This window comes from Flavobacterium kochi (assembly GCF_048286715.1).
Taxonomy (GTDB): domain Bacteria; phylum Bacteroidota; class Bacteroidia; order Flavobacteriales; family Flavobacteriaceae; genus Flavobacterium.
On sequence record NZ_JBLVPW010000001.1, the window covers coordinates 403,700 to 519,042 of the forward strand.

Here is a 115,343-nt window from a genome sequence, read left to right on the forward strand (position 1 = left end):
GGATCTACAATTTGCAGTTGTTTTAATTGCTCGATTCGGTAAAACTTAGCATTTCGAATCGACAAATCCAAAATTTGCTTTTTGTCTCCCAATTGTGGGACAGTAATTTTTATTTTTTCACCCAAATCAACAGGAAACGGAACGATAACTTCTTTGGACAACAACTGAAAACGCTCTCTCAATTCGATAATCGCCAATTCTAATAATTCTTCATCGGTTTCGTCGAGTTTCTTTTTGATTTCCATCGTATGTGAGCGAATAATCGAGCCGTGAGAAATTTGTAAAAAATTGACATAAGCCGCACTTTCATCCGAAACGATCGAAAACACATCGATGTTGGTGATTTTTGGATTTACAATCGTTGAACGCGATTGGTAATTTTCAAGAACTTCTATTTTTTCTTTTATTTTTTGCGCTTCTTCAAAATGCATATTAGCAGCGAGATTGGTCATGACCCGTTTGAAATCTTTCATGCTTTCCTTGAAATTTCCTTTTAAGATTTCGCGAATAGCATCAACCTGCTTCTGATAATTTTCTAAAGTTTCAAAACCTTCACAAGGCCCCATGCAATTTCCAATATGATATTCGAGACAAACCTTAAACTTCCCGCCTTCAACATTACGTTCACTTAAATCGTAATTGCAAGTGCGCAGTGGATACAACTCTTTAATCAGTTCTAAAATAGTACTCACCGTTTTAAAACTTGTATAGGGTCCAAAATATTCCGAGCCATCTTTGACCATTCTTCTGGTAGCAAATATGCGCGAAAAAGGTTCTTTTTTAATACACAACCACGGATAACTTTTGTCATCCCGCAGTAATACATTGTAACGTGGCTGTAAGGTTTTTATAAGGTTATTTTCCAATAAAAGCGCATCGGTTTCCGTAGGAACAACAATGTGTTTTATAGTCACAATTTTCTTAACCAGCACGTTGGTTTTGGCCGTGTCATGAATTTTATTAAAATAGGAAGAAACCCTCTTTTTTAAATTTTTGGCTTTACCTACATACAAGATTTTACCTTCCTTGTCGTAATATTGATATACGCCGGGATTATCAGGCAAAGTCTGTATTTGTAACGCTAAACTTGTTGGATTCATATAACAAAGTTAATCTCAAAAATCCCGAAATACAAATCAATACCATTGAAATCTTTCTGATAAAAATTTTATCAGAATTTTACTTTCTAATTCGTTATTATCCTTATTTTTATCTTTTCAATATCTTATGATAAAAATCAATACAACACCCATAGTCCTTTTTGGCGAAAGCATTATTCCCGGCGAAAGTAAAACCATCAATGTTGAAATTGCCAGATTACATACCACAACTAAACTGAATATCCCTATAATTGTCCGGCGTTCTAAAATTGATGGTCCCGTGGTTCTTTTTTCTGCAGGAATACATGGTGACGAAATCAACGGTGTAGAAATCGTAAGACAGCTTATTCATAAAAAAATAAACAAACCAAAAAGAGGCACAATAATCTGCATTCCAATAATAAATGTATATGGATTTGTCAATAAATCAAGAGAATTTCCTGATGGCAGGGATTTAAATCGAGTTTTCCCGGGAAGCAAAACAGGTTCTTTAGCCAGCAGGTTCGCTTTCCATATTTTAACAGAGATTATGCCAATTGTACACTATGCAGTAGATTTTCATGCCGGTGGCGCCAGCCGTTTCAACGCACCACAAATTCGTCTTACCCAAAACAATAAAGAGTTAAAAATACTGGCCGATGTTTTTAATGCGCCTTTTACCTTATATTCCAGAAATATTTCGGGTTCCTTTAGGAGTTCAAGTGAAAAATTGAATGTAAAAATGTTACTTTTTGAAGGTGGAAAATCACTTGATATCAATAACGCTATTGCCGATGAAGGTGTAAATGGAGTGAAGCGCTTGTTATCTCACCTTGATATGCTGGACCCGAAACATTTTGTCACTAAACAAAAAACACCTACCATTTATATTGAAAAATCTGGCTGGATAAGAGCCAAATGTTCTGGATTATTACACGATTACGATACCATTGGGAAATTTGTAAAAAAAGGAACTATTCTTGCCACCATAACAGATCCCTTTGGGAAATTTGAACGAAAAGTGAAAGCGCCAAATGACGGTTACGTAATCAATGCCAACCATTCGCCTATTGTTTATGAAGGCGATGCTATTTATCACATGTCTAATACCAATGAAGATGATGAAGAATAAAAGAGAATTAAGACTAAAGCACAAAGCCATGCGGAATTCACTTTCGGAAAACGAATTAGAAGAAATGAGCTTGGCTATTGCCAATAAAGTATTGACACTTCCCATTTGGGAAAAAACCTATTTCCACATCTTTCTTCCCATCACGGAACACAAGGAAGTCAACACCGAATTCATTCTGCACTTGTTATCCGGAAAAGACAAGGAAATAATTATTTCGAAAGCTGATTTTGAAACCAGAAACATGACTCATTTTTTATTGACTGACAATACTAAAATTAAGAAAAATGAATACAATATTCCCGAACCTGTTGATGGAATTGAAGTTCCAACACATAAAATTGATGTCGTTTTTATTCCGCTTTTAGCATTCGACAAAAAAGGAAATCGGGTAGGTTACGGTAAAGGATTTTATGATAAATTCTTATCAGAATGCAAACCGAATACAATCAAAGTTGGTCTTTCTTTCTTTGACCCTGAAGAACTGATTACAGATGTTTTTGAAGGTGACGTGAAACTGGATTATTGTGTAACCCCGAATTTAATCCACTCTTTTTAATTTTGAATTTGTACTTTAGCAGATAAAGCCTAATTAAACTATGAAAAAAAATCAATATTCACGATTTACAACAATTCTTTTAATTGCTGTATTTGCAATTTCAATGTCTAACTGTGCCGTTAGAGTGGGAACAAGCTCGAACAGAGCTTCATATAAGACTAAAAGACTCCCACCGGGACAAGCCAAGAAAATAAATGGAGACCGAAGCGCCAAGCGTTATGCTCCGGGACAAAACAAATAAATCCAATGAAAGAAAAAGACCTATTCAATTTGAAATAGGTCTTTTTTATTTTGTGAATTAGCGATTTAAAAATTTAGGCTGTTTTATGATGAAATGCCTTTTTATTGAAAAAAATCAGAATCCCGACTCCTGTTGAAATAGCCATATCGGCAACATTGAAAATAGCGTTGAAAAATGTAAATTCCTTTCCGCCCCAAATTGGCACCCAACTTGGTAAAACTCCCTGCCAAAAAGGAAAATAAAACATATCTACAACTTGACCATGAAACCAAGTTCCATAAGGTTTGTCTGTAAATAAAGTAGCCAATTGCTGGTGACTGTCATCAAAAATCACTCCGTAGAAGACCGAATCTATGATGTTCCCAAAAGCACCCGCAAGAATTAGTGCAATGGCTACAATTAAGTAATTAGAACTGTGTTTTCTCTCAACAGAATCCCACAACCAATACCCAATTCCGCCAACAGCAACCAATCTAAAAAGTGTCAGGAATAATTTTCCATATATTCCTGGGATTTTAGTTCCCCATGCCATCCCTTCATTTTCGATAAAAAGAATTTTGAACCATTTGAATACTTCAACTTCTTCGCCTAAAATAAAATTAGTTTTGATGTATATTTTTGAAACTTGATCAACAAGTAATATAATAAAAATAAGGAGATACGCTTTTCGTAATGACATTTTATAAATTTTAATGGCGCAAAAGTAACAATTTAATCAAAAAAAACGCTCCCAATGGAGCGTTAAATATTGTTTAACAACAGGTTTATCGTTGCAAGTTTTTTGCTTCGATACTCATTGTTGCATGAGGAACGATTTTCAATCTTTCCTTTCCAATTAATTTGCCTGTTACTTTGCAAATTCCGTATGTTTTATTTTCTACACGGAAAAGTGCATTTTTCAAATCACGAATAAACTTTTCCTGACGGATCGCCAGTTGTGAGTTTGCTTCTTTTGACATCGTTTCGCTTCCCTCTTCAAAGGCTTTAAATGTAGGCGAAGTGTCGTCAGTCCCATTATTCAAATCATTCATATAAGCACTTTTTATCAAATCTAAATCTGCCTGTGCTTTTTGAATTTTGTTAAGGATTATCTCTTTGAACTCTGCTAAATCAGCATCAGAGTATCTTGCTATTTCGTCTACCATCTTTTTTGTATTATTTTGAAATTAATATCATTGTTTTTATTTCGTCAAATTCAATTTCCGTACCGTTTTCTATTTCATCTGCAAAAACCAAATCGTTGGTTAATGTTTCTGATTTTATATACGCTTCATTTTTAAGAATTGCCTCTTCTAACAGTCCATTTCTTTTCAGTTGAACTTTAATTTTATCAGTAACTTCAAATCCCGAATCTTTACGGATATTCTGAATTCTGTTTACTAATTCTCTGGCAATCCCCTCTTGTTTTAATTCTTCAGAAATTGTAATGTCAAGCGCAACCGTTATTCCATTTGAATTGGCTACCAGCCAACCTTCAATATCTTGTGATGTTATTTCTACGTCTTCTAATGTTAAAGTTACGTTATTTCCTGCAATAACAATATCCAGACTTCCCTCCTTATCCAATCGGCTGATCTGTTCTTTAGAAAACCCTTGTATTTCCTTAGAAATCAACCCCATATCCTTTCCAAAACGCGGTCCGAGAGCTTTAAAATTAGGTTTAATTTGTTTCACCAAAACACCCGAAGCATCATCCAGAAGTACGATTTCTTTTACGTTTACCTCCGCTTTTATAAGGTCCGAAATGGCCTCAATTTCTGCCCTCTGATTCTCGTCAAGTACTGGTATCATTACCTTTTGTAACGGTTGACGTACCTTTATCATTTCCTTTTTTCGCAGTGACAGAACCAATGACGAAATGGTCTGCGCCTTCTGCATTTTGCTCTCTAACATTTTATTAACAAAGTTTTCAACGTGTTTTGGAAACTCCGCCAAATGTACACTGTCGTACTTTTCTGACTGTGTTGCTAAAGTTAAATCTCTGTAAAGTTTATCCATAAAGAATGGAGCTATTGGAGCACCCAGTTTACTTATGGTTAACAAACAGTTATATAAGGTTTGATAAGCCGCAATTTTGTCTTGTGCATATTCCCCTTTCCAGAAGCGTCTTCTGCACAAACGAACATACCAGTTACTCAAGTTTTCCTGTACAAATTCAGAAATTGCACGAGCTGCTTTCGTCGGTTCATAATCGGCATAAAAACCATCCACTTCTTTTATTAAAGTGTTCAATTCCGAAATAATCCATTGATCAATTTCTGGTCTTTCATTTAATGGAATCTCTGCTTCCTCAAATTTGAATCCATCAATATTAGCATATAAACTAAAGAACGAATAGGTATTATACAATGTTCCAAAGAATTTTCTGCGAACCTCAGCAATTCCCTCTAAGTCAAATTTTAAATTGTCCCAAGGATTCGCATTCGAAATCATATACCAGCGGGTGGCATCAGGACCATATTCTTTTAATGTTTCAAAAGGATCAGCAGCATTCCCTAAACGTTTGGACATTTTTTGTCCGTTTTTATCTAAAACCAATCCGTTAGAGACTACATTTTTATAAGCTACTTTATCAAAAACTAATGTTCCAATAGCGTGCAACGTATAAAACCAACCGCGTGTTTGATCCACTCCCTCAGCAATAAAATCAGCTGGAAAATCTTTATTTTCATCAATTTTATCTTTATTCTCAAAAGGATAATGCCATTGAGCATACGGCATTGCACCACTATCAAACCAAACATCAATCAAATCTGCTTCTCGTTTCATTGCTTTTCCTGATGGAGAAACCAATGTAATGGCATCGACTATGTTTTTATGTAAATCAACCAAATTATAGTTTTCATCAGTCATATTTCCAATTTCGAAACCTTTGAATGGGTTCTCATTTTGGAAACCAGCTGTTATGGATTTTTCGATTTCGTTATATAATTCTTCAACTGAACCGATCAGGATTTCTTCTTGTTTATCTTCAGTTCTCCAAATCGGCAACGGAATTCCCCAATAGCGAGAACGGGATAAATTCCAATCGTTTGCGTTTTTTAACCAATTCCCAAACCTGCCTTCTCCTGTCGCTTTTGGCTTCCAGTTAATTGTTTCATTCAGTTCGAACATTCTGTCTCGAACGTCGGTTACCTTAATAAACCAAGAATCTAATGGATAATACAACAAAGGCTCATCGGTTCTCCAGCTGTGTGGATAGCTGTGGACATATTTTTCCACTTTGAAGGCTTTATTTTCTTCCTTCAGACGAATAGCTATTTCGACATCTACCGAACGTTCTGGTGCTTCACCTTCGTTATAATATTCGTTTTTTACATATTTTCCCGCATATTCACCTACATGCGAAGTGAATCTTCCTTGTAAATCTACTAAAGGAACAGGATATCCGTATTCATCCAACACCAACATTGGTGGCACTTCCGGAATCGCTTCTTTAGCCACTTTTGCATCGTCCGCCCCAAAAGTTGGTGCAGTATGCACAATTCCTGTCCCATCTTCGGTAGTAACGAAATCACCTGAAATTACTCTAAACGCATTTTCCGGATTTTGGTACGGCAAAACAAACGGCAGTAATTGTTCGTACCGTATATCAACCAAATCAGCTCCTTTACATTCTGCAAGAACCTGATAAGGAATTTTCTTATCACCTTCTTTGAAATTTTCAAAATCATCTGCTTCTGTACTTTCGAAAAATCCTTTTCCAAATTGCTTTCCAACTAAATTTTTAGCCAAGATTACACTTGCGGGACGAAAAGTATATTGATTAAATGTTTTCACCAAAACATACTCAATTCTTGGACCTACTGTCAAAGCTGTATTACTTGGTAACGTCCAGGGTGTTGTTGTCCAGGCCAAGAAATAGATTTCGTCTAAATCCAAAGCTTCTAATTTGTAATGTTGCAAGTTTTTTGAAGTGATATAATCATAAAACTTAGAAAACAACAATTCTTTGTGTGCGTCAATAACTTTGAATTGTGCCACAACAGTCGTATCCGTGACATCACGGTAACTTCCAGGTTGGTTTACTTCATGTGAACTCAATCCGGTTCCTGCTTTTGGAGAATACGGTTGAATTGTATAGCCTTTGTACATCAAATCTTTATTGTAGATTTGTTTCAAAAGCCACCAAACCGACTCCATATATTTGGATTTATAAGTAACATACGGATCTTCCATATCTACCCAATACCCCATTTTTTCGGTCAAATCGTTCCATACGTCGGTATAACGCATCACGGTTTTTTTACACGCTTCATTGTATTCTTCTATAGAAATTGTCTTTCCAATATCTTCTTTGGTAATCCCTAACTCTTTTTCAGTACCTAATTCCACGGGCAAACCATGGGTGTCCCAGCCCGCTTTACGTTTTACCTGAAACCCCTTTTGAGTTTTATATCTGCAAAAAATATCTTTAATCGCACGTGCCATTACGTGGTGAATTCCAGGCAATCCATTTGCTGAAGGCGGACCTTCAAAAAATACGAATGGCTGGTTTCCTTCACGGGTGGTTACGCTTTTTTCAAATATGTTTTCTTTCTTCCAAAAATCAAGAACTTCTGACGCTACGGTTGGTAAGTCAAGTCCTTTGTATTCAGTAAATTTTGTGCTCATTTTATCCTTTTCTAAATCGAGGTGCGAAAGTAAGGAATTTTGAATAAAAGAAAGAAAAGAAGAGGAAAAATAGACAAAATTGGATGGATAATTCAATAAAACCGAATCAAAAAATCCTTTTAACGCTTTCTAAGAGAAAACTTCTTTTAAAACGTCCAAAGATTTTGGTTTTTTAAAGCCGTCCAAATGAAAACTGTAGTAATCGATTAGAATTCTTAAAACTATTTGCCTTTCAATGACATGGAATATTTTTTGATTGTTATCGAATTTTAAATCAATAAGTTTTTTGAATAAGCTGCTTTCATGTTCCGTGAGTGAACTGATGGCATGAAATGGTGTAAAAACACCTTCAGTCATTTCGAAAAAAGGCATAGCTATATCAGAAACATCAGGATAAAAACCTAAATATTTCGTAGTTTCCAATAATAAAATCAGGTGAAAATTAGCAATTTCATCGTGATTATCCAGCCAATGCAAAGCGGTTTCTAAAAAGGTAAACAGGTGCTCATTTTTTTCTTCTTCATGAATTGAATGATGCAGAATTTCCGAAACAAACATCACAATCGTACTTTTATAAATATCCGAATGAATGGAATGAAAAGGCGCCGCGATTTTAATTTCCTTGAAATTTTCTAAAGTGCCTTTGTTTTTGTGAACCGCTTCTATTTCTAGAATGGTCAATGGCTGGAAATAAGCAATTTTCTGATTGGCTTTTCTGGAAGAAAAAGCATCCCGAACAAAATAGGATTTCAGACCGTGGGACAGCGTGAAGCATTTTACAATCAAGCTTTTTTCTTGAAATTTTAAAGATGAAATGACGATCGCTTTGGTTTTTACTAACATTTCCGTTATTTGGTTTTAGGCGTTGGTTGCGAATCTTCTAAAATCCGATACCCACAACCTATCTGATTATCATTACTTTTTTCACTTTCGTTTCCACCCCGTCTTGCGCTGAAATAAAAATCATATATACTCCCGAAGCTACTTTGTACTTTCCAAAAGCGGTGGTATCCCATTCTATAGTTCCGCCTTCAGAAGTAATTTCATAAACTAAATTTCCCTCAATATCGGTGATTTTAATATTGGCCTTATCGAGTAATCCGGCAATCTTAACGGTTCCCCGATACTCAGGCCGTACTGGATTTGGATATACATAAGCATTGCTTAAATCATCATTTGCTGTAGTCGAGACTCCTTTAAAAGAAACCAACCCCTTAGCGGTAGCAATAAAAACTTCGCCCGTTGTGCTATTGATATCAATGTCATTTATAACATTACTGGGCAAAGGAGAATTGCTAGTCGTAAAATGATACTTGGTTTCCTGACCGTTTGGCGACACAAAAAAAACACCCGAATCCGCTGTACCGATCCATTTATTATTTGCTCCATCAACAACGACATCAGTTATAAACTGTTCGTATAATAACTCTTGCGCCAAATTATCTTCTAAAATAATTATGGGACTGGTTGTCAATTGATCATCAGATTGAAAATTACCCACATTGGACAAGACCCGCAATCCTTTTGTGGTTCCTATCCAAAGTTGGTTCCTGGTATCAACTGCAACCACTCTTACATCAGCAATAGGTAAATTTCCGGAATCAGGACCTGTGGTTATTTTTTTGAATTTATTATTGCTTTCATTAAAACCAATAACGCCATCTCCACTCGTAGAAAGCCACTTGGTTCCGTTTTTATCAATTGCAATTGTTCCGAAATTATTATCAGCAGCCGAATCCAGAATATTGTCCATGGCATAACTTTGCCATTGACCAGTAGATTTAAAAACTTTTAATCCATTTTTTATTCTGCTATTGGTAACCCAAAGATTCCCCGATCTATCAAATGCTGCTCCGTTTATTCTAATATCAATATAGCTAGGACCGACAAAGGTTAATGATTCTAAACCGCTATTGGTTTGGTTGTACAAAATTTTCGGTTCATCATTTTCAATTTTAAGCAATCCTGAAAAAAAAGAACTAGCATACACTTCGTTTTCGTTATTGGGATTAACCGTGATTCTGGTCATGGATTTAGCACCCAAAACGTTCTCATATGGAATATTCAACCATCCCGTTGCACTGAATTTACTTACGCCATAACTATCCAAATCATACGGATTATAATCTACTGTATAATCGCCATAAACCGTCCAAAGCGAATTTGATGTCGCTTGAAGCGCAAATATATTATTCCGAGAAGGTCCAATTGGAGTCGTATTTTCAAAAGTCGTGGCTAAAGAAAGAGAAGTGGTAATCATTCCATTTTCCTTTGTTCCAATAAAAATGGCATCACCAATTATTGTTGCGCAATTAAAACTAGGGGTACTTTCCGTAATTTGATTTGTATTTATTTGGCGTACCAATGCCATCTGACTGTTGTAAATATAAATGCTATTTACAGTTGTTACTATCAAATAATTACTCGTTGCTCTTAAATCCAAAGCTGGCGATGAAAGCGCTAAATATCCTGTAAATGAATTCGTACTTGCATTGTATTTATGAATATATCCAGCAGCATTAACAGCAAACAAATCGGAACCTAATGTTGCTATACCCGACCAGTTTCCAGCAGCAATTGTCTCCCATTGGCTAAAATCCACTAGATTCTTATTGCTGATATCGGCTCTTTTTATGCCATTATTTGTAGCAGCGTAAATAAATCCATTAAATAGTGCTGTTTGGTTAACAATTATTTCGGCTCCATTTGTACCAATAAAATAGGTGTCTCCAAATTGCATGGTAGCCAAATTGAACTGAACAATTCCAAAATCACAGGAAACATAAGCAATGCCTTCAAATTCCATAAGGTGATTGATCTTTTTTATGCTTGATGGAAGTTGCTTATTGATAATATCTACCACTTTAAGAAGGGTTCCATCGGCTTCATTGATGACTATTATCAATCCGTTTTCATAACCTACAAGTGTTTTATTAAATGTTGCGTTATGGTATACTGCCGAAATAATTTCTCCGGAAAGCCCATCAATAGTATTGGTGGTTTTAATTTGGCTTGTTATTGCATTTTTGGAAAACAAGGCGTTTTCTGAGGCGGCAAAAACTGCAGTTGTAGATTCTGAAACGTCTTTAATTTGATTATAAGAGAAATATCCTTGCCACAACAGATTACTCTGGGCAAAACCCATTTGAATGAAAAGTAAAAGCAAAAAACATAAAACGTTCTTTTTCATTATTTGCATGAATATCGGTTTACAAATATAGAACAAACGAAAGTATTAGATTTTTGTTACACAAAAAAAATGCCTTCCATCCGTAATCCGGCAGAAGGCATTTTAAATTAGTATTAAACCTGGCTTACACTACTCCTTGAGCTAGCATAGCATCAGCTACTTTTACAAATCCGGCAATGTTTGCTCCTTTAACATAGTTCACATAACCTTCTGCGTCCGTACCATATTTCTTGCACTGATTGTGTATTCCAACCATGATTTCTTTCAATCTGGAGTCCACTTCCTCACTCGTCCAGTTGAGACGAATTGAGTTTTGTGTCATCTCTAATCCTGAAGCTGCAACACCTCCTGCATTTGCCGCTTTACCTGGAGCAAAAAGCACCTTAGCTTTCAAGAAAAGTTTGATAGCTTCTAGTGTACAAGGCATATTTGCGGCCTCGGTAACGCAAATGACACCATTTGCAATTAAATTTTTTGCATCTTCCTCATTCAACTCATTTTGAGTCGCACAAGGTATGGCAATATCAACTTTCACTTCCCACACGCTTTTCCCTTTGTGGAATTTAGCCTTTGGATATTTTTCTAAATAAGCTTCAGCCCTATTATCTCCTCTTGCTCGCAATTCAAGCATAAAATCAATTTTATCTCCAGAGATCCCTTCCTCATCATAAATATAACCATCAGGACCAGAGATAGTAACTATTTTACCTCCGAGGTCGTTTACCTTTAAAGCTACTCCCCAAGCAACATTACCAAATCCTGAAATAGAAACTGTTTTACCGTTAATATTTTGACCAATCGTTTTAAGCATTTGTTCAGCAAAATAAACTACTCCATAACCCGTTGCTTCCGGTCTAATTAAAGAACCGCCATAAGCTAGTCCTTTACCAGTTAAAACTCCGGTAAACTCATTTCTTATTCTCTTGTATTGACCGAATAAATAACCAATTTCTCTGGCTCCAACACCAATATCTCCTGCAGGAACGTCTAATTGCGGTCCGATATGTCTGCACAATTCCGTCATGAAAGACTGACAGAAACGCATTACTTCCGGATCAGATTTTCCTTGGGGATCAAAATCAGATCCTCCTTTACCGCCACCCATTGGCAAAGTGGTCAGACTATTTTTGAATACCTGTTCAAATGCTAAAAATTTAAGTACTGATAAATTTACGGTGTGATGGAAACGTATTCCTCCTTTATAAGGTCCGATTGCCGAATTCATTTGGATTCTAAACCCTCTGTTTACCTGGATTTCTCCTTTATCATCTACCCAGGGAACGCGAAATATAATAGAACGCTCGGGCTCAGCTATCCTGAGAAGCAAATTTTTTCCATCATATTTTTTTTGCTCCGCAATAAATGGGATGACAGTTTCGGCAAATTCTCTAACAGCTTGAATAAACTCAGGCTCATTTGGATTTTTTGACTCAACTTGAGCCATAAATTGATTTATTTTATTTTCCATCTTGAAATAAATTATTCAAACAAAATTAATATTAAATAATTTTCTTAAGTACAATAATTGCTTTTAAGAAAACGTTTTCGTTAGTGTGTACAAAGATACATTTTATAAAAATATTGAAGTCTGTTTTTTTATTTTATCGATAGAATTATCTTTTTATTAAGCAATTACAAAGAAATCCACTTTTGAAACATCGATTGCAGCGAAATCGTTGTAATTTTCGTAAGCAAATAAGAATTTGTTTACTTATTTTTTAATTTTAATGATTGATGTTTTAATGATTGATGTTTTAATGATTGATGTTTTTATATATTTGTCTGGATTTGAAAATTTAAGACCTAATGATCAAACGAACAATTTTTACTTTACTCATATTATTTGGGTTGTCAAATAATATAAATGCGCAATTTGGTTTTTCGCATGAAGTAGGAATTATAGCCGGTCCCGTAGCTTTTCAATCCGATTATGGGGAACGCTACGATTTGAACACGAATTCAGGAAATACTGGTATCGGCATTGGAATTATTCATTATCTAAATTTCTCTTACAAAGCTGAATGTAACTGTTTTACTCCTGAAACTTACTTTAACGATCATTTTAAATTAAGATCGGAACTTTCTTATAATAAAACCGAATTGAAACATTTTGGAGAATGGGTAGAGCCAAATAAAACATCTCTCGGAGCAGATCAATTGCGCGCCATGAGAGGGAACACTGCAGTCACTAATATCGGAATGCAGCTGGAATATTTTCCATTGAGTATTCGGGATTTCACCGCAAGCATTGGTAGTTTAGGACCATTCATTAGTCTTGGAGGGCAATTCAGTTATTATAATGCCAAAGCCTATTCAACAATGGGACCACTGGGAACTCCGTTAACTACATTTCCCAAATATTTAACTCCCACAGATGGACGTCCTTATGGTTTTTCTACTGAAGGCGGATCGGTCTGGTCAGTGGTATCAAGTGTCGGGACCCGTTATAAACTGACTCCTTTACGAGATTTAATGATCGATTTACGATTCCAATATTTTTTCTCCAATTGGGTAGATGGATTAAATCCCAATCCCGAACTTTACAAAGAAAACAAAGCAAATGACTGGTTGGTCTGGCTAAATGTGGGTTATATTTATTACTTGCAATAGCAGATTCAAAAGAGTTATAAAAAATACAAACCCCAATCTGAAATTCAGAATTGGGGTTTTACTTCTCGCCCCAACCCTCCCAGAGGAAAGGAAGAAAAGCGGACTGTTCTGTTTTTATAAATTTACGCTAATGCTTGTCTCAAATCTTCTATTAAATCTTCGGCATCTTCAATACCCACGCTTAACCGAACCAAATCATCTGTAATTCCAATTGCTGCACGTTTGTCTTCCGGAATTGATGCATGAGTCATTAAAGCTGGGTGATTTGCCAATGATTCGACTCCGCCTAAAGATTCTGCTAATGTAAAAACTTTTAATTTTTCAAGAAAGTCGATGGCATCTTCTTTTTTACCCGAAACAAAAGTAAACGAAACCATACCTCCAAAACCACTCATTTGTTTTTTGGCAATTTCATGATAAGGATGACTTGCTAATCCTGGATAATAAACCCTTTTAACTTTTGGATGGCTGTTTAAAAATTCTACCACTTTTCCACCATTTTCACAATGTCTTTCCACACGTAAATGCAATGTTTTAATTCCTCTCAAAACCAAGAAACTGTCCATTGGTCCAAGTGTAGCTCCAGTCGCAAATTGTTGAAAATGCAGTTGTTCTCCCAGTGCTTTGTCTTTTACAATTAATGCGCCGGCAATAACATCAGAATGTCCGCCAAGATATTTAGTTGCAGAGTGCATGACAATGTCAGCACCCAGATCTAATGGTTTTTGTAAATAGGGTGTTGCAAAAGTATTATCGACTGCAAAAAGGATTTTATTTGCCGAGGTAATTTTAGCAACTTCCTGAATATCCGCTAATTTCATCAAGGGATTGGTCGGCGTTTCTACCCAAACTAATTTAGTGTTTTCATTGATTAATGACTTGAATTTCTCCATGTCATTCATGTCCACGAAATGGAATTTTATACCTGAATCCTTATAAATACGGGTAAACATTCTATAGGTCCCACCATATAAATCGTCCATCGCAATGATTTCGTCACCCGCTTTGAAAGAACGCAAAATACAATCCGTGGCAGCTAATCCTGACGAAAAAGCCAATCCTCGTGTTCCGTTTTCAATACTTGCCAGTGCATTTTCTAGTGCTGATCTGGTTGGATTTGCCGCTCTGCTGTATTCATAATCCGGATTTATCGGGTGTCCAGGACTTGTTTGTACAAATGTTGACGTTTGATAAACTGGCGGCATAACTGCTCCTGTACTTGGATCATGGTGCTGACCACCGTGAATAACTTTAGTATTAAATTTCATATCGTTTAATTTTCAAATGCTGAATTGTTTTACAAATTTACCCTTTAATTTATTCTAACCAAGCCGCAAGTTGATACCTTTGCTTATAATTAACAATTTTGAAATGAAACACTTTATAATTTTTACTCTATTACTTTTTTCCGTTGCGCGCTGTTCTAACGAATTGGTTTTTGAAGAGCAATCTTTTCAGAAAAAAACGACTTTGCCCTGCAAAGAAAATTGCCCTCAGATAACTGTAAAAATTCCCATTGCAAAGGATGTTCCCGTTGTTGCGGACAGCATAAACAAAAAAGTGTTTGCAGTGTTAAAGGAGATTATTTATTTTGGTGAAAAACCATACACATCAACTAATTATAATGGATTGCTGATTTCGTTTATTGATTCCTATGAAAAACTTCAGAAAGAATTCCCGAAAGATACTTTTGGCTGGGAAGGCAAAATTGAAGGAAGTATAAAATACCAATCGGATAGCATACTGAACATTGAAATCAAGCACTACACCTTTACCGGTGGTGCTCATGGGTATGAAGGATTGCGTTCGTTACTATTTGACCCTACTACCGGAAAATATATTCCGACCAATCAGTTGTTTAAAAACAAGAATGCCTTTATGGCTTTCGCCGAAAAAAAATTCAGAGCTAAATATAAAATCCCGGAAAACAAATCTATAAACGCAACCGGATTGATGTTTGAGGACGAAAAATTTTATTTGCCACAAAATATTTTTTATACCGATAAAGGATTGCTTCTTTATTATAATTCGTATGAAGCGGCATCGTATGCTGATGGACCAAAAGAATTGTTGCTGTCTTTTAAAGAAGCCAATCCTTATCTATTGGCAAAATAAAACGAGACTTCCCTTAAGAATTGAAAAATATTGAAAGTTGCGATATGTTTCGGACCGACAGCGATGAAAATTCTTTTTACAGTATCGTTTTTCAAAGAGACTGTAAAAATTGCATTAAATGAAGAGCAATAAGTCCTAAATAAACTTTTTAATGCTCATCATAATCCCAATGTGAACCGCTTCGTGAAAATTATTAAAAGTTAAGGCATCCTCAACACTTTTTAAAACAAAACCAGTAGAGGTTGGATATTCATTGTAATTTTTGAAGATTTTATTGTCATAATCAGCTTTGGTTTGACTGATGGTTCCAAACAATAACGATTTGATTTCGTCCACTTCAGCTTGTGTAGTGCTAGGTTCCGATTTAGTTCCCTTTTTATACTTTTCGACTAATTCATCAGAAATCATCATGGGCAAACCTGAAAGTTTGTACACCATCATTTGCTGTGTCACGATAATATGGCCAATGTTCCAAATCAAATTATTGCTGAATCCCTCAGGAATCGTATTGAGTTGTTCCAAAGTGTAGCCGGCTAGAAATTTTGAAACCATATTTCTGCTTGTAGTGTTGACATCGAATGTTTGATCCATTTTTTTTAATTTTTTGATAAAAATAATCATTTTCCGTATCAAATGATTTTTCTTTGCACAAAGAAATTGCTGTTTATATGGACAAAATATATTATCTCGCTTCTTGCGATACCTGTAGAAAAATTATAAAATCATTGCCGAAAGAGCACAATCTTGTTTTTCATGACATCAAACAAGATCCAATTACAGTAGCTGAATTGGAACAAATGCGGGAACTTTCCGGAAGTTACGAAGCACTTTTCAGCAAAAAAGCACAGTTGTACAAATCAATGGATTTGAAAAATAAATCGTTAACTGAAGATGATTTTAAAAAATACATTCTAGAACATTATACGTTCCTGAGCCGCCCTGTTTTTATTATAGACGGAAAAATTTTTATTGGTAATACGCAGCAAAACATGTTGCAAGTAATGAAAGCTTTGGCATAGGCCAAAAAACCATCAGTAATTCACCGCTTTGGGGGTTCGGTGGCTTTTCCTTATCTTTGGACACTTTAGAAAAATATATGATACAATCAATGACGGGTTTTGGTAAAGCGACTTTGCAATTACCAACCAAAAAAATCACGGTGGAAGTAAAATCCTTAAACAGTAAAGGTTTGGATTTGAATGTGAGAATGCCTTCTCTTTACCGCGAAATGGAATTGGGTTTACGCAATCAAATTGCACTAAAACTGGAAAGAGGAAAAGTAGATTTTTCTGTTTTTATCGAAAGCACCGCTGAACAAACTTCTACGAAAGTTAATGTACCTATTGTAAAAGCATACATCAACCAATTAAGAGAAGTGTATGCCGATGCTGATGCGACTGAACTAATGAAAATGGCCATTCGAATGCCGGATACCATGAAAATAGAACGTGATGAAATTGATGAAAACGACTGGGTTCAAATCCAAACCGTTGTTGAAGAAGCGTTACAAAATATCCTGAACTTTAGAAGAGACGAAGGAATGTCTTTGGAAAAAGAATTTCAATTGCGAATCGGGAATATTCGTCAATACATGACCGAAGCTTTGGCACTTGATCCCGAACGTGTTCAGGCAATAAAAGACCGTTTGCAGACTGCAATTAATGAATTAAAAGTCAATGTAGACGAAAATCGTTTTGAGCAGGAACTGATTTATTATCTAGAGAAATTAGACATCACCGAAGAGAAGGTACGTTTAACCAATCACCTTGATTATTTCTTGGAAACCATAAACGGCACCGAAGCAAATGGTAGAAAATTAGGCTTCATTACCCAAGAAATGGGACGTGAAATCAACACGATGGGCTCTAAATCGAATCATGCACAAATGCAAAAATTAGTCGTTCAGATGAAAGACGAATTGGAAAAAATTAAAGAACAGGTATTGAACGTATTGTAAATTGTCGATTGCTTCACCTGTTTGCACTTTCAGGCTTGGGATAATGATTTATGATTTCAGAATAAACATAAAATGAGTACAGGAGGAAAATTAATCGTTTTTTCGGCGCCATCAGGATCCGGTAAAACTACCATAGTTAGACACTTATTAAGCAAAGAGGATTTGAATCTTGAATTTTCAATTTCGGCAGCTTCCCGCGCACCAAGAGGTGAAGAAGTAAACGGGAAAGATTATTATTTCATGTCTACCGAAGCGTTTAAAAAGCACATCAAAAACGAAGACTTTCTGGAGTGGGAAGAAGTCTATCGCGATAATTTCTACGGAACCTTAAAAAGTGAAGTCGAACGCATTTGGGCAAAAGGAAAAAATGTGATTTTTGATATTGACGTATCTGGCGGATTGCGTATCAAACATAAATTTCCGAAAGAAACTTTAGCTGTTTTTGTAAAACCACCAAGCGTGGATGAACTAAAAAGAAGACTCAAAGAACGTTCTACCGAAAGCGAAGACAAAATCAACATGCGTATTGCCAAAGCTTCTGTAGAATTGGCAACAGCACCACAGTTTGATGTTATTATAAAAAACTACGATTTAGATATTGCTCTTGAAGAAGCGTATCAATTAGTAAAGAATTTTGTGAAATAAAATATTGGCTTTCGGTTTTAGGTATTGGGTTCAGTCCTATAAGCAATATCTAAAATCCAAAACCTAAAATCTAGTAAATGAAAATAGGTCTGTATTTCGGAACGTTTAACCCCATACATGTTGGACATCTTATTATTGCCAATCACATGGCGGAACATGCCGATTTAGACCAAGTTTGGATGGTGGTTACGCCGCACAATCCTCTTAAGAAAAAAAGCACTTTACTCGATGATTATCATCGTTTGCAAATGGTATATCTAGCCACAGAAGATTTCCCTAAAATCAAACCTTCGGATTTTGAATTCAAGTTATCACAGCCTAATTATACAGTAAACACTTTAGTTCATTTGCAGGAAAAATATCCCAATTACGAGTTTTCATTGATAATGGGCGAAGATAATCTCAAGTCGTTGCACAAATGGAAAAACTACGAAGCTATTCTTGAGAATCACGAGATTTATGTATATCCAAGGATTTCATCGGAAGTGGAAAATCTAACTTTCAAAAACCACGCAAAAATTCACATGATTGATGCGCCAGTTGTAGAAATATCCTCAACATTTATTCGAGACAATATCAAAAAAGGCAAAAATGTAAAGCCTTTATTACCAAAGAAAGTTTGGGAATATATTGATCATAATAATTTTTATAAGAAGTAACTATTCCAAAACCTTTTTTAATTCTGTTTCAACATTCTCAGAAATCGTACTCAAATTATCATTTTTACCTGATAATAAAAATACTTCTGTGCTTGGCATTTGCTTGCTGTTCCATAATAATTGCACTCTTTTTTCTTCAATAAAAACCTTTGTATTTATATTCCAAACTACTCCAATTCCTTTGTTTTTTGAAAGTATTTCGAGCATTTCATATTCGGACGGAATAATATAATTAGGAACCATCGAAGGTCTTTTTTTATTAAAAACATGCAGCCAAAATAATTTGATGTGTGGAATTTGGGCATTGTCACTAAACCATTTTTGATCGTTCAACCAATGTTCGATTGCTGCCAAATCGCTACTTTTGATATTCGATTTTAATTCCGAAGCATCAATATTGTTTGAACCTACGATGACTGGTTTGATTTCACCCACCTTTTTCTGAATCGTATCAAACGTATCATATTTTTTAGTGACAATAGCAAAATCCAACTTTTTAGAGTCCACCAGTTCAAAAAGTGCATCATTTCCATGAAAGCTAAAATCGATATAATCAAATTTTGAAATTAAACAGCTGCCCAAGCTGCTCATCAGGTGTTTCGAAATTCCAATTGAAATCAATCGGTTTGCACTAAAGGCTTTCGCACGAAAACCATTTTCCACATTTTCCAATCGGTCTAAAGCCTCAATGATTAAATTATTGAGTAACTTAGCGTATTCCGTTGGCTCCACGCCTTTTGACTTTCGATTAAAAAGCTTATATCCGACATGCGCTTCCAACATTGAAATTTGCTGACTTACAGCTGGTTGACTGATAAACAATTCTTTTGCAGCCAAAGAAAAATTTCCGTTTTTGTAAACCGATTTAAAAGTCCGGTACCATTCCAGATTCACCATGATATAAATATATTTATGACAAACATAATTTAAATTATTTTTACTAATAGCATATTCATCCTAAATTTGTACCAACAAAATCAGTCATGAAGAGAATTGCATTATTTGCCCTTATAGCATTAACAGCAGCTTGCATCCCTGCAACGGCACAAAAAACAAGTAAAAAAGGTATGAAAAAAGTATTATTTGTTGTTACCAGTCACGATAAATTAGGTAACACAGGAGAAAAAACAGGATTTTGGACCGAAGAATTTGCGGCGCCTTATTACACGCTAGCGGATAAAGGAGTACAAATTGATATTGCAACACCACTGGGAGGGCAACCGCCTATTGACCCAAAAAGTGAAGATCCATCGGCCGCAACAGAAGACACCAAAAGATTTGACAACGACACCATGCTGCTTGCTAAACTGAAAAACACAAAAAAACTATCAGATGTAAATCAAGCAGATTATGATGCAGTTTTCTATCCAGGAGGTCACGGACCACTTTGGGATTTAGCCGAAGATAAAACTTCAATCGCTCTAATCGAATCCTTCTACACACACAATAAACCAGTTGGTTTCGTTTGTCATGCTCCCGGAGCTTTGAAAAATGTAAAAGTAAATGGTAATTTTTTAGTGAAAGGTAAAAAAGTAACAGGATTCTCCAATACTGAAGAAGAAGCTATCGGTTTAACCAAAATTGTACCCTTTTTATTGGAAGATATTTTACAAAATAACGGCGCTACGTATAGTAAAGTTGCTGACTGGCATCCCTATGCTGTTACAGATGGATTATTAATTACAGGACAAAATCCCGCTTCTTCTAAACTTGTGGCTGAGAAAATACTAGATCAATTAAACGCAAAAAAATAAAAATGATAAATTTCGAACTATACAATCCCACAAACTTGATTTTTGGGAAAGGACAAATTGAAAAATTATCCACATTAGTCCCACAAGGAGCAAAAATCCTTTTGGCATACGGCGGTGGAAGTATTTTAAAAAATGGAATTCATGAGCAGGTAATCAATAATCTAAAAGGTTTTGAAATCGTAGAATTTGGAGGAATTGAACCAAATCCACATTTTGAAACGTTGATGAAAGCGGTTGCGGTTATTAAAGAACAAAAAATAGATTTTATACTTGCCGTTGGCGGTGGTTCAGTAATCGACGGCGTAAAATTCATCTCTGCAGCTGTACATTTTGATGGAAATCCCATCGATATTCTTCAAAAGAGATTGCTGATTAAAGAGCCATCTAAAGTTATTCCTTTTGGAACTATTCTAACGTTGCCGGCAACCGGCAGCGAGATGAACTCCGGAGCCGTAGTGACTATTGAGGCAACTCAGGAAAAATTAGCTTTTGGAGGTTCGGCATTATTCCCAAAGTTCTCCATTTGTGATCCAACTGTAATTGAATCTTTACCAAAAAGACAATTGCAAAACGGTGTTGTTGATGCTTACACTCATGTTTTGGAACAATATTTAACATATCCGCATGAAGGGTATCTTCAAGACAGAATTGCAGAAGGAATTTTACAAACCTTAATTGAGGTAGGACCAAAAGTTGTTGAAAATCCTAAAGATTATGCTTTGGCGTCTAATTTTATGTGGAGTTGTACGATGGCTTTAAACGGATTAATTCAAAAAGGAGTTCCTTCGGATTGGGCAACACATATGATTGGACATGAATTGACAGCTTTGTACGGAATTGATCACGCCCGGACTTTGGCGGTTGTTGGTCCAAATTTGTACCGAGTAATGTTTGCCACCAAAAAAGATAAATTAACACAATACGGAAAACGTATTTTTAATTTGACCGGAACTGATGATGAAATTGCGAACGAAGCCATCAACAAAACAGTTGCATTTTTTCACACAATGGGAATGCAAACCAAATTATCTGATTACACAAAGGATTTCAAAAAAACCGCCGACTTTATTGTAACACGTTTTGAAGAGCGTGGCTGGAAAGCATTGGGTGAAAAACAAAATATTACTTTAGAAAAAGTACAGTCGATTGTAGAAATGAGCTATTAATTCAAAAACACTACTGCTGATTTACTTTAGCATAATTAAAAAGGCGTCCTCATCTTTACAATAGGTACGCCTTTTAAAATACTAAAACAAAACCAACTAATTCAATACGCATTATATTTGTTAAATAATTAATTTATAATCATATAGAACGCAAATCAGATATATATATTGTGTTAAAAAATAAAATAAGTAAAATTATTTCTTATCTCTCATAATCATACCTTTTAAAAAGTCTTAGAATACCAATTTCTTGTTCCAATTTTATTTGTATAATCACTACTTTTTTAAGTACTTTTGATTAAATTTAATAAAAAAATGACCGAAAATATAAAATTTGCAGTGATTGGCGGGGGAAGTTGGGCGACGGCAATTGCAAAGATGCTATGTGTTAATCTTTCGGAGATTTCATGGTATATGCGTAATGAAGCTGCTATAGAACATATTAAAACCTACAGACACAATCCAAATTATTTAAGCTCTGTTGAATTTGATGTCAAAAAACTGAAACTCACCAGTGATATAAATGAGGCTGTGGCTTACGCTGATTATATAATCTTTGCTATCCCATCCGCTTTTTTAGATGCTGAATTAGAGAAATTGACGGTTTCATTGAAAGATAAAATTATTTTTTCGGCAATAAAAGGTATCGTTCCCGAAACGAGTTTGATTGTTGGCGAACATTTCCATGTTAAATATGACATTCCTTATTATAATATCGGTGTAATTACCGGTCCTTGTCATGCAGAAGAAGTTGCTATGGAACGATTGTCGTATCTGACTATTGCCTGTGGCGATGATGAGAAAGCTAAAATTGTTGCTAAAAATCTATCCGGAAATTACATTAAAACGAAGATTACAGATGATATAATAGGAACTGAATATGCCGCCATGCTAAAAAATATCTATGCAATTGCAGCCGGAATGGCTCACGGATTGGGTTATGGTGACAATTTCCAGTCGGTGTTAATGAGTAATGGAATTCGAGAGATGAAAAAATTCATCAAAAAAGTTCATAAAATGAAACGTAACATTAATGATTCGGCTTATTTAGGCGATTTATTGGTTACCGGTTATTCCGTATTCTCCAGAAATAGAATGTTCGGAAACATGATTGGTAAAGGCTACACCGTAAAATCAGCAATGATGGAAATGAGCATGGTTGCCGAAGGTTATTATGCTGCAAAAAGTGCTTTTAAACTCAATCAGGCTTATGGAGCGGCAACTCCAATTATAGATGCCGTTTATGAAATTTTATATGAAGGAAAGGATGCTAAAACGGTTTTTAAGGCCTTGACGGATAAGCTGGATTAGATATATAGCACTCTTAAAAATAAAAACACTATTTTTTGCACCTTAATAACAAAAGGCACTAATCTGCATAAGATAGTGCCTTTTGTTTTTTGTTTTTATAATTATGCTATTAATTTCAAGTTTGAAACCAAAAGTAATTTACCTCACAATAACTCCGTCGACGAATAAAATAGGCACTTCTTCCACAAAATCCTCATTGATGGAATGTGCTTTAAAAATGAATTTTTTGTCGTGTAATTTGTCACCAATAAAAAAGGTCACCATGAACTCATTATTGAGTGCCAAAACACTTTTTTCTATCATTTCAATTTTCACAACTGAAACTGGTGGCACTTCCACAAAAGCATGACGCAAAAGAGAAGTTTTTTTCATTTCACCATCAATGGTTCCAAAAGCTTTGGAAACGACCATGACACTTTCTATCAGGTAATCACTATCGTTGATTAAATAGGCATACCACACCTTTTCCATAAAATCGTCACTCCATTCCTGAACTGCAGCAAGGAATACGTTTTCTACTTCGGGGATGATAATGTCTTTTTTCATTTTTTTAAAGATAATAGATGTTAGACTCCAATTTCTTGCAAACTAAAATTCCGTAGCTCAGATGGAAACTTTTCTTGCTTTTATGGACAGCAAAAATTAATGTGTAGCTAAAAATAGCTAGTTCTCCGACTACGCTCGGATGAATTTTTATTATATGCTTGATTTAAATTGCTCCAGGAAACGAACGTCATTTTCGTAGAACATGCGGATATCGCCGATTTGATACAACAACATAGCGATTCTTTCAATTCCCATTCCGAATGCAAAACCGTTGTATTCGTCAGGATTAATGCCACAGTTTTTCAAAACGTTAGGATCTACCATTCCACAACCCATGATTTCTAACCAACCAGTTCCTTTGGTAATTCTATAATCGGTTTCTGTTTTCAGTCCCCAATAAATATCAACCTCGGCACTTGGCTCGGTGAATGGGAAATAAGAAGGACGCAAACGGATTTTTGATTTCCCGAACATCTCTTTAGTGAAATACAAAAGTGTTTGTTTTAAGTCAGCAAAAGAAACATCTTTATCAATATACAATCCTTCCACCTGATGAAAAATACAGTGTGAACGTGACGATACAGCTTCATTACGGAAAACTCTCCCAGGAGAAATGGTACGAATTGGGGGTTTGTTATCCTCCATGTAACGCACCTGCACAGATGATGTGTGTGTGCGTAATAAAATATCAGGATTGGTTTGTATGAAAAACGTGTCTTGCATATCACGCGCCGGATGGTATTCTGGCAAGTTTAATGCGGTAAAATTATGCCAGTCATCTTCGATTTCCGGACCTTCAGAAACGTTGAAGCCAATGTTCGCAAAGATGTCAATAATTTGGTTTTTTACCAATGAAATAGGATGACGAGAGCCAATAGTAATTGGTTCAGCCGAACGCGTCAAATCCCCATAAAAACCTTTGATTTCTTCTTTACTTTCTAAAGCTTCTTGTATGGTTTTTACTTTATCTTCGGCAGAAGTTTTAAGCAGATTAATTACCTGACCAAATTCCTTCTTCTGTTCGTTAGGAACATTTTTGAATTCAGCGAAAAGGTCTTTCAAAAGCCCTTTACTTCCAAGAAATTTAATTCGGAATGCTTCTAAATCTGCTGTGTTTTGCGTTGAGAAAGCTTGGGCTTCACCAATATATTCTTTTATCTTATCTATCATTTTCATTCAATAATTGAGAGTGCAAATTTAGGGAATTTGTTCCAAGTATACTCTTTAAAGTTTAAAGTTTCCTTCCTAAATTGTGAGATTGCATTGTTCCTGTATTCAACCTCTTTTTAAATCTGGTAAAAAACATAAGTCCTTTTAAGCCTGTGTTTTTACACTATATTAAAAACTACTTACTGAATACTAATCAATAAGCGCTCTTTCAATAAAATAATTAACAATTGCTTCTTTCATTAAAACCGATTGTTCCCCTGCTTTTAATGGTGGTAATTCTTCTTTTACTTTGTAATGTGGCCATCCTTCCTCATCAAAAAACTCGAATTCATAGAATCCATAAGGCTCTAATAACCTGCAAATCGCGATGTGCATCAGATTTAATTTTTCGTCTTTCTTGTATTCACTATGTACTTTTCCTAATTCCTGTACTCCAATAAGATAAATAATAGCATCGAGATCTAAATCTTCCCCTTGCGAAAATTGATTAGAAAGAATATTTACAAGCTGTTCCCAGCGTTCTTTAAGTTGTGTGTCTCTTGACATTTCTATTTTGATTATAGATTACCGATTTTTGATAATAGGTTTCAAAAATGACAATCAAATTATTTTTTTTGCAAAGATAAGAACTTGTTAATTGGCAATTGATACCAAACAATTCTTTTATATTTGCTCTTTTATTTTTACTAATTGATTATCATGGGATTTTTAGATATTATTTTGGGTGTGTTTTTTGTTTATGCCTTGTATAAGGGCATTAGTAATGGACTTTTTGTAGAATTAGCTTCTTTGGTCTCATTATTGGCCGGAATTTATTTTGCTATAAAATTCTCCTCATTCATGAAGGGAATATTGGCAGGATTTGTTCATTGGAGCCCCCAAACCATTCAGGTTATTGCTTTTGTTTTTACTTTTATTCTTGTTGTGATTGGAATAACGCTTTTGGGAAAATTCCTTACTGGAATGGCGGATTTAGCCTTTTTAGGGTGGTTGAATAAATTAGGTGGCGGTTTCTTCCGGGTGCTAAAAACAATTTTGATAATCAGTATTGTCTTTACAATTTTTGAAAAAATAAATTTCAATAATATTTTAGCCAAAAAAGAAACGTTGGACAAATCCCTCTTTTATAATCCAATCCAAAAAACTGCAGGGTATATTTTTCCTTATATAGCAAAATGGTACGACGGCTTAAAGCAAAAATAATAGGCAGTTTTCAGCGTAAAAGAATGCTTATTAAAGAAAAAGAATCTAGCTCAAAACCTGAACTATTTCACTTCCTTTATTGCACTGCTATCAATCCAGCCTTCGGTTCCATCGGTTAATTGCACTTTTTTCCATTTTCCAATGATTTCTTCCACATACACTTTGGTTCCTTCGTGTAGCACAAAGATTGCCTGACCTCCATTTCTAGGTTCGCTTTTCACATCTGCAATTTCTGCAAAAACGATAGCCGGTTTTTCAGTATCGAAATGGCTTTTTTCAAAAATAGCAGATGAAATACTTATTAGGATCAAAAAAATAAGGACGAACATCCCAAAAAAGAAAATCCTTTTTAACACTGTTGCTTCTGAAAAATAATATCCCAGAAAAAACAACAAGAATGATGTTGCAAGTCCTGCCGAAATCCATGCCCAGGTATTATAGTGATAAATTCCCGTGAAATCACGGACTAGCTTTCCAAATCCTACTTTTGGGACCATTTTAATTTCATCAATCGTTCTTTTTTGCGCAAATTTCAAGTTATTTATACATTCGCTGTCATTGGGATTAAGCACCAATGCTTTTTCATAATTGTAAATGGAAGGCGCTACTTTATTCAATTTGTAATACGCATTTCCTAAATTAAAATATAATTCTGACGAATATTTGTTGTCTTTCAAAACGCTTTCGTAAGCTGTAACAGCTTCCTCATATTTTCCTTTTTCGTAATAGGCGTTCCCTTTTTCAAAGCCATTTTGGGCAAAGAAAATTTGGGTTGAAAATAAGAGTATGTATAGTAATTTTTTCATTTCAAAAGTTATAAGTTGTCGATTGACTTTTTGTTAATCGTAAATCTAAATTTATATCTGTTTTTCTAACTCGGAGATTATAAAGACTGCCTTATCAAAATCCTGTTGTATCGCAACACTTGATGATGGTGCATATCGTGCTACTTCACAGTTCTCCGTAAGCGCAATAAAATCATTTACCGCTTCTGGAGTTGCATTTCGGGACAACAAAAGTTCCTGAATATTATCCTTGCTCATTTCTGAAGTCTCAATATGTAATTTAGCTTTCAGGAAATTATGCATCGCTTTTTCAAGTGCAATATAAAACAGTTCTTTGTTGTTGATTTGCTTTTTGGCTTCTGACAAATATTTCTTTGCCAATTTATTATTCATGCGGATTCTATTTCCCGCAATATCCCCGTCAATAGCTTCTTTTTTCTTTTTGAATAATACAATCAAAGGCAATAATAAAAATGGGAAAAATAACAATCCGTAAAACAAATTAGACCCAAAGAAATCTTTCTTATTCATCGCCAAAAGATTGCTTTTTAACTTGATGAATTTAAATTGTTCCACGTTTTCTATCTTATTTTTATTCTCCCCTGAATTGGATGCTGTAGTAGCATCCGAAGCTGTAGGACCATCCAGAACATTAATCATTATCTCCTTAGAACTTATAGTCTTATACTTTCCTGAACCCAAATCAAAATAAGAAAATTTCATTGGTTTAATGGGATAATTTCCTTTGTACTGGGGAATAATGGTATAACTATCAGCAATTTTTCCTGACATTCCGGAAAGTGGCGTATTTACCTGCTCATTATGAACCGGATCATACATTTCCAAAGCGTTTGGTACGACCGGTTTTGGCAAGCTGAACAATTTCATGTTCCCTTTTCCAGTTACACTTACAGTTAAATCAAGACTTTCTCCATTTTTTAAATCGGTCTTTGTTGGTGTTACTTTAAAATCAAAATTACCAACAGCTCCCGAAAAATCTTCCGGTTTTCCCGCCTCAGGAAGCGCTTTAACAGCTATCGTTTTTGTTCCCGCAGAAACCCTTTTACTACCTTCGGTAACAATTACACGTCCAAACATATCGCGACGGTTTGTAGGCAATTGCACATCAATATCTAATGACAAAGGTTCTATTGCTAACTTTCCTGACTTTTGCGGATATAAAACGGTTTTTCTCAATACCACATAACGGTATTTTTGTCCTTTAAACATCCCTTCTTCAGCAACAAGCTGCTTGATGTCGATATTCTGACTCCAGAAATCATTGTATTTCGGTTTGTTGAGTTCCCGCCAATTAGTGATTCCAATATTATAACTAAAATACAGTTTATAAACCACTGTAATCGGTTCGTTTATATAAGGGCTTGTTTTTGAAATATCAGCAACAAGATAAATATTATCATCTGCTGAAACACTGGTGTCGTTTGGATCTCTCGGTTGTTCCGTTGCTGCGGTAACATTAATTCTTATGGGCGACGTTTTATAAATTTGCCCGTTGAATTCTATTGCAGCTTGCTTGATAACTAGCGATCCTTTTTGATTTGGCAAAAGAAAATAAGAATATATTTTTTCAAAAGAACTCTTGCCATTCACCCAAGACTGACTCACTTGCTGACTTGGTCCTGCTATAATTCTAAATCCATCAAAAGAGGGCTGGTTAAAGTTATCCCCGTCTACATTCATTATAAAATCAATTCGAAGTCTTTCGTTTAAGCCTAGCGTGGTTTTACTTACTCTAGCCTCAAATTGTACTTGAGCGCTGAGTGAGTTACACACTATTAAAACAATTACTGCTATAAATCTTTTCATTTTCAAATTATCTAATTGAATTACCAATCTTTCTCCGTTTTCATTGGTTTTCCTTTTACTTTTTGGGCATTCACCTTATCCTGAACTTTCTTTTCTTCCTTATTTACTGCATCTAAAAGATTTTCTAAACGTTGTTTAGAGATTCCTCCTGGTGCTGGTTTTGGCTCTCCTTTATCATCTGGCTTAGGACTTTTATTATCTTTATCTTTATCTCCCTTGTCGTCTTTCTTGTCTTTATCTTTGTCGTTCTTTTTATCTTTATCGCTGTCTTTTTTCTTATCGTCCTTTTTCTTGTCTTTATCCTTATCGCTCTTCTTGTCGTCTTTCTTCTTGTCGTCCTTTGGTGGATTTTCTTTTAACATTTTCTTTGCCAACGCATAATTATAACGGGTTTCTTCATCTGCAGGGCCATTTCGGAGTGCATTTTTATACGCTTCTACTGCCTGAGTATAATCCTTTTCTTTCATGAAAACATTTCCTAAATTATGAAAGGCCTGATGTTTATCCGGTCTTAATTTAGCGTTTTTTAATGCTTTCGCGTAAGCAAATTTTGCCTCTGCAACCTGATTTTGCTTATAAATAGCATTTCCTAAATTGTATGGAGCAATAGTTTTATTCGGAAATTTTGAATCTGAAATTCTATAATTGGCTTCGGCATCTGCAAATTTATTTTCAGCATATTCCTCATTTGCTTTAGGCAATATTCTGTCTTTCTGTTGTGCATTTACAACAAAAGAAATGAGTAATAAAAGATGTAAAATTAAGTTCTTCATTTTATTTTTTAAATGTAAGCATCAAAGTATATTTTTTGTTTGAGCTCCAATAAAGGAGCTACTTCCAGGCACTTTGCTCTTTATATTTTATTTATTCTCGTTAAATAAATTCAATTTGTTAACCCAACTTGTTTTTCTTTCCAAAAGAAAAATATCCAGAAATAAGAAAACAAAAGCAAAGCCTAAAAACCATTGAAATTGTGATTGAAAATCAGCCATTTCTGTAGCTTCAAATTCTGTTTTTTGAATTTTATCCAACGCATTCTTGATATACTCCAACACTTCTTTGGTATTATTACCGTTTACATAACCGCCTTTCGTGGCTTTTGCTATAGCTTCTAATCCTGCCCGATTCAATTTAGTTATCACGACTTCATTGTTATTGTCTCTCTGAAAACTTTCTACAATTCCGTTTCTCTTCAATGGAATCGTTCCTCCTTTTTCAGTTCCAACTCCAATCGTAATAATTTTCATTCCTAATTTATTGGCTTCTTCAGCAGCACTTTCGGCACCTTCAGAATGATCTTCACCATCAGAAATCAGAATCAACAATTTGCTCGTTTTACTCTTATCATCAAAATAAGTTGACGATAATTTTATAGCTTCATCCAGCGATGTTCCTTGAGAAGAAACCATTCCTGTATTCATGCTTTGCAAAAACATCTTTGCCACTCCATAATCCGTTGTGATCGGCAATACTGGAAAAGCGCTTCCGGCATAAGCTACGATTCCTATTCTGTCACTTCCTAATTGATTGATAATTTGCGAAACAATTTGCTTGCTTTTGTCCAAACGATTGGGTGCTACATCCTCGGCCAACATACTTTTGGATACATCCATTGCAAAAACAATGTCAATTCCTTCTCGTTTTACAGTTTCCATTTTGGTACCGATCTTTGGATTTACCAATCCAAGAATCAGTCCAAGTAATGCTAGTAATAACAATACCAACTTCAAAACTGGCTTAAAAACAGAGCTTTCCGGGCTTAGTTTCTTTACCAAATCTAAATCTCCAAATTCGCGTTGCTTTTTTCTTTTCCAGTATAGGTTAACTAGAAAAACCAACACCACAATAGGTAGTATAAAAAGAAGGTATAAATATTTTTTTTCGTCTAATTCCATTTTTTATTTTTTAGTCACAGTTTTCAATTTGTGACTCTCATTATATAAAGCTTTTAAAAACCGTATTTCGTAATCCTATTTCCAGTAATAGCAGAAAACCCGCAAACCAAATAAATGGTCTGAATTTTTCATCATAATCATAGAATTTTAGTTCTTCGATTTCAGTTGTTTCCAGTTTGTTGATTGATGCGTAAATCTCAGCAAGTTTACTATTGCTTGTTGCTCTAAAATATTTTCCATCCGTTTTTCTGGCAATACTTTTCATCAATTGTTCGTCAATTTCCACTTTCATCATTTGGAATAAAAACTGCCCATTTGGTGCTACCGCATAGGGAAACATCGCCATTCCGTTTGTCCCTATTCCTATGGTATATACTTTTATTCCGTATTGTTTTGCTATATCTGATGCTGTTTCCGGTTCGATGAATCCCGCATTATTCACTCCATCTGTCAAAAGAATAATTACTTTGCTCTTCGCTTTACTGTCTTTCAAACGGTTTACAGCGGTAGCCAATCCCATTCCTATTCCTGTTCCATCTTTGAGCACATTATCATATTTTATGCTGTTGATAGCATCAAGAATAACGGCTTTATCGCTTGTTACAGGCGTTTTTGTATATGCTTCCGAGGCATAAACCACCAATCCAATTCTATCGTTAGGTCGTTCTTCAACAAAATCTGCCGCCACTCTTTTTAGGGCTTCCATTCTATTTGGTTTCAAATCTTTGGCAAGCATACTTCCGGAAACATCTACTGCCATGACAATATCAATTCCTTTGGTCGTTTTTGTTTTATTGCTTACATCAACTGTTCTTGGTCTTGCCATTGCCACTATCAAAGAACATAAAGCCAAAATGCGAAACACATTCAATGCTGGTTTCAGCTTTGCTAAATAAGAAGTCGTGCCTTTAAATCCTTGTATTGAACTTATTTTTAATGTTGCTGATTGTTGGTTCTTTTTCCAAAACAACCAGGCTATTGCAACTGGAATCAGAAGAAATAACCAAAAAAATTCTGGGTTTAAAAAAGTTACTTTAGCCATTATTTACTTGCTTGTTTTAATTCGACAGAACTCAAAACGCGTTTTGATATATCATTTGCGTACGTATCTCCTTCTTCGTGAAAAAGTAAAATTTGTTGTAATCCGCCTTCTTGACTAAACAATAATGCTTCATAATATAATTTTACACTACTTTGTTTATCCCCGTCTATTTTCGAAAATGTTCCGTAGGCTTTGAGCCCTTTAATCCCCTCTTTTGTCTCAAAATCTTCTTGTTTTACAATCATGTTTTGAGCCCCTTGGGCTTCTAATGATTGCAATGCACCGTCCATCGATTTTGCCAAATCTATTTCCGTCTCTTTTTTATATTTTAAAGTAGAAACCAACAAATAAAAATGATCTGAAACACTTCCATAAACAAAAGATTGCATTTCTTTAATCAGTGCCATTCCGTCTTTAGGCAGCGTTTTAGTCAAATCGACTCTTTTTAACACTTTTGGAGTTTCTATTATAACACCCGGATTCCCGTAATCACTTTTCACCCATTCGCCCTCCAATAATTCTTTAGTGGGATTGCCAATAACATTGTCTTTTACATAATCGAATCCTTTTAAAACAATAAAAAAAGTGGTGGTTGCAACCAGTAAAAAGACAACCGAAACAACTGCAGTAACGATCCGCTTATTTCTCCTTTTTAGCAATTGAATTTGTATTTGTTTCTGTCTTTGTGCCTCATTCAATAAAACATCTTCTTCTACAGGAACCTCTATAGGAATAGAATTATCTAATGTCAGAATTGCTTTTTGAATCTTATTTCGGTCTTCGGTAATTTCAAAATCCAATGGTTTAGACTTTGCAAATTTTACCAAATCTGCTTGTTTCAAAACGCGTTCGAGATTCTCAATTGTTTCTTGAGAAAGCGTCATTTTCTTTTTAACAGAGGCTGCTCTAAGTCCTTGAATCAATTCCGATGTAGTGCTTTCCATTGCTGGAATTTCTATTGCTTCTTCAATATAATTTCTGGCGATATCCGTTAATTCGCTATAATAAGCTTTAACTTCTCCTTTTTGCCAAAGTTCTTTTTTCTCTAAAGTATCCAGCAAACTGGTCGCTTTTTCTATTGGAGTTTTATGAATTTCTTCTTGTAATTTTTTCTCTTGGCGTTTTTTAATGTACCAATAAATCAAAACTCCAATTCCAACAATCAATGCGATTATCAAAAGATATTTCCACCAATCTCCTATTGAAGTATCCGCTGTAGCGATACCCTTGATATCGAACATTTTTTGTTTTAAAGTATCCACTTTAACATTCGCAACTTCAACCAAAAGAGAATCCGTCATAAACGGTTTACTATTGATAAAAATCTTTATACTGGGAATGACATATCTACCGGAATCAAATTGGGTTAAACCGTATTTTTTGATTAATTCATAACGGCCATCCGTTTTGATGGTATCAATAGGATAGGACTGAATTACCTCTAAAGCCCCAAAGTTTTTTAATTTTGGAAAAATCACTTTAGCCGATGTATCAACGGTAGTTTTTATTGATAATTTAAATTCCGCACCAATTTTATTTTTAATCGTGTCAATACTCGTGACTACTTGTTTTTGTTGTGCAAAAACAAACGTTGTAACCAGTAAAAAAAGTAGGTAAAGTCTAATTTTCATTTTTATGTTAAATATTTTTTCCTCACTCAGTCCTCTCCGAAGAAAAGGAAGCCGAGTTGTGAAAATTTTAATCCTCTATCATCCACTTCCCCTTAGGGCGACCGGAAAGGGATTTATCTCGATTTAAAATAGCCTAATAACTTGGTGACATAACTTTCGTCAACTCTGGTGTTTACAACACCTGAACCTGACTTGCTGAATGTTTCTTTAAAATAGTTCACTTTGTCGTGATACTGTTTTTCATAATTCATTCGCACTGATTTTGAACCAGTATTTATCAGCTCGATTTCTCCAGTTTCAGCATCAAGCATGGAAACCATACCTAAATTCGGCATTTTTTCTTCTCGAATGTCATATACGCGAATGCCCGTTATATCGTGTTTCTTGGAAGCTATTTTTAATGTTTGTTCGTAATCTTCCGACATGAAATCAGAAATCACAAACACGATTGCTTTCTTTTTCTGGGTTCCAGATAAAAATTTCAATGCTTGAGCAATATCTGTTTTACGGCTTTTGGGCTGAAATTCTATCAATTCCCGAATGATGCGTAACACATGAGATCTTCCTTTTTTAGGAGGTATATACAATTCGATTTCATCTGAAAATAAAATCAAACCTATCTTGTCATTGTTTTGAGTCGCCGAAAAAGCCATTGTTGCGGCAATTTCCGTAACAATATCCTTTTTAAATTGATTTTTTGAACCAAAACTCTCAGAACCTGAAATATCAACCATTAACATCATGGTCAATTCCCGTTCTTCCTCAAAAACTTTTACGTGTGCTTCGTTATAACGCGCTGTTACGTTCCAATCAATAGCACGAATATCATCTCCGTACTGGTATTGACGCACTTCGCTAAACGTCATTCCACGTCCTTTGAAAGAGGTATGATATTCTCCCGAAAAAATATGATCACTCAATCTTCGGGTTTTGATTTCTATTTTTCGTACTTTTTTTAAAAGCTCTTTTGTATCCATTTTTTCAGATTTCAGATTATAGATTTCAGATTTCAGATAAAAGTCCTCTAAGACTGTTATCTGAAATCTGCAAACTCCAATCTGATTTTAAGGTACTTCTACTTCGTTTACGATTTTGTTAATAATATCCACTGAAGTAATATTTTCAGCTTCGGCTTCGTAAGTAACTCCAATTCTGTGACGCAACACGTCATGAACTACAGCACGAACATCTTCTGGAATTACATATCCTCGACGTTTGATAAAAGCATAACATTTTGCGGCATTCGCCAAATTGATACTTCCACGTGGAGAAGCTCCAAAACTGATTAATGGTTTCAAATCAGCCAATTTATATTTCTCGGGGAAACGTGTGGCAAAAATAATATCCAGTATGTATTTTTCTATTTTTTCATCCATGTAAACCTCACGAACTGCTTCTTGAGCCCGTAAAATTTGTTCTACCGAAACTACAGGATTTACTTTTTCATAACTCCCTTTTAGGTTTTGACGAATCACTAGTCGTTCGTCTTCCATTTTTGGATAATCAATAACCGTTTTTAACATAAAACGATCGACCTGAGCTTCAGGTAATTGATACGTTCCTTCTTGCTCAATTGGGTTTTGCGTAGCTAAAACTAAAAATGGTCTGTCAAGTTTGAAAGTTGTATCACCAATAGTCACTTGCTTTTCCTGCATTGCTTCTAACAATGCCGATTGTACTTTGGCTGGCGCTCGATTGATCTCATCAGCAAGGACGAAATTAGCAAAAATAGGACCTTTTTTTATCGAGAATTCATTTTGTTTGATGTTGTAAATCATTGTCCCAACAACATCGGCAGGCAATAAATCAGGAGTAAATTGTATTCTGCTGAAAGATCCTTGAACAGCTTGTGAAAGGGTATTTATCGCTAATGTCTTTGCTAATCCGGGAACTCCTTCCAACAAAATATGTCCCTGACCCAAAAGTCCAATTAACAAACGCTCCACCATGTGCTTTTGACCCACAATAACCTTGTTCATTTCCATTGTGAGAAGGTCTATAAAAGCACTCTCTCTTTCAATTTTTTCATTGATTGCTCTAATGTCTAAAGTCGCTGTATTTTCTTCCATTTTATTATTTTTAAAACCTTGAATTTAATGCCTTCGTTTTGATGGTGCAAATTGAATTTTTTTTTAGACGTAAGATGTTAAAAAATGGTTAAAACTTCGACCAAACCCTTAATTTTAAGGACGAATTATGATACAATTTTCATATTTTTAAGAACTTTGAAAAATATGCTTTGAATTCGAAGAATTACGAATTTCAATAAAAAATAAAAACCATGAGTAAAACAAAATTATCACCTATCGTTGCTGGTGTCATGAATTGGGGAATTTGGGATAAAAATCTCAACACCAAAGAAATGGAAAACATGATTAATATCTGTTTAGAAAACAAAATTACCACCTTCGATCATGCCGACATATATGGCGCCTATACCACTGAATCTGAATTTGGAGAAGCATTTGCCTCAAGCAAAATTGCAAGAGAAAAAATACAGCTGATCTCTAAATGTGGTATTCAAATGGTGACAGAAAATCGTAAAAATACCGTAAAACATTACAATTATTCAAAAGATTATATTATTTGGTCTGTTGAAAATTCATTAAAAAATTTACACAGCGAGTATTTGGATGTACTTTTACTGCACAGACCAAGTCCTTTAATGCAAGCAGATGAAATTGCCGAAGCGGTTTTGAAACTAAAATCGGACGGAAAAATAATAGATTTTGGTCTATCAAATTTTACTTCTTCGCAGACAGAACTGATTCGTCAGAAAACGGAAATCAGCTTTAATCAAGTGCAATTCTCTGCTACAAATTTTGAGCCCATGGTTGACGGAAGTTTCGATTATATGCAAACAAACAACATTCGTCCTATGTCATGGAATCCGTTGGGAAGTGTTTTTAGAGAAGATATTCCACAAACCCATCGATTAAAAAAATTATTGGCAACTTTAGTTTCAAAATACCATTTTGGCGCTGATACAATCCTACTTTCCTGGATCTTAAAACACCCTTCCAAAGTCATTCCTATTGCCGGAACAGTTAATGTATCAAGAATTCAACTGTTGATGAAAGCGGCTGAATTAGAATTGGAGTACGAAGACTGGTTTGCCATTTGGACAGCGAGTATGGGAAATGAAGTGCCATAATCAGGTTTTCGGATCGCAAAGAATAGAAATAAGATGATTGAAAAAACATAAAAAACACATGAGCAAAATAGCCTTAGTGACTGGTGCAACCAGTGGAATTGGTAAAGCAACCGCACAAATATTAGCCAAAAACAATTATAAAATCATTCTTTGTGGACGCCGGGAGGACCGATTGAAAGCACTCGAAAAAGAACTTTCTGAATTTACTGAAATTCGTACTTTATCATTCGATGTTCGCGATAAAAAAGCCGTTTTTGAAAGTATCAATTCCTTGCCGGAAACCTTTTCTAAAATTGATGTATTGATTAATAATGCTGGAAATGCGCACGGTCTGGATTCCATCCAAGATGGAGACTTAGATGATTGGGATGCCATGATTGATATCAATGTAAAAGGCCTTTTGTACGTTTCGAAAGCAATAATCCCGCGAATGATTGAGCAAAAATCAGGTCATATTATCAACATTGGCTCCATAGCCGGAAAAGAAGTGTATCTAAACGGAAATGTATATTGCGCTTCAAAACATGCTGTCGATGCCCTGAACCAAGCCATGCGCATGGACCTGAATCCTTATGGAATTCGGGTTGGTGCCATTCATCCCGGGGCCGTAGAAACGGAATTCAGTGAAGTGCGTTTCAAAGGTGATGCAGACAAAGCCGCTAATGTTTACAAAGGTTTTAAAGCCTTACAACCTGAGGATATCGCTGATATCATCCATTTTGTAGTATCCCGACCTTATCATGTGAATATTGCCGATTTGATTGTATATCCGACTGCACAAGCTTCTCCGACTATTTTAAATAGATCTTTAGACAATTAGACTGGTCAATTTTTGGAAAATCTTCTAAAATCGAATAGTCCGACAATAGAAAATAAATAATAATTAATAGTATGATCAATAAACGGATTTTAATTAAAAACCTTCTCGCTCACAATGATGAAAGCAGTTTTTATGACAAAAAGCGTCAGTTGAATTTGCATACTCGGGAAGGAAAAGCCAAGTTTTTGAAACACATTTGTGCCTTATCCAATTCAAATCCTGCGAACAATTCCTATATTGTTGTTGGCGTTGAAGATCAAGACAATACTATTGTTGGCGATGATTTCTTTGACGATAGCCGGATCCAGAATTTAGTAAATGCTTATCTGGAAAATCCGCCAAAAATACAGTATGAAAATGTGCCATTCCCAAATTTACCAAAAGATAAAGTGATCGGATTGGTTACCATCAAACCAAAAAGCAAAACGTCCTATTTCAAAAAAGGAATTAACACCATTCCTGCCAACAGCGTTTTTATAAGGCGAGGCAGTAATACGATGCCGGTTGAAGGCGAAATCGAAATCGAAAAGAATTATCAGAATACGGAAACGGTTATTGGTATCGAAAATAATTCTAGAAATAGTATTGCATATACGCTAGATGGTGTCATTGATTTCATGAATTTCCGGCACAAAGACATGTCGCCAAAATATAAAGTATTCAAGGAATTATTTGTAATTTGCTGGGCCGGAATTGCCAAAAAGTCACGTGATAAAACCTATTTATCACGTGTGGATATTGAGCTAATAAACGAACAAATTAAGTTATTTTATTCCGCTCAGGATGTTGTGGAAATCACTTTTGACGAGGACACTTTTACGATTATTGAGTATGTCCCTTTGGGTTTGAATGACAAAACGAGTTACTATCCTTTAGAAAAACAAACCATTCATTTTCATGATAATGGGTATTACAAAATTGAAAGGGAAATGCTTTTTCAGCCGCCGGAATTCAATAGGAAACTATTATTTCACATTTACAATGCCAATATTGCTTTGTTGAACAAACTCCAAAAAGGACTTTCGTTGTCCGAAAGAGAACGCAAAGATTTAGAGAATTTGCCTTCCACTTTCATGATTTGCTACCTGAACGGTTTTGAAGAAGCCAAGCAAAAACTAATTGACGCCAAATTGCTTTTAAAACCTTTTGCGCAGGTGTATTTATCATTTAAAGAAGCGTTACGGATTTTGAGAAAAATGAAATATGATGTTCAGTGACATTTAGTTGCTATAATTATTAAAATATTTTACTCCAGTAAAAAACGTCTGACATAGGCATTAATTTCTCTTTTTTGTTTTTCATTCCCGCTGTCACTCATGACATTATGGATTGTATTAGGAAGTTTAATGATTGTTATACCGAATTTTTTTTGCTCTGCAACAGTTGGCAAAACACCTTCGTCAGCAGGTTGGTCACTGGATCGTAATGAATAAATTTTAGGTTGAGAAGTTCTGGGCAACTCCATTCTGCGATTGTCTAACGAAATTATTTTATCTACTAAATCAGGGTATTTATGAGCAAATAAAACAGTCATATCACCTCCATTAGAATGCCCGATTAGGATTAAATGTTTATAATCTAAATCTGGATTTATCTTTTTCAATTCATTCAGAACAAATAAAATATTCTCTGCTCCTCTTTCCCAATTTGGCCGTCGTACAACTTGAGGAGTTCCTGTTTTCGGAATTAAATCATCCGTTGGTAATTCATGCTGAATACTGACTACAAAATAACCTTTCGAAGCTAAATTTTTCGTCAAATAAGAATAGCCCTTATTAGCTCCAGGCTTATTTTCTGCATAACCATGACTGACAATTACCACTTTTTGATTTATAATTTTTTGGTTTGTCTTTGGCAAATAAAATGCAACTGGAATTGATCGTTTTCTTGAAGTATCAACCCAATTTGAACTGTCTAATTTAACTTCAAAATTTTGATTAGTATTTTTTTCGTTAGCGGTATTTTTATTTGAAGCACAACTAATTATAAGAAAGCAAAATAGTATCTGTAGGTATATTTTCATATTATTTTGAAATTCTATCTTTTACAGAGGAAGACAAATTTGAAAGCTATCCGAGATTGGCTTGAAATTCTTAGGTGGATTAAATAGGATGTACAAAAAAATAGAAATAAACTATTACTATTTTCGAGGCATTGCTTTATGCCCACAAAGCCGCTAACCAAACTAGGAATTCATTTATCACTTGACATATAAAACTGGTCAATAGAAGCAACAAAGCGAGAACTGCATTCATCGTATACGTTTTAAAGTTTTTGTAAAAATAACTTAAAATATTTTATCAAACTATCACCAAAAACAGTGATTTTTTTGCGAACTGAAATTCTAATTTCAACCCTGAAATTTACATTAATAATTTGTATTTCAAACAAATACGATCAGTATTACACTCATAAAACCAATCAGCGAAATTCCCAATGAGTTCAAAAAATATTTTTAGTTATCGGTCTACTTTTTTTCTGTCTCGACTGTTTGTATTTAAACCGGAAATTATAAAACAAAACCGTTTTTTCTGCTATTTTTGTATACAAATTAATTGAGACTACAAGAAATGAGAACACTCGTGATAGGCGATATACATGGTGGTTTGCATGCACTGCACCAAATTATGGAAAGAGCCAATGTAACTACAAAAGATACCTTAATATTTCTGGGAGATTATGTTGATGGGTGGAGTCAATCACCACAGGTAATTGATTATTTAATTGAATTACAAAAAAAACAGAACTGTATTTGTATTCGCGGGAATCATGACGATTTATTGTTAGAATGGCTTAATAAAAAAAGTAACGACAATCTCATGTGGTACAAGCATGGGGGCGAAGCAACGGTTATTGCTTATGAAACAGTTGATAAGGAAACCAAGAAAAAACATATTGAATTCCTTCAATCACTGGAAAATTTTTACCTTGATGAACAAAACCGCTTATTTGTTCATGCTGGCTTTACCAATATGAATGGTGTCGACTTTGAATATTTTCCTGGACTTTTTTATTGGGACAGAACCTTGTGGGAAACCGCTTTGGCGATGGACAAAACGATAAAAGCAGGTGATTTATTTTATCCCAAACGATTTACATTATACAATGAAATTTACATTGGCCACACGCCCGTTTCGCGAATCGGGAAAACCATTCCGGTTCAAATGGCCTGTATTTGGAATTTAGATACCGGCGCTGCTTTCAAAGGTCCATTAACTATTATGGATGTTGACTCAAAAGAATACTGGCAAAGCGAACCTTTGATGACTTTATATCCAAATGAAAAAGGTAGGAATTAGTTTAAAAAAAACTATTTTTGCAAAAAATTATAAATTCTCAAGAATATGAAAAAGATTATTACATTGGCATTGTTACTGTCATTTAGTTTGATAAACGCGCAGGCTTTTAAAGGAAAGGGTGATGCGAAATTTAATGTAGGAGCTAATATTCAAGATGGCGGAACCGGAATTCAGGTATCTACTGATTTTGGAATCGGTGAAAACCTATCCTACGGATTCGTTGGATCTTATTTACTGGGCGTAAATGAGGTTTTAGGTGAAAAACCGGAATTCAAAGATCGTTTTGATGCTAAATTTAGAATTAATGCCAATCTAGGAAACGTTCTAAAAATAGATGAGAAATTAGATGTTTATCCTGGATTGAGTTTAGGGCTTAAAAACTTTGGCGGACATGTTGGTATGCGCTATTTCTTTTCAGAAGGTTTTGGTATTTATTCTGAAGCTGGTTTTCCAATAGCAAAATACGATAGCAATTCTGAAGTTTTTAATCATTTGAACAACCAATTTACTTTTAACATTGGCGCTTCGTTTAATATGTAGAACGGTTTTAACCGCAACAATAAAAAAGATTTTTTGTTGAGTTCGCTTAGCAATTCTTAAAGAAAAAAAAGACAATCTGAAATTTAGCTTTCAAATTGTCTTTTTTAGTTTAACCTTGGCTCGTTATGTTACAAATCAAATCTTATACCTTGTGCCAAAGGCAATTTTGCACCATAGTTAATTGTGTTAGTTTGTCTTCTCATATAGGCTTTCCAAGCGTCAGATCCTGACTCACGTCCGCCACCAGTTTCTTTTTCACCACCAAAAGCACCACCAATTTCTGCTCCCGAAGTACCAATATTTACATTTGCAATTCCGCAGTCAGAACCAGATTGAGAAAGAAACAATTCCATTTCTCTTATACTATTTGTAAAAATGGAAGAAGAAAGCCCTTGTGGAACTCCATTTTGCAAGGCAATCGCTTCTTCAATTGCGCTGTATTTCATTACATATAAAATAGGAGCAAAAGTTTCCGTTTGAACGATATCAAAATGATTTTCAGCTTCAATAATACATGGTTTTACATAGCAGCCACTTTCATATCCCTCACCTTCTAGCAACCCTCCATCTACAATGATTTTTCCACCTTCTAATTTTGCTTTTTCAATTGCATCCAAATAATCCTGAACAGCCCCTTTGTCAATAAGTGGTCCAACATGATTATTTTCGTCCAATGGATTTCCAATTTGCAATTGACTGTATGCGCTTTTCAACACGCTAATGGTTTTGTTGTACACACTTTCGTGAATGATTAAACGTCTTGTAGAAGTACAACGTTGTCCGGCTGTGCCCACAGCTCCAAAAACTGCTCCAACCAATACCATACTGATATCAGCATGTTCCGAAACAATAATTGCATTATTCCCTCCTAATTCCAAAATCGTATTTCCAAAACGTTCTGCAACCGTTTTTGATACGTGACGCCCAATTCTTGTTGATCCTGTAAATGATACTAACGAAATTCTTTTGTCATTGTTGATTAAATCCCCTGATTCATTTCCTGTTACCAAACAACTGACTCCTTCGGGAACATTATTTCTTTTTAAAACGCTTTTTATAATATTCTGACAAGCAACTCCACATAAAGGTGTTTTTGAGCTCGGTTTCCATATCGCAACATCCCCACAAACCCAAGCTATCATTGCGTTCCAGCTCCAAACAGCTACCGGGAAGTTAAATGCTGAAATAATTCCAACGGTTCCTATCGGATGGTATTGCTCATACATTCTGTGCATTGGCCGTTCAGAATGCATTGTCAATCCATACAACTGGCGGGATAAACCCACGGCAAAATCACAGATATCAATCATTTCCTGAACTTCACCATATCCTTCCTGAAGGCTTTTTCCCATTTCATAAGAGACCAGTTTTCCTAAAGGTTCTTTAAATTTTCTTAATTCATCTCCCATCTGACGAACGATATCGCCTCTTTTAGGAGCCGGAACCATACGCCATTCCAGAAAAGCTGCCGAAGCTTTTTCCATAGCCTTTTCATAATCTTCTTTAGAAGAAGTTTTTACTTTTCCTATTAGAGTACCGTCTGCAGGAGAGTAGCTTTCGATGATTTTTCCGTTTGCAAAATTGTCTGCTCCGGTTGATGTTCCTTCATTTATGGCTACAATTCCTAATTGTTCTAGAGCTTCTTTTATTCTAAATTGAGTTGCTGTTGTTGTCATTGTAACTTTTTTATTAAAAATTGTTATATTTTTTTACAAATATATTGTTTTAACATGAAATACTAAACATTGCTGCTTTAATTTATTGTGCCCCTACAGTGGCAAATTGTTCCTAAAATTATTTTTTGGATATAAATCTAGGGTCAGTTTCCATAATAGTTCCACATTTTTCACAGGTTCTCAATGCTTCAGAATTATAGAAATGTTCGAAATGCGGCAGAAAATCTTTTTCGATATTATTCAATTCAAAATATACTTCGTACAATTTATGGTTGCAATTATCGCAAAACCACAATAACCCATCCGTATATCCTTTTCCGGCTCTTTTTCTTTCGATCACCAAACCTATTGAACCCTCGGAACGAACCGGAGAATGAGGAACTTTTGTAGGATGAAGATACATATCGCCAGCATTAAGTTCCATTTCCTTACGCTCGCCATCTTCCTGAATAATCACTTTGATAGACCCTTCGAGTTGGTAAAATAATTCTTCAGTTTCGTTATAATGATAATCTTTTCGGGCGTTTGGACCCGCCACAATCATCACGATATAATCACCTGATTCTCGGTATAAATTTCTATTGCCAACTGGCGGCTTAAGTAGATGACGGTTTTCGTCTATCCATTTATTGAGATTGAAAGGTTTTGCAATTGCCATTATTTTTAATTTTAAATGTAAAGTTATGAAATAATAGGCTTAGATGCACTTCTGAAGATATCCACTAGATTACCTTTTTCTCTAATTAAATAAATACAAACCGCAAAGGGGTCTGTAAATTTCATTCTTGCGCCATCTTGCCCAAGCGGACAACCATTATACCTATCATGGATTTGTACAAGAAACGATTTGTTATAAATTCCCTTTTCCACAAAATTTAGCTGAAAATATCCCAAGCATTCCGATAGGCAATAATATCCATCCTTTTTTATATATTCTTACGGATTAAAAATTCCAAGTGGAAAAACAAAAATAAGGAAAGCAACAGGCAGCATCTCCATCAATAAATTTTCCCTGTTTTGTTATAAAAATAGTGATCCGAACGAAACTTAGAGTTCTCCTGTAATTGTCTATCTTTGTTTTAACCTTCAAAATCACATTATTTGATTTATTTTAGAAAAAAGCAATAAAGATGCATGCTACTCGATTTACTTTCACAAACAGAAATTTTGCTTTATATAAATTCCTATTTCTTATTTTTGTTTTCCAATCTTTCAATTCTCAAGCCAATACAGTAATGATTACACCACCAATTTTACAAAAAGGAGACACCATAGCCATATTGGCGACAGCCAGAAAAAATATAGACGACAACCTTAAACCTGCAATAGATTTGTTGCATAGTTGGGGGCTGGAAGTAGTTATTGGAAAAAGCATTGGTTTAGATGACAATCAATTGGCCGGTACGGATGAACAGCGCGCCGCTGATTTCCAAGAACAATTGGACAATCCAAACATCAAAGCAATCTGGTGCGTTCGTGGCGGTTATGGTACAGTACGAATGATCGATTTATTAGATTTTTCCAAATTTAAACAGTGTCCAAAATGGATTATTGGTTTTAGCGATGTCACTGTTTTGCACAATCACTTGAATACAATGGGTTTCAAATCCATCCATGGTATTATGCCAATCAGCATCCCAAAAGCAACTCCTGAAGCCATTGAAACGCTGCGACTTGCAATGTTTGGGGAACCATTAAAATATACGATTGAACCAAATGCAATGAACCGATTTGGTGATGCTACCGGTGAATTGGTTGGTGGAAATTTATCCATTTTGTATAGCTTATTTGGATCAAAATCGGCTATAGATTGCACCGATAAAATATTATTTATAGAAGACTTAGACGAATACTTATATCATATTGATCGTATGATGATCAATTTAAAACGCAATGGCTGTCTGGAAAGTATCATGGGAATTATTGTTGGTGCTATGTCAAAAATGAAAGACAATGATATTCCGTGGGGAAAAAATGCCCTTGAAATCATTGATGATGTCACTAAAAAATACAACATTCCTGTTATTTATAATTTTCCGGCGGGACATATTCATGATAACAGAGCATTGATTTTAGGCAGTAAAGTAATGCTGCATTTGGACAAAAATTCCAGTACTGTCGTATTTGAGTAAAAAAATTGATTGCGATTAACAATTTTTGATTGCGAACTGAAAGCTACGACTGAACACTGAATACTTACTTTTACCAATTTGGACTTCCTTCCGAAATTGACATTCTTGCCCAAAAAGAAAGCACAGCAGCTGTTTTTGAAGTAAAAACCTCTCTCTGCTTAGAATTTGCTGTGCCAAAAAAAATTTATAAATACCACAAAAATACAGCTTTCGGTAAAGTCCGTACCTACTTTCGTAAGTAAAATAAATTTAGACATTGAAGTCCGATTTGACATTACTACTACCCATAAAAAAGGCAAATCTTTTGTAATTGAACACCTTATAAATATTTTTTATCATTTTTAACAAAAAAATTTAATGTTATATTTGTAACAAATTGTTTTTTATCTATCTTTGCATAGATTTTTGACACTCTAACTAAGTAAAAACTACGTAAAAACACCTAATGCATTATGAAAACTGTTTCATCCATTGTAGAAAATTACATCAAAACAAAGCCTTTTTTATTAAATGCTTTATCTCTTGGAATCATTAATTTGACTTCCTTATCTCGAAATATAATGACTGAATTGGAATCAGAATTTGGCAAAGAAGTAAAACAAGGAGCTGTTGTTATGTCTCTAAAAAGACTTACTGAAGAATTAGATTTTAGATTAAATCATAAAATAAATAAAGTAATAAAAAACATTGGAGAAATAACAGTTCGCTCAGAATTAACCGATTATACTTTTGCCGCTTCTGATACTGTTTTAAATAAACAAGCTGAATTAATTACAGATTTGAATGCTTTTCCAGACATTTTCTATACCTCGTCAAGAGGCGTAAATGAAACTAATATTGTGGTAAGCAACACCATCAATCACCTAGTTGACAAACACTTTGCCAATGAGAAATTGATTCAAAAACTGGATAATCTGGCTTCAATAACCGTAAAATTGCCTAAAGAAAATATTGTTGTACCTGGTATTTACTATTTCATTTTCCAACGTTTGGCTTGGGAAGGAATTATCATAAATGAAGTAATTTCGACCTCAAATGAGTTTACTATTTTAGTGAGCGAAAATGAAGTGGATGTCGCTTTCAAAGTGATTAAGGATTTGAAGACTTAATATTCCTTATTATCTATTATCTATTTTAAAGCTCCCAGCCTTTTTAAGACTGGAAGCTTTTTTATAATATTAGGTATTGCGTTTTGTTGTTTTAAAAGGTTAGAAAGATTTGAAATTCTACACTAAAAAACAATAGTATAAATTACAGATTCATTCCTCCAGAAACTTCAATTCGTTGGGCATTCACCCATTTTGCATCGTCTGTACATAAGAAGGCAACTACGCTTCCAATATCTTCCGGCAAACCTACCCGTCCTAAAGCAGTTACCGAAGCAATATATTGATTTAATTGCTCGTTGTCCCGGACTGCACCACCGCCAAAGTCTGTTTCTATGGCGCCTGGCGCTACAATATTTACTCTGATTTTTCTTTCTCCCAGTTCTTTAGCCTGGTATTTAGTCAACGTTTCGATCGCTCCTTTCATACTTGCGTACGCAGCGTAACCTGCAAATGAAAAACGGGTAAGTCCAGTAGAAATATTTACAATTCCTCCACCATCGTTCATAACAGTTAAAGCTTTTTGAGTAAGGAAAAAGGGGCCTTTGAATTGAATGTTGACCAATTCGTCAAATTGTACTGTTGTTGTTGTTGAAAAACTTTCGTGAAGACCAACACCCGCATTATTTATTAAAAAATCGATCTTTTCCGCACCGAAAGTGTTTTTTAAAGCAGTTGCCACATTTTGAAAAAACAAATCAAAACTACCCACTTCGGCAACATTCAGTTGAACGGCTGCAGCTTTCTGTCCCAAATTTTCAATTTCTTTTACAACGGCTTCTGCTTCATCTTCTTTACTATTATAGGTTATAAGAACATCAAGGCCTTTTTTAGCAAGACTCAAAGCCATATCTTTTCCTAGTCCGCGGCTTCCTCCGGTTACTAATGCTATTTTATTGTTTTTGAATTCCATCTTTATTTTGTTTTAAATTAATAAGGCAAAATTAATTCAGAAGTAAAGCTCGCCAATTGTAAATATCAATCCAGTGTTTGCAAAATTCAAATCAATCTACACACGAAAAGATATAGGCGTCAATGTAGTTTGCTTTTTAAAAAAATTAGAAAAATGCGCCAACTCTTCAAAACCGAGTGAATACGCAATTTCCGAAATGTTCCAATCGGTTTCTTTTAATAAAATCTTGGCCTCATGGATTAACCGGTCACTGATTAACTCAGTGGTAGTTTTACCAGTATTTTCCTTTAGCACTTTGTTAAGATGATTGACATGAATAGCCAAACGAGCAGCGAAATCCTTGGCCGATTTTAATTCTAGCCGTTGACGAGGCGATTCGATAGGAAATTGCCTTTCCAGCAGTTCAACAAATAAAGAAGAAACTCTGGCCGCTGAATTGTGTTTGGAATACAAAGCGGTTATCGGTTGTAGTTTTTGTCCCAAGTGTATTAACTCCGAAACATAATTTCGAATCAAATCATATTTATACACATAATCAGAATTGATTTCCTTATGTATCTTTTTGAATATCAATTCAATCTCTATTGCCTCTTCATCTGTAAGCTGAAAAATAGGATACCCATCCGATTGAAATATAGGAAGGTTATCTAATTCTATTCCACTTTTGTCCTTGAATAAAAACTCACTCGTGAAGACACAAAAATAACCCGACTGCTGCGCGTCTTGTGGAACATAATGATACGGGATTTTAGGTGTTGCAAATAGAAGGGCATTCTTTTCAATATCAATTACTTTGTCAGCGTACTCTGCCCTGTTTTTACCGCTTATCAAACTTATTTTGTAATATGCTCTTCTGTCATAAGGCATAAAAGACTTTTGCGTTAGCCTTTCATAAAGTTCGTTTATATTGAACACATTAAAATGTCCAATTTCTTTTTGAATACCATTTGGCAATAATGAACTAGGGTCAATTGTAGATCCCTCCGTTATATCTTTATAAAACTGGTCTATTGATTTTGGCTTCATTGGAATAAATTTGTAAAAATCAAATATACAAATAAAAGATAAAAGTTTTCAGGTCCTTAAGTCTGACCGCTTTTATTTTGTTTATTTCCCAAACAACTCCATCAGATCTAACGCCTTTCTTGTTGATTTTACATTGTCAAAAGTTAACAGCAATCGCAAGCCATTTGGCGTTTGTTTTTCTTTCATTTTACAGATCGAACTGTGTTTTTGGACAAACTGCAACACCTGATGAAAACGATTGGATTGATAATAATCCGATTGTTGATCCGATACAAAATAACCTATCATCTTACCTTGTTTCATCACCAACTTCTCGATTCCAATTCGAGTAGCGATCCATTTAATACGAATACTATTCATTAACGCATTAGCTCGTGGCGGCATGGGACCAAAACGGTCAATCAGTTTATTCTGAAAAATAATGAGTTCTTCTTCATTTTTCACACTGCCTAATTCATTATACAAACTTAATCGTTCCGAAACATTATTGATATATTCGTCAGAAAACAACAACTCAAAATCCGTATCGATTTGCAGGTCTTTTACATATTCTTTGGTTTCCAAATTGTTTTCCTCAGGATACAAATCTTTAAATTCATTTTCCTTCAATTCATCAATGGCTTCATTCATGATTTTTTGATAGGTATCAAAACCAATCTCGTTGATAAAACCACTTTGTTCGCCTCCCAATAAATCACCGGCACCACGAATCTCCAAATCTTTCATCGCAATATTAAATCCGCTTCCGAGTTCGCTAAATTGTTCCAAAGCTTGGATTCGTTTTCTTGCATCATCCGTCATGGCAGAATACGGAGGACAAATAAAATAGCAAAATGCTTTCTTATTGCTACGTCCTACCCGACCGCGCATTTGGTGCAAATCAGACAATCCAAAATTATTGGCATTATTGATAAAAATAGTATTAGCATTAGGAACATCCAGACCGCTTTCGATAATGGTGGTTGCCACCAAAACATCAAATTCGCCGTTCATAAAAGCCAACATCAATTCTTCCAGTTTTTTTCCTTCCATTTGACCGTGACCAATTCCAACTTTGGCATTTGGCACCAAACGCTGAATCATTCCGGCAACTTCTTTGATGTTCTCTATTCTGTTATTGATAAAGAAAACCTGTCCGTTACGCTGGATTTCATACGAAATTGCATCCCGAATCAACTCTTCACTAAAACCAACGACATTCGTTTCAATGGGGTAACGATTAGGCGGAGGCGTTGTAATCACCGATAAATCACGCGCTGCCATTAATGAAAACTGCAATGTTCGCGGTATTGGGGTTGCTGTCAGAGTCAGTGTATCGACATTGGCTGCAATGGTTTTGAGCTTGTCTTTGACGTTGACTCCAAATTTTTGTTCCTCGTCAACAATCAACAATCCCAAATCTTTGAAAACTACATTTTTATTGACCAATTGATGTGTTCCAATTACAATATCGAGTTTTCCTTCGGCTAATAATTTTAAGGTTTCCGCTTTTTGTTTGGCAGTCCTAAAACGGTTTAAATACCCAACAGAGACCGGCATATCTTTCAATCGTTCCGTAAAAGTTCTGTAATGTTGGTAAGCCAAAATTGTCGTAGGAACCAGAATCGCAACTTGTTTGCTATTATCCACTGCTTTGAAAGCTGCACGAATAGCAACTTCTGTTTTACCAAAACCTACATCACCACAAACCAAGCGATCCATTGGACGATCGCTTTCCATATCAGCTTTTACTTCTTGCGTCGATTTGGTCTGATCCGGTGTATCTTCGTAAATGAACGAACTTTCCAGTTCGTTTTGCAAATAACTGTCAGGCGCGAACTGAAATCCTTTTTCCAGTCTTCTTTTGGCATACAGCTGAATCAAATTGAATGCAATATGTTTGACGCGAGCCTTGGTTTTTTGTTTTAAAATCTTCCAGGCGTTCGAACCTAATTTATAAATTTTGGGTGGCGTTCCGTCTTTTCCGTTGTATTTTGAAATTTTGTGCAACGAATGAATGCTCACATATACTATATCATTATCGGCATAAACGAGTTTGATTGCTTCCTGCGTCTTTCCTTCGACTTGTATTTTTTGCAAACCTCCAAATCGTCCAATTCCGTGATCGATGTGCGTCACATAATCACCCACGGCTAATGTCGTAAGTTCTTTTAAAGTGATATTCTGTTTTTTTGAATAGCCGTTTTTGATGCTGAATTTATGATAGCGCTCAAAAATCTGATGGTCCGTGTAACAGGTAATTTGATTTTCCTCGTCAATAAAACCCTGGTACAAAGGCAAAACAATGGTATGATATTGTTTCCTAATATTTTCAGAATTCGCTTCATCCAAAGTCTCGAAAATATCATGAAATCTTTTGGCCTGGGCGTCATTGGAACAAAATAAATAATTTTTGTAGCCATTGAAATGATTTTCATTCAGGTTATTCAACAACAAATCAAATTGCTTGTTGAATGACGGTTGCGGCTGAATATGGTATTCGAATTTTTTAGTGGTTCTAAAAACAGCTTTCGAACTCAATTCCACAATTGAAAAATCCAACGCTCTTTTTATAAACTCCGTTTGATTCAAGAACAATTGTTCCGGCGTAGAACGCTTTACTTCTTGCGCTAATTTTGAAAAAGCTTCCTCAGCTTTGGTAAATTGTCTGTCTAATTGCGACAAAAGATCTTCAGTATTCTGGATGAAAATAACTGTTTTCTCCGAGATATAATCCAAGAAACTTTCTCTATTTTCCTGAAAAACTTTGTTTTCCACATTTGGAATTATCGTAATTTTTTTCTGTTGTAAAATAGACAATTGGGTTGCTACATCAAAACTGCGAATACTCTCCACCTCGTCTCCAAAAAATTCAATTCGATATGGATTATCATTCGAAAAAGAAAACACATCGACAATTCCACCACGAACTGAAAATTCTCCGGGCTCCGTAATAAAATCAACTCTTTTAAATTCGTATTCGAACAATACTTCATTGATAAAATCGATAGAAATTTTGTCACCAACCGATACTTTCAGTGTGTTTTTATCCAATTCTTTTCGAGTCACCACTTTCTCGAATAATGCTTCGGGATAGGTGACAATAATGGCCGGTTTTTTGCGAGAATTGATTCTGTTGAGGACTTCGGCACGAAGCAAAACATTCGCATTATCTGTTTCTTCAATTTGGTACGGACGACGATACGAACCAGGATAAAACAAAACATCCTGGTCGCCAACCATCTGTTCCAGGTCATTCAGATAATAAGCGGCTTCTTCTTTGTTGTTTAAAACAACCAAAAAAGGAAGTTCGGATTTCCTAAAAATCGCACGAATTACAAATGAAAGTGCTGATCCGAGTAATCCCGAAAGATGCATTTTTACCTGATTATTTTCCAACAAACGAGCAGCAATTTGCTGGGTCTTTGGCGAATTATCGTAAGTGTTATATAAGGCTTTTTTACTCAACGCGTGGCAGATTTGGGTCGATTGGGGTATTCGGTGAATTAGGAGTAGGCGTATTAGGAATTGCTCTGGCAGTATCCATCATTTTCAATAAGTCAGATTCTCCTTCTTCAACAGGGATTTTATTTTTTTCTACAATTTTGTCCATTTGTCTTTGTAAGGAAACCAATTCCAAATTAATTTCAGAAACCAATAACGTCACTTTATTATCGGGAATATTATCCAAATGAATGAATAAATCCAACAATCGTACTTTCGTGATTAACGTCGAAATTCTACTTTTTATCTGAGGCTTATTAAACTCTAAAGGGACATTCTCATTTAAGGCCATTGCTTTTTTAGAAAGCGCTTTCGATTTTTGTTGAAATGCACCAATGGTTTTTTTTGGCTTTTGAGCTAATTCAGCCAAAAACATACGTAATTCGTTCCAGGTAGCAATGCTTTTTTCAGAAGCCTCAGTTATAGGTGTATCATAAAAAGCCCAGCCTTTCTCTATATTTTTAAATATTATTTCTCTTTTTTTGATCTCTTTCCTGTTTTCAGCAATGCGTTTTTGATTGTCATTTTGGCAAGAGAACAAAATGAAAATCAGAAAAAGGAAGACCGTTATATTGTATTTCATGTGTAGCTATTTATTGTTTTTTAATGATCGCTTTTAATTTGCATAAATTCCATCGTATCCCATTATGCTCATTTCATTTGCATTTTCATTAAAGTACAAAGTTACAAAGTAAATTTATAATTACGAATTACGGCATAGGAATAAGAATCTAACATCCCTGAAGCGCCTTTTATATTAAAAAAAAAGAAAAATTAAGAGTTTTACACCTATTTTAAATACTCTTTTAGCAAATTTATAACATTTAACATCAGAATTGTGTTATTCACGAAAACGTTATCTTTGTGTTTCAAAACAAACAAAATGAGCACTAAAATATTGATTATCGGCGCTTGCGGACAAATTGGAACGGAACTTACCCATAAGTTGCGAAAAATATATGGAACAGAAAACGTAATTGCTTCTGATATTCGAAAACTGAATAATGATGTTGTCAATTCGGGTCCTTTCGAAGTTGTAAATGCGCTGGATTTTAATCAGATTGAGCATCTTGTAGAGATTCACCAAATCGATGAAATCTATTTAATGGCAGCATTATTATCGGCTACTGCCGAGAAAAATCCAGCTTTTGCCTGGGACTTAAATATGAATTCTTTGTTTCATGTTTTGAATTTGGCTAAAGCAAAAAAAATAAAAAAAATATTCTGGCCTTCCAGTATTGCAGTTTTTGGCCCAACAACGCCCAAAGAAAACACACCACAATACACCATCATGGAGCCTTCAACGGTTTACGGAATCAGTAAACAGGCGGGCGAAAGATGGTGTGAATACTACCACAATATTTTCGGTGTCGATGTGCGAAGCATCCGCTATCCTGGTTTAATTAGCTGGTCTACACCTCCTGGCGGCGGAACTACAGATTATGCCGTGGATATTTACCATAAAGCACTTTCAGATAAAACATATGAATGCTTCTTATCCTCAGAAACTAAAATGCCGATGATGTACATGGACGATGCGATTGCTGCAACGATACAAATTATGCAGGCGCCGATTGAACAAATTAAAATTCATTCTTCTTATAATCTAGCTGCAATGAGTTTTACACCAACGGAGATTGCTGCCGAAATTAAAAAACACATTCCTGAATTTACAGTCACTTACAAACCTGACTTTCGTCAAAAAATAGCTGATAGCTGGCCAGCAAGTATTGATGATTCCAAAGCAAGAAAAGATTGGAACTGGAAACATCAATTTGATTTGGAATCCATGACAGTGGATATGTTGCGAAACTTGAGTACCGAAAAATAAAATTTCCAAGATAAAAAAGAGTCTAGCTATTTTGAACCAGACTCTTTTTTATTTAAGAAATTACTTCATTTCATAAGTATTATTGGCCTGTTTCACATCGGCCATTAAACCGCTTGGATCGATGGTGATTTTCTTGATGGTCGTTTTCGGTCTAGAAATTTCGAATTCAAAAGTAGGATACGCCCAAGCCCAATCATTCAGAACTGTTCTTTTTACTGAGGGATCTGGATTTTCCTTTTCAAAACTCATCATGCGCAATGGAATATAGAAACTTTCTGTTGTCCCGTCTGTATAGTCCACCATCAAATCAATCGGCATTGGCATTCTGCCTGTTCTTTCTAATGTTACAACCGTTTTGTCAGCATTCGCCTTTACATCTTTGATTCCATAGTCAATTGTATTGGTAGTTTCAGTCCAGTCCACCAAATACCAATCTAAGTTTGCTCCTGAAATACGTTCAGCAGTTCTTTTGATATCATTTGGCGTAGGATGTTTGAACTTGAAATCATGATAATACCTCTTTATCGTTTTGTCCAAATTATCCTGTCCAATCACATAACTCAGTTGAGACAAGAAAATACTCCCTTTTACATAAGACGAAATGCTGTAAGGTCTGTTCTCATCATAACGGTCGCCATGAGTAGTTTGCGGTTGCTCTTTCCCCGAATCCACTAAGGAATAATACGCTTTATAATTTCCTTCGAATGGGTTTTTTTGTTTTTTTACCGCTATTTCATTAAGCGCTAAATCTTCGACATAGGTTGTAAAACCCTCATCCATCCATGGGTGTTTAGATTCATTTGAAGCCAGGATATGTTGAAACCAAGAATGTCCTAATTCATGCGTTGCAGTTCCTAAAATTCCTTGCAGTGTTCCATTTCCTAACATCAACGTGCACATCGCATATTCCATTCCGCCATCGCCACCTTGAATAAAAGAGTATTGTTTGTATGGATAATCTCCAATTTTCTTGTTATATAAATCCATCACATGAATCATTAATGGTTCTAATTGTTTCCAATTTTCCATTGTCTTTGGATTATTTTTATATAAGAAATGTAAATCAACATTATTAGGCCCTTTTACCACATCATGAATATAATTTTTATCGGCAGCCCAGGTAAAATCATGAACCATTGGCGCTATAAAATGCCAAGTCAATGTTTTTATTTTATTTGGATAAACCACTGTAACTCCCGCATCCTGGTATCCGTGTCCAATCTGGTTTTGATTTTGCAAATAACCGGAACCTCCTAAAATGTAATCCTTGTCAATAGTAATATTCACATCAAAATTTCCCCAAACACCGTGAAATTCTCTGGCTATATACGGATCGGCATGCCAGCCTTCAAAATCAAATTCGGCTATTTTTGGGTACCATTGCGCCATTGACAACGCTATTCCTTCCGCGTTATTTCTTCCGGAACGACGAATTTGAATAGGAACCTGACCATCAAAATCCAGCGTAAAAGTAGTTTTTGAATTGGGCAGGATTGGCTTTGCTAAAGCAACTTCGAGAATCGTTCCTACCGATTTTGCGGAGGCGGTAATTCCATCTTGTTTGAAATTAGTAATCTTCAAATACCCCATTTCGTTAGGTTTCAAAGTTTTGATTCGGCTTTCTTTGACCTCTTTGCCCTCTACTTTTATTTTATTTACCATTCTGGCATCCGGATCTTTGATGCTTTGGATTCTGGCATCCATTTCACTTTCGGGCCGGAAAGCATTATTGAATAAATGGTAATAGACTTTTTTCAAAGTATCAGGAGAATTATTAGTGTAAACCAATTCCTGCTTTCCTTTGTATTGGTAGTTCTTCACATCCATGACAACGTCCATCTTATAATCAACATGCTGTTGCCAATATGTGGAACTTTGGGCCAATAAAGAACTAAAATTAAGAGTTATAAAAGACAATAAAAGGAATTTTCGCATCATTTTTATAATAAAAAATGGAAGGGTTAAAGCCCTCCCATTAGATTAATCGATATTTGAATTTAATTTTTAGACATTCTTTCAGCTAAGATCAAAGCATTGTAGGCATTGACCATTTTTCCTGATTTTGAAGTTTCAGTATTTGATTTTTTTTCTTGAGTTTCTCCCAGCTCTACTGTTACAGGCAGCGGGGTTCCGGAATCCATCATAATTTGTTTTACCTGTGCTGCTGATAATTTAGGATAATAAGACCGGATTAATGCCGCAACTCCGGCCGCATTTGGCGAAGCCATTGATGTTCCTTGTTCGTATTTGTATTTGTTATTTGGTACTGATGCGTAAATTTCCATTCCTGGAGCATAAACATCCACATTAATTTTTCCATAATTCGAAAATGGCGCAACCACCGCTTCCCCGTAAACAGTATTCAAAGCTCCGACAGTAAGCACGTTTTTAGCAAACTCTATTTTATTATCTTCAGAGTCATTGGGAAAATTGATGTTTTTTTCTAAATCAATATCACTTCCATCGTTTCCTGATGCGTGTACAAACAAAACATCTTTCTTTTCAGCATATTTTATAGCATCAAAAACCCATTGCTTGTGTGGAGAATAGCTTTTTCCAAAACTTCCGTTGATTACTTTTGCTCCATTATCTACCGCATAACGAATCGCTAAAGCAATATCTTTATCGTATTCATCCCCATTAGGAACCGCTCTTACTGCCATAATTTCAACATTGTTTGCAACTCCGTCACCCCCAATGTTGTTATTTCTCACCTGAGCAATAATTCCTGCAACATGGGTTCCATGTAAAGCTTCTTCTTTATCTGGCCCGTAAACAACATTGTTTCCGTATTTGGTGTCATTTATATCATCCGGATTATCCCCAACGGTTTTTCTACCATTAAAATCTTTATTCAAATTATAATTCAACTGGTCGTAAATATACTTTCTGTATTCTTCGATATCAGCACTAAATCTTGGACCTGACTGCCCAATAACGCGCGTCATAATCATCTTGCTTTTATTCAAAGCTTCATCAGTACTTACAATTGCATTTAATTCTTCGAGTGTATAATCATCTTTCTTTAAATACGTTTGTATTGTTTTATTGGTGTTTACCAGAAAATCTACTTGCTGTTTCCCTTCTAAAGCTTCATTGTACTTTTTTTCATAATCCGCTTTAGCATTTTTATAGATTACTGATCCGTCATCTGCTTTTTTCAGAATACGGGTCATCTCTAAATTTTCAAATCCTGAATCTCCAAGGAAATTCCAGCCGTGAATATCATCAATAAATCCATTTTTATCATCGTCAATTCCGTTACCGACAATTTCTTTGGTATTCGTCCAAACCACTGATTTTAAATCTTCATGGTCAATATCAACTCCCGAATCTACAATTCCCACGATGACTTTTACTCCTTTTTTATCTTTCAATAATTCAGAATATGCTTTATCAACACTCATTCCGGGAATCGTATCTTTCACTAAATCCAAATGACTCCAACGTTTTAAATCAGTTTCACTTATAGGCGCAATTTTTTTAATAATTAAAGGTGAACTTACTGCTATGGGAGCAGCAGTTTTGGAAACTTGTTTTTGAGCACTACATCCCACTAATGCAAAAAAAGCAACGGCAGAATAGCAGATCGGTTTAATATTGTTCATTTATAAGTTTTTAAAATTAAATGTGGGGCCTAAATTATGTTTTTTTGTTACACAATTTAAATGGATTAACACTCCATTATGATTTGTTCGAAAGCAAAGGAATGAAAATCAGAGGAGTTATTATGGGATTAAAATGCAAATGGAAGGACAAATTGCCCTTCCATTTAAAAACAAATCGGAATTATTAGTTTTTTGACATTTTTTCCGCCATCAATAAGGCATTGTAAGCATTTACTATTTTTCCAGATCTTGATAAAGTAGTAAAAGATCGCGTATCATTCGGTTTTCCACCAACAATAACATCTGCTGTAATTGCTACTCCTGAATCCATTAAAATATGTTTTACTTGTTGCGCAGATAATTTTGGATAATACGAACGTATTAACGCCGCAACTCCGGCAACATTTGGCGAAGCCATGGATGTTCCTTGCAAGTATTTATAAGAATCATTTGGTGTTGTAGCATAAATCTTTACTCCTGGCGCAAAAACGTCAACATTGATTTTTCCAAAATTAGAAAATCGTGCCACCACCTTATTTCCATATTCAAAATTTAATGCCCCGATTGTAATTACATTGTCGGCAAATTCAGTTATTTTATCATCAGAATCGTTAGGGAAATTATTTTCAGTATCGATGTTTTTTGCATCATTTCCAGCTGCATGAACAATCAATACATCCTTTTTTTCCGCATATTTAATAGCATCATAAACCCATTGTTTATGTGGTGAAAAGCTTTTTCCAAAACTTCCGTTAATTACTTTTGCACCATTATCCACCGCATAACGAATTCCAAGTGCGATATCTTTATCATATTCATCTCCGTCTGGCACGGCGCGAACCGTTAAAATTTCTACATTGTTTGCTATGCCATCGCCGCCTAATGCGTTGTTTCTGGTTTGAGCAACAATTCCGGCAACGTGGGTTCCATGAAGAATTCCATTCTTGTCTGGTCCCATAACATTGTTGTCCCCGTATTTGGTATCTGTTATATCTTCCGGATTATCTCCAACAACTTTTCTATAATCGTTTTTTATATTTTCTCCGTTTAAGGTAGCATTAAGACCATCAAGCTGTTTTTGAACAGCAACTTTTAAGTCTGCGATAGGCATCCCAAAAGAAAACATCTGCTCGATAGCGGCCTTGCTTTTTTGCATTTCCGGTTCTTGTGAAACAATTGCTTTTACCTCTTCAATCGTATAAACCGATTTTCCAAAATGTTTTATTAAAACTGCATCATTCTCGTTTAGGGTCACCAACATTTGTTCCGAACGCGTTTTCCCTTTAATGGCATCAGCCATTTTAGCATCACTAACATTTTTTGCGGCCTGATAGGTTACTTCGTCAACAAGATTCTTATTTTTAATAATTCGCTCATATTCATAATTTTCTTTGGTGATATCTCCTAAGAAATTCCAACCATGAATATCATCGACAAACCCGTTTTTATCATCATCAATTCCGTTTCCTGCAATCTCATTTTTATTGGTCCAAACAACCGATTTCAAATCTTCATGTTCGATATCAACCCCAGAATCCACAATTCCCACGATAACTTTTACCCCTTTTTTATCTTTCAATAATTCGGAATATGCTTTATCAACACTCATTCCCGGAATGGTATCTTTTACTATATCTAAATGACTCCAGCGTTTTAAGTCACTTTCATTTATGGGTGCATTTTTTTTAATGTTTAACGGAGCACTTATCGCAGTAAGTGTTGCAGTAGAATTAGAAACTTGTTTAGAAGCGCTGCACCCTGCCAGAGCTAATATTGCAAATGCCGAAATGTAAATAGGTTTAATTATATTCATGTTTACGTTTTTAAAAGTTATAAAATTAGTCTAAAATGTATTTTTTTGTTACAAAAATAAATGACATTAACACTATATTAAGATTTCATCACAAGAAAATCGTTCCTTCAATCGAACTCCTTTTTCTGTTTTTTCAACAGTTATTATTTCGTTATGGGCATCATGCTCCAAAAATAAATAGTAATTATTATCCGCGGCAGCGTTCATGAATTTTGATTTTTCGTCTAATGTTAAAAGCGGTCTGGTATCATAGCCCATCACATATGGAATTGGAATATGTCCGGCTGTTGCCAATAAATCGGCACAAAAAACAATCGTTTTATCCTGATATTGAATATGCGGAATCATCTGCTTTTCGGTGTGACCATCGGCAAAAAAAATACCAAAACCCAGTTCCGATTTTTTAAGAAAATCACCCTCCAGTCTTTGGATAAAATGCAACTGGCCGCTTTCCTGCATCGGCAAAATATTTTCGGATAGAAAGGAGGGTTTTTCTCTCAAATTAGGTTTTGTTGCCCATTCCCAATGCTTATCATTACTCCAAAACTTAGCATTTTTAAACGCTGGCTCATAGCCCGTTTTATCAGCATTCCATTGCACACTTCCACCGCAATGGTCAAAATGTAAATGCGTCATAAAAACATCGGTAATATCATCACGATGAAAACCAAATTTAGCCAAAGATTTATCCATGGAATGCGTTCCCCAAAGCGAATAATATCCAAAAAACTTCTCCGATTGCTTGTTTCCCATTCCGGTATCAATCAATATCAATTTAGTATCATCTTCAATTAATAGGCAACGTGCAGCAATATCAATCAAGTTGTTTTCATCGGCCGGATTGGTTTTATTCCAAATGGTTTTTGGGACCACTCCAAACATCGCCCCCCCATCTAATTTAAAATTTCCAGTTTCTATAGGATAGAGTTTCATAAGATTATTTTTAAAAACGTAATTAAACCCAAATATAAGGATTCGACACCAAAAATGAGTTAAAAACACATTTACGAGTATAATTTATAGTAAAACAAAGAATTTTCTGTTAATACTAAAAAGAACCACCAATTCGAAGCGTAAAATTTGGCTTTGAATTGGCGGATTAAATTTTATAAAGAGAAATTATTATTTCATCTGTTGAAATAACCGTTGTAGTCTACTATTTTCTTTAGATTGAAAAGATTCGATTTTTATTATTTTGTCAATGTATCGAATTCGATCCGCTGTTAGGGGATGTGAACTTAAGAATTCAGGTATCACAATGTTATTTTCTTTCTGCAAACGTTTAAAAAGGACTGACATTCCTTTTGGGTTAATTCCATTTGAGGTCACTATTTTAAAACCTTCGATATCAGCTTCATGTTCAAATTCCCTCGAAAAAGACAGCGATTGTAAGGTATTGACATTTTCACCGAGTACTGCCATGACTCCGTTTGCATCTCCTAAAATGGTTGAAATAAATAAATAACCCGATAAATTTCGACACAACATTTTCATGGAATGCCTATGGTTTACATGGGCGACTTCGTGTCCAATTAAACCCGCTAATTCCTCGTAATCTTTCATTGAATCTATAATTCCGGTATACACAACGATGCTGCCATCCGGAAGTGCAAAAGCATTCATTATGTCCGAATCAATTACGGTGAATTTTAATGTTTTTGTGTTTCTTAGTTTCAACTCTTTGGCGAACAGGTTCAACGCTTTTGTTTTCTTGGCGTCAACAGTGCCTAAAAATGTATTTTGCTCAAAAAATGTATTTCCTAATGCATCATCATATACAGCAGGAATTAAGACCACCGATTTTTCGGCTACCCACGGAATAATATATATATAACACAAACCAATAAACCCAAAAATAAACAATGCGAAACCAAGGTGGATTTTAATTCCAAGATTTAAAAGTTTTTGGTACCAACCAATATGTCCATTTTTATTTCTAAAAACAGTCAGGTCGTCGATGAATTGAGCATCTTCAATTTTTAAGCTTTGAACAGGATTGTCCCCATGTTGAAGCTGTAATACCGGCCTTTTTCCATTAAAAACAACGGCAGCAAATTCCCAAGAATACGTTTTATTATAGGCCGTTTCAAAAATAAAAACACCTTTTTCGGTATCAAAATTTAATACCACTTCTTGGGAAACAGAAGATGCGCCATCATAAAAATTTCCAATTATTTTTTCCTTCATCTGCTTACATTACAAAATCTAAGTCCAGAAAATCACTAATATCTTCTCCTGTAGCATCTTTGAAATTCTCTTCTGTTTGCTGAATTGAATACAAATCAATATTTCCGTCTAATTCAATATTATCAAAAAGGTATTTCAATGTTCTTGTAATGACCCATGCGTAACCCAGTCCAAGGGTAAAGATGATAATCAATAAATTGACAACCCCCAATTTGAAGAAATCACCACCTGTTACAGTCGAATTTAATGCGATTTCTTTCCCCTCTTTGTTTAAACTTACATTATTGATATAGTATTCAAAAAGGTCTTTTTGCCACCAAAAAAGATAAATCCCAAGGGTGAAAATCGTTAAAAAATAGCCTTTTAGATTTAACGCGAAATAATCACTGCCATCTCCATTATAATCAAATTCAATATTTCCAAAACGAACATTCCCCAACAAATATTTTCTCAAATTTATTGACATCCAACAACCGTAAATCCCAAAGGTAATTACCGTAAAGAAAATCCATTTGAAGAAATTCACGGTAAGTTCTTTTCGGTCTCCCCTGTATCCAAATCGGATGCCGCGCCATGAGGTTCTTGACATTCTATATCTATATGAACCATGAATGGCTAATGGTAAAATGGCTAAAAATCCAAGATAAAACAAAAGCAATCCCACCAAGGGAAATTTTAGATAAAAGAACATAAATAACAGGCCATAAAGAACGCCAAAAAGAAGGATTGCTTTTACAAAACCTTTAAACATCTCTTTTCCTGTACCGTGAAAAGAAAAAGAATCACCATCTAAAGACGTGGCCCCATAAAGAAACTGAAGTTGTTTGGCCTTAGCCCATGGGTAATAAATTCCCAGAGTAATAACAGTCAAAAGCCAATTGACTATTACAACGCCAAAAAAGTCTTTACCATTTCCCTGAAATTCTAGTTTGTACGTTGAGCGACTTTCCAAAGTGTTTTCCATCATTTTATTATTAGTAATTTGGTTACAATTAAATAGAGTTTAAATATAGATTTAATTTTTATAATGAGGGCACTAAATAGGTTTTTTCTATTTTTGCATTGGTTATAAAAATGATTTCAATTATGGAAAAAGGTTTTTATACACTATCTTTGTCGTTAATTTAGACAAAATCTATATAAGCTATGATAAAAGTTTCTGACACTGCAAGAAAAAAAATCATCGATCTAATGAAAGATGATGGTTTTGATGCTGCAATCGACTATGTAAGAGTTGGTGTAAAAAGCGGCGGATGTTCTGGATTGTCTTATGATTTAAAATTTGATAAAACAAAAAACGAAGATGATAAAATTTTTGTAGACAACGATATAACTATTGCTGTAGAAAAAAAATCTTTTCTGTACTTAGCCGGAACAATATTAGAATTTTCAGGAGGAATAAATGGCAAAGGGTTTGTTTTCAATAACCCAAATGCCAATAGAACTTGTGGCTGCGGAGAGAGTTTCTCTTTGTAAAACATTTAAACAAAAAATTATGTCAAAATATACCGAAGACGACTTAAAAATCGAACTCGAAACTAAAGAGTATGAGTACGGATTTTATACAGATATAGAATCTGATACTTTTCCTATTGGTTTAAATGAAGATATCGTTCGTGCTATTTCACTTCGCAAAGAAGAACCACAATGGATGACCGATTGGCGTATTGAGGCTTTCCGCGCTTGGGAGCAAATGACAGAGCCAGAATGGGCAAATGTTCATTATCCTAAACCGGACTTTCAGGCTATTTCTTATTATTCTGCGCCGCTAAGCAAGGCGAAATATGAAAGTTTAGATGAAGTGGATCCAGAATTATTGGCGACTTTCAAAAAACTTGGAATTTCAATCGATGAACAAAAAATGCTTTCTGGTGTTGCCATGGATATTGTTGTTGACTCCGTTTCAGTAGCGACAACATTCAAGAAAACATTAGGAGAAAAAGGAATTATCTTCTGTTCTATTTCCGAAGCAATTCGTGAATATCCAGAATTAGTCCAAAAATATTTGGGAAGCGTTATTCCTCAAAAAGATAATTTTTATGCCGCATTGAATGCTGCTGTTTTCTCTGACGGTTCTTTTTGCTATATTCCAAAAGGCGTTCGCTGTCCAATGGAATTATCAACCTATTTCCGTATCAATCAAGCCGGAACCGGACAATTCGAAAGAACACTAGTGATTGCAGATGAAGGCAGTTACGTTTCGTATCTTGAAGGTTGCACTGCTCCAAGTCGTGATGAAAATCAATTGCACGCAGCCTGTGTGGAATTAATCGCGATGGACGATGCCGAAATCAAATATTCTACTGTTCAAAACTGGTATCCAGGAAACAAAGAAGGTAAAGGCGGGGTTTTCAACTTTGTAACTAAAAGAGGATTGTGTGAGAAAAACGCAAAAATTTCTTGGACTCAAGTAGAAACCGGTTCTGCTGTAACTTGGAAATATCCATCCTGTATTTTGAAAGGAGATAATTCAGTAGGAGAATTTTATTCAATTGCCGTAACCAATAATTTCCAACAGGCCGATACAGGAACCAAAATGATCCATTTAGGTAAAAACACTAAATCGACCATTATTTCTAAAGGAATTTCTGCTGGAAAATCACAAAATAGTTACCGTGGTCTGGTACAGATTAGCGCTAGAGCTGATAACGCCAGAAACTTTTCACAATGTGATTCGTTGTTAATGGGTAACAATTGTGGAGCGCATACTTTTCCTTATATCGAAAGTAAAAATCCAACGGCAAAAATTGAACATGAGGCTACGACAAGTAAAATTGGCGAAGACCAGGTTTTCTATTGCAACCAACGTGGAATTCCTACCGAAAAAGCCATTGCTTTAATCGTAAATGGTTTTAGTAAAGATGTATTGAATAAGTTACCGATGGAATTCGCAGTAGAAGCACAAAAATTATTAGAAATTTCTCTTGAGGGATCTGTAGGATAACCTTTTTAAGACTTTATAAAAACAAGACATTTATGTTATCAATAAAAAATTTACACGCCTCCATTGGAGACAAAGAAATATTAAAAGGAATCAACCTTGAAGTAAAAGCTGGAGAAATTCACGCGATAATGGGACCAAACGGTGCTGGAAAAAGTACACTGGCTTCAATCATTGCTGGAAACGAAAATTACGAAGTGACTGAAGGTGAAATCTCTTTGGATGGTGAAGACCTTTCTGAATTGGCACCGGAGGAAAGAGCACACAAAGGAGTTTTCTTATCGTTTCAATACCCGGTGGAGATTCCCGGAGTTTCGGTAACCAACTTCATGAGAACTGCCATCAATGAAACTCGTAAAGCAAACGGCCTGGAAGAAATGCCAGCCAACCAAATGTTAAAAGTGATTCGTGAGAAATCAGAGCTATTAGAAATTGACAGAAAATTTCTTTCTCGTTCCTTAAACGAAGGATTTTCTGGTGGCGAGAAAAAACGTAACGAAATTTTCCAAATGGCAATGTTGGAACCAAAATTGGCTATTCTTGATGAAACCGATTCTGGACTTGATATTGATGCGTTACGAATTGTTGCAAATGGTGTTAACAAACTAAAAAGTGACAAAAATGCCATCGTAGTTATCACGCACTACCAAAGATTATTAGACTATATCGTTCCTGATTTCGTTCACGTGCTGTACAATGGAAAAATCGTAAAATCCGGAGGAAAAGAATTAGCGCACGAACTGGAAGAAAAAGGATACGACTGGATTAAACAAGAACAAGAAGCGTAAAATTAGTTTGCAGTTTACAGTTTGCAGTTTGCAAAACTCCAACCTACAACTACCAACTTACAACTACCAAAAATGGAATTAAAAGAAAAATTACTATCGTCTTTTATGGCTTTCGAAGAGCGTATTGATGTTCATTGCGAACTTCATGATGTAAGAACTTCAGCTATAAAAAACTTTGAAAATAAAGGTTTCCCAACCAAAAAAGACGAAGCTTGGAAATATACTTCGTTAAGTGCCATCCTAAAAAATGACTTTACCGTTTTTCCAAAGCAAGAAAGTGCAATTGAATTTAACCAAGTAAAAAAATACTTTTTACACGAAATAGACACGTATAAAGTGGTGTTTATTGATGGTGTTTTTAGTTCACATCTATCGTCTACAACGCACGACGGAATTGATGTTTGTTTGATGTCATCGGCATTGACAAAACCAAAATACAAAATGATCATTGATACCTTTTTTAATAAAATAGCGAGTAAAGATGAAAGTTTAACTTCTTTGAATACGGCTTTCGCCAATGAAGGAGCATATATCCACATTCCAAAAAGTAAAGTGACTGACAAGCCTATTGAGATTATGTATTTCTCAACAGGAAACGAAGTAGCTCTTTTGGTTCAACCAAGAAACTTGATAATTGTAGGTGAAAATTCACATGTTCAAATTATCGAGCGCCATCAAAGTTTAACCGAAAATCCAGTGTTGACAAATTCCGTTACTGAGATTTTTGCTCAAAAACGTGCTATCGTAGATTATTACAAAATTCAAAACGATACGTTAGAAGCGAATCTAATCGACAATACGTACGTTTCCCAACAGAAAGAAAGTCACGTTTCTGTACATACATTCTCTTTTGGAGGAAACTTGACCAGAAACAACTTGAATTTTTATCACTTTGGTGAGCGATTGACAAGTACATTAAACGGAATCACAATTATTGGTGAAAAACAACACGTCGATCATTATACTTTGGTGAAACATTCAGCTCCAAATTGCGAAAGTTTTCAGGATTATAAAGGAATCTATTCCGATCGTTCTACAGGAGTTTTCAACGGAAAAGTGTATGTAGAGAAGGAAGCTCAAAAAACGAATGCCTTCCAAAAAAGCAACAACATATTATTGAGCGACAAAGCAACAATAAATGCAAAACCTCAATTGGAAATTTTTGCTGATGACGTAAAATGTTCTCACGGTTGTACCGTTGGACAATTGGACGAAACGGCAATGTTCTACATGCAAGCACGTGGAATTCCTAAAAAAGAAGCCAAAGCGTTATTGATGTATGCGTTCTCTAATGCGGTTATCGAAAACATTAAAATACCGGAACTAAAAAAACGAATTACCACAATTATCGCCAATAAATTGGGCGTGAAACTAGGATTTGATTTGTAATATTTACAAAATTATTTTTACAAAAGAGCTTTCCTGGGAAGCTCTTTTTTTTGCTTCTTTCTTAATTAATAGGATATAATCTATTGCTCCACACTTCTCACAATCCCACTCAACATCCCGTTAAAATCAAAATCAGGCTCTTCAGTTAAACCCATCCGCACCACTACTAAATCAAGTGACGGAATAATTGCAATCATTTGTCCCTGAAAACCGCTGCAATAATACATATCTCTTGGAACATCAGGAAAGTATCCGCTGCTATTGAGCCAAAAATGCCCGCCATATCTACCGTTTGAAGTATTTGTTGGACTTACCGTATATTTCACCCAACTTTCGTTTAAAATTTGATCGCCATTCCAATTGCCTTTGTGCAAATACAACAAACCAAATTTTGACCAATCTCTGGTCGTTGCCCATCCGTAAGATGAACCTACATAATTCCCTGCCATATCGGTTTCTACGACCATAGAGTTCATGCCTATTTTATCAATCAGTGCCGAATACCAGAAATCCAAATATTCCTGATGCGTTTTGAATTGCTGTCGCAAAATCCCGGAAAGTAAATTTGTCGTTCCGGACGAATAATTCCAATGTGTATTCGGTTTGAATACCGCTGGTTTTTCTAATTGGACACGTGTCATGTCCTCGGCCTCAAAAAGCATTTTAGTGGCGTCACAGATTTGATCATATTTCTCTTCCCATTCCAAACCGGAATTCATGTGAAGCAAATCGTTTGTAGTAATTATTTTGCGTTCATCCTTTTGCCATTCTGCTATTGGGGCGGGTTTATAGATATCATATTTCCCTTGTTTTTGAAGTATTCCAAAAAGCGCACCCGTAACGCTTTTAGTCATAGACCAACCTAATATTTTGCTGGTTTTATCAAAACCGGCACCATATTTTTCAGCGATGATTTTGTCTTTATAAATCACTAAAACGGAACGGGTTCTTTTTTTGATTTCGCCGGCTCTATCAAAAGCATTGGCGACGGCCGCATTTAATCTGGTATAATTAACAGTATTAAAAACCGAGTCTTTGGGTTCGGCATTCCCATATGGAAAAGGCAAATTGTTGTTGCCTTTTGTTCGTTTAGGAACTTCATATCGTTTGGAAACATCAAAATCATCGTTGATTAAAGTCGCTCCCAAACCTTCGCGGTAAATCGCTTTTCGTTCTTTCAAACCATAAACAGAAGCAGCTGCAAATTTTCCGACAGCCTCAATTTTATTTTTTGCCAAATCAATCATATCGATATCATTGTCTCCTTTCTCAATCATTTCCTGGGAACGTTTAGCAATAAAATGCCCTGAAGCAATGCTTTTGGCTGAAAATCCAGAAATCAAATCCAGTTTTGGATAGCTGGTGAATCCAAAATAAAAGATTCCTATAAAAGAGGTAAAACCAACAAACTTGAAAATTTTTTTCATGGCAGCTAATTGTAAAACAATGCAATATAATCCTTTTTTAGCCGCGAATTCACGAATTTTGTTTTAATAAAAACCCGAAATTAATAGAAGTAAATTGGTTGATTCATGGCTAAAACAATTTAGTTTTTATTACTTTTGTATTTAGAAAAATTCTAAATAAAGAAATGTTAGATATAAATAAAATTAGAGCCGACTTCCCAATCCTTTCTCAGAAAGTAAACGGAAAACCATTGGTTTATTTCGACAACGGAGCTACTTCGCAAAAACCACAAGTTGTGATTGATGCGATTTCAAAATATTATCAGGAAATTAATGCTAATATTCATCGTGGCGTTCATACTTTGAGTCAATTAGCAACCGATGCCTACGAGATTTCACGTGGCAAAATCCAAAATCACATCAATGCTGAATTTGCCCATGAAGTACTTTTCACTTCGGGAACGACACACGGAATTAATTTGGTTACCAATGGATTTGCTTCGATTTTAAAACCGGGTGACGAAGTTTTAGTTTCAGCATTGGAACATCACAGTAATATTGTGCCCTGGCAAATGTTGTGTGAGAAAACTGGTGCAACTTTACGCATAATTCCTATGAATGAGGATGGCGAATTGATTATGTCAGCGTATGATGAATTATTGTCTAATAAAACTAAGGTCGTAACGGTAAACCATATTTCGAATGCATTAGGAACTGTCAATCCAATTAAATATATGATTGACAAAGCACATGAAGTTGGGGCAGCGATTTTGATTGACGGAGCACAAGCCGTTCCGCATTTGAAACCAGATGTTCAGGAATTAGATTGTGATTTTTATGCTTTTTCAGGACACAAAATGTGTGGTCCGACAGGAACTGGAATTTTGTACGGAAAAGAAGCTTGGTTGAATAAACTGCCACCGTATCAAGGTGGAGGTGAAATGATCAAGGAAGTGACTTTCGAGAAAACAACTTATGCTGATTTACCCCATAAATTTGAAGCTGGCACCCCAAATATTGCAGGAGGAATTGTTCTTGGAACTGCCGTTGATTATTTGAATACAGTTGGCTTTGAAAACATTCAACAACAAGAAAAAGAATTACTGGAGCATGCAACGCAACGCTTACTAGAAATTAAAGGTCTGAAGATTTTTGGTACATCAGCAGCAAAAACTTCCGTAATTTCGTTCAATATTGAAGGAATTCATCCGTATGATATTGGTACGATAATTGACAAATTAGGAATAGCCGTAAGAACCGGTCACCATTGTGCGCAACCAATTATGAATTTCTTTTGTATTCCAGGAACGATAAGAGCATCATTTGCTTTTTATAACACCAAAGAAGAAATTGACGTTATGGTTGAAGCTATAAAAAAAGCGCAACTCATGTTGTCTTAAAAATTTAAAAATATGAAAATACTGTCTTTATTATTCCTGACAATTTTTCTTGGAAAAGGGTGTGAAGCCCAAAACAAACAAGAAATTGAAACTGCTGTAATTGAATATGTTGCCAACACCAGAGGTTCTTATCAAAAAATAACGGTTAAGAATCGGATGGTAACTGTTTCAAAAGATAGAAGTGGGAACAGCAAACCGATACCGACAAAAATATCGGATGCAGACTGGAAAGAATTAGTGGAATGTTTTAAAACGGTTGAATTAGACAGTTTGGCAAAATTAAAAGCACCTACTGAAAAACGTTTTTATGATGGTGCGCCTATTGCCAATTTAAAAGTCACCTACAAAGACAAAACCTATGAAACGGTTGGTTTTGATCATGGTTTTCCACCAAAAGAAATTAAGAAATTGGTAAATAAAATAACTTCATTAGCTAAAAAGAATAATGAAAATTAAAGATATACAAGAAGAAATCGTTGATGAGTTTTCCATGTTTGATGACTGGGTTGAACGTTATGAATACATCATTGAATTAGGAAAAAATCTTCCTTTAATAAAAGAAGAATTCAAAACAGAAAACAATCTGATAAAAGGCTGCCAATCGAAAGTATGGTTGCAAGGAGAAAAAAATGATGACAAAATTGTTTTCACTGCTGATAGTGATGCCATTTTGACAAAAGGAATTATTGCTATATTGATTCGCACTTTTTCAAATCAAAAAGCATCCGATATTCTAGAAGCCGACATGAGTTTTATTGACGAAATAGGTTTGAAGGAACATTTATCTCCTACACGCGCCAATGGCTTGGTCTCAATGATAAAAAATATAAAAATGTATGCTTTGGCATTCAATACGCAAAACTAAATAAAAATGAAAGAAGCAATTATAGACACTGCCGAATTAGGAGAATCAATCGTAAAAACATTAAAGACTATTTACGATCCGGAGATTCCTGTAGATATTTACGAATTAGGATTGATTTATGATGTAATGGTCAATACGGATTATGAAGTAAAAATCCTGATGACGCTTACTTCTCCAAACTGCCCTGTTGCAGAAAGTTTACCAAGGGAAGTAGAGGAAAAAGTAAAATCAATTACTAATGTAAAAGATGCGGAAGTAGAAATTACTTTTGATCCGCCTTGGAGCAAAGATTTAATGAGTGAAGAAGCAAAATTAGAATTAGGAATGCTTTAGAAAGTATTCAGTTTGCAGTCGCAGTTTTCAGTTTTACAGCTGCGACTGCGACTGCGACTGTAAACCAAAAAAATGGAAGAAATAATAAACAAAGTTGCGAATAGTGTTTTGGAAGTTTTCGATCTCGAAGATTATTATCCAAAAGGGATTCGTACGCAAATTGATATTTCACAATGGCTTTTAGAAGGCTTTTTATTGAAAGAAAAAGACTTTAGGGAGCAGCTAAAAAATCAGGATTGGTCACAATATCAAGATCAGTATGTAGCTATTAATTGTAGTACTGATGCTATTGTTCCTGCTTGGGCTTCTATTTTGGTCGCCATTCAGTTAGCACCATTTGCAAAGAAAATCATTAATGGAACCCTAGAGGATTTAGACGCTTCTCTTTATGAAGAATTATTGCCTAAAATTGATTATTCGGTTTATGAAAACAAGCCTGTTATTATTAAAGGATGTTCCAGAAAACCGGTTCCGATGCGGGCCTATGTATTAGCAGCGCATTATCTACAGCCCTTTGCACGAAGTATTATGTATGGAGAAGCTTGTTCAGCCGTTCCATTATACAAAGCAAGTAAAAAAGAGTAATATACGTTTATTTTATACTTTAAAACGATAATTTAAATTAAACAGACATGAAAAAAATAGTATTTTCTTTATTGTTCCTTTTTTTCCTAATTTCGGTTAATGCGCAAGAAGAAGAAACCGCATCGGACACCACAAAATTTTGGACAAAAAAAGGAAATGTCATTTTACTTTTTAATCAATCTGCTTATAACAGGCAATGGCTTGGCGGCGGAACTTCAAACGTTGCGGGAAATTTTGGTCTTAATTATGATTTCAATTATAAGAATGGCGATGTAAGGTGGGATAATAAATTCATTCTGGCTTATGGTTTAAGCAAAATAAAGGGGGCTGAAAAAACAGCCAAGACGGATGATCGTTTGGAACTAAATTCACTTTGGGGCAAGAAAGCAAAAGGAGAATGGTATTATTCCTTGTTTTTCAATTTCAAAACACAGATGGATTCCGGTTTTGATAAAAATGGGACAAGGATTTCTCATTTTTTCTCTCCCGCTTATTTTCAATTTGGGCCCGGAATGTGGTGGAAAAAAAACAATCATTTAAGTGTCAATTTTTCTCCCGCAACAGCAAAATTCATTTTAGTCCATCCTCATTTCACTGATTTCGGTTCTTCTTTTGGAGTATTACAAGGGGACTCCTCTCGATTTGAATTTGGCGCAAGTATTTCAGGATATTATAAATTCAACATAATGACAAATGTTGGTATTGAAAACAGAATCAATTTATATTCTAATTATTTAGACAATCCACAAAACGTTGATGTAGATTACCAGATGAATATTGTTATGAGAATAAACAAATACTTGTCGGCAAATGTAGCTGTACAGGCAATATACGATGACAATTCAGTACAAGCAGTCCAGGTAAGAGAAGTGTTTGGTTTAGGCATTAATTTCGGTTTATAAAAATTTCACCTGTTATAAAAAAGGACCCTTAAAATTTCTAAAGGTCCATTTTTTTTATTCTATTTGTTCTTCTTTTTCTTCTTTTTCAACTGCATCCTTATAATCCGGATACAAAAACTTATTGTAAGGAAAACGAGTGATGTGAATTTGCCTTACGGCTTCATAAACCCGCTCTCTGAATTCCTCGAAGTTTTCTTTGTGTGTTGCCGAAATAAACAAGGCATTTTGTTGTCCAACCCGATTCATCCAAGTAGCCTTCCATTCTTCCAAAGTAAAATGTCTTGGTGTTTTTTCGGTCATTAAATCATCTTCATCAATAGTCAGTGGTTTGTAGGCATCAATTTTATTAAAAACCATAATAACTGGTTTGTCATTACACTTAATATCCAATAATGTTTTGTTTACAGATTCTATCTGATCCTCAAATTCAGGATGCGAAATATCAACCACATGCAATAACAAATCGGCTTCACGAACCTCATCCAACGTACTTTTGAAAGAATCTACTAGTTGTGTCGGCAATTTTCTAATAAATCCTACTGTATCTGAAAGCAAGAAAGGTAAATTTTTAATCACTACTTTTCGAACAGTAGTATCCAAAGTGGCAAAAAGTTTATTCTCAACAAAAACATCACTTTTCCCAATGGCATTCATTAAAGTTGATTTCCCAACATTGGTGTACCCTACTAAAGCCACACGAACCATTGCGCCACGATTGCCTCGTTGCACGCCCATTTGTTTGTCAATACTTTTTATTTTTTCTTTTAATAATGCGATTCTGTCACGAACAATACGTCTGTCTGTTTCAATCTCGGTTTCCCCTGGTCCACGCATTCCAATTCCCCCTTTTTGACGTTCTAAGTGAGTCCACATTCCCGAAAGTCTTGGTAATAAATATTGACATTGCGCTAATTCCACTTGCGTTCTCGCATACGAAGTTTCGGCGCGTTGTGCAAAAATATCCAGGATTAGGTGCGTTCTATCCAGGATTTTACAATCGATAATTTTAGATATATTTTTTTGTTGGGAAGGTGACAATTCATCATCAAATACCAAAGTAGAGATGTCATTCTCTTTAACAAAAAGATTGATTTCCTCTATTTTTCCTGTTCCAACAAAAGTCTTGGGATTTGGGCGTTCCATTTTTTGAGAAAAACGTTTTACCACTTGACCCCCAGCGGTAAAAGTCAAAAACTCTAATTCGTCAAGATATTCGTTTAGTTTCTCTTCACTTTGATTTTGAGTTACAATACCGACTATAGCCGTTTTTTCGAAATTTATTACTTCTTTTTCTAACATGTCTTTGAATAAGCTACAAATTTAATGATTTGTAGGGGACTTATGTTGTTCTGAGTTTATAAAAAGTCAGAAGCCGTGAATAATGATAGTTTTTAGAAACAAAAAAATAGTATTCTTTGTTATTACCCTTCGCCAGATGAAAAATAAAAATCATTAAATCCTTTGTAAAGCATGATTTTTATTAAGTGATTACCATCCCTGTTGTAGCAGTTAATTTGGATTTTTAAGTATTTTTACATGAATTTAATCCAATTTGAATGAATCGATTTTTGACATTAATTAGTGTATTGCTATTTCCCGTTCTTCTTGTTGCTCAAAATAATTTCGATTCGTTATTGAACGAGTTGGATAGGACTGTAAATAATTACCAGTTTTATTCGGATAAAAAAGAGAATGAAATAAACAAACTCAAAGGACTGCTGAAATACATTTCCACTGATCTTCAAAAATATGAGATTTATGGTAAATTATATTCTGAATATAAATCGTATCAATCAGACTCAGCATTGATTTATGCAAGGAGCGGTTTTCAAATAGCAAAAAAATTAAATGATGACAGAAAGCTAAATGATGCCAGATTAAATCTAGCTTCCATAATGGGAACATTAGGAATGTATAAAGAAGCGACAGATATTCTCAATAAAATCAATATCAATACTTCCCCAGACCTAAAAGGATATTATTTTACCGTAAATAGTGCAGTCTACGGATATATGTCCGATTATGCAGCTTCGCTTCAGGAAAAAGAAAAGTATATTTTACTAACAAAGAAGTACCGTGACTCTTTATTAAACTTCTACCCTCCCCAATCAAGCCCTTACATCATGGCTAAATCCAGTAGGCTTATTGACGCTGGAAAGCACAATGAGACGCTTCATTTATTACTGAACTATTTTCCGAATATTGCTCATAATAGTCCTGATCGGGCCGTTATTGCCTATATAATTTCACAAGGGTATCACAAGAAAAAAAACCATGAACAAGAGAAAAAATGGTTGATAATTTCTGCTATTTCCGACTTGCAGCTGGCCAAAAAGGAATATATTTCGTTACGTTCTTTGGCTTTTCTAATGTATGAAAGCGGAGATATAGGCCGAGCTTACCTATATATAAAACGTTCACTGGAAGATGCGCTTTTTTGTAATGCCCGTTTAAGAACTTACGAAATATCTAAGATGATGCCCATTATCAACGAGGCCTATCAAAAACAAAATGAAACCAATCGACTTCAATTAATTGTGTTTTTACTAAGTGCCAGTATATTGTCCTTATTCTTGTTGGTGGTGCTTTCTTTACTTTTTAAGCAAATGAAGAAATTATCCAGAGCGAAAAAGGATTTAAGTTTGGCCAACATCCAACTTTCGGAATTGAACAAGGAATTAAATACATTCAATGAAAAATTGAATGAGACAAATTATACGCTGACGGAAGCAAACCTTTTAAAGGAAATATACATCGGCCGTTATATGGATCAGTGTTCAGACTATATAGCCAAGTTCGACGAATACCGCCGAAAATTGAATGTAATGGCGACTACAGGAAAAATGAATGATCTGATAAGTGCCGTAAAATCAAAACAGTTTATTGAAAATGAGCTTAAAGAGTTCTATACTAATTTCGACAAAACATTCTTAAAACTCTTTCCTAATTTTATCGAAGAATTTACAAAATTATTGGTTGATGATGAAGTAACACAATTGAAGGAAGGGGAACTGCTTAATACTGAATTAAGAATCTTTGCACTCATCCGTTTGGGCATAAAGGATAGTGCAAAAATATCAATATTCCTTCGTTATTCTGTATCCACCATCTACAATTACCGTTCCCAACTTAAAAATAAAGCAGCAGGTCCACGTGAGGAATTTGAAGCAAAAGTAATGCATATAGGAACCAATTTAAAATAGAAAAAATCTATTTTTTAAAGGGGTCTTCAGGTTTAAAGCAATCTTGAAGACCTTTTTTTTATTATAAATTCACCACTTTTTTTAAACAATAAAATTACGTAATAATCAGTTATTAAGCATATTGCATCTTTAAAATAAAAATTCAATCTACTTATTTATAATGATGAAAACATATAGTGCATAAAGAGTTTACTTTTACTATCTCGAAATTTGAAATAGGGATTAAAACTTTGAGTTTTTCAATAAATCGATTTCGTGAAAAATCATATTTACCAAATTCTATTACCAAACCTGAAATTAATTATTAAATTCTATTTTAAAAAATGAAACATTTTCTTTTTACAGCCCTACTATGGCTAACCTTCTTTAACAGCGCTAATTCACAGCAGTTAAAATCACCAAATGAAAAATTTGTAATGGAGTTTTCATTACAAAATGACGGAACACCTAGTTATAGTTTAAATTACAAAGGTAAAGCAGTTGTAAAACCAAGTAAATTAGGTCTTGAGCTAAAAAATGATAAAAAGTCATTGCTAAATGATTTTTCAGTTATTGACACTAAGACGTCAACTTTTGATGAAACATGGAAACCGGTTTGGGGAGAAGTTGCTTCAATTCGTAATCATTATAACGAATTGGCAGTTACATTAAATCAAAAAGGAACCGACAGACAAATTATTATTCGTTTCCGTCTCTTTGACGATGGTCTTGGATTTCGTTATGAATTCCCTTCGCAAAAAAACCTTACTTACTTTGTAATCAAAGAAGAAAGAACCCAATTTGCGATGGCAGGCGATCACACTGCCTTTTGGATTCCTGGTGATTATGACACACAAGAATATGATTATACCACATCAAAATTGTCAGAAATAAGAGGATTAACCGAGAAAGCAAAAACTGCCAATGTATCGCAAACTTCTTTTTCTCCGACAGGAGTTCAAACCTCACTAATGCTAAAAACAAGTGACGGATTGTATATCAATATACACGAAGCGGCATTAATTAATTATTCTTGTATGCATTTGAATCTGGATGATAAAAACATGGTATTTGAATCATGGTTGACACCAGATGCCAAAGGAGACAAAGGATACATGCAGGCTCCTAGCCATTCTCCCTGGCGTACCTTAATTGTCAGTGATGACGCCAGAGCTATTCTTGCTTCAAAAATGACTTTGAATTTGAACGACCCTTGTAAAATAGAAGATACTTCCTGGATAAAACCAGTTAAATATGTAGGAGTATGGTGGGAAATGATTACTGGAAAAAGCTCATGGGCGTACACGGATGAATTCCCGACGGTACAACTTGGGGTTACCGATTTTGCAAAAGCAAAACCAAATGGCAAACACGGTGCGAATAACGCCAATGTAAAAAAATATATTGATTTTGCAGCTAAAAACGGTTTTGATGCCGTATTAGTAGAGGGCTGGAACGAAGGTTGGGAAGACTGGTTCGGACACTCAAAAGATTATGTTTTTGATTTTTTAACCCCCTATCCAGATTTTGATGTTAAAGGTTTGCATGAATATGCAAAATCAAAAGGAATCAAAATGATTATGCACCATGAAACTTCAGGTTCCGTTCGTAACTACGAGCGTCATATGGATAAAGCTTATCAATTTATGAAAGACAATGGATACGATGCTGTAAAAAGTGGTTATGTAGGTGATATTCTGCCAAGAGGCGAAAATCATTATAACCAATGGATTGTAAATCATTACCAATACGCAGTAGAAAAAGCAGCCGAATATAAAATTATGGTCAATGCTCACGAGGCTATTCGCCCAACGGGTATTTGTAGAACGTATCCAAATTTAATTGGTAATGAGGCCGCAAGAGGAACAGAATATCAGTCTTTTGGGGGTTCTAAACCAAATCACGTAACGGTATTGCCTTTTACACGTTTAGTAGGCGGACCTATGGATTATACACCTGGTATTTTTGAAATGGATTTAAGCAAAATTAATCCTAGCAATACATCGCACGTAAACAGTACGATTGCTAATCAGCTGGCGTTATATGTAACCATGTACAGTCCGCTGCAGATGGCAGCCGATTTACCTGAAAATTACGACCGGTTTGCTGACGCTTTCCAATTTATTAAGGATGTAGCTGTAGATTGGAGTGATAGTAAATACCTGGAAGCAGAACCAGGTCAATATGTCAGCGTTGCCCGTAAAGCAAAAGCAACCAATAACTGGTTTATTGGTAATGTAAACGGAGAAAATCCTCGAACTTCAACTATCAAATTTGATTTCTTGGAAAAAGGAAAAACATATGTAGCGACCATTTATGCAGATGCCAAGGATGCGCACTATAAAACAAATCCCCAAGCATATACTATTCGTAAAATAACAGTGACCAGCAAATCAAAACTGGCACAGTTCAGTGCTCCAGGCGGAGGTTATGCTATAAGTATAGTTGAAACAAAAAAATAATTAAAAACAAAAAGGCTGTCTAAAATTTAGACAGCCTTTTTGTTTTTTAATAAATCGGGGAGTTCTCTGAATGCTAACTGTTCTGAGAACCTTTCTAAAACTATTCGTAAAAATAATTTTTTTCGGTTTTTAACATTCCCTTTTCCTGTGAAAGAGAATACGATATTGGATAATTTAAATTATTGTATTTGTATTTCCCATATTCGCTGATCTGATTTGCCGAAGTAGATATAAAGCTCAATTCATTATTATTAGATATCGATTGAAAATCAAACTCTTCTTCAAGAAAAGAAACTATTGGCATAGTTCTGTCCAAATATATTTTTTACTATTAACAAATCAGCTGAATTTTTATCATCAAAGGTATAATCCTTTATTGATTTATCCCCAAGCAATCCTTTGTGTCTGACAATATTATCTTTGGCATACACATACTCTATTTTATTAATAATTTGTTGATTTCTATCTCGTGAAGAACGTCTGACAACGAGACCATTCTCAACAATATATTCAATGTCTTCAGTTAAAGTTTGGTGGCTGTTGCTTTTTTTAGTTGAGGCTTTAGCCCTTGCTCCCTCATACGTTATACTAACTGTTTTGGTAACAAGTTCACCACCTTCCTCGAATTTTTTAACAAAGGTAACAAGTCGTTGCTGTTTGTCATAACCGTAGTTTACCACCTCTTTCCAGTTGCTTCCTTCTCTTCCTTTGACGGTCATGTCTAATAATCCCTGTAGATTATAAAAAAAACTTTGGGTAACGTCCGAAGTTTTAATTGACTGAAGTTTTCCTCCTTCAAATAAGATGGATTTGTTTACAATTTCGCCACTTTTTAAATTTCGGAAATTTGTTTTTACAATATTAATTTTTTTCAATTTAATTGAATTTTCCTGGACTTGACTTTGGGTCAAACTTGGGAAGGCCATCATAAATATGGCAATAATGTAGATTTTCATATGGGATTTATATTGATTTGGGATTGCCAAAATACAAAAACCAATCAAAGCATAAAATTTTTTACCGTTTGAAATTTACATTCTGAAGCATTCAAATTGACAATCAATATATTACCCCTAAAAAAAAATCGAATTATAGAGTAGACATTAATCCTCCGTTACAAAACACCATCCAAAGCCAAATAGCTACCGGAACCGAGATGTTTGAAAGCGACGAGATAAATCTATCCTTCGGGACCTTAATTTACTGAAATAAGTTTTATTTCAAAAATAAGTACAGACCCTCCAGGAATGGTACTGTAATCATTATTCCCATAGCCTAGATGAGCCGGTACTAAAAGGATACCGCTACCACCTTCTTTAAAATAAGTGATCCCTTCTGTCCAGCCTTTTATGACTTGTTGTAAACCAAACGAAAGACCATCGCTATTTTGATCAAACACAGAACCATCTGTAAAATAGCCCTTGTACGCTACTTTTACATTAGAAGTCTGCGTAGGCTGCGCTCCAGTACCCGGATCATTAATCACATAATACAACCCTGTATCGCTTCTTTGAGCAGTTAAATGATTTTTTGCTATATAAGCAATAATATCTTTTTCGTTTTGGGCAACATGGTCTATTTCTTTGTCCTTGGAACGGGCAAATATAGTGAAATTCATACTAGAGCTATAATGAAAATAGTCTCAATTCTCAACGGGTTTACTTTGAAAGAAAAATGGTATAGTGGTCGGCTGTGTTTTATAAAACCAGGATGTAGTTGTCCTAAAAACTAATCTTGAATTGCCTTAATTCTGGAAACCATTACTGCAATAAAAAATCCAAAAATACCAATGAAAGCAAATGAAAATCGCAAACCAAATGCCTCGGCTATATAACCAATTATAGGCGGTCCCATTAAAAAACCCAGGAAACTTACGCTGGAAACAGCTGTTAAGGCTTCGCCTGTTGGGATTGTTGGATGTTTTCCTGCAATACTATAAAGGGTCGGTATAATAGTAGAAACCCCTAATCCAACAAACATAAAAGCGATCGTTGACGGAATTATGAACGGGAAGAATACGGCAGTAAATAAGCCCGTAGAAATCATACAACCGCTGATTTGCATTACTGTTTTTCGTCCAAATTTATGAGTTAATCTATCTCCAAAAAAACGGCCGCTTGCCATCATAATCATAAAAGAAGTATAGCCTAAAATCACCAATGGTCCAGGTGCTTTGACGATATCTTTGAAGTAAACACCGCTCCAATCAAACATAACACCTTCGCTTGCCATACAACAAAACCCGATTACCCCCAACCAAACTAGGGAACTATCTGGTTTTCTGAATCCTTTTTTCTTTTCGGTTCGTATCGTTTCTTTGGCTTTAATTAAGAATTTGAAATTAAAAGCCACTAACAAAGCTGCGATTGACGCAACGATTAGAAAATGTGTATACGTATTGAGTTGTAGCGCCAACATTCCCAAGCCTACTAAAGCCCCGGTAAATCCGGCTAAACTCCACATGCCATGAAAAGAGGACATGATTGTTCTTTTGAAAAGTCCTTCTGTGTAGACTCCCTGTGTATTTACGGATATGTTGGTTAAGTTTGCAAAAATTCCAAAAACAAATAGTCCAAGACCAAGTTGCCAAGCATTTTGGACTAATCCTAAATTGGTCAAACTAAAGGCATACATTAAAATAGAATAAGGAAGAATGCGATGGCTGCCAAAACGAGTAACTAGCTTTCCTGAAAAGGACATCATGGTTAATTGTCCTAACGGAATGGCAAATAAAATAGTTCCTAAACTTCCTTCGCTAAGATGTAAAGTAGTTTTGATATCCGGAATTCGGCTGGCCCAAGTAGCAAAACACAAACCCATACCAAAATAAAACATAGATACTGCCCATCGAATTCTGTTCAAATAAGAAATCTTAGCATCTTTGTACGTTTTCTTGTATTTTCCTTTCGCTTTGAATCTGCCTAAAAAGTTTAAATCTATCAAAAGAATTGGATTTTATAATTTTACAAGACAAAAGTACAAAAAGCAATCGTTCATTACGTCGAAACAACACATTTACGAAAAAAATACATCGTTATTGTTTATAAAAAAGCAGTATTGTTACTTTTTAAAAAGTGATATCCGCAGATTAACTGATTTTCAAAATTTTTATAGAAATCTGCTAATCGCGGATAAATTGCTGAAATTTGTGGATAGAACCTATAAATCAATTACTTTCTTTTGAGCATTACTTTGTATTGCGGCTTCAATAATTTGCATAACATGAACCCCATCCTGGGCAGTTACAGGCTCTGGCGTATCGTTTGAAATGGAATTGTAAACACCATCAAAATAATCGTAATAATTGCCTTGAAGTGTTGGTACATTTTCAACTAAAACGTCAGCATGAATCTCGGTATGAAGCAATCCTTCTTTACCCTTAGCTTCCTTTCCCCAAGTGTCGCGATTTGGTTTTTTTCCAAGCTTCAAATCATCTTCCTGCACATCGCCACGGGGCTTCAGAAAAGAACCTTTTTTACCATGAACCACAAACGCAGGGACAGCTTCTCTGACAAAAAATCCCGCTTTCAATCGGACACGAAAATCAGCATAATACAACAAAATGTCTATATAATCATCTACCAAAGAATGTGCTCTGGTGATTCTGATATCAGCAAAAACAGATTCAGGCAAACCAAATAAGCACAATGCCTGATCAATTAAATGAGGTCCTAAATCCTTTAGAATTCCTGCGCCTGAATTAGCAGTTTCTTTATGTGATTTTGGACTCAAAAGTGGATTATAACGGTCGAAATGGAATTCAGCTTCCACGATTTCTCCTAATTTTTTATCTAAAATAATTTCCTGAACAGTTTTGAAATCGCTGTCCCACCTTCTGTTTTGGAAAACGGCTAACTTCACCCCTCTTTCTTTTGCCAAAGCAGCTAATTCCTGAGCCTGAGCAACGGTTGTAGTAAATGCTTTTTCGACAATGGCGTGTTTTCCGGCAAGCAATACTTTTTTGGCATATTCATAATGCGTATCCACTGGCGTATTTACTATTACCAGATCAACATCGTCTTCGAGTAAAGCCTCCATCGTGGCATAACTTTTAACCGAGGGGTAATCTTCCCGTATCAATTTTTTGCTTCTTTCCCACGAACCAATCAGTTCAAATCCCGAATGAAATGATATAAACGGAGCATGGAATACTTTTCCAGACATTCCGTAGGAAAGTAAAGCAGTTCTTATTTTTTGCATGTGCTGTTTTTTAAGTCGGATACGAATTTATAACTTTTAATTTAAAACTTAGAAAGGGGTTACGTTATTTTATTCGGGCTCTTTCATATTGTTTCGGCCATTGAATATCCGCATGAAGTTCCTGGGCAAATGTCAGTCCCAAGTTCGGATTTCTAAGCGATTCTCTTGCGAACAAAATCAAATCCGCTTTTCCATTTGCAATTATTTCTTCTGCCTGACTTGGTGCTGTGATTAATCCTACTGCACCTGTCATAACTGCAGACTCTTTTTTTATTCTTTCTGCAAAGGGAACCTGATAACCGGGTCCCAGCGAAATTTGCTGGTATGACACCAATCCACCTGAAGAAACATCAATCAAATCTACTCCTTTCTCTTTTAGTATTTTTGAAAGTTGCACAGATTCTTCGATATTCCATCCGCCTTCCGCCCAATCCGTGGCGGAGATTCTAACAAACAAAGGCAGGTATTCCACCCATTCCGATTGTACGGCTTCAACAACATCTAAAGTTAAACGAATTCGATTTTCGAAACTTCCTCCGTATTCATCCGTTCTAAAATTAGATAATGGCGAAAGAAACTGATGTAATAAATATCCATGAGCCGCATGAATTTCCAACACTTGAAAACCTGCTTGCACCGCTCTTTTGGCAGTCGCTTTAAAGTCCGAAATCACTTTTTGAATTCCCGTTTTATCTAATGCGACTGGTGCTTTTTCGTTGTCATTATAAGCGATAGCACTTGGCGCAACAGTATCCCAACAGCCTTGAGTTTCATCTAATTTCTTTCCTCCGTTCCATGGTGATGCGACACTTGCTTTCCTCCCGGCATGCGCTAATTGTATTCCGGGAACTGAATTTTGACTGATAATAAAACGATTAATACATTGCATTTTTTCGATCTGCTCATCTTTCCAAAGTCCTAAATCTTCGGGAGAAATTCTTCCTTCGGGAGAAACCGCAGTCGCTTCCTGAATGATTAATGCTGCACCGCCTGAAGCACGACTACCCAGATGAACGAGATGCCAATCATTAGCAAAACCGTCTTTTGACGAATATTGGCACATTGGAGAAATAACGATTCTATTTTTAAGCGTGATATTTTTTATTTGAAGTGGTGAAAATAATTTTGAAGACATACTCTTTATTTTTAATACATATTAAATGAAGATAACGAAAAATCCGTTTCAAAAAAGTAAAGTTACGGGACATAACCGAAAGGAAAAATTGAAATTCTATTAATTAACAAACATTTAAAACGGTATGGAACAATTATTGTAAATTAAACAAATAGAAAACCTTACTTTTGTAAGTTGTAAAAGAACTAAAATTAAAAAATGGACATAGTCATCAAGCTTTCTCAATTTTTATTGAGCTTATCATTACTTATTATACTTCACGAATTAGGACATTTTATTCCTGCTAAATTGTTTAAAACCAGGGTTGAAAAATTTTATTTGTTTTTTGATGTTAAATATTCCCTTCTAAAAAAGAAAATTGGCGAAACTGAATACGGTATCGGTTGGTTGCCTTTGGGTGGTTATGTGAAAATTTCTGGAATGATTGACGAAAGTATGGACAAAGAGCAAATGGCTTTGCCACCTCAACCATGGGAATTTCGTTCTAAACCAGCCTGGCAACGTTTGATTATCATGCTTGGCGGCGTTACCGTGAACTTTATTTTGGCATTCATTATTTATATCGGAATGGCTTTTGCTTATGGCGATACCTATATTGCTAACTCAGATTTGAAAGATGGTCTTTTGATCCAAAATAAAGCCATGCAAAACATAGGTTTTAAAACTGGTGACAGAATCATCTCTGTTGACGGAGAGAAAATAGCCAAATTTGATAATGATATTAATGGGAAAATCGTAATGGCTAAAGAGGTTCTTATTGAAAGAAACGGAACCCAACAAGAAATAAAAATGCCTGCTGATTTTATTGATCAATTGTCAAAACAAGAAAAAGGCCCCTTAGTAGAATTAAGAATGCCGTTTGTTGTTTCCGAAATTTCGGAGGGGTCACTGAATAAAGAATTACAGCCAAAGGATATTTTAGTTGCACTTAACGGGCAAAAAATAAAATATTTGGATGAAGCCAAAACAATTCTGGAAAACAACAAAAACAAGACTATTCCTGCTACCGTTTTAAGAAATCAAAAAGAACAGCAAATACAGGTAATAGTTTCAAAAGACGGAAAACTGGGCGTACAATTAGGCGGACTCGGTTTTGCTTCCCTTCAAAAATTAGGTTACTACAAAGTAAGCACGCAAAAATTTGGCCTGTTAGAATCTATTCCGGTAGGACTTGAAAAAGGAAAAAACCAATTAGTAGGATACGGAAAACAACTGAAAATGATTTTCAGTCCAAGTACTGGCGCTTACAAACAAGTAGGTGGTTTCAAAGCCATATTTGATATTTTCCCTAATACCTGGAGTTGGGAAGTGTTCTGGACTATCACCGCATTGTTGTCAATAATGCTTGGTGTAATGAACTTATTACCTATTCCGGCGCTTGATGGTGGTCATGTAATGTTTTTATTATATGAGATCGTAAGTGGTAAAAAACCAAGCGATAAATTTCTGGAGAACGCTCAAATGGTTGGTTTTGTATTACTTATAACTTTGTTGTTATTTGCCAATGGAAACGACATTTACAAGGCAATTGTAGGGAAGTAAAAAAAAATGAAAAAAATTTGAATTTTGTTTGCAAAAAACAAATTAAGCCCTATATTTGCACCGCTTTAGAAGTGAAACAAACCTCACTAATAAACGCTTAAAAACGTTCATTCAATACCAGAATAAAAATATACAGTTTCCTTCTTAGCTCAGTTGGTTAGAGCATCTGACTGTTAATCAGAGGGTCCTTGGTTCGAGCCCAAGAGAGGGAGCTAATTGCAGAAAGCCTTTACAGTGATGTAGAGGCTTTTTTGTTTTTATGGGTCGAATATAGGTCGAATAACTATTTTTATTATTTTTGGCTTATGGATAATAATCAACAGGTTTATAATTGGAAAGTTTTAATAAATGAAACCTACGAGGAGATTAGTACTGACTTCCGAACCTATGATATTGACACTTCTAAACTTTCATTCTTTAAAAAATATTTTCTAGAGTCTGAATTTATAATTTCATTCGAATCTAAATACACTTCGCTTATAGTTTCCGAAAAATTAATTCGTACACTAACTAGCTTATTAAAAAACTATAATTTAGAAAGTCATTTAGAAAGTTTTCTCATATTAGCTAGTGCCTTCCAGCATCATTATATTACTCAGCTAACAAAATATGAAAATCGAAAACATGATACTGACCAACTTTTAAAAGACTTCATGAATGAGGGAAAAGATTTAGAGCCATTATTTGTAATTCTTCACAAATTTCTCAATGGAGAGATACAGATGGAGATTCACTCCATATCTTTTAAATTTAATTCAAACCCAAAAACTCTTCCGATTAAAAATTTTTTTATAACTCAAACTATCTATAAAGCTATATGTGATAAGTTGGAACTTACACTTGAAAATTTTGAACATAGAAAAGTGGAATTAATCAATAATACAAACATTACAGACTTCAGAAAAACTCTTGAAAACATTAAACAACGTCAGATTAATGGTTTGTTTAAATTCATTTCATTCCATAATGATGACCTAGAAAAATCATCAACTAACCTAAAATTTATAGGCTGTTTCTTAACATTGTGTCAAATTCCAGTTAATACAAATCGATTAGAAATACCGTCAACAGAAAATATATCTGAGATGTTTTCAACTGAAGACCTTAAAAACCTACGACACTATTTTGGACGAAAGTCATTTTCATTAAGATAACGTTGAAACAAAAACTTCGATTTTTTTCATAAAATCTGTTTCACTCTCTTCTTCTATTTATTAAAATCTTTGTAGTCAATATTAAAATTAATATATGATTACAAATGAAAAAGATATTCTATGCTTCAAGGAAGTTATAGAATTATTAGGGATATCCCGGTCTACCCTGTACAAACTAACTTCAAACAATAAAATACCCTGTTTCCGCCCTACTAATGGCAAACTCTTTTTTAAGCGAGAACTAATCCTTAATTGGCTTGCAAATTCAGGCAACTCTCAAAAGGAGCAATCAGTCATGTCTAACTTAAATACAGATAAATAATGCTAAACAAGTATGACAATACTGTGAAATTCTTTTATGAAATAGTAGACGATGAAGGTAAAAACAAGATCATAATTGATAATTCTACTGTTATTGAGTTTTGGGAAAGTCTGGGCTATAGAAAAGTAATTAATCAAGAAGGCGGCTACATTCTAGTTCAAATTAGAAGAAATTCTATTGTAAAGAGTGTGGAAGAATTTCAACTTCGAGATGAGATAAGAAACTACACTAAGCACATTAATAGAAATGATGTTTGGAGTGTTTACCTAAATAAAGAATATGTAGTAAAAAAACTTTATGAACCTTTAGAGACAATTGTGATGAGTACTTCACATGGAGATGAAAAAAATGGATATTTATTCTATTCAAATTTTATTTTAATAATAGCAAAAGAAGAAATCACCTCTTTGGATTATGAAAATTTTAATGGATATATATGGGAAGAACAAATCGTAAAAAGAGAGATTAAAATGATTGAACATAAAGATAGTGTGTTTTACAATTTCCTTTTAAAAATAGCTAACGACGATGATAACAGATTTAGAAGTCTAATCTCAATAATTGGTTATTTACTTCACACTTATAAAGACCCCTCAATAACTAAAGCAATAATTCTGATGGATCAAGAAATGAATCCCGATGATGATGAAGCTAATGGAGGTACAGGAAAGTCTTTAATTGGAAAAGCTATCGGTTATGTAATTCCTGATTTATTTATAAATGGAAAATCTATAAACACAAAAGACAAGTTTTTCTTGTCTGCACTAAAACCTTATCATAAACTTTTATTTGTAGATGATGTTGATAGAAATTTTGATTTTGAGGGGCTATATTCTATAATAACTGGCGATATGCCAATTGAAAAAAAGTATAAAAATGCAACCGTTATAAGCTTTAAGGAATCCCCTAAAATACTAATTTCTACAAATTATGTCATCACTGGTTCAGGTGGCACTGCTGAATCGAGGAGAAAAGTGGAGTTTGAGGTGTCAAACTATTTTAAAAATAAATTGACTCCAATTGAGGAGTTCGGACATAGACTTTTTGAAGATTGGGACACGGAGCAATGGTTGAAATTTGACAACCTCATGATTAGAGCGTTGCAATACTATCTTAAAAGCGGCTTAATTCAGCCAATATCTATTAATGCCAGTTTTAATAGATTAATCATAGAAACCAATGCTTTGTTTGTAGAATTTATTGATGAACTCCTGAAAAACTCTGAGTCAACTCAACCAAAGTTAGAAGGAGAGAACCTTGTTTTTGACAAACAAATTCTATTCAGCCAATTCAAAGATTCTAATTACGAAATATCCGAAAGAGTTACGCCAAAAATGTTTAAAAAATGGATTGATAAATATTGTATGTATTATGGAATTAGGTGTTTCCATTACAAAAGTAATGGAAAAGTATTAGTTAAATTTATTAGACAACAAGAATAATATAAAATGTAATTATGGCAACAAGTATAAAACTTATAAAAAAAAACAAAGCACGTTCAGATCAAACATTCCCCATTATGCTTCAAATTATAAAAGACGGCAAGACGAAAGTTATATCAACTGGTATAAATTGTCTTGAAAATGAGTGGGATGGAGCGCAATTAAGAAGATCTCATACTAATTACCAAAAAAGGAATTTAATCCTCTCAAATATTAAGAACAAAGCTTTAAAAATAATTGATGATTTTGTTACAGATGAAATCGATTTTACGCTTTTAGATTTTGAGAGAAAATTTAATGGTGAAAAAGCTAATTCAAAAACTACAGTTTACGAACATTTTCAAGAAAAAATTGAACTAATGAATTTATCCGGAAGAACTGGAAATGCAAGAAGTTATCGAGATACTTGCAACTCGTTTTTTAATTTTCATTCAGATAAGCAACTAGGTTTTAGAAACCTGAATGTTACTTTGCTTGAAAAATATGAAGCCCATTTAAGAAGTAGAAATAATCAGGATTCTGGTATTGCTTTTCGTATGAGAAGTCTTAGAGCCATTTACAATTCAGCAATAAGAAACGGAATCGTAAAGCAAGAATACTATCCGTTTGACAAATACAAGATTTCTAAACTAAAAGGAAAAGGACTAAAACGAGCATTGTCAAGAGAAGAAATCAAAAAGATATTAGATGTAGATTTAGCAAATCGACCAGATTTAATTGATGCTAAAAATTATTTTATTTTCTCATATTTCGCAAGAGGTATTAATTTCGTGGACATGATGAAATTAAAGAAAGAAAGTATACAAGATGATAATATCGAATACATTAGGTCAAAAACTAAAGGTAGATTTGTCATAAAGATTATGCCACCTGTTCAAATCGTATTGGATTATTATTTGTCTCAAAAAAGCACTACGGATTACCTTTTTCCTATTTTGCTTAAAAATGATTTAACAGCTATTCAAATAGAAAATAGAAAACACAAAACATTGAGTAAGTTTAATAAAGACCTAAAAACACTTGCGATATTAGCACAAGTAGAAAAAAATGTAACTTCATATGTCATCAGACATTCTTTTGCTACAAATATGAAGCAGCTTGGTGTAGCTACCGACCTAATATCGCAAAGCATGGGTCATGCAAATTTAGATATTACAAATAGTTATCTTAAAGAATTTGAAAACAATGTAATTGATGATGCTAATCAAAAACTACTCCATTTTGAATAAGTGACAAAGTGACTTTAATAATATTAAATGTAAGTTTAAAAATCATACTGTAATATTGTCTATACAATAGGAAGTTAACATGAATTCTTAAATAATATATTTCAAAAAATCCTTTTTAAAAGCGATTGTCACTATATCACTGTGACAATCGCTTTTTCATTTCAACATTAATTAATATAAATATTAATCTTTAAAATTATAAATTATGGAATTAAAAAGAGCTTCCCAGAAAGGGAAAAAATTACGTATTGGTTTAAGTGGTGCCTCAGGTTTTGGCAAAACTTTCTCTGCATTATCGATGGGTTTTGGTATGACAAATGATTGGGGGAAAATCTGTGTTTTAGATTCTGAATCTTCATCCGCATCATTGTACAGCCATCTAGGAGACTATAATATTATAGATTTACAAGCGCCATTCACCCCTGAGAAATTTATCTTAGGAATTAAACTTGCAGAAGATTCAATGATGGATGTAATAATAATTGACTCAATATCAATGGAGTGGTCTGGACAGGGAGGTTGTCTTGACATACATGATCAACTTGGTGGGAGATTTCAGGATTGGGGACCAGTAAAAAAAAGACATCAAGCATTTATTGATGCTATACTACAATCTAAATGTCACATCATAACTTGTGTTAGAAGAAAAGTTGAATACAGTTTAGATAAAGATTCTAATGGAAGAACAAAAGTTTTCAAGTTAGGCACAAAAGAAGTTACTCAAGAAGGCTATGAATATGAGTTGGACTTAAATTTCGAGCTCATAAATGAAAATCATTTAGCAAAGGCAACAAAGGACAGGCTAGGCCTTTACATGAATAAGCCTGAGTTTGTAATTAATAGCGCCACTGGCAAACGTCTCATAGCTTGGGTTAATGCTACTTCATATAGTACTATGAGTAAACACGAGTTACAACAAAAGATTGTAGAGTCTATGACAATTAAAGAATTGACAGAGCTTTATAATCAAAACCTAGAGTTGGCTAAAACTATTGAACAGGACTTTGTAGCCAAGAAAAACCTTCTACAACAACTAACATCTAATGTATCATCAAATGGAAATGGAACTCACTAAAATCAGAAACGAGGAGACTATTAAACAAGTACCTGGAGTCTTTAAACATATAATATCTCCAGGTTTAGATGAATCTTCACAAATAATCACAAACACTTCTTTTATTGAATCTAATTCAGAAAATAGAATTGTAAATTTTGGACAAGATAGACAAGTATCATCTGTACCTGTATTCCTTAACTATCTAAAGGATCCAGGTTTACACGAATCTTCAAATATTATACAAAAATCACCTTTTATAGAAGCAAATACGGAAGAAATAAAACTTTGCGATTTAAAAGAAAAATGTGTGATTCCAGTTTTTACAAAGGACAATGAAATCACTCTAAGCCATCAGGAGTTTATAGAAACTGCACTATTAGCTATTGGTAAGATGTTCCCAAATGAAAACCTAGACACTCCTGAAATTAGAGTAAGCCACCAAATTAAAGGAAGAACCCCTGATGCTTTACATATTGCTGCTAAAGATTTGCAAGAGCATCAAAGAACTTCGTATTTTGAGAGGATGGCTTTTATTATAAGGGTTCCAGGTATTACTGAAACTATAAATGGCAACAAGTTATCACTGACAATAGGAGGCGTAAGAAGTTACAATCTGGAAAACCTGTATAACAAGAAAACTTATGAAAAGTTCAAATTCTTCATAGGTTTTCAAAATATGGTTTGTTGCAATCTTTGCGTCAATACAGATGGTTTCCAAAGTGAAATTAGAGCCATGAGCTATTTAGACCTTGAGGATAAAATGCTTCAAGTAATACAAGGATATAATGCAAATCAGCATTTAAACACTATGAAAAATCTTCTAGAACATTCTCTTTCAGAAAGTCAATTTGCTCAAATTGTAGGTAAAGCTAGATTGTATAATTATCTACCTAAAAAAGAAAAGACTCTAATACCTGAGCTACTCTTGAATGATGGACATATTAATACTGTAGCTAAAGACTATTATCAGGATGAAAGTTTTTGTAGAAATGCTAATGGCGATATAAGTATGTGGGAATTTTATAATTTGTTGACTGGCTCTAATAAGACCAGTTATGTTGACACTTTCCTTGAAAGAGGAGTGAATGCCTTCAGTTTTTCTGAAGGTGTCTCAAAAGCACTAAGTGGTAGTTCTACCAACTATTCTTGGTTTTTGAGTTAAGAGGAGCCCACCCCTTTCGTTAGGGGTGGGTTTTTAATACGATTATCTTTATATATTTGTTTTATGAAAAGAAATGATGAGATACAAATAGAAGCTGATGCCAAGTTAGAGCTTAAACTAATGAGCTTGTTTAAAGATAATAATTTGGAATACAAACAACATGAGTCTAATCAAAAAAAAGAAAAAGGGATAGACTTTTATTGTCATGTATATAACAGAGATAATCAATCACAGATTCTTTTTTTTGAAACTCAAAACAAAGGCACTAATACACCAACAAAGGTAATCAGCTCTACAAAGCATCCCGAACAAGGAAAAATTTCATTTCAATTAGAACTTAGACATGTTAAACAATATTACAATGAATTAACAGAGGCTCTTATATTTATATATACAGATATAACTACAGATAATTCATATTGGTATTCTATACAAATAGATGCATCAATTCCAGAAAAGATTATAAATAAGGAAAAGGAATTAAGTGAAGGAGGGGCAGGAAAAAATAAACCTACAATCCAAATTTACATTCCTTCTGAAAACCTTCTTAATCAAGAAAATTTTGAGAAATTCATCAAAGAGATACAATTATCTAGACAACTTCAACATCATAAGCATAACTCAATTTTTGAACTTAAAGCAGATTACAGTTTTATCAAAAATGAAGTTAGAGATAAAGAGATTCTGGACAAAGCGATATACACTATTGATTTGTTTGAGGGGATAAATGTTATACCGACGAATATATTATCAAAATTATATCCATTTAGTGGAACTCAACAAAATTCTTATATCTGGGATTCAAATTTAAATACTGATAATGAGGAATTTTATGATTTCATGAATAGTATTCAATTAATAAATGGAAATCTTGAAATTAAAGGGAATAAATACGATGAAGGAATATCCGAAAAGCTTGATAAAATTATAAAATTTTTTAGTGTTAATTGTATTGAGCATATTAATTGGGCTGGAAAAGTTAAAAAAAGTAATTTTAAAATTTGTGTTCATAATTTACTAATAGCTAAAACCTGTAATTGTGAAAGGTGTAATTATGACAAACTTAATTTTATAGAAGCAAAAAAAATATTAGAAGAGAATTCTGGGAAATATAGTTTACATGAAAAATTAAGAAGAGGTTATACTGCATATTCAATGGGAAATTTTACTGTTGCAGTAGAAATTTTGCAAGAAGCATATAAAGATGCTGAGGCTAATAAAAAATTAATTTTTTCAACTATCATAAAATATAATTTAGTACAGTTAAGAAAGATAATTTCAAATTCATATTTTGTAGAGAATAGAGAACAATTATTAGAAAGTTTAAAAAATGCAAATTTAGAGATAAATGAAGCAGAGATTAAAATTAATGCTCCTCACTTTTTTGATTTATATAAATGGATAAAGGATGCTAATTTCTTTGAAAATGCTGTTTGGAGTATTGATAATAAATTGGAAGAAATAAAAAAAATGTCTTTTAATGATAAATACGGAGGCTTTCATTCAAATGAGCATCACCAAAATTTATTGTTTAGTTTTCTAAGATTGTATTACTTTTTGGAGTTTAATTTAATTATTTACAACTCTTTTAATGAGTACAAACAACTGACTACAAAAGTTTTGGAAGGGATATTGGCTCTTTACACGATAAAAAATCCAAATGCTAGCCGGTATAAAAAATTCACTTTGACAATTTTAAAGATGTGGATGTTCAATGTTAAATTTGAAGACGCTAATCATTTATTAAAAAAATACAATATCAATAAAATAAAAGTATCCGATAAAAATGCCACATATTTAGAATTGTTTTCATATCTCGAAAATCTCACTAATTCTCTTGATATTATTAATGAAGAACAAAATGAAATACTTCTGGATAAAACGGAATTGTTAATTAATAATTTAACTTTAATAATATCAAGGATTAAATTTTCGGAGAATCACTTAAATAATTTAATATGTAAGTTATTTTTAATTATTGAGAAATTAGATAAAAGAAATGTAATCCCAACGAGTGCCCTTTTTCAACTATTTTCGCATCATAGAGAAATTAGTTGTGACAACATTAAAAAAATAATTTTTGTACTAAAGAAGCATCATTTTCAACATTCTTCAGCATTTAGCTATGCCATAAAACTTTATGTTGAAAAATCAGAAATTAAAGAAGTTGAAACATTAATTTTTGAATTATTAGATATAAATGATTTTACTGAAAGCGACCTGTTGTCTGAAGATAACAGAATAGAAACACTTGGTTATGCGATCACCTTTTTAGAAATAAATCATAGAGAAACTTTAAAGAAGACTATCATTGAAAGATTAAATATAAATTTTGATCCAAGCTTTTATCAACTTTCTGCTATTTATGATTTAATAGACTACGATAAAGATTTACTTGATAAATTTATTAATTGTATTCCAGATTTAACAAAAAAAGACCCCGCTTTAAGGAGACATTTTAATCAGAATGAAAATTATAGACTTGGGCAATTAATTAACCTTATTTATAAATACAATGTTGTCTTTACCAAAGAAATGAAGAGACTGTCAACTTATACATTTCAAAAAGATTTTTATGATTGGTTAATGGATCTAGATGGTTTTGATTACTCGAAATTCAATCACTATTGGATTCTTGAATATCAAACTAAATTTTATTTCAAAGCTTTTAAAAAATCTAAAATTTTAAAGAAAGAAATTAGAAAAGCTTTAAAAAAGGATTACATTGAAGGAGTTGCAAAAATCTATTTTAACATCTATAATTGATTACTAAATTTACCATTCCAAAACTCAATATTTTTAATATTTCCGTTTTCTTCCCAAAGCAAATATTTTCTATACCTCTGTGTGTATTCAATCTCATTAATATCCTCATTGTGAGGGTTTTTTTTGATGAAAAATGAGCCAAACCAAAATGATTTTAGTCCATTTTTTTTTAAGTTAGTTTCTAGTAAACTTTTGTTTAAAATTATTAAATCTTGACCTTCTTGAAAATTATCAGAATCCACATTATGGAAAATTCCAACTGTTTTATTTTTTGAATTAATTAATCTATCTCCTTCTAATTCAGTTATATCAAGGTTTTTACGTAAAATTTTAGAAGGAATATAAAGTTGTTTTTCTCCATCAACATTTACTTTTGTTACTCTTGTCAAAGATGGATAAAATACTTTTTCACCATCAAAAAAGATTTCATTCTCATCTTCTCCAATCCAATCCATCCAAATAATGTCAGATGGATTTGAATAGGTATCTGTCTTTGGGTAAGAATAAAAATCTAAGGCACCATTCAAAATATGGCTCTTTTTGGAGTTAAGACTTACGAATTTTTTCAACTCTTCGAAATCACTTTCTTTTATCAGGCAAGCCTGTAATCGAATTGAAGAAATGATAGTTTTTGAAGAATTATATAATGAAGTATAATTATAAGCCACCAATCCATTCTCTTTGAAATCTTCAAAATCATTCTCATTAGTAAATACCCATTTATTAAAATCTAATTTTGGTTCTATACTAACAATTTTTTTAATTTCTGTTGATAATTCTACACCCTTTTTTAAATCTGGAGAAATCTCTTCTTTTATAATCCAACTTTTAGGATTAAACATATTATCAATAAATAATTCAAACTTTTTTGAAAAGTCTTCAGTTGGATTATGAATTTCCGTTATTTGAGAATAATCATCTATCCATTTTGCATTTTCAATATCATCACTATATGGTAAGTAATCTGATAAATACCCCTTAAGATTATTCACTGCTAACCAAGTATACTTTTCTTCATATGTAAAAACTTTACTTTTACTACCGCCAGAAGCATCTGTAAATCCATTCCCTTTTGTTCTATCAAAACCTAAGCTTTTAATAAAGGCAATTGATACAGACATTGCAAACCCTCTTGGTGAAATATCATATTCATTCTCAATATTTTTACCGTACTTCTTTAAAAATTTTTCTGTTTCATTTGGCTTTTTAACGTTTGAATAATTGTTAAACCCTGAAGAATATGATAAGAAATCTTCATAACCTCTTTTGATTACATACCAAGCTAAATCATGGACAATTGGATAAAATTCTTCTTTTGGTTTTTTTAAGTAATCTAAATCTAGAGGTAAAAACTTAAAAGTCTTATTTTTTTTTGGTCTAGCTTTTTTTAGATTATTAATTCCAATTAAACCAAATTGATAAGCTCTTTCAATAATAGCTCTAAAACCATATCTTACAATTACATTCCTATTCTCCTCAAGTCTTTCAAAAATATTTTTAACTGTCCATTTAGCAATTTGAAGAATTGCATCTTTATTTTTACAGTTACTTGCAATACCTAATGTTATTGAGGCAAAATCTTCTTGTATTTGTGGGTCTCCACAGTAATATAATAAATCTAAAAGCTTAAGAAATTCATCAGGTATTAATAATGCCCATTCTGTTATTTTAATTCTTAATTCCTCTCTTAATTTTTGGTCAATTGTGGTTAAACCCCAGGCATAAATTAAAACTATTCCATCATATTTTTCAAACTCACTAAAAGTTTTATAACTATTAAGTAAAGAATTTAAATCCCAATAGTTATAATTAGAATTTAAACTTTTCTCGTGACTGTCCAAACCAGACCAGAATTTATCTCTTTCGAATGTGCTCTTGAAGTTAGAAAGGATATTATGAAGGTATCTAGCATTAAAGGGAGAATTTTCATTGTTTGCTGATGGATAAATTAATTCTTTTAAGATTATAATTCTTTTTTCATAATCATTGACTAATAAATTAGTAACCCAGTTTTCATATTTTAATGCTAAGTTATATGGAGCATTTATTAACGCTTCTAATTGCATTAAAAATATTTCTTCAGCATCAAAACCATTAGTTAAAAAGTTATTCTCTCCAATAAGTTTTTCACTTTCATTAAAGACTTTGTTTACAATGTCTTGAATTATTTTTTCATTTGGATATTTTCCATGTTTTCTTTGGTATTCAATTGGATTCAAATCAATTGGCATTGCCATATATTCAAATAGGTTATCAGGAATTTGATTTAGACTACCATTTAAAATAGTTTCACAGATTTTGTCAGAAATTATAATTTCAAGAATAGATTGGAATGTGATGGAATAATAGGGAGTGTATTTTTTAATAATTCCTTTTTTTACTTCTCTTTGATATTTGGCTACTATACCATTTTCAGACAAAAACTGAATCAATAATTCAACATCAGAATTATCTAAGTACTTAAGTAAACATTGGTCAATTTCATTTCTTAGCTCATCATGACTAATTTCAGATTTTTGATAAAACAATTCTGAAATTTGAATTAAAGCATCTGCGACTGGATTGGAATCAGTTGTTAGTTTTTTATTTAAGGAGCTTTTGAACTCTTCATTAATTCTTTCTATCTTTTTATTTAGTAAACTGTTAGTAGCTAATTCTATTTTACTATTATCATTTAGTTCACTTCCTTGGTATTCATTACAAAATAGGTGTAAGGCAAATAAACTATCTAATCCTCTAAGAAGTGATAAATTCTCAATCTTGATATTGTACTCTACGAGATAATCATTTAAAACAGTTTCAACTGAAACATCTCCTTCTCTCGGCAACTCGGTAATTTCTAGTTCGTCATTTTTAATAATTTTAGAATTATTGTAAAAATATTTTCTTGCACTAAAAACAAATTTTATTCGAGGATATTTTTTGCATATTTCAATTGTCTCAGAAATTCTATCATACCATCTATTAAAATTATTTACATCTTCATCCAATCCATCAATACAGATTAAAACTTTTGTGTTTTCAAAATTAGGTTCTTCTCCCGGTTTTAACCTTGTTGCTTTTTTTACATCATTTCTTAAAGCTAGCGTTTCAAGAGCCGAAAATATTTCATTGTTATTCCATCCATTCAGCTCTAGTTCATCCAATAAAACAGTATTCCAGTTTTTTGAATTCTTTCCAAAAGCTCTAATGAGAATTGCAGGAGATTCATCATCTAGGTATCTAGCAACCTCGAAAGCTAAACCATGTGTTTTACCTGTGCCAGGGTTTCCCAAAACCAACATAACATTTACTCCTTCTAGTTGTTTTAATAACTTATAATAGTCTCCTAAAAGGACATGTTTAATCAAGTTCAGTTTGTAGATAAAATTATCATAAATTGTTTTTTGAAGGTTATTTGGGTTTGTTAATTTTAACATCGCTTCAACTTCTTCAAGCTCTTCGATAATATTGAAATCCCCAATAAAAGTTAAAATATGAAGGTTTGGTTGAATACCAAGACCCAAGTCTTTCTGAATAAGTAAATTTGATTTTTTAATATTTAACAAATACTTGTTAATAGCTGAAAGATTTTCATAGAAATCATTTTCTTTTGAGTATTCATTAAATTGAATACTCTGTTTCAGGAAAGTTTCTATTTCCAGATTTATTTTAAAAAAATTTATTAAAAGAGATTTCCTGAAAGGTTCTGTAAACTGTAACTTACTGATTTGATTTTTTATAATCCCACTTGTGTTTAAATTTGGAACATACCTTTCTCTCAACCAGCTATTCGTTTTTTGGTAAGCAAATTTATCTTTTAAATTGCTGAAAAATAAAATTTCCTTTTCAAACCAATATTTATGAACTCCTTCATTTTCGGGTTTCATTATCTCGCCTAGTATTTCATTTTGAAACCACCAGGTTATTTTCAGACCTTTGTTTACTTTTTTTATTTCATTGATTAACTCATCTATTCTACTTTCTTCGGTATTTTTAATTGGTTTTTTCCCCTTCCCTATTTTTAGTGAATTAATATCTCTTGGGATACATATAATGTATTGCAAAATACTAGGTCTTAGAGATAAAGCGGTTACAATAGAATTTCTTATTTGATTTATTTGATTATCTCCTAAAGAATTCCTGAACCATTTGGATTGGACAGCAACAATTGTGTTGTTATATAATTCTCCATAAGCTTCAATCCCACCATCACCTCCTGAACCATTAATTACTCTGAATTTTATTAATTCATTGTTATACTCCCTTTTCAGGTATCTTTCAAACAATTGGTTATTCATTGTTTCAAAAGCATTTTCAGGGCTTAAATGGTACGTATTAAAAGAGTTCCACATTATTATTTTATTTTAAAATTCTCTGATTTTTTTATTTTTATATTACCAAGCACCCTCCTTTTTCTGAACTTTAAGCACCTTAATAACATCACTTTTTAAAATGCTTTTTGTGATGTTAAAATAATCATCTATCAATTTATTCATTTTTAGTGAACCTATAGGAATGAAATCCAAATAATAAAATGATTTGTGAGAAGTCAACAGCTCAATTTTAAACTTATGATTATAACTAAAATTTATCTCTTCAATTTTTTTTAAAATTAGGTCACAATCTGTCCTGTATTTGTTTATCTTAATTATATAGCGTGTATGTATCATGACATCCGCAAATGGTAATATATCATCACAAAACAAATAACTAGATGTTTTTTTAATTTTTGATTTTGAAAAGTTATTTATAAAAGCTTGATGTAATTTTTCTAGATTATACTCACTCAACTGTTTTACATTATCATTGTTTTGGTTCTCAATTCTAAGAAAGGTGTTTTTTTCTAAAGCTAAAGGACGCCTATCTTCATCTATAGGTTTAACTTTTTCATCTTCAGTTTTAATATCTTTTATGTAATTATTTACAAAATCAATTAACTCAGTCCTCTCTTTTTCATCTTCAGTTTGATAACCAATATCAATAGAATTTATATCAGAATACTGTGTAATATTTTGTGAAGTAACAATTCCATATTTATCATTAATGTAAACTTTAGCATGTAAATCTCTAATCAATATGGGATATATATCAAGTGCTTTCAAAGGAGATAGATCATCATTTGTATTTTGTCTAGCTATAAAAGATATTTTGACTCCTTTATTTACAGCTTTTGCTAAACACTTCTTCATTTTTTCCCAGTCATTTATTTTAACATAAGGTGAGACTAGTATTAGTTCTTTATCAGCCTCTGTAATCAGAGTCATTATTTTGGATGCTATTTCCAAAGGTGGTATAAATTTCATATTTAACTTTTTCTATTTCCTTTTCACTCAACTCTTATAACTCATAAACCATTTTGTCAATTGTTTTATCTGTAGCATCCATTGTAGATTTTAACCTTAATGCTTTAATCTTCTATAAAATAATCTTTCTACTCTTCTTCTTGTGGCAAGGATAACTTAACTATCTTTTTACCTAATTCTTTTATAAATTCTGGTAAGATAATTTACACTAATCTTGTCTTTTTTAGATAGATCTTCCAATTCATACTTGGTTTCAATTTCTTCTCAAACTTTACGATTCATAGAATGACTTTTCTAATCATTCTATTTGTCATCAATAGCTTCTTTATTTTGCAATTGTAAGTATTTTGATAAAACATACATTTGAAGTAAAGGCATAAAACTTAAATGCTAATTGTTTAAAAGTAATAAAAAAAAACCTACATATTTTTTTAATTTTTTTTTAGATTAAAATTATCTTCGCTTAAATCACCCTGACAACACTCCCCCCTCTAACTAGCCCCAACTCAATACCCCCACCCATCATTAGCATAGCAAAAAATTATTCCGTAGATAAAGATACAAGTTGATAGCTGTGTTTAAGCTACAGGTTTATGAATTTGAATGTAAAATGTTTAACTCAAGAAAATTAAGAAAATGGTAAGAATTATTAATTACAAGAAAAGAGAAACAGAGGATGGAAAAGAATTCTTTGTACTCGAACTTCAAGGTGGAATTGAAATGGTTAAATCCAAAGAAACAGGCAAATTCTATGTTACAGCTAGAAAGGCATCTATCTCCTCAACCTTTGATGAAATAACTTGTCAAGCTTTAATTGGAACTGAATTACCTGGAAAGGTGAAGAAAGTAGAGTGTGAAGCTTACGAGTACGTAATCAAAGATACTGGAGAGGTAATTACCTTAACCCATAGATTTGAATATGTAGAAGAAGAAAAAGCAACTACTCCTAAAGTAGAGAAAAGCAAAACAACTGTTGATGAATTTATGAGCAATATTCCTAGTGGAAATTCATTCTCAAGTAATGGTCAGTTGCAACATTAATTTCATTTAAAATATCCTCTATTCGTGTAAACCTGGATGGTTAAAATGTATAGAGGATATTTAATTTATTTTCAAATTTTCTAAATACCCCTAAATTATGACAACAACCAGCTCAATAAATGAATTAGCTGAGATACAGGTTTACTACTCTACACACAATACACAAAAGGAGAAGATTAATTCTGTGCAAACAGCTTACGAGTTATTATTAAATTCTTGGAATCTAGGTACACTGGAATTACAGGAAGAGTTCAAAGTTATTTTACTCAATAGAGCTAATGAAGCTTTAGGTATTTATTCTTTGTCCAAAGGAGGAATTACTGGAACTGTAGTAGATGTAAGATTACTTTTTGCAGTAGCTTTGAAATGCAATGCTTGTGGAATAATTATTTCCCATAATCATCCATCTGGTAACGCAAAACCTAGTGATGCTGATATTAGCTTAACAAAGAAAATCAAAAAATGTTCTGATTTACTTGACATAACTTTAATAGACCACTTAATAATCACAAAGAATGTTTTTTATAGCTTTTCAAGTGAAGGAATGTTAACGTGAAAGTATAAACCAGTAAAGCTGCGCCTTGTAGTAATTAAATTTCGAAGATTTACTTTTTCACAGATTACTATTAATAGCGTTTTCCTAAATTTCCCTTGAATATTTTACAGATGGTTCTCTAAGTTATTAATTAAAATAAAGTAATTTAGTTTTTTATATTTCTCAATTTTAACGTAGAACAATATGGCTAATCTTCAGGATTATTTTGCAAACTTGAGAATTGAAAAGTTTGATAGTTTTAAATTTCACAATAACTTATCTAGCTTTAATATAGACCAAAACGCTATTGTTTTCTTTGACTTAGAGAATAATCTGCAGATTAATAAATACATTAAAAATCAATATTCAGACTTAAATAAAAAATTTGCTGAAGGTGGTAAAAATTTCATCTATTTATCAAATTTAGGTTATCCCAAAGACATAAGAGGTCTTCTAAAATTCTATTTACCTTATCTATCTCCAAGTGATTTAAAAAAATTCTATTCTGAAGAACATATAGTTTCCAAGTTAATGAATGAAATGACTAAATTATTTGATGAAAAATTAAGTGGTTCAGTTTTTAAATCTGGATACCAAAGCATATTAGATTATATTGGATACAAGGGAAATATTAAATCGGGGTTCATATTTTTTGACAATTTAGATTTCTATAATTATGATCCTAATTACAATACTTCAATACTTGAATGTAATGATTTACTACTAAAAGACAGCCCAGATGCCTTCTTTGAAAACTTAATTCTATTCTTTAAGAATGAAAAGAATAGAATTGAGGAATATGATTGCATGATTGGCAATACTCAAGAATATTATGCTTATGACAACCTTGATGAAGATGCCAAAGAAAAAGTACTAGAAATACAAAGCCAATTAAGAGAATTGAGAGACAGTGGACAATTACTACTTGCTTTACCTATTCTTAAAGATATTCTGAATAGCGAAGCTAATAGGATTAACCTGAATAGTGTAAGTAAAGTACTCATCATGAGTAATTATAGAATTGTACTCCCTTATTTTGATAATTTGGAAATACAGTTAAGTCACCTGACAAAGGCAGTTTACATTTTGTTCTATAATAATCCACAAGGTATAAATATCAAGGAACTTTACAAATACAAAAAGGAATTGTTAGATTTATATTCCAATATTTCATATCAAATTGATTATGACAAAATACAGCAAAGTATTGAAGACCTTGTTAATCCTGAAAGCAAAGCCATCTATACTCATATTTCAAGAATAAAGGCAGCATTTTATAAACAAATGTATTACGTCTATGCAAAAAACTATATTGTATCAGGAAAAAACTTTGGGGATGATTTTAAATATATTCCAATAATAAGAACCAATGTAATTTATGACCCTGAATTTGATGATTAAGACTTGCAAATTTGCAACACTTAAATGTTAATGCAATATGATTTTACATTTGCTTTATGTTTAACCAATATAGTAAAATGAAAAAATCATTAATAAGGTTGTCTCAAAATTTGAAAAGCTCTATAATATCAACACCTAATGCTTTACAAACAATATCTAAAGTTGAAAGTGTGGCGTTTGCACCACCTGACTCTAATCTGGACATATTACTTTTTTCAAAGTTACATCTCGCAGCCAAGTCTTGTTGAGATAAATTTTTCTCAATCCTGATTTCTTGAATGCGTTTACCAACTCTTTTTTGTAATAAATCTCCCAATTGTTGATTATCTTATATGATAAGCAAAATTTGTCTATTTTTGGCTTTAGTTGGTTATCGTATATGATAATTACACACTTATAAAGCTAAGGCAAATAATTAAAAATTCACATTTAAAGCGAATGATTCACTTTATTAAATAATAACATATGAGCACTTTTGAAAAAGCATTTGGAAGAAGCAGAAAAACAAATTATAAAAATTTAAAACCAAAAAAAGGATTATTTGGACTGTTTAAGAGCGGCATAAAGGAATATACAAAATATTATGTTTCAGCGCAACAATATTACTCAAGTGGTAATTACAGTAAATCTTTAGAATTAATAAATAAAACAATAGAAGATTGCGACTTTGACGATTGGAGACAAAGAGCTTTTAAAGCAAATGTATTGGAAGATTTGAAAATTTATCAATCAGCTATTAGAGAATATGAAATAGCAATCGACATATGTAATAATGATATAAATACATACGCATTATATCACCAAATTGGTTTTTGCTATTTAAGTTTAGGAGATAACAATAAAGCTATTTCTTTTTATACTTATGCAATAGATTTAAAAAAATCACACCCAAATACTGAATTTAACCCGGATGAAGAAGGTATGGATTTAGGAGTTATGCTTGGTGTTAAATTCAATAGAATGTATAATAACCGTGCTAATGCCTTCAAAAACGTTAACAAACTTAATGAAGCATTTGAAGACTGTAAAACTTCATTAAGCTTTGATAAAAACTATTCAAACCCATACTTAATGATGTCTCAAATTTTCAGTAAGGCAGGTAAAGAACCTGAAGCTATTAAATATCTAAAAATATCAGCAGAGTTAGGAAATAAAAATGCCATTAATATGTTAAGCCAAATTATATGAGGTAAAAACATTTACTCACAGGAATTATGGATATATTTTATGCAACTAATTGAAAATAAGCTAACATACAACAATTATATAAATGCGATTAAAAGAAGAATCATTCACAGGCATAGACAATCATTTTGATGATTTTAATTTTTTTTATAAAAAATATCACGAAAATGGTTTGCTTAAATCTGAGCAAAAATTTGGGCATTTCTCGGAATTTGAATACACTGAAGACGGGAAAATACTAGTTGAAAAAATATCACAAGATAATGGTGGCGGGGATGATTTTTTTAAACGTGAATATAAATATGAAGGGTTAACAACACGTATTTTTCATTATAAAACGGGATATTCTGATTTAAGAGATCAATTTGTACCTGATGAAACATACTCACATCTGTCAAGACTTCGTGAGGTTCGTGATGGCCCCTTACCTATTTATCCTTTAAATGAATTATTAAACATTGAAGAACTTATTTATAATGAAAGTAAAGAAATAATTATAAGAAAGAAAACGAATCTAAAAAAGAATTCCTTTTCAGAAGAAAAAAGAAGCTTTGATGATTTAGGTAATTTGATTAATCGTGTTTATATAGAAAACAATATAATACAGAGTAATTCCACATACAATTATAAGAATGGTGTACTAGAATCATTTTTAATTGATAATGCAATTTCATATTTAAAATATAATGATGATAGAAGGATTATTGAAATTGATTGTTTTGAAAAAGTTGATGAAGTAGAAGTTTTTTATTCTAAAACAGTTTTGAAATACTTACAGAATAGACTTATTAGTGTGAATTTTAATGCTTCAAATGAAGAAGGTTTAAGGCTTAATGATGAACTTGGATTTTTTGGATGGGAAAGTTTATTTGAAGAAGAAAGTGAATCGGCATTAAAGTTAAATTGTCTACTAAATCCCTACTACGATTATTGTCAAGAAAATTATGAAGTCAAATTTATATATGGTTTAAACAATGGAATAAAACAATCCACTGTTATAAATACTCAAAAAAATTGGAAAACAGAATTAGATTCCAGTGGTGTTGAAGACATAATATATTATGATGTTGAAATTGAAGAAACAAGATTTTTTATTTATAAATACAAGGAGGGCATAAAAAAAGCTAATAACTCTGAAAATATAATTAATATAAATCCGGTTGAATATATTGATGGATTTACCATTAAAGACAATCAGATTGAACACATGTTTACTCACAAGTTTGAATATTATGAATAAAACAAAGAGCTATGACCCTAACCGCAACCCTAATCCAATTACTCCCTTTCCAGTCAGGAGAATCTAAAAATGGTACTTGGCGAAAGCAAGACGTCATTGTCGAAACTGATAGTCAATACCCCAAAAAAATATGCGTGAGCATTTGGGGAGATAAAATAAATGAAAGTCAATTGCAAGTTGGTAATTCTCTTATCATATCCTGTGAATTGGAAAGTCGTGAATTCAATAGCAAATGGTATACTGATGTAAAAGCATTGAAAATAGAAATAGCAGAGACTAAAGTGCCAATTGCTGAAAATAGTTTTTTTATAGACAACCTAGATTCTATTCCAGAAGAGGATGAAGACTTACCTTTTTAAGTAAACTACTATAATTATTTCCTTTTAAATATAAAATCAAAAATGGACGAATACACTAAGTATATAATTCTAATGCACTTGCATTGGATAAAAATTGGTTTAACTAAAAAAGACATACAAAAAATTCATTTTGAGGTTACCGATGATTACATGTTTGAAAATGTAACGATGAAAAGAATGCAAAATAAAACGGAAGGTTTACTTACGTACAAAAATGTTATACAGGCTTCTGATTTTGAAAAAATAACATGTCTGTATTTAAATTATTCCGAGCATATTCTCGATTTGGCTTTCTTAAAATATTGTGTAAACCTTGAAGAAATTAATATAAGAAATCAAAAATTAAAAAATCTAGATGTATTAAAAAATCTAGAAAACATCAAGCTTATTGATGCTAGAGACAATGAAATTGAAAACATAGATATTCTTTATTCTTTCAAAAATTTAGAAGAACTAGATCTTGAACGTAATCCGATTAGATCTTTAAAGGCTATTACCCATCTTGAAAAATTGAGAAAAGTAAATATTGATATAATTAGCAATGAGAATGAGGTTATTGAAATACTCAAGAATAATAAAATTTGTTCCGTTAATTATATCATTAAAGGCAATGATATAGATTTTGAAAATTTTGTTTTTCCTAAATACCATATTATACTTTCAAAAAAAGAGAATACTATTTCAATCGATTTGGAAGCTACAACTGATGAATATAAAATAGGTACAAAAATAAATTTCCCAAAAGAACTGGGAACTCAACCAGATTTCAAGGATAGATATATCACTAAAATAAAGCACGTAGCAATAGAAAGATTAGTGGAAATTATAGGAAACACAATTCAAATAAATGATAAACAAATGTTTTATGATATGGATTATTATTGGTTTCAGTACAAACATGATTTGGTTTGATGAATAACTGAGATATTGAAAAAACTGAAATTCTATTATGTATCAGATTATGGAGGGTAAGAATCTTGTTCTCTTAATAAAAGTGAAAAGTAAAATTAAAAAGAAATTCACCAACTGCAAAATAAATTAAACTTATTTAGGATAGTCCTTGTACTGATGTGTTTATTTTATCAAAATGAGGAAAACCATAAAGAAACAATTCAGAAAAAAATTACTTTGAGCAAAATTAATAATTCATAACCAAATAATACGAACCCCAAAATGAAATTAAAAATTATAACAATACTGATACTTTTTACTACAATTATCTCTTGTAGTAAAGATGAAGATGCTTGCAAATGTAATGAATACCTAAAATCTTCTAACGGTACTTTAACTCTGTATGGTGGAGTAAGTATGGCACTTTGTGATGGCACTCTTCCAAATCCTTCACCACAATTAACTGTTTATAAAAAAGAATGTAAATAAACCCAATTTAAATAAAATGAAAATAGCTAAATTTTTCTTGTTTGCCATAATGGCAATTACAATTTTATCCTGTTCAAATGAAGGTGTTAATCCTGCTGTTTCTGAAAATATTTTAGGAAAATGGAAAACCTCAAAAGTTACAAATTCAAATGGCGAAAATTTACAACTACAATCATGTGGATATAAGAATACATCTACTTTTTCAAATGATGGAATTGTAGCAGTTTTTGACAATTGTGTAAACAAAACAATTTCTAGCAAGTATACATTAAACGGAAATATCCTTACTATTACAACAGTTGATAAAACTGATAACACTACTCTTACGGAAAAATTTACTGTTTTAGAAATTAACGATACAACTCTAAGAATTCAAATTACATGGGATAGTGATTATGGGAATTATCCTCAAAATGAAAGGGACATAATTGAGTTTATAAAGGATGGAAGTAATAGTATTAATAAAAATATTATTAATACTACGGTATCTTCAATAACTAGTACAACTGCAAAATACCAGTTTTCTATAATTTCAGATGATAATTTAACTGCAAGAGGTGTGTGCTGGAGCACATCACAAACCCCCGTAAGCACAGGAAATCATACCTCTAATTTATCAGGATTGTTACTAACGGGTAATATAACAGGTCTTACGCCAAACACCAAATATTATTTACGTGCATACAATACAAAAACTAGTGGTACAGAGTATGGAGACCAAATAAGCTTTACAACAAATCCAATTTTTTTAAAAGGAAATGGGCTAACAGACATTTGTGGTAATTCATATTCCACAATAGTTTTAAATGGAAAAGAATGGGTGCAGAAAAACTTAGATGTATGTAAGTATAGAAATGGTGACCCGATTCCTCAAGTGCAAGATATGACTCAATGGAATAAACTTACCACTGGAGCTTGGTGCTATTATGAGAATAAGACAGAAAATGGCATAGTTTATAGCAAACTATACAATGGATATGCTGTTAATGACCCTAGGGGGTTAGCACCTGATGGATGGCATATTTCTTCAGCTTCAGACTTAGACAGTTTAATAACATACTTAGGAGGATTGAATCTTGTAGCTGGGAAAATGAAGGAAAAAGGCACAACGCATTGGGCAAGCCCAAATACAGGAGCTACAAATGAAAGTGGATTTACGGGGCTTCCAGGAGGTGTAGTAGCATTATCTGGGGCTTATCCAAACATAGTAACTGTATACTCCGGGATTGGTTATTCAGGTGGATGGTGGAACACTTCAGAGAAAGGCTCATACTACGGATATTGGCTTACGAATAATAGTAGTACACTTAGTAGCGGTAGTGCAGACCCAAATTCTGCACTTTCAATTCGCTGTGTCAAGGACTAGGGTTTTATTAGGATCATAATATTTTTTTTCAATAAAAAAAACACCAATTTATTTGACCACCTCATAAGGGTGGTTTTATTATTTAATACAGCACCAATGAAAAGAAAACTACAAAAAGAGTTAAAATTTAAAATAGGAGAGCAGTATGGAAAATACGAATTTGAGTTAGATTGGGTAACAACTGTATTGGATAAAAATTTGAGATATGAAGTTTACCAGTATATCGGTAAAGATAAAATCAGTATTTTTGATTGTGAAATTAATAAAATCCTATTAGCTTACAATTGTGATTTTCTTGCGGGTGTTTTCTATTTTATTAAAGGAGATTGTTATTTAAAATTTCTTGCTGAAATAGAATCTTTAAATACCAGCAGCAAGATAATATATGTGGTAGAAATTAATGAAAATATCTCAACGTTGTTTTTCACAAAGAAAAAGAATAAAATGATCCATCTAATAGATGGTATAATCAAACTGGGTCGAATATAGGTCAAATAACTCTCCGAAAATAGATGAAAAAGAAAGATTTTAAATGAAAAAGGATGAAATAAAAATCACTTCTATATATTTGGTTAAATGCTGTTTATGAAATAAAATGATGCTGTTTGCAACAAAAAAGTAAACCTTTATCTCCTTCTGTTAATCAGAGGGTCCTTGGTTCGAGCCCAAGAGAGGGAGCTTTTTAAAAAGACTTTACAGCAATGTAAGGTCTTTTTTGTTTTAAGCCTATAGCAAATCAATACTTCACGATGTTCTATTAAAAAATGGAAATTTTCATTTGACAACTTTCATTGTTTGTTTGATAAAAAAAGGTGCCCATTGCGGTACCCTCCTAAAATCTCAAGGTTCCTATTTTAAATTCCGAATTGCACTTCACAATGTTCCATATTGGTCAGTACACAGGCAATTGATGCCTCTTATTCCGGTTCTGAATTTTCTGTTTCAAATAAATTTGAAATAACTGCAAAAGGCTTATCAACTAAGTCGTTTGACAAAGAGATTTTAGTGAAAGCATTCCCAAATCCTACAAATGATATTGTCACTGTAACAATACCAAACGAATTCATTTTGGAAAAAATCGAAATGTTTAATAGTGTAGGTCAATTTGTTGCTCAGTATACTAAAAGTACAATATCACTCCAAAACCTGGTTAATGGCAACTATCTTTTGAAAATATATACTTTTGGAGGCAATGCAACGAAAAAGATAATTAAATTGTAGTTTGCCAAAAAAGCAGACTTTCAATTATTAATATTAAAAAAAACTGTAAATTTTGATATATTTAAAAAAAAGTGCAGACCCTATATTTTGAAAATTTAAAAGACAAGCGATTGCGGAATAGAGACAATTCTCTTCTCAATCGCTTGTTCGCTAATAGTAATTTTAATCCGTCTTATTCCAAAATAGAATTGGCAAATCTCAATTTGCAGGAAATGCTTGCATTATCATAAAATAGTTCACTTATTTAGTGAACATTAATGATTAATTATTGTACATTTGTACCACGAAAAACCAAAATATGGTAGTCGAATTTGAAAAAGAGCATTTAGCCGAACTCTACACTGAAGGAAAATCTAAAAATAAAAAATACAGATTTCAGCCCACAGTGATAAAACAATATAAGCGGGCCATAGACAAATTAAAAACTGCTAATCGTGTTGAAGACTTGTTTCCTTTTATCAGCTTAAATTATGAAAAATTAAGTGGCACCAAAAAGGGTCTTGAATCAATCCGAGTTAATGACCAGTACCGCATTGAATTTAGAACATCCGTAGAAGGTTAAGAACCCAACACTATTACCATCTGTTCCATAATCGAATTAAGCAATCACTACAAGTAAAAACTATTATGAAAACTATACTCCAACCTATTCCATTTGAAGCCACGCATCCAGGAGAAGTATTGAAAGACGAATTGGATGCTCGAAAAATCATCCAAAAAGATTTTGCCGTTGAGATTGGTATGCACAAAACAATGCTTAACGAAATCATCAAAGGAAAAAGACCCGTTACGGCTGATTTAGCCATCCTACTGGAAAGAACATTAGGCATTTCAGCAGAGTATTGGTTACGTTTTCAATCGCAATACGAGCTGGATTTGGCTAGGATAAAAGAAAAAAATATTCAAAAAGTAGTAAATATTGATATCTGGAAAATTATAAAAGAATATGTACCTGTAAATTATTTTAGAAAATTAGGCTACTTAGTTGATGAATTAACTACCGATATTGCCAAAATAAAAGAAGTGTACAACATTAATAATGTAGATGATTTAGTAGGCTTATCGGCAAAACAGAAATTTTCTCTTTTCAGAAAATCAGACAAATTAAAAATCAGCGAAAAAAATGTTTTGGCATGGAATGTTGTTGCTAAATATGAAGCTAAAAAACAACAGGTTAATGCATTTGATCCTGAAAAACTACCCAATTTAATTCAGGAGCTTCAGACTATTTTTTTTCAAAATAAAGATGCAGTGAACCAAGTCGCAACTAAACTAAATCAATATGGAATTAAATTCATCTTAGTTCCAAAACTAGAACAAACACCTATTGATGGTTATACCTTTTGGTCAGGCGATAATCCTACCATAGCATTAACGTTAAGACACAACAGAATTGACAATTTTGCTTTTACTATTATGCACGAAATCGGACATATCGATTTGCATTTAAAAGGAGATAAAGAGCTAGAATTTTTTGATTTATCCTCAAAAATTTCGCACTTGGAATACATTGAAAAAGAAGCAGATGAGTATGCTAAAGATCATTTAATACCTCCGTCAATTTGGTCAATAATTAACAACCAATCTGATTTCTCTGACGCTAAAATTTTTAAATTTTCTAAAGAAAACAAGATTAATCCAGCTATAATTCGTGGAAGAATAAGTCATGAAAACAAACAATATGCTATTACTACTGGTATCGATAAAAAATTGTGGTAGTAAATTAAGTAGACAATTAGAACCCAATTGCAGATCAACCATTGTCTTCATTTTTGATGAGTTCCCTAGTTTGTGGTTTGGAGAGACACAAGGTATAGAAAATGAAACAAAATTTCCTGCCCAACTATTTTAAAAATCAGAGATAAAATAAAGGTGCTATTTTACCTTTTTTCATTTTTTAAATTTCGATATTTACATATTAAAATAAAGTAATTGATGATACGTAGAAGATTTATTGGTTCCGCAGCTTTATTTGGAGTTGCAGGTATTATGGGCTTTGCAATGCGTCCAAAGAAAAAACCCTTGTTGCACCACGTTTTTTTTTGGTTAAAGAACCCCCAATCGGAGGCTCACAAACAGCAATTGATTTCCGGTTTAAAAACCTTAGCGGGCATTCCGACTATTCGTCAAATTCATGTGGGAGTTTTAGCTTCCACCGAGAAGCGTGAGGTAGTAGACACCTCTTGGGATGTTTCAGAGCTTTTGTATTTTGATAATGAAGCGGGTCAAAAAATATATCAGGATCATCCAATTCATCAGGCTTTTGTAAAGAACCATTCTCATTTATGGAAAAAGGTAGTTGTTTTTGATTCTCAAGACGTATAACGTTGAAGAGGGTCGGTCGCTCCCAATCCAGTAAAATTATAGGTTTCAAGATTTATTTCTTGAAACCTTTCCTATGCGCAAAATTTTAGCAAAGTTTTAGCTTTACTTCCTCTTAACTTAAAGGAAGTTTTTTGTTTTTTATTAAAAAAACAATTTACTATATCGTCCTTTTTTAAATGTTAGACTTAGACAATATAGTAAATTATTAATAAAACTACTATCTCTTATTTCAACTCTAATATAAGAGCCTCATAAGGTCTAAGTGTTCCTCTTTTTGATACAGTGGCATAATTGTTAATCAACACTTTTGCGTTTTTTAAGTTAATTCCTGTAGTTGCGATAGCTTCTTTTGAAGAAAAATTCAATAAAACCAATACCTTTTTACCATCCAATTCTCTGATATAAGCATACACATTCGGATTGTCTTTGTCTAGAAGAGTATATTTCCCGTAAACTAAAACGGGATTTGATTTACGAAGTTTGGTCATTTTTCTAAAGTAATTCAATACCGAATTTGGATCTTTCTCTTGGGCTTCTGCATTCAAAGTAGTATGATTGTCATTTACTTTCAACCAAGGTTCTGCTGTTGAAAAACCTCCATTTTTAGAACTATTCCATTGAAAAGGAGTTCTTCCATTGTCTCTGGCTCCTCCAGTTTTTTGATCTTCTATAAATTGTTTCAAATCACCACCCGCAATTTTTACTTTTTCATATTCTGCAATCGTTTCGATGTCACGGTAGTCTTCAATTTTGTTAAATTTTGCATTCACCATTCCTATTTCATCTCCATTGTAATAATACGGTGTTCCCTTCATCGAAAGTAAAAAAGTGGTTAACATTTTTGATGAAAAGGCTCTAAATTCTGGTGCGTCATTTCCCCAACGAGAAGTCATTCTAGGTTGATCGTGGTTCCCTAAATAAATGGTCCCCCATCCTTTTTGATCGTAAACCGCATCCCAATCAGAATAGATTTTTTTGAAATCAATTAAACTCCAATTTGGATTCATTTTTTTGAAATAACCAGGAATGTATCCTAAATTGGTGCCTTCGAAATGATATCCCATATCGAGTTCTTTTCTATCGGCATCTACAAAATCATGAGCTGATTTCAGCGTCATTCCAGCACCTTCTGCCAATGCCATTACATCATATTTACTCAAAACCTCTCGATTCATTTCTTTCAAATAATCATGTATATGGGGTCCACTTGCCATGTATACGTCCCAGCGACCTAGATAGTCTTTATCTAAATCGGCTTGCGTAATTACCGGAAAATTAGTGTCTTTTGAGATAAACGGAATTACGTCCATTCGAAATCCATCAATCCCTTTTTGGAACCACCAATTCATCATGCTATAAATTTCCTGACGCAATTTTGGGTTTTCCCAATTCAAATCGGGCTGCTTGTAGCTGAAATAATGCAAATAATAAGAATCTGTTTGTTTATCGTATCTCCAACCACTTCCGTCAGCCTCAAAAGCGCCTGGGCGGAAAGCTGGCTTTCCTTTTTCGGCTGGCCACCAATGGTAATAATCTCTATAAGGATTGTCTCTTGATTTTCTGCTTTCCTGAAACCATTTATGCTGATCCGAACTGTGATTGACAACTAAATCCATTACTAATTTCAACCCTCTTTGATGCATTCCTTTCAATAATGCATCAAAATCTTCCATGGTTCCAAATTCTTTCATAATAGATTGATAATCAGAAATATCATATCCATTATCTGCATTTGGTGAACCGTAAATTGGATTCAACCAAACCACATCTATTCCTAAACTTTTGATATAATCTAATTTTTGAATAATACCTTTCAAATCTCCTACTCCATCTTCATCAGTGTCCTTGAAACTTCTTGGATAAATTTGATATACAACGGCTTCTTTCCACCACTTACGGTCAAGTGTCGTTTTTTTATCTTGCGCTACAGATGTGTTTGTTACTAATAATCCAAAGCAAAACAATGCAAAGGTCATCCCCCTTGATAAGGCTACTTTCATTTTAATTTTTTTTAGTTAATGGTTTTTTAAACGAAATCGATTTATTAACAAGTTTGAGTATTGCCTTATATTTCGATATCGTAAAAGTAGATTCTTTCCCTGCTTAAAATTTTACCGGTAAAAAAAAAGTAAATTATATTTTTTACAATTAGCTACAAATGAATTATTTACGATTAATTTTTTATCAAAAAAAGTGGCAGATTTATAAAATAAAAATGTAATAAAGAATGCTTTTCGGCAACTAATAATGCCGCGAAGAGACTAATTTTTACCTGATGATCCAATCAATAGGACTTTAGATTCAAATTCTTCCCTAGGTCCTAAAGATTTGTTTTTTATTTGTGACCTATAATTGTAAATCGTCGATACCGAATATCTTAAAAATTCTGCAATTTTTGTACTGTCTTTGATTCCCAAGCGAATTAATGCAAAAATTCTTAACTCTGTGTTTAAAAGTTCGCTTTGTTTCAAATGAAACAACTCTTGGTTTACTAACAATTTCGAAAACTCATCAATAAAATTGGGAAATAACTGTAAAAAGGTCTGGTCAAAATTGGTGTAAAATTCTTTTAATTCCTGCTCCATATCTATATTTGACTTCACCGCTTTTACGATTTCATTCATTTTTCCTGCCGTAGCCATTACATTCAATTTTCGCCTGTATTCCTCCAATTTAGCAATGTAATCAGAACATTGATCCATGTAGCGGCCAATATAGATTTCCTTCAATAAACTCGCTTCTGCAAGTGTTGCATTAGTTTGATTTAGCCTTTCATTGATTTCATTTAACTCTTTGTTCAAAACAGATAGTCTCGTATTAGCTAAACTTATTTCTTTTTGGGCATTCGCTAATTTTTTCATTTGTTTAAAAAGTAGTATCAAAACGACTAATAAAAACAAGGATAAGATACTGGCGCATATTAAAAAAACGATTAACTGCATTCTATTGGCTTCATTTTTATTCTGATATGCCTCATTGATAATGGGCAACATTTTTGATATTTCGTAGGTTCTCAATTTTGCATTACAAAAAAGAGCGTCTTCTAACGATCTTTTGGTGTATGCATAGGCCCGGTCTATATCGCCTTGTTTGTATAGGATGAAAGCCAATTTACGTAAAGAAATATTTTCTTTTTTTACCAATTGCAAATCGGATATTGCAGAGGTGACCAACCACTTTTCTTCCTGTTCTTTGTCTTTTTTCAATCGATACCCTTCCGAAATAACATAGGCGATAACGGCTCTGTCTGGATCTTGTTTTGCTGTTTTTGAAAAGAATGCATTCAACAATTGTATTGCTTGATCCGGATGTCCATGCTCCAATAATTGATCCGATTTGGCAATGCCAAATTGTATAGATTTTGGTGGAAAATACAGCATTGCAGAATCTCTGTATTTTTTCGTCAAGGAACCATATTCCTTTTTTTCCTGACTGGAAGTAGCATAATCGTTCAAATAACCGTAGATAATTCTATTTGTCCAATAATAGGTTCTCTTTAGATTTGGTGTCAAATTAATGTTTATTGTTTCCAATATATCAAGGGATTCCTTATACATTCCTAAAGTTCCCATTATGGACGCAACATTTAATTTTGCCTCATTTACTTTGTCCGGATTTTTTAATTTTAGGGACATTAATAAACTCTTTCTAGCGTAAATTAATGCCGAATCTGACTGGTATGTCTTATATTGAACATACAATTTACCATAAATATCGAATTTTTGAAGGTCTGTAGCAGTATAGTGCAAAAGCCCTTTGAGTTTATTTATATCTGTCTCTTTTCGATATAAATACAACCCATATTCATTGACAGTAGTATCTAATTCTTTTAATAATGAATCATTTTTACTTTGACCAAAAAGAAAAATAGGCGATATCAATGCGATAAGTAATGCTAAAAATTTATTCATTTTGGTTGATTAGAATTACGTAAAAATAGCTAAAAATCTATTTTAACGGGTTACAAATTACAAATCAGCTGAATACGGAATTATTGTTTTCCATTTTAAATAGTTCAATATATTTTCAGGTATAGATTTTGAAAGACTTCTTCTGGTTATGACTTTTATAATAATAGATTTTTGTTTGTTTTTTAAATTATTTAAGAATAGTACTTTTATTTTATACAAAGTATTCTTAAAACCCTTACTTTTAGTTAGTTCTAAACTTTTTTGAAAAATTTTTTTATTTCATTGTGTTGATACGACACATTATTTATTATATTTGAAATCGTTTTCGTGGATTGGATGAAAACAAGCCGCACTGTTGAGGCCGCTTTTATCCCTCAAAATAAGATAACCATAGTAAACAAACATAATTAAGCTATTTACATATCAAATACAACAACCAAAATATGAAAAAAGGAATAGTATTACCTGCGTTAATTTTACTTATCGGAACGCAAACTTATGCTCAAAAAAAATGGGCTGAAACTCCCAAAGGCTCTTATACTACTGTTCAAAACAAAGGAGGACAAACATTAGGATATTCATCGAAATCGGGAGTTAAAATCATAGAGGTAAATGGTTTCGCTTTTAAAGACCTGAACAAAAATGGATCTTTGGATCGCTATGAAGATTGGAGAAAGCCGGTGGCGGAACGGGCCAGAGATCTTGCCTCTAAAATGACAGTAGAGCAAATCGCTGGATTAATGTTATACAGCAGACATCAATCTGTCCCGGCACAAGAAGCCGGAATGTTTACAGGAACTTATAATGAAAAACCTTTTTCTAAAAGTGGTGCAAAGTCTTCGGATTTATCCGATCAGCAAATTGCATTCTTAACCAAAGATAATTTACGACATGTGCTAATGACTTCGGTTCAAAGTCCAATAGTCGCTGCAGAATGGAACAACAATATACAGGCATTAGTGGAAGGTATTGGAATGGGCATTCCATCTAACAACAGTTCTGATCCAAGAAATGGAGCCAATAAAGATTCCGAATACAATGCAGGATCAGGTGGTTCCATATCACAATGGCCCGAAGAATTGGGATTGGCTGCCACTTTTGACCCCTCTATTACGG

General features: G+C 33.6%; 103 protein-coding genes and 1 tRNA gene (2 of these 104 running past the window's edge). 57 read left to right on the forward strand and 47 right to left on the reverse strand.

Annotated elements, in window-relative coordinates; translation table 11 throughout:
* Positions 1 to 1,100, reverse strand: the 5' portion of a protein-coding gene (gene uvrC, locus ACNQGH_RS01670; RefSeq protein WP_417954235.1) for an excinuclease ABC subunit UvrC. Its footprint begins 703 nt before the window's first position; 1,100 of the gene's 1,803 nt are visible here — the first part of the coding sequence; its start codon is at positions 1,098 to 1,100; its stop codon lies beyond the left edge, outside the window.
* Between the two features lie 127 nt (positions 1,101 to 1,227).
* Here uvrC and ACNQGH_RS01675 point away from each other — a divergent pair, with 127 nt between their 5' ends.
* The 3 genes from ACNQGH_RS01675 to ACNQGH_RS01685 are packed head-to-tail and all read left to right on the forward strand — an operon-like array spanning position 1,228 to position 3,008.
* Positions 1,228 to 2,211, forward strand: coding sequence for a succinylglutamate desuccinylase/aspartoacylase family protein (locus ACNQGH_RS01675; protein ID WP_417954236.1), 984 nt, complete (start codon positions 1,228 to 1,230; stop codon positions 2,209 to 2,211).
* Positions 2,198 to 2,767: a 5-formyltetrahydrofolate cyclo-ligase gene (locus tag ACNQGH_RS01680; RefSeq protein ID WP_417954237.1), complete on the forward strand. Its 570-nt coding sequence runs from the start codon at positions 2,198 to 2,200 to the stop codon at positions 2,765 to 2,767. Before ACNQGH_RS01675 ends, ACNQGH_RS01680 begins: the two co-directional genes overlap by 14 nt.
* 40 nt (positions 2,768 to 2,807) lie before the next feature.
* Positions 2,808 to 3,008, forward strand: coding sequence for a hypothetical protein (locus ACNQGH_RS01685; protein WP_417954238.1), 201 nt, complete (start codon positions 2,808 to 2,810; stop codon positions 3,006 to 3,008).
* 73 nt (positions 3,009 to 3,081) lie between these two features.
* Here ACNQGH_RS01685 and ACNQGH_RS01690 read toward each other — a convergent pair whose 3' ends face one another.
* The 6 genes from ACNQGH_RS01690 to gdhA form a co-directional block, all read right to left on the reverse strand.
* Positions 3,082 to 3,687 carry a lipoprotein signal peptidase gene (locus ACNQGH_RS01690; protein ID WP_417954239.1) on the reverse strand — a complete coding sequence of 202 codons (606 nt, stop codon included), beginning with the start codon at positions 3,685 to 3,687 and terminating at the stop codon, positions 3,082 to 3,084.
* 85 nt (positions 3,688 to 3,772) lie between these two features.
* Positions 3,773 to 4,153, reverse strand: a complete 381-nt coding sequence (locus ACNQGH_RS01695) for a TraR/DksA family transcriptional regulator (RefSeq protein WP_082014118.1) — start codon at positions 4,151 to 4,153, stop codon at positions 3,773 to 3,775.
* A 10-nt stretch (positions 4,154 to 4,163) separates the two neighbouring features.
* Positions 4,164 to 7,622, reverse strand: coding sequence for an isoleucine--tRNA ligase (gene ileS / locus ACNQGH_RS01700; RefSeq protein WP_417954240.1), 3,459 nt, complete (start codon positions 7,620 to 7,622; stop codon positions 4,164 to 4,166).
* Positions 7,623 to 7,751: 129 nt separating this feature from the next.
* Positions 7,752 to 8,465 (reverse strand): DNA repair protein RecO, encoded by a 714-nt coding sequence (gene recO / locus ACNQGH_RS01705; protein ID WP_417954241.1) that lies wholly within the window; start codon positions 8,463 to 8,465, stop codon positions 7,752 to 7,754.
* A 58-nt stretch (positions 8,466 to 8,523) separates the two neighbouring features.
* Entirely contained in the window at positions 8,524 to 10,812 is a 2,289-nt protein-coding gene (gene porZ, locus ACNQGH_RS01710; protein ID WP_417954242.1) for a type IX secretion system anionic LPS delivery protein PorZ, read from the reverse strand.
* A gap of 124 nt (positions 10,813 to 10,936) precedes the next feature.
* Positions 10,937 to 12,280 carry an NADP-specific glutamate dehydrogenase gene (gdhA, locus tag ACNQGH_RS01715; RefSeq protein WP_417954243.1) on the reverse strand — a complete coding sequence of 448 codons (1,344 nt, stop codon included), beginning with the start codon at positions 12,278 to 12,280 and terminating at the stop codon, positions 10,937 to 10,939.
* 338 nt (positions 12,281 to 12,618) lie between these two features.
* Here gdhA and ACNQGH_RS01720 point away from each other — a divergent pair, with 338 nt between their 5' ends.
* Entirely contained in the window at positions 12,619 to 13,422 is an 804-nt protein-coding gene (locus tag ACNQGH_RS01720; protein WP_417954244.1) for a THC0290_0291 family protein, read from the forward strand.
* Positions 13,423 to 13,544: 122 nt separating this feature from the next.
* Here the strand turns inward: ACNQGH_RS01720 and ACNQGH_RS01725 are convergent, their stop codons facing one another.
* Entirely contained in the window at positions 13,545 to 14,690 is a 1,146-nt protein-coding gene (locus tag ACNQGH_RS01725; protein WP_417954245.1) for a cystathionine gamma-synthase, read from the reverse strand.
* Positions 14,691 to 14,793: 103 nt separating this feature from the next.
* On the opposite strand from ACNQGH_RS01725, the gene ACNQGH_RS01730 reads away from it, so the two are divergent.
* The gene (locus ACNQGH_RS01730; RefSeq protein WP_417954246.1) at positions 14,794 to 15,537 is read left to right on the forward strand and encodes a DUF3298 and DUF4163 domain-containing protein; all 744 of its coding nucleotides are present in this window, start codon (positions 14,794 to 14,796) and stop codon (positions 15,535 to 15,537) included.
* A gap of 135 nt (positions 15,538 to 15,672) precedes the next feature.
* Here the strand turns inward: ACNQGH_RS01730 and ACNQGH_RS01735 are convergent, their stop codons facing one another.
* Positions 15,673 to 16,128: a DinB family protein gene (locus ACNQGH_RS01735; RefSeq protein ID WP_417954247.1), complete on the reverse strand. Its 456-nt coding sequence runs from the start codon at positions 16,126 to 16,128 to the stop codon at positions 15,673 to 15,675.
* A gap of 77 nt (positions 16,129 to 16,205) precedes the next feature.
* On the opposite strand from ACNQGH_RS01735, the gene ACNQGH_RS01740 reads away from it, so the two are divergent.
* From ACNQGH_RS01740 to nadD, 4 genes are all read left to right on the forward strand, one after another.
* Positions 16,206 to 16,556: an arsenate reductase family protein gene (locus ACNQGH_RS01740; RefSeq protein WP_417954248.1), complete on the forward strand. Its 351-nt coding sequence runs from the start codon at positions 16,206 to 16,208 to the stop codon at positions 16,554 to 16,556.
* A 77-nt stretch (positions 16,557 to 16,633) separates the two neighbouring features.
* A complete protein-coding gene (locus ACNQGH_RS01745) occupies positions 16,634 to 17,494 on the forward strand; it encodes a YicC/YloC family endoribonuclease (RefSeq protein ID WP_417954249.1) in 861 nt (286 codons plus the stop codon).
* Between the two features lie 72 nt (positions 17,495 to 17,566).
* Positions 17,567 to 18,139, forward strand: coding sequence for a guanylate kinase (gene gmk, locus ACNQGH_RS01750; protein ID WP_417954250.1), 573 nt, complete (start codon positions 17,567 to 17,569; stop codon positions 18,137 to 18,139).
* A 77-nt stretch (positions 18,140 to 18,216) separates the two neighbouring features.
* Positions 18,217 to 18,798 carry a nicotinate (nicotinamide) nucleotide adenylyltransferase gene (gene nadD / locus ACNQGH_RS01755; RefSeq protein WP_417954251.1) on the forward strand — a complete coding sequence of 194 codons (582 nt, stop codon included), beginning with the start codon at positions 18,217 to 18,219 and terminating at the stop codon, positions 18,796 to 18,798.
* On the opposite strand, the gene ACNQGH_RS01760 is transcribed toward nadD, so the two are convergent.
* A complete protein-coding gene (locus ACNQGH_RS01760; RefSeq protein WP_417954252.1) occupies positions 18,799 to 19,695 on the reverse strand; it encodes a LysR family transcriptional regulator in 897 nt (298 codons plus the stop codon).
* 86 nt (positions 19,696 to 19,781) lie between these two features.
* Here ACNQGH_RS01760 and ACNQGH_RS01765 point away from each other — a divergent pair, with 86 nt between their 5' ends.
* The 3 genes from ACNQGH_RS01765 to ACNQGH_RS01775 all read left to right on the forward strand — a co-directional run bounded on the left by ACNQGH_RS01765 (position 19,782) and on the right by ACNQGH_RS01775 (position 23,029).
* Positions 19,782 to 20,552, forward strand: a complete 771-nt coding sequence (locus tag ACNQGH_RS01765; protein WP_417954253.1) for a type 1 glutamine amidotransferase domain-containing protein — start codon at positions 19,782 to 19,784, stop codon at positions 20,550 to 20,552.
* Between the two features lie 2 nt (positions 20,553 to 20,554).
* A complete protein-coding gene (locus ACNQGH_RS01770; RefSeq protein WP_417954254.1) occupies positions 20,555 to 21,718 on the forward strand; it encodes an iron-containing alcohol dehydrogenase in 1,164 nt (387 codons plus the stop codon).
* A gap of 315 nt (positions 21,719 to 22,033) precedes the next feature.
* On the forward strand, positions 22,034 to 23,029 hold the full coding sequence (locus tag ACNQGH_RS01775) for an NAD(P)H-dependent glycerol-3-phosphate dehydrogenase (RefSeq protein WP_417954255.1): 996 nt from the start codon (positions 22,034 to 22,036) through the stop codon (positions 23,027 to 23,029).
* A 138-nt stretch (positions 23,030 to 23,167) separates the two neighbouring features.
* Here the strand turns inward: ACNQGH_RS01775 and ACNQGH_RS01780 are convergent, their stop codons facing one another.
* The 3 genes from ACNQGH_RS01780 to ACNQGH_RS01790 all read right to left on the reverse strand — a co-directional run bounded on the left by ACNQGH_RS01780 (position 23,168) and on the right by ACNQGH_RS01790 (position 25,291).
* The gene (locus ACNQGH_RS01780) at positions 23,168 to 23,575 is read right to left on the reverse strand and encodes a hypothetical protein (RefSeq protein ID WP_417954256.1); all 408 of its coding nucleotides are present in this window, start codon (positions 23,573 to 23,575) and stop codon (positions 23,168 to 23,170) included.
* 150 nt (positions 23,576 to 23,725) lie between these two features.
* Complete coding sequence (pheS, locus tag ACNQGH_RS01785) at positions 23,726 to 24,745, reverse strand: phenylalanine--tRNA ligase subunit alpha (RefSeq protein ID WP_417954257.1); 1,020 nt, start codon at positions 24,743 to 24,745, stop codon at positions 23,726 to 23,728.
* A 189-nt stretch (positions 24,746 to 24,934) separates the two neighbouring features.
* Complete coding sequence (locus ACNQGH_RS01790) at positions 24,935 to 25,291, reverse strand: hypothetical protein (protein WP_417954258.1); 357 nt, start codon at positions 25,289 to 25,291, stop codon at positions 24,935 to 24,937.
* 153 nt (positions 25,292 to 25,444) lie between these two features.
* Here ACNQGH_RS01790 and ACNQGH_RS01795 point away from each other — a divergent pair, with 153 nt between their 5' ends.
* Positions 25,445 to 25,948, forward strand: coding sequence for a CvpA family protein (locus ACNQGH_RS01795; RefSeq protein ID WP_417954259.1), 504 nt, complete (start codon positions 25,445 to 25,447; stop codon positions 25,946 to 25,948).
* Positions 25,949 to 26,010: 62 nt separating this feature from the next.
* Here the strand turns inward: ACNQGH_RS01795 and ACNQGH_RS01800 are convergent, their stop codons facing one another.
* The 8 genes from ACNQGH_RS01800 to ACNQGH_RS01835 all read right to left on the reverse strand — a co-directional run bounded on the left by ACNQGH_RS01800 (position 26,011) and on the right by ACNQGH_RS01835 (position 35,197).
* A complete protein-coding gene (locus ACNQGH_RS01800) occupies positions 26,011 to 26,754 on the reverse strand; it encodes a tetratricopeptide repeat protein (RefSeq protein WP_417954260.1) in 744 nt (247 codons plus the stop codon).
* 51 nt (positions 26,755 to 26,805) lie between these two features.
* A complete protein-coding gene (locus ACNQGH_RS01805) occupies positions 26,806 to 28,560 on the reverse strand; it encodes a BatD family protein (protein ID WP_417954261.1) in 1,755 nt (584 codons plus the stop codon).
* A gap of 20 nt (positions 28,561 to 28,580) precedes the next feature.
* On the reverse strand, positions 28,581 to 29,333 hold the full coding sequence (locus tag ACNQGH_RS01810; protein ID WP_417954262.1) for a tetratricopeptide repeat protein: 753 nt from the start codon (positions 29,331 to 29,333) through the stop codon (positions 28,581 to 28,583).
* A gap of 87 nt (positions 29,334 to 29,420) precedes the next feature.
* Positions 29,421 to 30,455, reverse strand: coding sequence for a VWA domain-containing protein (locus tag ACNQGH_RS01815; protein WP_417954263.1), 1,035 nt, complete (start codon positions 30,453 to 30,455; stop codon positions 29,421 to 29,423).
* Positions 30,456 to 30,495: 40 nt separating this feature from the next.
* A complete protein-coding gene (locus ACNQGH_RS01820; protein WP_417954264.1) occupies positions 30,496 to 31,497 on the reverse strand; it encodes a vWA domain-containing protein in 1,002 nt (333 codons plus the stop codon).
* The gene (locus tag ACNQGH_RS01825) at positions 31,497 to 33,128 is read right to left on the reverse strand and encodes a hypothetical protein (RefSeq protein ID WP_417954265.1); all 1,632 of its coding nucleotides are present in this window, start codon (positions 33,126 to 33,128) and stop codon (positions 31,497 to 31,499) included. Before ACNQGH_RS01825 ends, ACNQGH_RS01820 begins: the two co-directional genes overlap by 1 nt.
* Before the next feature lie 113 nt (positions 33,129 to 33,241).
* Positions 33,242 to 34,105, reverse strand: coding sequence for a DUF58 domain-containing protein (locus ACNQGH_RS01830; RefSeq protein WP_417954266.1), 864 nt, complete (start codon positions 34,103 to 34,105; stop codon positions 33,242 to 33,244).
* A gap of 87 nt (positions 34,106 to 34,192) precedes the next feature.
* On the reverse strand, positions 34,193 to 35,197 hold the full coding sequence (locus ACNQGH_RS01835) for an AAA family ATPase (protein WP_417954267.1): 1,005 nt from the start codon (positions 35,195 to 35,197) through the stop codon (positions 34,193 to 34,195).
* 212 nt (positions 35,198 to 35,409) lie between these two features.
* Here ACNQGH_RS01835 and ACNQGH_RS01840 point away from each other — a divergent pair, with 212 nt between their 5' ends.
* The 3 genes from ACNQGH_RS01840 to ACNQGH_RS01850 all read left to right on the forward strand — a co-directional run bounded on the left by ACNQGH_RS01840 (position 35,410) and on the right by ACNQGH_RS01850 (position 38,319).
* Complete coding sequence (locus ACNQGH_RS01840) at positions 35,410 to 36,282, forward strand: aldo/keto reductase (protein WP_417954268.1); 873 nt, start codon at positions 35,410 to 35,412, stop codon at positions 36,280 to 36,282.
* 58 nt (positions 36,283 to 36,340) lie between these two features.
* Positions 36,341 to 37,102 (forward strand): SDR family NAD(P)-dependent oxidoreductase, encoded by a 762-nt coding sequence (locus ACNQGH_RS01845; RefSeq protein ID WP_417954269.1) that lies wholly within the window; start codon positions 36,341 to 36,343, stop codon positions 37,100 to 37,102.
* A gap of 71 nt (positions 37,103 to 37,173) precedes the next feature.
* Complete coding sequence (locus ACNQGH_RS01850; RefSeq protein ID WP_417954270.1) at positions 37,174 to 38,319, forward strand: ATP-binding protein; 1,146 nt, start codon at positions 37,174 to 37,176, stop codon at positions 38,317 to 38,319.
* Positions 38,320 to 38,348: 29 nt separating this feature from the next.
* Here ACNQGH_RS01850 and ACNQGH_RS01855 read toward each other — a convergent pair whose 3' ends face one another.
* Positions 38,349 to 39,125, reverse strand: a complete 777-nt coding sequence (locus tag ACNQGH_RS01855; protein ID WP_417954271.1) for an alpha/beta fold hydrolase — start codon at positions 39,123 to 39,125, stop codon at positions 38,349 to 38,351.
* Between the two features lie 547 nt (positions 39,126 to 39,672).
* On the opposite strand from ACNQGH_RS01855, the gene ACNQGH_RS01860 reads away from it, so the two are divergent.
* On the forward strand, positions 39,673 to 40,401 hold the full coding sequence (locus ACNQGH_RS01860; RefSeq protein ID WP_417954272.1) for a metallophosphoesterase family protein: 729 nt from the start codon (positions 39,673 to 39,675) through the stop codon (positions 40,399 to 40,401).
* 45 nt (positions 40,402 to 40,446) lie between these two features.
* Entirely contained in the window at positions 40,447 to 40,941 is a 495-nt protein-coding gene (locus ACNQGH_RS01865; RefSeq protein WP_417954273.1) for a DUF6646 family protein, read from the forward strand.
* Between the two features lie 128 nt (positions 40,942 to 41,069).
* On the opposite strand, the gene amaB is transcribed toward ACNQGH_RS01865, so the two are convergent.
* Complete coding sequence (gene amaB / locus ACNQGH_RS01870; RefSeq protein WP_417954274.1) at positions 41,070 to 42,617, reverse strand: L-piperidine-6-carboxylate dehydrogenase; 1,548 nt, start codon at positions 42,615 to 42,617, stop codon at positions 41,070 to 41,072.
* A 118-nt stretch (positions 42,618 to 42,735) separates the two neighbouring features.
* Positions 42,736 to 43,275, reverse strand: a complete 540-nt coding sequence (locus tag ACNQGH_RS01875) for a 3-hydroxyanthranilate 3,4-dioxygenase (protein WP_417954275.1) — start codon at positions 43,273 to 43,275, stop codon at positions 42,736 to 42,738.
* Positions 43,276 to 43,747: 472 nt separating this feature from the next.
* On the opposite strand from ACNQGH_RS01875, the gene ACNQGH_RS01880 reads away from it, so the two are divergent.
* Positions 43,748 to 44,749 (forward strand): S66 peptidase family protein, encoded by a 1,002-nt coding sequence (locus ACNQGH_RS01880; protein ID WP_417954276.1) that lies wholly within the window; start codon positions 43,748 to 43,750, stop codon positions 44,747 to 44,749.
* 452 nt (positions 44,750 to 45,201) lie between these two features.
* Positions 45,202 to 45,858 (forward strand): aspartate kinase, encoded by a 657-nt coding sequence (locus tag ACNQGH_RS01885; protein WP_417954277.1) that lies wholly within the window; start codon positions 45,202 to 45,204, stop codon positions 45,856 to 45,858.
* Positions 45,859 to 46,000: 142 nt separating this feature from the next.
* Here the strand turns inward: ACNQGH_RS01885 and ACNQGH_RS01890 are convergent, their stop codons facing one another.
* The 4 genes from ACNQGH_RS01890 to ACNQGH_RS01905 all read right to left on the reverse strand — a co-directional run bounded on the left by ACNQGH_RS01890 (position 46,001) and on the right by ACNQGH_RS01905 (position 51,860).
* Positions 46,001 to 46,768: an SDR family NAD(P)-dependent oxidoreductase gene (locus ACNQGH_RS01890; RefSeq protein ID WP_417954278.1), complete on the reverse strand. Its 768-nt coding sequence runs from the start codon at positions 46,766 to 46,768 to the stop codon at positions 46,001 to 46,003.
* A gap of 96 nt (positions 46,769 to 46,864) precedes the next feature.
* Complete coding sequence (locus ACNQGH_RS01895; RefSeq protein WP_417954279.1) at positions 46,865 to 47,794, reverse strand: helix-turn-helix domain-containing protein; 930 nt, start codon at positions 47,792 to 47,794, stop codon at positions 46,865 to 46,867.
* 81 nt (positions 47,795 to 47,875) lie between these two features.
* Positions 47,876 to 51,241, reverse strand: coding sequence for a transcription-repair coupling factor (mfd, locus tag ACNQGH_RS01900; RefSeq protein ID WP_417954280.1), 3,366 nt, complete (start codon positions 51,239 to 51,241; stop codon positions 47,876 to 47,878).
* Entirely contained in the window at positions 51,234 to 51,860 is a 627-nt protein-coding gene (locus tag ACNQGH_RS01905; protein ID WP_417954281.1) for a hypothetical protein, read from the reverse strand. The genes mfd and ACNQGH_RS01905 overlap by 8 nt, the downstream gene beginning before the upstream one ends.
* Before the next feature lie 300 nt (positions 51,861 to 52,160).
* Here ACNQGH_RS01905 and ACNQGH_RS01910 point away from each other — a divergent pair, with 300 nt between their 5' ends.
* Positions 52,161 to 53,108, forward strand: coding sequence for an L-threonine 3-dehydrogenase (locus tag ACNQGH_RS01910; protein ID WP_417954282.1), 948 nt, complete (start codon positions 52,161 to 52,163; stop codon positions 53,106 to 53,108).
* Between the two features lie 60 nt (positions 53,109 to 53,168).
* On the opposite strand, the gene ACNQGH_RS01915 is transcribed toward ACNQGH_RS01910, so the two are convergent.
* The 6 genes from ACNQGH_RS01915 to ACNQGH_RS01940 all read right to left on the reverse strand — a co-directional run bounded on the left by ACNQGH_RS01915 (position 53,169) and on the right by ACNQGH_RS01940 (position 61,683).
* On the reverse strand, positions 53,169 to 55,043 hold the full coding sequence (locus ACNQGH_RS01915; protein WP_417954409.1) for a M1 family metallopeptidase: 1,875 nt from the start codon (positions 55,041 to 55,043) through the stop codon (positions 53,169 to 53,171).
* A 62-nt stretch (positions 55,044 to 55,105) separates the two neighbouring features.
* Positions 55,106 to 56,716: a S8 family peptidase gene (locus ACNQGH_RS01920; RefSeq protein WP_417954283.1), complete on the reverse strand. Its 1,611-nt coding sequence runs from the start codon at positions 56,714 to 56,716 to the stop codon at positions 55,106 to 55,108.
* A gap of 184 nt (positions 56,717 to 56,900) precedes the next feature.
* Positions 56,901 to 58,529: a S8 family peptidase gene (locus tag ACNQGH_RS01925; RefSeq protein WP_417954284.1), complete on the reverse strand. Its 1,629-nt coding sequence runs from the start codon at positions 58,527 to 58,529 to the stop codon at positions 56,901 to 56,903.
* 72 nt (positions 58,530 to 58,601) lie between these two features.
* Positions 58,602 to 59,462, reverse strand: coding sequence for an MBL fold metallo-hydrolase (locus ACNQGH_RS01930; protein ID WP_417954285.1), 861 nt, complete (start codon positions 59,460 to 59,462; stop codon positions 58,602 to 58,604).
* 189 nt (positions 59,463 to 59,651) lie between these two features.
* Positions 59,652 to 60,716 carry a M48 family metallopeptidase gene (locus ACNQGH_RS01935; RefSeq protein ID WP_417954286.1) on the reverse strand — a complete coding sequence of 355 codons (1,065 nt, stop codon included), beginning with the start codon at positions 60,714 to 60,716 and terminating at the stop codon, positions 59,652 to 59,654.
* A 4-nt stretch (positions 60,717 to 60,720) separates the two neighbouring features.
* Positions 60,721 to 61,683 carry a YjgN family protein gene (locus tag ACNQGH_RS01940; RefSeq protein ID WP_417954287.1) on the reverse strand — a complete coding sequence of 321 codons (963 nt, stop codon included), beginning with the start codon at positions 61,681 to 61,683 and terminating at the stop codon, positions 60,721 to 60,723.
* 179 nt (positions 61,684 to 61,862) lie between these two features.
* Between ACNQGH_RS01940 and ACNQGH_RS01945 the strand changes: the two genes are divergently transcribed.
* The 4 genes from ACNQGH_RS01945 (at position 61,863) to sufD (ending at position 65,834) form a co-directional block, all read left to right on the forward strand.
* Positions 61,863 to 62,192, forward strand: coding sequence for a HesB/IscA family protein (locus ACNQGH_RS01945; RefSeq protein WP_114753489.1), 330 nt, complete (start codon positions 61,863 to 61,865; stop codon positions 62,190 to 62,192).
* Between the two features lie 19 nt (positions 62,193 to 62,211).
* On the forward strand, positions 62,212 to 63,660 hold the full coding sequence (sufB, locus tag ACNQGH_RS01950; RefSeq protein WP_417954288.1) for a Fe-S cluster assembly protein SufB: 1,449 nt from the start codon (positions 62,212 to 62,214) through the stop codon (positions 63,658 to 63,660).
* A gap of 32 nt (positions 63,661 to 63,692) precedes the next feature.
* Positions 63,693 to 64,445, forward strand: coding sequence for a Fe-S cluster assembly ATPase SufC (sufC, locus tag ACNQGH_RS01955; protein ID WP_417954289.1), 753 nt, complete (start codon positions 63,693 to 63,695; stop codon positions 64,443 to 64,445).
* Positions 64,446 to 64,517: 72 nt separating this feature from the next.
* Positions 64,518 to 65,834, forward strand: a complete 1,317-nt coding sequence (gene sufD / locus ACNQGH_RS01960) for a Fe-S cluster assembly protein SufD (RefSeq protein ID WP_417954290.1) — start codon at positions 64,518 to 64,520, stop codon at positions 65,832 to 65,834.
* 80 nt (positions 65,835 to 65,914) lie between these two features.
* Here the strand turns inward: sufD and ACNQGH_RS01965 are convergent, their stop codons facing one another.
* On the reverse strand, positions 65,915 to 67,261 hold the full coding sequence (locus tag ACNQGH_RS01965; RefSeq protein ID WP_417954291.1) for a serine hydrolase domain-containing protein: 1,347 nt from the start codon (positions 67,259 to 67,261) through the stop codon (positions 65,915 to 65,917).
* 164 nt (positions 67,262 to 67,425) lie between these two features.
* Here ACNQGH_RS01965 and ACNQGH_RS01970 point away from each other — a divergent pair, with 164 nt between their 5' ends.
* The 6 genes from ACNQGH_RS01970 (at position 67,426) to ACNQGH_RS01995 (ending at position 71,325) form a co-directional block, all read left to right on the forward strand.
* Positions 67,426 to 68,640, forward strand: coding sequence for an aminotransferase class V-fold PLP-dependent enzyme (locus ACNQGH_RS01970; RefSeq protein ID WP_417954292.1), 1,215 nt, complete (start codon positions 67,426 to 67,428; stop codon positions 68,638 to 68,640).
* Positions 68,641 to 68,652: 12 nt separating this feature from the next.
* Positions 68,653 to 69,096 (forward strand): hypothetical protein, encoded by a 444-nt coding sequence (locus ACNQGH_RS01975; protein WP_417954293.1) that lies wholly within the window; start codon positions 68,653 to 68,655, stop codon positions 69,094 to 69,096.
* On the forward strand, positions 69,086 to 69,505 hold the full coding sequence (locus tag ACNQGH_RS01980; protein ID WP_417954294.1) for a SufE family protein: 420 nt from the start codon (positions 69,086 to 69,088) through the stop codon (positions 69,503 to 69,505). The genes ACNQGH_RS01975 and ACNQGH_RS01980 overlap by 11 nt, the downstream gene beginning before the upstream one ends.
* Positions 69,506 to 69,511: 6 nt before the next feature.
* Positions 69,512 to 69,838 (forward strand): SUF system Fe-S cluster assembly protein, encoded by a 327-nt coding sequence (locus tag ACNQGH_RS01985; RefSeq protein WP_417954295.1) that lies wholly within the window; start codon positions 69,512 to 69,514, stop codon positions 69,836 to 69,838.
* 72 nt (positions 69,839 to 69,910) lie between these two features.
* On the forward strand, positions 69,911 to 70,423 hold the full coding sequence (locus ACNQGH_RS01990; protein ID WP_417954296.1) for a DUF2480 family protein: 513 nt from the start codon (positions 69,911 to 69,913) through the stop codon (positions 70,421 to 70,423).
* Between the two features lie 47 nt (positions 70,424 to 70,470).
* On the forward strand, positions 70,471 to 71,325 hold the full coding sequence (locus ACNQGH_RS01995; protein WP_417954297.1) for a DUF3078 domain-containing protein: 855 nt from the start codon (positions 70,471 to 70,473) through the stop codon (positions 71,323 to 71,325).
* A gap of 54 nt (positions 71,326 to 71,379) precedes the next feature.
* Here ACNQGH_RS01995 and hflX read toward each other — a convergent pair whose 3' ends face one another.
* Entirely contained in the window at positions 71,380 to 72,624 is a 1,245-nt protein-coding gene (hflX, locus tag ACNQGH_RS02000; protein ID WP_417954298.1) for a GTPase HflX, read from the reverse strand.
* A 257-nt stretch (positions 72,625 to 72,881) separates the two neighbouring features.
* Between hflX and ACNQGH_RS02005 the strand changes: the two genes are divergently transcribed.
* Both ACNQGH_RS02005 and ACNQGH_RS02010 read left to right on the forward strand, forming a co-directional pair.
* A complete protein-coding gene (locus tag ACNQGH_RS02005; protein WP_417954299.1) occupies positions 72,882 to 74,528 on the forward strand; it encodes a DUF6377 domain-containing protein in 1,647 nt (548 codons plus the stop codon).
* Positions 74,529 to 74,851: 323 nt separating this feature from the next.
* Positions 74,852 to 76,969, forward strand: a complete 2,118-nt coding sequence (locus tag ACNQGH_RS02010) for a glycoside hydrolase family 97 protein (RefSeq protein ID WP_417954300.1) — start codon at positions 74,852 to 74,854, stop codon at positions 76,967 to 76,969.
* Between the two features lie 100 nt (positions 76,970 to 77,069).
* Here ACNQGH_RS02010 and ACNQGH_RS02015 read toward each other — a convergent pair whose 3' ends face one another.
* From ACNQGH_RS02015 to ACNQGH_RS02040, 6 genes are all read right to left on the reverse strand, one after another.
* Positions 77,070 to 77,273 (reverse strand): hypothetical protein, encoded by a 204-nt coding sequence (locus ACNQGH_RS02015; protein ID WP_417954301.1) that lies wholly within the window; start codon positions 77,271 to 77,273, stop codon positions 77,070 to 77,072.
* On the reverse strand, positions 77,251 to 77,925 hold the full coding sequence (locus ACNQGH_RS02020) for a hypothetical protein (protein ID WP_417954302.1): 675 nt from the start codon (positions 77,923 to 77,925) through the stop codon (positions 77,251 to 77,253). Before ACNQGH_RS02020 ends, ACNQGH_RS02015 begins: the two co-directional genes overlap by 23 nt.
* Positions 77,926 to 78,164: 239 nt before the next feature.
* Positions 78,165 to 78,587, reverse strand: a complete 423-nt coding sequence (locus tag ACNQGH_RS02025; RefSeq protein ID WP_417954303.1) for an FKBP-type peptidyl-prolyl cis-trans isomerase — start codon at positions 78,585 to 78,587, stop codon at positions 78,165 to 78,167.
* Positions 78,588 to 78,697: 110 nt separating this feature from the next.
* On the reverse strand, positions 78,698 to 79,912 hold the full coding sequence (locus ACNQGH_RS02030; protein WP_417954304.1) for an MFS transporter: 1,215 nt from the start codon (positions 79,910 to 79,912) through the stop codon (positions 78,698 to 78,700).
* A gap of 216 nt (positions 79,913 to 80,128) precedes the next feature.
* On the reverse strand, positions 80,129 to 81,169 hold the full coding sequence (locus ACNQGH_RS02035; RefSeq protein WP_417954305.1) for a Gfo/Idh/MocA family oxidoreductase: 1,041 nt from the start codon (positions 81,167 to 81,169) through the stop codon (positions 80,129 to 80,131).
* A gap of 64 nt (positions 81,170 to 81,233) precedes the next feature.
* Positions 81,234 to 82,304 (reverse strand): NADH:flavin oxidoreductase/NADH oxidase, encoded by a 1,071-nt coding sequence (locus ACNQGH_RS02040; RefSeq protein ID WP_417954306.1) that lies wholly within the window; start codon positions 82,302 to 82,304, stop codon positions 81,234 to 81,236.
* A gap of 198 nt (positions 82,305 to 82,502) precedes the next feature.
* Between ACNQGH_RS02040 and rseP the strand changes: the two genes are divergently transcribed.
* The 9 genes from rseP (at position 82,503) to ACNQGH_RS02085 (ending at position 92,978) form a co-directional block, all read left to right on the forward strand.
* Positions 82,503 to 83,846: an RIP metalloprotease RseP gene (gene rseP, locus ACNQGH_RS02045; protein WP_417954307.1), complete on the forward strand. Its 1,344-nt coding sequence runs from the start codon at positions 82,503 to 82,505 to the stop codon at positions 83,844 to 83,846.
* A 138-nt stretch (positions 83,847 to 83,984) separates the two neighbouring features.
* A tRNA-Asn gene (locus tag ACNQGH_RS02050) sits at positions 83,985 to 84,058 on the forward strand.
* 93 nt (positions 84,059 to 84,151) lie between these two features.
* A complete protein-coding gene (locus ACNQGH_RS02055; protein ID WP_417954308.1) occupies positions 84,152 to 85,000 on the forward strand; it encodes a hypothetical protein in 849 nt (282 codons plus the stop codon).
* 94 nt (positions 85,001 to 85,094) lie between these two features.
* Positions 85,095 to 85,322 (forward strand): helix-turn-helix transcriptional regulator, encoded by a 228-nt coding sequence (locus ACNQGH_RS02060; RefSeq protein WP_417954309.1) that lies wholly within the window; start codon positions 85,095 to 85,097, stop codon positions 85,320 to 85,322.
* Positions 85,322 to 86,764, forward strand: a complete 1,443-nt coding sequence (locus tag ACNQGH_RS02065; protein WP_417954310.1) for a DUF5906 domain-containing protein — start codon at positions 85,322 to 85,324, stop codon at positions 86,762 to 86,764. The genes ACNQGH_RS02060 and ACNQGH_RS02065 overlap by 1 nt, the downstream gene beginning before the upstream one ends.
* Before the next feature lie 14 nt (positions 86,765 to 86,778).
* Entirely contained in the window at positions 86,779 to 87,993 is a 1,215-nt protein-coding gene (locus ACNQGH_RS02070) for a phage integrase SAM-like domain-containing protein (protein WP_417954311.1), read from the forward strand.
* Positions 87,994 to 88,198: 205 nt separating this feature from the next.
* Positions 88,199 to 89,068 (forward strand): AAA family ATPase, encoded by an 870-nt coding sequence (locus ACNQGH_RS02075; protein WP_417954312.1) that lies wholly within the window; start codon positions 88,199 to 88,201, stop codon positions 89,066 to 89,068.
* The gene (locus tag ACNQGH_RS02080; RefSeq protein ID WP_417954313.1) at positions 89,049 to 90,212 is read left to right on the forward strand and encodes a DUF3871 family protein; all 1,164 of its coding nucleotides are present in this window, start codon (positions 89,049 to 89,051) and stop codon (positions 90,210 to 90,212) included. The genes ACNQGH_RS02075 and ACNQGH_RS02080 overlap by 20 nt, the downstream gene beginning before the upstream one ends.
* Before the next feature lie 63 nt (positions 90,213 to 90,275).
* Positions 90,276 to 92,978 (forward strand): DUF4365 domain-containing protein, encoded by a 2,703-nt coding sequence (locus ACNQGH_RS02085; protein WP_417954314.1) that lies wholly within the window; start codon positions 90,276 to 90,278, stop codon positions 92,976 to 92,978.
* Here the strand turns inward: ACNQGH_RS02085 and ACNQGH_RS02090 are convergent.
* Positions 92,969 to 97,312 carry an NACHT domain-containing protein gene (locus ACNQGH_RS02090; RefSeq protein WP_417954315.1) on the reverse strand — a complete coding sequence of 1,448 codons (4,344 nt, stop codon included), beginning with the start codon at positions 97,310 to 97,312 and terminating at the stop codon, positions 92,969 to 92,971. The genes ACNQGH_RS02085 and ACNQGH_RS02090 overlap by 10 nt on opposite strands.
* 42 nt (positions 97,313 to 97,354) lie before the next feature.
* A complete protein-coding gene (locus tag ACNQGH_RS02095; RefSeq protein WP_417954316.1) occupies positions 97,355 to 98,263 on the reverse strand; it encodes a phospholipase D-like domain-containing protein in 909 nt (302 codons plus the stop codon).
* Between the two features lie 636 nt (positions 98,264 to 98,899).
* Between ACNQGH_RS02095 and ACNQGH_RS02100 the strand changes: the two genes are divergently transcribed.
* From ACNQGH_RS02100 to ACNQGH_RS02110, 3 genes are all read left to right on the forward strand, one after another.
* Positions 98,900 to 99,304, forward strand: a complete 405-nt coding sequence (locus ACNQGH_RS02100; RefSeq protein ID WP_417954317.1) for a hypothetical protein — start codon at positions 98,900 to 98,902, stop codon at positions 99,302 to 99,304.
* Between the two features lie 97 nt (positions 99,305 to 99,401).
* On the forward strand, positions 99,402 to 99,860 hold the full coding sequence (locus ACNQGH_RS02105; RefSeq protein WP_417954318.1) for a JAB domain-containing protein: 459 nt from the start codon (positions 99,402 to 99,404) through the stop codon (positions 99,858 to 99,860).
* 183 nt (positions 99,861 to 100,043) lie between these two features.
* Complete coding sequence (locus ACNQGH_RS02110; RefSeq protein ID WP_417954319.1) at positions 100,044 to 101,240, forward strand: hypothetical protein; 1,197 nt, start codon at positions 100,044 to 100,046, stop codon at positions 101,238 to 101,240.
* A 103-nt stretch (positions 101,241 to 101,343) separates the two neighbouring features.
* Here ACNQGH_RS02110 and ACNQGH_RS02115 read toward each other — a convergent pair whose 3' ends face one another.
* A complete protein-coding gene (locus ACNQGH_RS02115) occupies positions 101,344 to 101,556 on the reverse strand; it encodes a helix-turn-helix domain-containing protein (protein WP_417954320.1) in 213 nt (70 codons plus the stop codon).
* 149 nt (positions 101,557 to 101,705) lie between these two features.
* On the opposite strand from ACNQGH_RS02115, the gene ACNQGH_RS02120 reads away from it, so the two are divergent.
* The 11 genes from ACNQGH_RS02120 to ACNQGH_RS02170 all read left to right on the forward strand — a co-directional run bounded on the left by ACNQGH_RS02120 (position 101,706) and on the right by ACNQGH_RS02170 (position 110,316).
* Positions 101,706 to 102,428 (forward strand): tetratricopeptide repeat protein, encoded by a 723-nt coding sequence (locus tag ACNQGH_RS02120; protein ID WP_417954321.1) that lies wholly within the window; start codon positions 101,706 to 101,708, stop codon positions 102,426 to 102,428.
* Positions 102,429 to 102,510: 82 nt separating this feature from the next.
* Entirely contained in the window at positions 102,511 to 103,665 is a 1,155-nt protein-coding gene (locus tag ACNQGH_RS02125; RefSeq protein WP_417954322.1) for a hypothetical protein, read from the forward strand.
* 11 nt (positions 103,666 to 103,676) lie between these two features.
* Positions 103,677 to 104,024 (forward strand): DUF3127 domain-containing protein, encoded by a 348-nt coding sequence (locus tag ACNQGH_RS02130; RefSeq protein WP_417954323.1) that lies wholly within the window; start codon positions 103,677 to 103,679, stop codon positions 104,022 to 104,024.
* A 42-nt stretch (positions 104,025 to 104,066) separates the two neighbouring features.
* The gene (locus ACNQGH_RS02135; protein ID WP_417954324.1) at positions 104,067 to 104,936 is read left to right on the forward strand and encodes a leucine-rich repeat domain-containing protein; all 870 of its coding nucleotides are present in this window, start codon (positions 104,067 to 104,069) and stop codon (positions 104,934 to 104,936) included.
* A 261-nt stretch (positions 104,937 to 105,197) separates the two neighbouring features.
* Positions 105,198 to 105,404: a hypothetical protein gene (locus tag ACNQGH_RS02140; protein ID WP_417954325.1), complete on the forward strand. Its 207-nt coding sequence runs from the start codon at positions 105,198 to 105,200 to the stop codon at positions 105,402 to 105,404.
* A 16-nt stretch (positions 105,405 to 105,420) separates the two neighbouring features.
* Entirely contained in the window at positions 105,421 to 106,770 is a 1,350-nt protein-coding gene (locus ACNQGH_RS02145; RefSeq protein ID WP_417954326.1) for an FISUMP domain-containing protein, read from the forward strand.
* A 96-nt stretch (positions 106,771 to 106,866) separates the two neighbouring features.
* Positions 106,867 to 107,259, forward strand: coding sequence for a hypothetical protein (locus tag ACNQGH_RS02150; RefSeq protein ID WP_417954327.1), 393 nt, complete (start codon positions 106,867 to 106,869; stop codon positions 107,257 to 107,259).
* Between the two features lie 399 nt (positions 107,260 to 107,658).
* Positions 107,659 to 107,991, forward strand: coding sequence for a T9SS type A sorting domain-containing protein (locus ACNQGH_RS02155; RefSeq protein WP_417954328.1), 333 nt, complete (start codon positions 107,659 to 107,661; stop codon positions 107,989 to 107,991).
* 298 nt (positions 107,992 to 108,289) lie between these two features.
* A complete protein-coding gene (locus ACNQGH_RS02160; protein ID WP_417954329.1) occupies positions 108,290 to 108,553 on the forward strand; it encodes a type II toxin-antitoxin system RelE/ParE family toxin in 264 nt (87 codons plus the stop codon).
* 65 nt (positions 108,554 to 108,618) lie between these two features.
* The gene (locus ACNQGH_RS02165; RefSeq protein WP_417954330.1) at positions 108,619 to 109,710 is read left to right on the forward strand and encodes a HigA family addiction module antitoxin; all 1,092 of its coding nucleotides are present in this window, start codon (positions 108,619 to 108,621) and stop codon (positions 109,708 to 109,710) included.
* Positions 109,711 to 109,926: 216 nt separating this feature from the next.
* Entirely contained in the window at positions 109,927 to 110,316 is a 390-nt protein-coding gene (locus ACNQGH_RS02170) for a Dabb family protein (protein WP_417954331.1), read from the forward strand.
* A 224-nt stretch (positions 110,317 to 110,540) separates the two neighbouring features.
* Here ACNQGH_RS02170 and ACNQGH_RS02175 read toward each other — a convergent pair whose 3' ends face one another.
* Complete coding sequence (locus ACNQGH_RS02175; RefSeq protein ID WP_417954332.1) at positions 110,541 to 112,316, reverse strand: glycoside hydrolase family 13 protein; 1,776 nt, start codon at positions 112,314 to 112,316, stop codon at positions 110,541 to 110,543.
* A 261-nt stretch (positions 112,317 to 112,577) separates the two neighbouring features.
* A complete protein-coding gene (locus ACNQGH_RS02180) occupies positions 112,578 to 114,227 on the reverse strand; it encodes a DUF6377 domain-containing protein (RefSeq protein ID WP_417954333.1) in 1,650 nt (549 codons plus the stop codon).
* A gap of 443 nt (positions 114,228 to 114,670) precedes the next feature.
* On the opposite strand from ACNQGH_RS02180, the gene ACNQGH_RS02185 reads away from it, so the two are divergent.
* Positions 114,671 to 115,343, forward strand: the 5' end (the start) of a protein-coding gene (locus ACNQGH_RS02185; protein WP_417954334.1) for a glycoside hydrolase family 3 protein. 1,658 nt of this gene lie beyond the right edge of the window; 673 of the gene's 2,331 nt are visible here — the first part of the coding sequence; the start codon lies at positions 114,671 to 114,673; its stop codon lies off the right edge, out of view.

Bases quoted from the DNA above. Each gene is read 5' to 3' on its own strand.
- ACNQGH_RS02010 (WP_417954300.1), top strand. From the start codon at position 74,852: ATGAAACATTTTCTTTTTACAGCCCTACTATGGCTAACCTTCTTTAAC.
- porZ (WP_417954242.1), bottom strand. From the start codon at position 10,812: ATGAAAAAGAACGTTTTATGTTTTTTGCTTTTACTTTTCATTCAAATG.
- ACNQGH_RS02075 (WP_417954312.1), top strand. From the start codon at position 88,199: ATGGAATTAAAAAGAGCTTCCCAGAAAGGGAAAAAATTACGTATTGGT.
- ACNQGH_RS02165 (WP_417954330.1), top strand. From the start codon at position 108,619: ATGAAAACTATACTCCAACCTATTCCATTTGAAGCCACGCATCCAGGA.
- ACNQGH_RS01740 (WP_417954248.1), top strand. From the start codon at position 16,206: ATGGACAAAATATATTATCTCGCTTCTTGCGATACCTGTAGAAAAATT.
- ACNQGH_RS02005 (WP_417954299.1), top strand. From the start codon at position 72,882: ATGAATCGATTTTTGACATTAATTAGTGTATTGCTATTTCCCGTTCTT.
- ACNQGH_RS02120 (WP_417954321.1), top strand. From the start codon at position 101,706: ATGAGCACTTTTGAAAAAGCATTTGGAAGAAGCAGAAAAACAAATTAT.
- ACNQGH_RS01805 (WP_417954261.1), bottom strand. From the start codon at position 28,560: ATGAAAAGATTTATAGCAGTAATTGTTTTAATAGTGTGTAACTCACTC.
- ACNQGH_RS01920 (WP_417954283.1), bottom strand. From the start codon at position 56,716: ATGAACAATATTAAACCGATCTGCTATTCTGCCGTTGCTTTTTTTGCA.
- ACNQGH_RS02035 (WP_417954305.1), bottom strand. From the start codon at position 81,169: ATGCAAAAAATAAGAACTGCTTTACTTTCCTACGGAATGTCTGGAAAA.
- ACNQGH_RS01930 (WP_417954285.1), bottom strand. From the start codon at position 59,462: ATGAAACTCTATCCTATAGAAACTGGAAATTTTAAATTAGATGGGGGG.
- ACNQGH_RS01965 (WP_417954291.1), bottom strand. From the start codon at position 67,261: ATGAAAAAAATTTTCAAGTTTGTTGGTTTTACCTCTTTTATAGGAATC.
- ACNQGH_RS01830 (WP_417954266.1), bottom strand. From the start codon at position 34,105: ATGGATACAAAAGAGCTTTTAAAAAAAGTACGAAAAATAGAAATCAAA.
- amaB (WP_417954274.1), bottom strand. From the start codon at position 42,617: ATGACAACAACAGCAACTCAATTTAGAATAAAAGAAGCTCTAGAACAA.
- ACNQGH_RS01905 (WP_417954281.1), bottom strand. From the start codon at position 51,860: ATGAAATACAATATAACGGTCTTCCTTTTTCTGATTTTCATTTTGTTC.
- ACNQGH_RS01985 (WP_417954295.1), top strand. From the start codon at position 69,512: ATGAAAGAAGCAATTATAGACACTGCCGAATTAGGAGAATCAATCGTA.
- sufC (WP_417954289.1), top strand. From the start codon at position 63,693: ATGTTATCAATAAAAAATTTACACGCCTCCATTGGAGACAAAGAAATA.
- ACNQGH_RS01780 (WP_417954256.1), bottom strand. From the start codon at position 23,575: ATGAAAAAAGACATTATCATCCCCGAAGTAGAAAACGTATTCCTTGCT.
- recO (WP_417954241.1), bottom strand. From the start codon at position 8,465: ATGTTAGTAAAAACCAAAGCGATCGTCATTTCATCTTTAAAATTTCAA.
- ACNQGH_RS02145 (WP_417954326.1), top strand. From the start codon at position 105,421: ATGAAAATAGCTAAATTTTTCTTGTTTGCCATAATGGCAATTACAATT.
- ACNQGH_RS02065 (WP_417954310.1), top strand. From the start codon at position 85,322: ATGCTAAACAAGTATGACAATACTGTGAAATTCTTTTATGAAATAGTA.
- ACNQGH_RS01795 (WP_417954259.1), top strand. From the start codon at position 25,445: ATGGGATTTTTAGATATTATTTTGGGTGTGTTTTTTGTTTATGCCTTG.
- ACNQGH_RS01685 (WP_417954238.1), top strand. From the start codon at position 2,808: ATGAAAAAAAATCAATATTCACGATTTACAACAATTCTTTTAATTGCT.
- ACNQGH_RS01745 (WP_417954249.1), top strand. From the start codon at position 16,634: ATGATACAATCAATGACGGGTTTTGGTAAAGCGACTTTGCAATTACCA.
- ACNQGH_RS01885 (WP_417954277.1), top strand. From the start codon at position 45,202: ATGAAAACTGTTTCATCCATTGTAGAAAATTACATCAAAACAAAGCCT.
- ACNQGH_RS01850 (WP_417954270.1), top strand. From the start codon at position 37,174: ATGATCAATAAACGGATTTTAATTAAAAACCTTCTCGCTCACAATGAT.
- ACNQGH_RS02040 (WP_417954306.1), bottom strand. From the start codon at position 82,304: ATGTCTTCAAAATTATTTTCACCACTTCAAATAAAAAATATCACGCTT.
- ACNQGH_RS02130 (WP_417954323.1), top strand. From the start codon at position 103,677: ATGACCCTAACCGCAACCCTAATCCAATTACTCCCTTTCCAGTCAGGA.
- ACNQGH_RS01865 (WP_417954273.1), top strand. From the start codon at position 40,447: ATGAAAAAGATTATTACATTGGCATTGTTACTGTCATTTAGTTTGATA.
- ACNQGH_RS02160 (WP_417954329.1), top strand. From the start codon at position 108,290: ATGGTAGTCGAATTTGAAAAAGAGCATTTAGCCGAACTCTACACTGAA.
- ACNQGH_RS01770 (WP_417954254.1), top strand. From the start codon at position 20,555: ATGATAAATTTCGAACTATACAATCCCACAAACTTGATTTTTGGGAAA.
- ACNQGH_RS01975 (WP_417954293.1), top strand. From the start codon at position 68,653: ATGAAAATACTGTCTTTATTATTCCTGACAATTTTTCTTGGAAAAGGG.
- ACNQGH_RS02070 (WP_417954311.1), top strand. From the start codon at position 86,779: ATGGCAACAAGTATAAAACTTATAAAAAAAAACAAAGCACGTTCAGAT.
- ACNQGH_RS02060 (WP_417954309.1), top strand. From the start codon at position 85,095: ATGATTACAAATGAAAAAGATATTCTATGCTTCAAGGAAGTTATAGAA.
- ACNQGH_RS01815 (WP_417954263.1), bottom strand. From the start codon at position 30,455: ATGGAATTAGACGAAAAAAAATATTTATACCTTCTTTTTATACTACCT.
- rseP (WP_417954307.1), top strand. From the start codon at position 82,503: ATGGACATAGTCATCAAGCTTTCTCAATTTTTATTGAGCTTATCATTA.
- ACNQGH_RS01910 (WP_417954282.1), top strand. From the start codon at position 52,161: ATGAGCACTAAAATATTGATTATCGGCGCTTGCGGACAAATTGGAACG.
- ACNQGH_RS01940 (WP_417954287.1), bottom strand. From the start codon at position 61,683: ATGATGGAAAACACTTTGGAAAGTCGCTCAACGTACAAACTAGAATTT.
- ACNQGH_RS01695 (WP_082014118.1), bottom strand. From the start codon at position 4,153: ATGGTAGACGAAATAGCAAGATACTCTGATGCTGATTTAGCAGAGTTC.
- gmk (WP_417954250.1), top strand. From the start codon at position 17,567: ATGAGTACAGGAGGAAAATTAATCGTTTTTTCGGCGCCATCAGGATCC.
- ACNQGH_RS01765 (WP_417954253.1), top strand. From the start codon at position 19,782: ATGAAGAGAATTGCATTATTTGCCCTTATAGCATTAACAGCAGCTTGC.
- ACNQGH_RS01880 (WP_417954276.1), top strand. From the start codon at position 43,748: ATGCATGCTACTCGATTTACTTTCACAAACAGAAATTTTGCTTTATAT.
- ACNQGH_RS02110 (WP_417954319.1), top strand. From the start codon at position 100,044: ATGGCTAATCTTCAGGATTATTTTGCAAACTTGAGAATTGAAAAGTTT.
- ACNQGH_RS01690 (WP_417954239.1), bottom strand. From the start codon at position 3,687: ATGTCATTACGAAAAGCGTATCTCCTTATTTTTATTATATTACTTGTT.
- ACNQGH_RS02020 (WP_417954302.1), bottom strand. From the start codon at position 77,925: ATGAAAATCTACATTATTGCCATATTTATGATGGCCTTCCCAAGTTTG.
- ACNQGH_RS02150 (WP_417954327.1), top strand. From the start codon at position 106,867: ATGAAAAGAAAACTACAAAAAGAGTTAAAATTTAAAATAGGAGAGCAG.
- ACNQGH_RS01915 (WP_417954409.1), bottom strand. From the start codon at position 55,043: ATGCGAAAATTCCTTTTATTGTCTTTTATAACTCTTAATTTTAGTTCT.
- ACNQGH_RS01945 (WP_114753489.1), top strand. From the start codon at position 61,863: ATGATAAAAGTTTCTGACACTGCAAGAAAAAAAATCATCGATCTAATG.
- ACNQGH_RS01840 (WP_417954268.1), top strand. From the start codon at position 35,410: ATGAGTAAAACAAAATTATCACCTATCGTTGCTGGTGTCATGAATTGG.
- ACNQGH_RS01980 (WP_417954294.1), top strand. From the start codon at position 69,086: ATGAAAATTAAAGATATACAAGAAGAAATCGTTGATGAGTTTTCCATG.
- ACNQGH_RS02100 (WP_417954317.1), top strand. From the start codon at position 98,900: ATGGTAAGAATTATTAATTACAAGAAAAGAGAAACAGAGGATGGAAAA.
- pheS (WP_417954257.1), bottom strand. From the start codon at position 24,745: ATGATAGATAAGATAAAAGAATATATTGGTGAAGCCCAAGCTTTCTCA.
- gdhA (WP_417954243.1), bottom strand. From the start codon at position 12,280: ATGGAAAATAAAATAAATCAATTTATGGCTCAAGTTGAGTCAAAAAAT.
- ACNQGH_RS02170 (WP_417954331.1), top strand. From the start codon at position 109,927: ATGATACGTAGAAGATTTATTGGTTCCGCAGCTTTATTTGGAGTTGCA.
- ACNQGH_RS02080 (WP_417954313.1), top strand. From the start codon at position 89,049: ATGGAAATGGAACTCACTAAAATCAGAAACGAGGAGACTATTAAACAA.
- ACNQGH_RS01995 (WP_417954297.1), top strand. From the start codon at position 70,471: ATGAAAAAAATAGTATTTTCTTTATTGTTCCTTTTTTTCCTAATTTCG.
- ACNQGH_RS01970 (WP_417954292.1), top strand. From the start codon at position 67,426: ATGTTAGATATAAATAAAATTAGAGCCGACTTCCCAATCCTTTCTCAG.
- sufB (WP_417954288.1), top strand. From the start codon at position 62,212: ATGTCAAAATATACCGAAGACGACTTAAAAATCGAACTCGAAACTAAA.
- ACNQGH_RS01855 (WP_417954271.1), bottom strand. From the start codon at position 39,125: ATGAAAATATACCTACAGATACTATTTTGCTTTCTTATAATTAGTTGT.
- ACNQGH_RS01820 (WP_417954264.1), bottom strand. From the start codon at position 31,497: ATGGCTAAAGTAACTTTTTTAAACCCAGAATTTTTTTGGTTATTTCTT.
- ACNQGH_RS01800 (WP_417954260.1), bottom strand. From the start codon at position 26,754: ATGAAAAAATTACTATACATACTCTTATTTTCAACCCAAATTTTCTTT.
- ACNQGH_RS02090 (WP_417954315.1), bottom strand. From the start codon at position 97,312: ATGTGGAACTCTTTTAATACGTACCATTTAAGCCCTGAAAATGCTTTT.
- ACNQGH_RS02140 (WP_417954325.1), top strand. From the start codon at position 105,198: ATGAAATTAAAAATTATAACAATACTGATACTTTTTACTACAATTATC.
- ACNQGH_RS01775 (WP_417954255.1), top strand. From the start codon at position 22,034: ATGACCGAAAATATAAAATTTGCAGTGATTGGCGGGGGAAGTTGGGCG.
- ACNQGH_RS01680 (WP_417954237.1), top strand. From the start codon at position 2,198: ATGATGAAGAATAAAAGAGAATTAAGACTAAAGCACAAAGCCATGCGG.
- nadD (WP_417954251.1), top strand. From the start codon at position 18,217: ATGAAAATAGGTCTGTATTTCGGAACGTTTAACCCCATACATGTTGGA.
- ACNQGH_RS01875 (WP_417954275.1), bottom strand. From the start codon at position 43,275: ATGGCAATTGCAAAACCTTTCAATCTCAATAAATGGATAGACGAAAAC.
- ACNQGH_RS01675 (WP_417954236.1), top strand. From the start codon at position 1,228: ATGATAAAAATCAATACAACACCCATAGTCCTTTTTGGCGAAAGCATT.
- ACNQGH_RS02055 (WP_417954308.1), top strand. From the start codon at position 84,152: ATGGATAATAATCAACAGGTTTATAATTGGAAAGTTTTAATAAATGAA.
- ACNQGH_RS01935 (WP_417954286.1), bottom strand. From the start codon at position 60,716: ATGAAGGAAAAAATAATTGGAAATTTTTATGATGGCGCATCTTCTGTT.
- ACNQGH_RS01895 (WP_417954279.1), bottom strand. From the start codon at position 47,794: ATGAAGCCAAAATCAATAGACCAGTTTTATAAAGATATAACGGAGGGA.
- ACNQGH_RS02025 (WP_417954303.1), bottom strand. From the start codon at position 78,587: ATGAATTTCACTATATTTGCCCGTTCCAAGGACAAAGAAATAGACCAT.
- ACNQGH_RS02180 (WP_417954333.1), bottom strand. From the start codon at position 114,227: ATGAATAAATTTTTAGCATTACTTATCGCATTGATATCGCCTATTTTT.
- ACNQGH_RS01835 (WP_417954267.1), bottom strand. From the start codon at position 35,197: ATGGAAGAAAATACAGCGACTTTAGACATTAGAGCAATCAATGAAAAA.
- ACNQGH_RS01990 (WP_417954296.1), top strand. From the start codon at position 69,911: ATGGAAGAAATAATAAACAAAGTTGCGAATAGTGTTTTGGAAGTTTTC.
- ACNQGH_RS01760 (WP_417954252.1), bottom strand. From the start codon at position 19,695: ATGGTGAATCTGGAATGGTACCGGACTTTTAAATCGGTTTACAAAAAC.
- ACNQGH_RS01890 (WP_417954278.1), bottom strand. From the start codon at position 46,768: ATGGAATTCAAAAACAATAAAATAGCATTAGTAACCGGAGGAAGCCGC.
- ACNQGH_RS01860 (WP_417954272.1), top strand. From the start codon at position 39,673: ATGAGAACACTCGTGATAGGCGATATACATGGTGGTTTGCATGCACTG.
- ACNQGH_RS02125 (WP_417954322.1), top strand. From the start codon at position 102,511: ATGCGATTAAAAGAAGAATCATTCACAGGCATAGACAATCATTTTGAT.
- ACNQGH_RS02085 (WP_417954314.1), top strand. From the start codon at position 90,276: ATGAAAAGAAATGATGAGATACAAATAGAAGCTGATGCCAAGTTAGAG.
- ACNQGH_RS01825 (WP_417954265.1), bottom strand. From the start codon at position 33,128: ATGAAAATTAGACTTTACCTACTTTTTTTACTGGTTACAACGTTTGTT.
- ACNQGH_RS02175 (WP_417954332.1), bottom strand. From the start codon at position 112,316: ATGAAAGTAGCCTTATCAAGGGGGATGACCTTTGCATTGTTTTGCTTT.
- hflX (WP_417954298.1), bottom strand. From the start codon at position 72,624: ATGTTAGAAAAAGAAGTAATAAATTTCGAAAAAACGGCTATAGTCGGT.
- ACNQGH_RS01810 (WP_417954262.1), bottom strand. From the start codon at position 29,333: ATGAAGAACTTAATTTTACATCTTTTATTACTCATTTCTTTTGTTGTA.
- sufD (WP_417954290.1), top strand. From the start codon at position 64,518: ATGGAATTAAAAGAAAAATTACTATCGTCTTTTATGGCTTTCGAAGAG.
- ACNQGH_RS01735 (WP_417954247.1), bottom strand. From the start codon at position 16,128: ATGGATCAAACATTCGATGTCAACACTACAAGCAGAAATATGGTTTCA.
- ACNQGH_RS02015 (WP_417954301.1), bottom strand. From the start codon at position 77,273: ATGCCAATAGTTTCTTTTCTTGAAGAAGAGTTTGATTTTCAATCGATA.
- ileS (WP_417954240.1), bottom strand. From the start codon at position 7,622: ATGAGCACAAAATTTACTGAATACAAAGGACTTGACTTACCAACCGTA.
- ACNQGH_RS01725 (WP_417954245.1), bottom strand. From the start codon at position 14,690: ATGAAATTTAATACTAAAGTTATTCACGGTGGTCAGCACCATGATCCA.
- ACNQGH_RS01845 (WP_417954269.1), top strand. From the start codon at position 36,341: ATGAGCAAAATAGCCTTAGTGACTGGTGCAACCAGTGGAATTGGTAAA.
- ACNQGH_RS01925 (WP_417954284.1), bottom strand. From the start codon at position 58,529: ATGAATATAATTAAACCTATTTACATTTCGGCATTTGCAATATTAGCT.
- ACNQGH_RS01790 (WP_417954258.1), bottom strand. From the start codon at position 25,291: ATGTCAAGAGACACACAACTTAAAGAACGCTGGGAACAGCTTGTAAAT.
- ACNQGH_RS02095 (WP_417954316.1), bottom strand. From the start codon at position 98,263: ATGAAATTTATACCACCTTTGGAAATAGCATCCAAAATAATGACTCTG.
- ACNQGH_RS02105 (WP_417954318.1), top strand. From the start codon at position 99,402: ATGACAACAACCAGCTCAATAAATGAATTAGCTGAGATACAGGTTTAC.
- ACNQGH_RS01730 (WP_417954246.1), top strand. From the start codon at position 14,794: ATGAAACACTTTATAATTTTTACTCTATTACTTTTTTCCGTTGCGCGC.
- ACNQGH_RS02135 (WP_417954324.1), top strand. From the start codon at position 104,067: ATGGACGAATACACTAAGTATATAATTCTAATGCACTTGCATTGGATA.
- ACNQGH_RS01720 (WP_417954244.1), top strand. From the start codon at position 12,619: ATGATCAAACGAACAATTTTTACTTTACTCATATTATTTGGGTTGTCA.